General features: G+C 35.6%; 111 protein-coding genes and 1 pseudogene (2 of these 112 cut by a window edge). 24 read left to right on the top strand and 88 right to left on the bottom strand.

What is annotated here, in order from left to right; all coding sequences use genetic code 11:
* Positions 1–453, top strand: the 3' portion of a protein-coding gene (locus ACK1U5_RS00890; RefSeq protein ID WP_113710637.1) for a CatB-related O-acetyltransferase. The gene continues 105 nt to the left of window position 1, outside the view; only the last 453 of its 558 coding nucleotides appear in the window; its start codon lies off the left edge, out of view; its stop codon occupies positions 451–453.
* 45 nt (positions 454–498) lie between these two features.
* On the opposite strand, the gene ACK1U5_RS00885 is transcribed toward ACK1U5_RS00890, so the two are convergent.
* Positions 499–7,971, bottom strand: coding sequence for a DUF7507 domain-containing protein (locus ACK1U5_RS00885; protein WP_087875634.1), 7,473 nt, complete (start codon positions 7,969–7,971; stop codon positions 499–501).
* Positions 7,972–8,087: 116 nt separating this feature from the next.
* Here ACK1U5_RS00885 and ACK1U5_RS00880 point away from each other — a divergent pair, with 116 nt between their 5' ends.
* Positions 8,088–8,837, top strand: coding sequence for a (S)-benzoin forming benzil reductase (locus ACK1U5_RS00880; RefSeq protein WP_050822045.1), 750 nt, complete (start codon positions 8,088–8,090; stop codon positions 8,835–8,837).
* A 35-nt stretch (positions 8,838–8,872) separates the two neighbouring features.
* Here ACK1U5_RS00880 and ACK1U5_RS00875 read toward each other — a convergent pair whose 3' ends face one another.
* From ACK1U5_RS00875 to ACK1U5_RS00850, 6 genes are all read right to left on the bottom strand, one after another.
* On the bottom strand, positions 8,873–9,706 hold the full coding sequence (locus ACK1U5_RS00875; RefSeq protein ID WP_000615375.1) for a GNAT family N-acetyltransferase: 834 nt from the start codon (positions 9,704–9,706) through the stop codon (positions 8,873–8,875).
* Between the two features lie 66 nt (positions 9,707–9,772).
* Positions 9,773–11,281 carry an argininosuccinate lyase gene (argH, locus tag ACK1U5_RS00870; protein ID WP_000813964.1) on the bottom strand — a complete coding sequence of 503 codons (1,509 nt, stop codon included), beginning with the start codon at positions 11,279–11,281 and terminating at the stop codon, positions 9,773–9,775.
* A gap of 101 nt (positions 11,282–11,382) precedes the next feature.
* Entirely contained in the window at positions 11,383–12,492 is a 1,110-nt protein-coding gene (locus tag ACK1U5_RS00865) for a serine hydrolase (protein WP_000751366.1), read from the bottom strand.
* 117 nt (positions 12,493–12,609) lie between these two features.
* Positions 12,610–13,542: a nucleoside hydrolase gene (locus ACK1U5_RS00860; protein WP_000756459.1), complete on the bottom strand. Its 933-nt coding sequence runs from the start codon at positions 13,540–13,542 to the stop codon at positions 12,610–12,612.
* 124 nt (positions 13,543–13,666) lie between these two features.
* On the bottom strand, positions 13,667–15,100 hold the full coding sequence (gene panF, locus ACK1U5_RS00855; protein WP_001104819.1) for a sodium/pantothenate symporter: 1,434 nt from the start codon (positions 15,098–15,100) through the stop codon (positions 13,667–13,669).
* Between the two features lie 3 nt (positions 15,101–15,103).
* Positions 15,104–15,382: a YhdT family protein gene (locus tag ACK1U5_RS00850; RefSeq protein ID WP_000656239.1), complete on the bottom strand. Its 279-nt coding sequence runs from the start codon at positions 15,380–15,382 to the stop codon at positions 15,104–15,106.
* A gap of 274 nt (positions 15,383–15,656) precedes the next feature.
* Between ACK1U5_RS00850 and dhaS the strand changes: the two genes are divergently transcribed.
* On the top strand, positions 15,657–17,141 hold the full coding sequence (dhaS, locus tag ACK1U5_RS00845; protein WP_000080279.1) for an aldehyde dehydrogenase DhaS: 1,485 nt from the start codon (positions 15,657–15,659) through the stop codon (positions 17,139–17,141).
* Positions 17,142–17,190: 49 nt separating this feature from the next.
* Here dhaS and fabG read toward each other — a convergent pair whose 3' ends face one another.
* Positions 17,191–17,931, bottom strand: a complete 741-nt coding sequence (gene fabG / locus ACK1U5_RS00840; protein ID WP_000395043.1) for a 3-oxoacyl-ACP reductase FabG — start codon at positions 17,929–17,931, stop codon at positions 17,191–17,193.
* Positions 17,932–18,206: 275 nt separating this feature from the next.
* On the opposite strand from fabG, the gene ACK1U5_RS00835 reads away from it, so the two are divergent.
* Positions 18,207–18,356, top strand: a complete 150-nt coding sequence (locus tag ACK1U5_RS00835) for a YfhD family protein (protein WP_001035818.1) — start codon at positions 18,207–18,209, stop codon at positions 18,354–18,356.
* A gap of 73 nt (positions 18,357–18,429) precedes the next feature.
* Here ACK1U5_RS00835 and ACK1U5_RS00830 read toward each other — a convergent pair whose 3' ends face one another.
* The 17 genes from ACK1U5_RS00830 to fdhF all read right to left on the bottom strand — a co-directional run bounded on the left by ACK1U5_RS00830 (position 18,430) and on the right by fdhF (position 33,921).
* Positions 18,430–20,283 carry a terpene cyclase/mutase family protein gene (locus tag ACK1U5_RS00830; protein ID WP_069605277.1) on the bottom strand — a complete coding sequence of 618 codons (1,854 nt, stop codon included), beginning with the start codon at positions 20,281–20,283 and terminating at the stop codon, positions 18,430–18,432.
* Positions 20,284–20,382: 99 nt separating this feature from the next.
* The gene (locus ACK1U5_RS00825; RefSeq protein ID WP_000447820.1) at positions 20,383–20,808 is read right to left on the bottom strand and encodes a divergent PAP2 family protein; all 426 of its coding nucleotides are present in this window, start codon (positions 20,806–20,808) and stop codon (positions 20,383–20,385) included.
* 79 nt (positions 20,809–20,887) lie between these two features.
* Positions 20,888–21,829, bottom strand: a complete 942-nt coding sequence (gene rarD / locus ACK1U5_RS00820; protein ID WP_000535537.1) for an EamA family transporter RarD — start codon at positions 21,827–21,829, stop codon at positions 20,888–20,890.
* 92 nt (positions 21,830–21,921) lie between these two features.
* Positions 21,922–22,170 carry a DUF1294 domain-containing protein gene (locus ACK1U5_RS00815; RefSeq protein WP_000871346.1) on the bottom strand — a complete coding sequence of 83 codons (249 nt, stop codon included), beginning with the start codon at positions 22,168–22,170 and terminating at the stop codon, positions 21,922–21,924.
* 183 nt (positions 22,171–22,353) lie between these two features.
* Positions 22,354–22,752: a hypothetical protein gene (locus ACK1U5_RS00810; RefSeq protein ID WP_000367289.1), complete on the bottom strand. Its 399-nt coding sequence runs from the start codon at positions 22,750–22,752 to the stop codon at positions 22,354–22,356.
* Between the two features lie 42 nt (positions 22,753–22,794).
* Complete coding sequence (locus ACK1U5_RS00805) at positions 22,795–23,019, bottom strand: hypothetical protein (protein WP_000752383.1); 225 nt, start codon at positions 23,017–23,019, stop codon at positions 22,795–22,797.
* 15 nt (positions 23,020–23,034) lie between these two features.
* Positions 23,035–24,084 carry a P-loop NTPase gene (locus ACK1U5_RS00800; RefSeq protein WP_000957509.1) on the bottom strand — a complete coding sequence of 350 codons (1,050 nt, stop codon included), beginning with the start codon at positions 24,082–24,084 and terminating at the stop codon, positions 23,035–23,037.
* Positions 24,085–24,156: 72 nt separating this feature from the next.
* The gene (gene moaD, locus ACK1U5_RS00795) at positions 24,157–24,393 is read right to left on the bottom strand and encodes a molybdopterin converting factor subunit 1 (RefSeq protein WP_000583943.1); all 237 of its coding nucleotides are present in this window, start codon (positions 24,391–24,393) and stop codon (positions 24,157–24,159) included.
* Positions 24,394–24,397: 4 nt separating this feature from the next.
* A complete protein-coding gene (gene moaE, locus ACK1U5_RS00790) occupies positions 24,398–24,862 on the bottom strand; it encodes a molybdopterin synthase catalytic subunit MoaE (protein WP_069605278.1) in 465 nt (154 codons plus the stop codon).
* Positions 24,843–26,150 carry a molybdopterin molybdotransferase MoeA gene (locus tag ACK1U5_RS00785; protein WP_113710636.1) on the bottom strand — a complete coding sequence of 436 codons (1,308 nt, stop codon included), beginning with the start codon at positions 26,148–26,150 and terminating at the stop codon, positions 24,843–24,845. Before ACK1U5_RS00785 ends, moaE begins: the two co-directional genes overlap by 20 nt.
* 17 nt (positions 26,151–26,167) lie before the next feature.
* Positions 26,168–27,184, bottom strand: coding sequence for a molybdopterin-synthase adenylyltransferase MoeB (locus tag ACK1U5_RS00780; RefSeq protein ID WP_084064048.1), 1,017 nt, complete (start codon positions 27,182–27,184; stop codon positions 26,168–26,170).
* Positions 27,185–27,208: 24 nt separating this feature from the next.
* The gene (locus tag ACK1U5_RS00775; RefSeq protein ID WP_000863998.1) at positions 27,209–27,988 is read right to left on the bottom strand and encodes a formate/nitrite transporter family protein; all 780 of its coding nucleotides are present in this window, start codon (positions 27,986–27,988) and stop codon (positions 27,209–27,211) included.
* A 191-nt stretch (positions 27,989–28,179) separates the two neighbouring features.
* Positions 28,180–29,196: a GTP 3',8-cyclase MoaA gene (gene moaA / locus ACK1U5_RS00770; RefSeq protein WP_000844124.1), complete on the bottom strand. Its 1,017-nt coding sequence runs from the start codon at positions 29,194–29,196 to the stop codon at positions 28,180–28,182.
* A gap of 16 nt (positions 29,197–29,212) precedes the next feature.
* Positions 29,213–30,010 (bottom strand): formate dehydrogenase accessory sulfurtransferase FdhD, encoded by a 798-nt coding sequence (gene fdhD, locus ACK1U5_RS00765; RefSeq protein ID WP_000802689.1) that lies wholly within the window; start codon positions 30,008–30,010, stop codon positions 29,213–29,215.
* A gap of 16 nt (positions 30,011–30,026) precedes the next feature.
* Positions 30,027–30,371, bottom strand: coding sequence for a DUF2294 domain-containing protein (locus ACK1U5_RS00760; RefSeq protein WP_000039583.1), 345 nt, complete (start codon positions 30,369–30,371; stop codon positions 30,027–30,029).
* 115 nt (positions 30,372–30,486) lie between these two features.
* Positions 30,487–30,969, bottom strand: coding sequence for a DUF1641 domain-containing protein (locus ACK1U5_RS00755; protein WP_000729897.1), 483 nt, complete (start codon positions 30,967–30,969; stop codon positions 30,487–30,489).
* A gap of 12 nt (positions 30,970–30,981) precedes the next feature.
* Positions 30,982–33,921, bottom strand: a complete 2,940-nt coding sequence (gene fdhF, locus ACK1U5_RS00750) for a formate dehydrogenase subunit alpha (protein WP_087875636.1) — start codon at positions 33,919–33,921, stop codon at positions 30,982–30,984.
* A gap of 297 nt (positions 33,922–34,218) precedes the next feature.
* Here fdhF and ACK1U5_RS00745 point away from each other — a divergent pair, with 297 nt between their 5' ends.
* From ACK1U5_RS00745 to gerSC, 3 genes are read left to right on the top strand one after another with little or no spacing between them, the layout of a single operon-like run.
* Positions 34,219–35,757, top strand: a complete 1,539-nt coding sequence (locus ACK1U5_RS00745; RefSeq protein WP_087875637.1) for a spore germination protein — start codon at positions 34,219–34,221, stop codon at positions 35,755–35,757.
* Positions 35,754–36,851 (top strand): endospore germination permease, encoded by a 1,098-nt coding sequence (locus tag ACK1U5_RS00740; RefSeq protein WP_000167069.1) that lies wholly within the window; start codon positions 35,754–35,756, stop codon positions 36,849–36,851. The genes ACK1U5_RS00745 and ACK1U5_RS00740 overlap by 4 nt, the downstream gene beginning before the upstream one ends.
* Positions 36,852–37,988, top strand: a complete 1,137-nt coding sequence (gene gerSC / locus ACK1U5_RS00735; RefSeq protein WP_087875638.1) for a spore germination protein GerSC — start codon at positions 36,852–36,854, stop codon at positions 37,986–37,988. It abuts the gene before it with no gap.
* 74 nt (positions 37,989–38,062) lie between these two features.
* Here gerSC and ACK1U5_RS00730 read toward each other — a convergent pair whose 3' ends face one another.
* The 6 genes from ACK1U5_RS00730 to ACK1U5_RS00705 all read right to left on the bottom strand — a co-directional run bounded on the left by ACK1U5_RS00730 (position 38,063) and on the right by ACK1U5_RS00705 (position 46,685).
* Positions 38,063–39,445 (bottom strand): APC family permease, encoded by a 1,383-nt coding sequence (locus tag ACK1U5_RS00730; RefSeq protein WP_100240304.1) that lies wholly within the window; start codon positions 39,443–39,445, stop codon positions 38,063–38,065.
* A gap of 500 nt (positions 39,446–39,945) precedes the next feature.
* Positions 39,946–40,086: a hypothetical protein gene (locus ACK1U5_RS00725; RefSeq protein ID WP_001116193.1), complete on the bottom strand. Its 141-nt coding sequence runs from the start codon at positions 40,084–40,086 to the stop codon at positions 39,946–39,948.
* A gap of 57 nt (positions 40,087–40,143) precedes the next feature.
* On the bottom strand, positions 40,144–43,506 hold the full coding sequence (locus tag ACK1U5_RS00720) for a tubulin-like doman-containing protein (protein WP_000175107.1): 3,363 nt from the start codon (positions 43,504–43,506) through the stop codon (positions 40,144–40,146).
* A 79-nt stretch (positions 43,507–43,585) separates the two neighbouring features.
* Entirely contained in the window at positions 43,586–45,682 is a 2,097-nt protein-coding gene (locus tag ACK1U5_RS00715; protein WP_087875639.1) for a vWA domain-containing protein, read from the bottom strand.
* Positions 45,683–45,939: 257 nt separating this feature from the next.
* Positions 45,940–46,278, bottom strand: coding sequence for a VOC family protein (locus ACK1U5_RS00710; RefSeq protein ID WP_087875640.1), 339 nt, complete (start codon positions 46,276–46,278; stop codon positions 45,940–45,942).
* Between the two features lie 71 nt (positions 46,279–46,349).
* On the bottom strand, positions 46,350–46,685 hold the full coding sequence (locus ACK1U5_RS00705) for a hypothetical protein (RefSeq protein WP_087875641.1): 336 nt from the start codon (positions 46,683–46,685) through the stop codon (positions 46,350–46,352).
* A gap of 134 nt (positions 46,686–46,819) precedes the next feature.
* Here ACK1U5_RS00705 and ACK1U5_RS00700 point away from each other — a divergent pair, with 134 nt between their 5' ends.
* Positions 46,820–47,215, top strand: a complete 396-nt coding sequence (locus ACK1U5_RS00700) for a hypothetical protein (RefSeq protein ID WP_000554977.1) — start codon at positions 46,820–46,822, stop codon at positions 47,213–47,215.
* Between the two features lie 40 nt (positions 47,216–47,255).
* Here ACK1U5_RS00700 and ACK1U5_RS00695 read toward each other — a convergent pair whose 3' ends face one another.
* From ACK1U5_RS00695 to ACK1U5_RS00655, 9 genes and pseudogenes are all read right to left on the bottom strand, one after another.
* Entirely contained in the window at positions 47,256–47,975 is a 720-nt protein-coding gene (locus ACK1U5_RS00695; protein WP_000828247.1) for a class I SAM-dependent methyltransferase, read from the bottom strand.
* A gap of 82 nt (positions 47,976–48,057) precedes the next feature.
* Positions 48,058–49,752, bottom strand: coding sequence for a peptide ABC transporter substrate-binding protein (locus tag ACK1U5_RS00690; RefSeq protein WP_113710635.1), 1,695 nt, complete (start codon positions 49,750–49,752; stop codon positions 48,058–48,060).
* 435 nt (positions 49,753–50,187) lie between these two features.
* Positions 50,188–51,903, bottom strand: a complete 1,716-nt coding sequence (locus tag ACK1U5_RS00685) for a peptide ABC transporter substrate-binding protein (RefSeq protein WP_000823472.1) — start codon at positions 51,901–51,903, stop codon at positions 50,188–50,190.
* Between the two features lie 296 nt (positions 51,904–52,199).
* On the bottom strand, positions 52,200–53,897 hold the full coding sequence (locus tag ACK1U5_RS00680) for a peptide ABC transporter substrate-binding protein (protein ID WP_000727532.1): 1,698 nt from the start codon (positions 53,895–53,897) through the stop codon (positions 52,200–52,202).
* Positions 53,898–54,245: 348 nt separating this feature from the next.
* Positions 54,246–55,283: pseudogene (locus ACK1U5_RS00675) on the bottom strand (LCP family protein).
* A gap of 17 nt (positions 55,284–55,300) precedes the next feature.
* On the bottom strand, positions 55,301–56,299 hold the full coding sequence (locus ACK1U5_RS00670) for a hypothetical protein (protein ID WP_000368243.1): 999 nt from the start codon (positions 56,297–56,299) through the stop codon (positions 55,301–55,303).
* 12 nt (positions 56,300–56,311) lie between these two features.
* The gene (locus ACK1U5_RS00665; protein WP_000864758.1) at positions 56,312–56,845 is read right to left on the bottom strand and encodes an RNA polymerase sigma factor; all 534 of its coding nucleotides are present in this window, start codon (positions 56,843–56,845) and stop codon (positions 56,312–56,314) included.
* A gap of 200 nt (positions 56,846–57,045) precedes the next feature.
* A complete protein-coding gene (locus ACK1U5_RS00660) occupies positions 57,046–57,852 on the bottom strand; it encodes an ABC transporter permease subunit (protein ID WP_001041439.1) in 807 nt (268 codons plus the stop codon).
* Positions 57,845–58,738, bottom strand: a complete 894-nt coding sequence (locus ACK1U5_RS00655; RefSeq protein ID WP_029443026.1) for an ABC transporter ATP-binding protein — start codon at positions 58,736–58,738, stop codon at positions 57,845–57,847. Before ACK1U5_RS00655 ends, ACK1U5_RS00660 begins: the two co-directional genes overlap by 8 nt.
* Positions 58,739–58,893: 155 nt before the next feature.
* Here ACK1U5_RS00655 and ACK1U5_RS00650 point away from each other — a divergent pair, with 155 nt between their 5' ends.
* The gene (locus ACK1U5_RS00650) at positions 58,894–59,496 is read left to right on the top strand and encodes a TetR/AcrR family transcriptional regulator (protein WP_113710634.1); all 603 of its coding nucleotides are present in this window, start codon (positions 58,894–58,896) and stop codon (positions 59,494–59,496) included.
* A gap of 92 nt (positions 59,497–59,588) precedes the next feature.
* Here the strand turns inward: ACK1U5_RS00650 and ACK1U5_RS00645 are convergent, their stop codons facing one another.
* A complete protein-coding gene (locus tag ACK1U5_RS00645; protein ID WP_084064042.1) occupies positions 59,589–60,533 on the bottom strand; it encodes a helix-turn-helix transcriptional regulator in 945 nt (314 codons plus the stop codon).
* Positions 60,534–60,615: 82 nt separating this feature from the next.
* Between ACK1U5_RS00645 and ACK1U5_RS00640 the strand changes: the two genes are divergently transcribed.
* The gene (locus ACK1U5_RS00640) at positions 60,616–61,059 is read left to right on the top strand and encodes a VOC family protein (RefSeq protein ID WP_000171345.1); all 444 of its coding nucleotides are present in this window, start codon (positions 60,616–60,618) and stop codon (positions 61,057–61,059) included.
* Between the two features lie 54 nt (positions 61,060–61,113).
* Here ACK1U5_RS00640 and ACK1U5_RS00635 read toward each other — a convergent pair whose 3' ends face one another.
* From ACK1U5_RS00635 to ACK1U5_RS00600, 8 genes are all read right to left on the bottom strand, one after another.
* On the bottom strand, positions 61,114–62,145 hold the full coding sequence (locus ACK1U5_RS00635) for an oxidoreductase (protein ID WP_048568324.1): 1,032 nt from the start codon (positions 62,143–62,145) through the stop codon (positions 61,114–61,116).
* 270 nt (positions 62,146–62,415) lie between these two features.
* Positions 62,416–64,839, bottom strand: coding sequence for a DNA topoisomerase IV subunit A (parC, locus tag ACK1U5_RS00630; protein ID WP_001147465.1), 2,424 nt, complete (start codon positions 64,837–64,839; stop codon positions 62,416–62,418).
* A 1-nt stretch (position 64,840) separates the two neighbouring features.
* Entirely contained in the window at positions 64,841–66,805 is a 1,965-nt protein-coding gene (gene parE, locus ACK1U5_RS00625; RefSeq protein WP_001062202.1) for a DNA topoisomerase IV subunit B, read from the bottom strand.
* Positions 66,806–67,180: 375 nt separating this feature from the next.
* Positions 67,181–67,594, bottom strand: coding sequence for a CoA-binding protein (locus ACK1U5_RS00620; protein WP_000151387.1), 414 nt, complete (start codon positions 67,592–67,594; stop codon positions 67,181–67,183).
* A 79-nt stretch (positions 67,595–67,673) separates the two neighbouring features.
* Positions 67,674–68,915: a S1C family serine protease gene (locus ACK1U5_RS00615; RefSeq protein WP_000542641.1), complete on the bottom strand. Its 1,242-nt coding sequence runs from the start codon at positions 68,913–68,915 to the stop codon at positions 67,674–67,676.
* A 203-nt stretch (positions 68,916–69,118) separates the two neighbouring features.
* Positions 69,119–69,796: a response regulator transcription factor gene (locus tag ACK1U5_RS00610; protein WP_001044679.1), complete on the bottom strand. Its 678-nt coding sequence runs from the start codon at positions 69,794–69,796 to the stop codon at positions 69,119–69,121.
* 18 nt (positions 69,797–69,814) lie between these two features.
* Positions 69,815–70,267 carry an anaerobic ribonucleoside-triphosphate reductase activating protein gene (gene nrdG, locus ACK1U5_RS00605; protein WP_000867078.1) on the bottom strand — a complete coding sequence of 151 codons (453 nt, stop codon included), beginning with the start codon at positions 70,265–70,267 and terminating at the stop codon, positions 69,815–69,817.
* Complete coding sequence (locus tag ACK1U5_RS00600; protein ID WP_000940073.1) at positions 70,264–72,123, bottom strand: anaerobic ribonucleoside triphosphate reductase; 1,860 nt, start codon at positions 72,121–72,123, stop codon at positions 70,264–70,266. The genes nrdG and ACK1U5_RS00600 overlap by 4 nt, the downstream gene beginning before the upstream one ends.
* Before the next feature lie 225 nt (positions 72,124–72,348).
* Here ACK1U5_RS00600 and plsY point away from each other — a divergent pair, with 225 nt between their 5' ends.
* Together plsY and ACK1U5_RS00590 are read left to right on the top strand one after the other, a co-directional pair.
* A complete protein-coding gene (gene plsY, locus ACK1U5_RS00595) occupies positions 72,349–72,945 on the top strand; it encodes a glycerol-3-phosphate 1-O-acyltransferase PlsY (RefSeq protein ID WP_000258974.1) in 597 nt (198 codons plus the stop codon).
* 108 nt (positions 72,946–73,053) lie between these two features.
* Positions 73,054–73,344 (top strand): HesB/YadR/YfhF family protein, encoded by a 291-nt coding sequence (locus tag ACK1U5_RS00590; RefSeq protein WP_001054453.1) that lies wholly within the window; start codon positions 73,054–73,056, stop codon positions 73,342–73,344.
* 26 nt (positions 73,345–73,370) lie between these two features.
* On the opposite strand, the gene ACK1U5_RS00585 is transcribed toward ACK1U5_RS00590, so the two are convergent.
* Positions 73,371–73,790, bottom strand: coding sequence for an acyl-CoA thioesterase (locus ACK1U5_RS00585; RefSeq protein WP_061139019.1), 420 nt, complete (start codon positions 73,788–73,790; stop codon positions 73,371–73,373).
* A 109-nt stretch (positions 73,791–73,899) separates the two neighbouring features.
* Between ACK1U5_RS00585 and ACK1U5_RS00580 the strand changes: the two genes are divergently transcribed.
* Positions 73,900–75,192: a glycosyl hydrolase family 18 protein gene (locus ACK1U5_RS00580; RefSeq protein ID WP_000614862.1), complete on the top strand. Its 1,293-nt coding sequence runs from the start codon at positions 73,900–73,902 to the stop codon at positions 75,190–75,192.
* Positions 75,193–75,220: 28 nt separating this feature from the next.
* On the opposite strand, the gene tlp is transcribed toward ACK1U5_RS00580, so the two are convergent.
* The 5 genes from tlp to ACK1U5_RS00555 all read right to left on the bottom strand — a co-directional run bounded on the left by tlp (position 75,221) and on the right by ACK1U5_RS00555 (position 77,617).
* Positions 75,221–75,418 (bottom strand): small acid-soluble spore protein Tlp, encoded by a 198-nt coding sequence (gene tlp / locus ACK1U5_RS00575; protein WP_001133511.1) that lies wholly within the window; start codon positions 75,416–75,418, stop codon positions 75,221–75,223.
* Positions 75,419–75,517: 99 nt separating this feature from the next.
* On the bottom strand, positions 75,518–75,652 hold the full coding sequence (gene sspN / locus ACK1U5_RS00570) for an acid-soluble spore protein SspN (protein ID WP_000527987.1): 135 nt from the start codon (positions 75,650–75,652) through the stop codon (positions 75,518–75,520).
* A 43-nt stretch (positions 75,653–75,695) separates the two neighbouring features.
* Positions 75,696–75,839 carry an FbpB family small basic protein gene (locus ACK1U5_RS00565; RefSeq protein ID WP_001254703.1) on the bottom strand — a complete coding sequence of 48 codons (144 nt, stop codon included), beginning with the start codon at positions 75,837–75,839 and terminating at the stop codon, positions 75,696–75,698.
* A gap of 139 nt (positions 75,840–75,978) precedes the next feature.
* A complete protein-coding gene (locus ACK1U5_RS00560) occupies positions 75,979–76,926 on the bottom strand; it encodes a 3'-5' exonuclease (RefSeq protein WP_000528755.1) in 948 nt (315 codons plus the stop codon).
* A gap of 115 nt (positions 76,927–77,041) precedes the next feature.
* Positions 77,042–77,617, bottom strand: coding sequence for a redoxin domain-containing protein (locus ACK1U5_RS00555; protein ID WP_000269054.1), 576 nt, complete (start codon positions 77,615–77,617; stop codon positions 77,042–77,044).
* Between the two features lie 195 nt (positions 77,618–77,812).
* Here ACK1U5_RS00555 and ACK1U5_RS00550 point away from each other — a divergent pair, with 195 nt between their 5' ends.
* Positions 77,813–78,028 (top strand): hypothetical protein, encoded by a 216-nt coding sequence (locus tag ACK1U5_RS00550; protein WP_001048152.1) that lies wholly within the window; start codon positions 77,813–77,815, stop codon positions 78,026–78,028.
* Between the two features lie 11 nt (positions 78,029–78,039).
* Positions 78,040–78,372, top strand: coding sequence for a YmzC family protein (locus ACK1U5_RS00545; protein ID WP_074595727.1), 333 nt, complete (start codon positions 78,040–78,042; stop codon positions 78,370–78,372).
* A gap of 77 nt (positions 78,373–78,449) precedes the next feature.
* On the opposite strand, the gene ACK1U5_RS00540 is transcribed toward ACK1U5_RS00545, so the two are convergent.
* Positions 78,450–80,108, bottom strand: a complete 1,659-nt coding sequence (locus ACK1U5_RS00540; RefSeq protein WP_000666360.1) for an ABC transporter ATP-binding protein — start codon at positions 80,106–80,108, stop codon at positions 78,450–78,452.
* Between the two features lie 118 nt (positions 80,109–80,226).
* The gene (acnA, locus tag ACK1U5_RS00535) at positions 80,227–82,950 is read right to left on the bottom strand and encodes an aconitate hydratase AcnA (protein WP_000238558.1); all 2,724 of its coding nucleotides are present in this window, start codon (positions 82,948–82,950) and stop codon (positions 80,227–80,229) included.
* A 292-nt stretch (positions 82,951–83,242) separates the two neighbouring features.
* Between acnA and sspO the strand changes: the two genes are divergently transcribed.
* Positions 83,243–83,392 carry an acid-soluble spore protein SspO gene (gene sspO, locus ACK1U5_RS00530; RefSeq protein WP_000518055.1) on the top strand — a complete coding sequence of 50 codons (150 nt, stop codon included), beginning with the start codon at positions 83,243–83,245 and terminating at the stop codon, positions 83,390–83,392.
* A 41-nt stretch (positions 83,393–83,433) separates the two neighbouring features.
* Here sspO and pdaB read toward each other — a convergent pair whose 3' ends face one another.
* Positions 83,434–84,159 (bottom strand): polysaccharide deacetylase family sporulation protein PdaB, encoded by a 726-nt coding sequence (pdaB, locus tag ACK1U5_RS00525; RefSeq protein ID WP_448814759.1) that lies wholly within the window; start codon positions 84,157–84,159, stop codon positions 83,434–83,436.
* A 45-nt stretch (positions 84,160–84,204) separates the two neighbouring features.
* Positions 84,205–84,468 carry a hypothetical protein gene (locus ACK1U5_RS00520; RefSeq protein WP_001146295.1) on the bottom strand — a complete coding sequence of 88 codons (264 nt, stop codon included), beginning with the start codon at positions 84,466–84,468 and terminating at the stop codon, positions 84,205–84,207.
* A gap of 121 nt (positions 84,469–84,589) precedes the next feature.
* Here ACK1U5_RS00520 and ACK1U5_RS00515 point away from each other — a divergent pair, with 121 nt between their 5' ends.
* A complete protein-coding gene (locus ACK1U5_RS00515) occupies positions 84,590–84,712 on the top strand; it encodes a small acid-soluble spore protein P (RefSeq protein ID WP_000517649.1) in 123 nt (40 codons plus the stop codon).
* A 124-nt stretch (positions 84,713–84,836) separates the two neighbouring features.
* The gene (locus ACK1U5_RS00510; protein ID WP_000516731.1) at positions 84,837–85,217 is read left to right on the top strand and encodes an Hsp20/alpha crystallin family protein; all 381 of its coding nucleotides are present in this window, start codon (positions 84,837–84,839) and stop codon (positions 85,215–85,217) included.
* Positions 85,218–85,265: 48 nt separating this feature from the next.
* Here ACK1U5_RS00510 and ACK1U5_RS00505 read toward each other — a convergent pair whose 3' ends face one another.
* Entirely contained in the window at positions 85,266–86,504 is a 1,239-nt protein-coding gene (locus tag ACK1U5_RS00505) for an MDR family MFS transporter (RefSeq protein WP_000676821.1), read from the bottom strand.
* 68 nt (positions 86,505–86,572) lie between these two features.
* The gene (locus ACK1U5_RS00500; protein WP_000965133.1) at positions 86,573–86,980 is read right to left on the bottom strand and encodes a hypothetical protein; all 408 of its coding nucleotides are present in this window, start codon (positions 86,978–86,980) and stop codon (positions 86,573–86,575) included.
* A gap of 134 nt (positions 86,981–87,114) precedes the next feature.
* Here ACK1U5_RS00500 and ACK1U5_RS00495 point away from each other — a divergent pair, with 134 nt between their 5' ends.
* Positions 87,115–88,317: an alanyl-tRNA editing protein gene (locus ACK1U5_RS00495; protein WP_148666847.1), complete on the top strand. Its 1,203-nt coding sequence runs from the start codon at positions 87,115–87,117 to the stop codon at positions 88,315–88,317.
* A 44-nt stretch (positions 88,318–88,361) separates the two neighbouring features.
* Here the strand turns inward: ACK1U5_RS00495 and ACK1U5_RS00490 are convergent, their stop codons facing one another.
* Entirely contained in the window at positions 88,362–88,850 is a 489-nt protein-coding gene (locus ACK1U5_RS00490; protein ID WP_100240302.1) for an NUDIX domain-containing protein, read from the bottom strand.
* A 59-nt stretch (positions 88,851–88,909) separates the two neighbouring features.
* On the opposite strand from ACK1U5_RS00490, the gene ACK1U5_RS00485 reads away from it, so the two are divergent.
* Positions 88,910–89,491, top strand: a complete 582-nt coding sequence (locus tag ACK1U5_RS00485) for a DUF6434 domain-containing protein (RefSeq protein WP_048568327.1) — start codon at positions 88,910–88,912, stop codon at positions 89,489–89,491.
* A gap of 8 nt (positions 89,492–89,499) precedes the next feature.
* Here the strand turns inward: ACK1U5_RS00485 and ACK1U5_RS00480 are convergent, their stop codons facing one another.
* The 7 genes from ACK1U5_RS00480 to ACK1U5_RS00450 form a co-directional block, all read right to left on the bottom strand.
* The gene (locus tag ACK1U5_RS00480; RefSeq protein WP_048568328.1) at positions 89,500–90,591 is read right to left on the bottom strand and encodes an acetyl-CoA C-acyltransferase; all 1,092 of its coding nucleotides are present in this window, start codon (positions 90,589–90,591) and stop codon (positions 89,500–89,502) included.
* A complete protein-coding gene (locus ACK1U5_RS00475; RefSeq protein WP_113710633.1) occupies positions 90,584–92,047 on the bottom strand; it encodes an acyl-CoA synthetase in 1,464 nt (487 codons plus the stop codon). Before ACK1U5_RS00475 ends, ACK1U5_RS00480 begins: the two co-directional genes overlap by 8 nt.
* A gap of 66 nt (positions 92,048–92,113) precedes the next feature.
* The gene (locus ACK1U5_RS00470; protein ID WP_000556954.1) at positions 92,114–92,689 is read right to left on the bottom strand and encodes a biotin transporter BioY; all 576 of its coding nucleotides are present in this window, start codon (positions 92,687–92,689) and stop codon (positions 92,114–92,116) included.
* 123 nt (positions 92,690–92,812) lie between these two features.
* A complete protein-coding gene (locus ACK1U5_RS00465; protein WP_000980200.1) occupies positions 92,813–94,426 on the bottom strand; it encodes a long-chain fatty acid--CoA ligase in 1,614 nt (537 codons plus the stop codon).
* A 168-nt stretch (positions 94,427–94,594) separates the two neighbouring features.
* The gene (locus ACK1U5_RS00460) at positions 94,595–95,383 is read right to left on the bottom strand and encodes a helix-turn-helix domain-containing protein (protein WP_000505614.1); all 789 of its coding nucleotides are present in this window, start codon (positions 95,381–95,383) and stop codon (positions 94,595–94,597) included.
* Between the two features lie 267 nt (positions 95,384–95,650).
* Complete coding sequence (locus tag ACK1U5_RS00455; protein ID WP_000582844.1) at positions 95,651–96,211, bottom strand: GNAT family N-acetyltransferase; 561 nt, start codon at positions 96,209–96,211, stop codon at positions 95,651–95,653.
* Entirely contained in the window at positions 96,208–96,411 is a 204-nt protein-coding gene (locus ACK1U5_RS00450; protein ID WP_000810210.1) for a hypothetical protein, read from the bottom strand. Before ACK1U5_RS00450 ends, ACK1U5_RS00455 begins: the two co-directional genes overlap by 4 nt.
* 152 nt (positions 96,412–96,563) lie before the next feature.
* Here ACK1U5_RS00450 and ACK1U5_RS00445 point away from each other — a divergent pair, with 152 nt between their 5' ends.
* Together ACK1U5_RS00445 and ACK1U5_RS00440 are read left to right on the top strand one after the other, a co-directional pair.
* Complete coding sequence (locus ACK1U5_RS00445) at positions 96,564–97,373, top strand: GNAT family N-acetyltransferase (RefSeq protein ID WP_048568330.1); 810 nt, start codon at positions 96,564–96,566, stop codon at positions 97,371–97,373.
* 171 nt (positions 97,374–97,544) lie between these two features.
* Positions 97,545–97,748 (top strand): CsbD family protein, encoded by a 204-nt coding sequence (locus tag ACK1U5_RS00440; protein WP_000160423.1) that lies wholly within the window; start codon positions 97,545–97,547, stop codon positions 97,746–97,748.
* Positions 97,749–97,835: 87 nt separating this feature from the next.
* Here ACK1U5_RS00440 and ACK1U5_RS00435 read toward each other — a convergent pair whose 3' ends face one another.
* The 12 genes from ACK1U5_RS00435 to ACK1U5_RS00380 form a co-directional block, all read right to left on the bottom strand.
* Positions 97,836–98,822, bottom strand: coding sequence for a HoxN/HupN/NixA family nickel/cobalt transporter (locus ACK1U5_RS00435; RefSeq protein WP_000265977.1), 987 nt, complete (start codon positions 98,820–98,822; stop codon positions 97,836–97,838).
* Positions 98,809–99,441, bottom strand: coding sequence for an AmiS/UreI family transporter (locus tag ACK1U5_RS00430; RefSeq protein ID WP_000185993.1), 633 nt, complete (start codon positions 99,439–99,441; stop codon positions 98,809–98,811). The genes ACK1U5_RS00435 and ACK1U5_RS00430 overlap by 14 nt, the downstream gene beginning before the upstream one ends.
* Positions 99,442–99,459: 18 nt before the next feature.
* The gene (locus tag ACK1U5_RS00425) at positions 99,460–100,281 is read right to left on the bottom strand and encodes an urease accessory protein UreD (protein ID WP_000841915.1); all 822 of its coding nucleotides are present in this window, start codon (positions 100,279–100,281) and stop codon (positions 99,460–99,462) included.
* Positions 100,278–100,895, bottom strand: coding sequence for an urease accessory protein UreG (gene ureG / locus ACK1U5_RS00420; RefSeq protein WP_000594928.1), 618 nt, complete (start codon positions 100,893–100,895; stop codon positions 100,278–100,280). The genes ACK1U5_RS00425 and ureG overlap by 4 nt, the downstream gene beginning before the upstream one ends.
* Positions 100,896–100,909: 14 nt before the next feature.
* Positions 100,910–101,608, bottom strand: coding sequence for an urease accessory protein UreF (locus ACK1U5_RS00415; RefSeq protein WP_000946573.1), 699 nt, complete (start codon positions 101,606–101,608; stop codon positions 100,910–100,912).
* Positions 101,586–102,041 (bottom strand): urease accessory protein UreE, encoded by a 456-nt coding sequence (locus ACK1U5_RS00410; RefSeq protein WP_000582805.1) that lies wholly within the window; start codon positions 102,039–102,041, stop codon positions 101,586–101,588. Before ACK1U5_RS00410 ends, ACK1U5_RS00415 begins: the two co-directional genes overlap by 23 nt.
* An 18-nt stretch (positions 102,042–102,059) precedes the next feature.
* Entirely contained in the window at positions 102,060–103,772 is a 1,713-nt protein-coding gene (ureC, locus tag ACK1U5_RS00405) for an urease subunit alpha (RefSeq protein ID WP_000008664.1), read from the bottom strand.
* A 1-nt stretch (position 103,773) separates the two neighbouring features.
* Positions 103,774–104,103 (bottom strand): urease subunit beta, encoded by a 330-nt coding sequence (locus ACK1U5_RS00400; RefSeq protein ID WP_000612160.1) that lies wholly within the window; start codon positions 104,101–104,103, stop codon positions 103,774–103,776.
* A gap of 14 nt (positions 104,104–104,117) precedes the next feature.
* Positions 104,118–104,420 carry an urease subunit gamma gene (locus tag ACK1U5_RS00395; protein WP_001241328.1) on the bottom strand — a complete coding sequence of 101 codons (303 nt, stop codon included), beginning with the start codon at positions 104,418–104,420 and terminating at the stop codon, positions 104,118–104,120.
* Between the two features lie 137 nt (positions 104,421–104,557).
* On the bottom strand, positions 104,558–104,806 hold the full coding sequence (locus tag ACK1U5_RS00390) for a DUF2164 domain-containing protein (RefSeq protein WP_000981075.1): 249 nt from the start codon (positions 104,804–104,806) through the stop codon (positions 104,558–104,560).
* 19 nt (positions 104,807–104,825) lie between these two features.
* Positions 104,826–105,278, bottom strand: coding sequence for a peptidoglycan recognition protein family protein (locus tag ACK1U5_RS00385; RefSeq protein ID WP_000404192.1), 453 nt, complete (start codon positions 105,276–105,278; stop codon positions 104,826–104,828).
* Between the two features lie 15 nt (positions 105,279–105,293).
* Positions 105,294–106,115, bottom strand: a complete 822-nt coding sequence (locus ACK1U5_RS00380) for a protein phosphatase 2C domain-containing protein (protein ID WP_053078841.1) — start codon at positions 106,113–106,115, stop codon at positions 105,294–105,296.
* 126 nt (positions 106,116–106,241) lie between these two features.
* On the opposite strand from ACK1U5_RS00380, the gene ACK1U5_RS00375 reads away from it, so the two are divergent.
* Complete coding sequence (locus ACK1U5_RS00375; RefSeq protein ID WP_000251344.1) at positions 106,242–107,051, top strand: YitT family protein; 810 nt, start codon at positions 106,242–106,244, stop codon at positions 107,049–107,051.
* A gap of 19 nt (positions 107,052–107,070) precedes the next feature.
* Here ACK1U5_RS00375 and ACK1U5_RS00370 read toward each other — a convergent pair whose 3' ends face one another.
* On the bottom strand, positions 107,071–107,442 hold the full coding sequence (locus ACK1U5_RS00370) for a VOC family protein (protein WP_000800767.1): 372 nt from the start codon (positions 107,440–107,442) through the stop codon (positions 107,071–107,073).
* A 237-nt stretch (positions 107,443–107,679) separates the two neighbouring features.
* Here ACK1U5_RS00370 and ACK1U5_RS00365 point away from each other — a divergent pair, with 237 nt between their 5' ends.
* Positions 107,680–109,212: a BA3702 family sensor histidine kinase gene (locus ACK1U5_RS00365; protein ID WP_048568333.1), complete on the top strand. Its 1,533-nt coding sequence runs from the start codon at positions 107,680–107,682 to the stop codon at positions 109,210–109,212.
* A 43-nt stretch (positions 109,213–109,255) separates the two neighbouring features.
* Here ACK1U5_RS00365 and ACK1U5_RS00360 read toward each other — a convergent pair whose 3' ends face one another.
* The 6 genes from ACK1U5_RS00360 to ACK1U5_RS00335 form a co-directional block, all read right to left on the bottom strand.
* Positions 109,256–109,864, bottom strand: a complete 609-nt coding sequence (locus ACK1U5_RS00360; protein WP_000975483.1) for an alpha/beta hydrolase — start codon at positions 109,862–109,864, stop codon at positions 109,256–109,258.
* A gap of 24 nt (positions 109,865–109,888) precedes the next feature.
* Complete coding sequence (locus tag ACK1U5_RS00355) at positions 109,889–110,827, bottom strand: ring-cleaving dioxygenase (RefSeq protein WP_000412731.1); 939 nt, start codon at positions 110,825–110,827, stop codon at positions 109,889–109,891.
* 543 nt (positions 110,828–111,370) lie between these two features.
* Positions 111,371–111,859: a cytochrome c biogenesis protein CcdC gene (locus ACK1U5_RS00350; RefSeq protein WP_001183922.1), complete on the bottom strand. Its 489-nt coding sequence runs from the start codon at positions 111,857–111,859 to the stop codon at positions 111,371–111,373.
* Between the two features lie 111 nt (positions 111,860–111,970).
* The gene (locus tag ACK1U5_RS00345; RefSeq protein WP_000005161.1) at positions 111,971–113,545 is read right to left on the bottom strand and encodes an FMN-binding glutamate synthase family protein; all 1,575 of its coding nucleotides are present in this window, start codon (positions 113,543–113,545) and stop codon (positions 111,971–111,973) included.
* A gap of 67 nt (positions 113,546–113,612) precedes the next feature.
* Positions 113,613–114,740 carry an alkene reductase gene (locus ACK1U5_RS00340; protein ID WP_000204590.1) on the bottom strand — a complete coding sequence of 376 codons (1,128 nt, stop codon included), beginning with the start codon at positions 114,738–114,740 and terminating at the stop codon, positions 113,613–113,615.
* A gap of 561 nt (positions 114,741–115,301) precedes the next feature.
* On the bottom strand, positions 115,302–115,343 hold the 3' portion of the coding sequence (locus tag ACK1U5_RS00335) for a CarD family transcriptional regulator (RefSeq protein ID WP_189644830.1). 420 nt of this gene lie beyond the right edge of the window; 42 of the gene's 462 nt are visible here — the last part of the coding sequence; its start codon lies off the right edge, out of view; its stop codon occupies positions 115,302–115,304.

Raw genomic sequence — 115,343 nt, 5'->3', positions numbered from 1 at the left:
TTAAAAATAGGTAAGTTTTGTTCATTAGCAGAAGAAGTCGTTTTCATACTTGGCGGTGAACATCGCGCAGACTGGATAACAACTTATCCATTTAATGCACTTTTTGATGAAGGAGCACATATTACTGGTCACCCTTCTTCAAAAGGTGATATCGTAGTCGGCAATGATGTATGGATTGGTTATCAATCCTGCATTTTATCTGGTGTTACAATTGGTAACGGGGCCATTATCGGCGCCAGGAGCATTGTTACAAAAGATGTACCCCCGTATGCAATTGTAGCTGGTAATCCTGCAAAATTTGTTCGATATCGTTTCCCGCAAGAAACGATTGACAAACTAGAGAATCTCGCATGGTGGGACTGGGACATTTCTGTTATAAAAGGAGCCATTCCATTACTACTCTCCGACAAAACCGACGAATTTTTCACCTCACCCGAAAAAGAATCTACATGATAAATACAGAAAGAGCATCCTTTTTTCCGGATGCTCTTTCTGTATTTATTTTTTATTTATTTGCAAATGATTACACGGAGAACATTGAAAAGGAATTTTCCCTAAGCAATTAAGATTCGTTTCACAAATTTGTTCTATCGTTGGAACAAATGGAATGACAACTATGTTACTTTCTACCATTTGTGTAACAGGTGGCAATACTGTGCCTACTTGATGTTCGAAACGCATACTCGCTTGATTTATATAATTTCCTGAACCATTTGGCGCGCTCTGCACTACTACTTGGAACGAAACTGTCCGTGCTTCACCTGGATTTAAATTTCCTATAATAAAACCTGATACTGGGTTTACATTTGGCACTGGCGTATTATCAATCGTTACAGTTCCAAGGACAAATTGAACACTACTATCTAACATATCTTGAAAACGAATATTTTGTATTGCTGTATCCCCCGTATTTGTAATAACTGTCGTAAACGTAATAACATCGCCAATTGTTGCTGCCTGTAAATTTGCCGTTTTTACGACTGTCGTTGAGACATTTTGAGAAATAAACGGGATAACAACTGTATTGCTATCACCTTCAACTACTACTGGCGGCTCATTCGGATTTACAGTTGCGAGCCCATTTGCTATAGCAGTATTTGTAACTAAATTATTTATTTGTCCTCCTGTTATTAAAACTTGGAAATTAATAATTGCTGCGTCATTTGGCTGAAAATCACCTAACGGAATACCGGTATTCGGATTAGCAAATGGAAGAGGTACATCATTTACCGTTACCGTGCCATTTATAAATAAAGTATTCGAATCAATGATATCTGTTAAAACAATATTCGTCACAGGAACTGTACTGTCATTTATAACGGCAATTCCATAAGTGACAACATCTCCTACCATCGCTACTTCAAAGTTTGCTCCTTTTGCAACAAATAAGATTGCAGTATTTACCGTCACTATAACTGTATTGCTCGTATCCATCACTGTAACTGGAGGCTCCCCTGGTACTAAAATATATTCTGCTAACGCCCCAGCAACGTTCACTACTGTACCACCATCTGGAAAGCTCGTAATCGTAGCTTCATATGTTACAATCGCCGTCTCACCAACTGGAATGTCTACAATCGTAAATCCAACCTGCGGATTTACTCCCGGACGAGCTACTCCATTTACAGTTACACTATTTGGTACAAAAACAGCTTCCGGAGATAGGACATCGATAAATTGAATATTCATCGCATCAGCAGTACCAGTATTTAATATTCGAACCGTATACTTTACTGTTTCTCCTACTCCAACAATTGAATGATCTACTTCTTTTTGCATATCTAAACTGCCTCTATTTACTGGTGTGACTGTCGTATTACTTGAATTCGTAATTGTAAACGGAGGTTCTCCTGGAATTAATTCAAAATCACCCGTTACTCTTGCTGTATTCATAATGCTACTAGAAGGCGGAACTGCGATTACATTTACTTCAAATGTAATTAATACGCTATCCCCTACTGCAAGATTAGGCAATGCAAAGCCTACAAATGGATCTAAACCTACTTGCGGAATCCCATTTATTTGTACACTTCCAGGAACGAATTCTAAACTAGGTGATGGAACATCGCTAAACTGAACGTTCGTCGCTGTTACCGTTCCCGTATTTGTAACTTGCACACTATACGTTAACGTATCTCCTAATCGTGTCGCTTCTTTATTTACAGATTTTATAACGCTGAATCGTCCTCTATTCACTCTAGTTATCGTCGTATTACTCGGCTCTGTTACTACAACCGGTGGCTCTCCTGGCACTAAAGTAAAGCTTCCTGTTATATTTGCAACGTTCGTAATTGTTCCTGATGACGGGATGTTTGTAACTGTCGCTTGAAACGTCACTATAACTGTTTCACCAACTGGGATATCTCCAACTCCAAATCCAGTAATCGGATTTAAGTTTGGTTGCGGGGCTCCATTTATCGTTACACTATTTGGTACAAATGACGCACCTGTTGAAATCGTATCAATAAACTGAACATTGTTAGCTGTTACTGTTCCTGTATTCGTTATTTGCACTGTATACGTCAATACATCTCCAACTAGAGTAGCGGCTCTATTTACTTGTTTAATAACATTAAAGCGTCCTCTATTTACAGTTGTGAGTGTTGTATTACTTGGCTGATTTACTATAACTGGTGGTTCTCCTGGTACTAAAATAAAGCTTCCGGTAACATTTGCCGTATTGGCAATTGTTCCGTTTGACGGAACGCTAACAACTGTTACTTGGAATGTGACTTCTACACTTTCACCTGGAGTTATATCCGGAAGTGAGAAGCCAGTGTTAGGATCTAATCCAGGCTGTAACACACCGTTTATCGTTACACTATTCGGTACGAATGTTATAGAGGATGGTAATACATCACTATATTGAACATTCGTCGCTATCACTGTTCCCGTATTTTGAACTACTGTTGTATATGTGATTGTATCGCCTACTGCAACAACCGGCTGACTTACTGATTTTAAAACATTCAAACCAGATTCATTTATTTCTGTTAATGTCGTGTTACTTGTCGTCGTTTCAGTAATAGGCGGCTCTGTTTCACTTACAGCAAACGTAGCCGTAACGTCCACAAAGTTAACAACTGTTCCACCTTGAGGTATGCTCGTTACCATCTCTTGGTATGTGACAAGTACAAAATCACCTACAGGTATATCTGGAACTGCAAAGCCTATGAACGGATCTAATCCTGGTTCTGGCACTCCGTTTATACTCACACTTCCTGGAACAAATGCTACACCACTCGTACTAGAATCAAGAAATTGGACATTCGTTGCCGGTACCGTTCCAAAGTTAAAAATTAGTACATCATAGGTTAATATTTCCCCAACCGTCGCTGCCTCTTTATCTACTATTTTTACTGGAAAAATTGAAGCTATATTAATTGTCGTAACGACTAAATTCGTTAATATCGTTTGCGTAATTGGTGGCTCCTGCGGATTCGGTTGTGAAGTAAATGTAACGTCAGCATCATTTAATATGACTTCATTATCAGGAATTTCCGTAATGGTCACTTGGAACGTTACAGAAATACTCGCACCAGCATTTAATAACGGACTAACTGTAAAACCTATTTCTGGATTTAATCCAGGTTGCTGTATTCCACCTATCGTTACACTGTTGTCAACAAACGTCGTCCCTTCTGGAATGACATCTTGGAAGAGTACATCTGTAACAGGGATAATTCCTACATTCGTTATTAGCACTGTATACGTTAATACATCCCCAACAGCCCCAGTTGCAATATTTACTGTTTTTATTGCTGTCACTTCACCAGGAGGAGGTAACGGTATTGTAACTACCGTTGTATTACTTGAGTTCGTTGTTGTTACAGGTGGTTGTAAAGGATTCAATAAGAAAGTAGCTGTAGCAGACGCTGTGTTTAGAACTGCCCCAAGCGTTGATGGTGCAACAACTATCACTTGGAATGTTACTGTCAATGATGTGCCAGCTGCAATATTAGGAAGCGGGAAACCAATATTTGGATCAAATCCAGGTTGAGGCGTTCCATTTATCGTTACACTATTTGCTACAAATGTTGTTTCTGGAGCAATCGTGTCAATGAAAGAAATATTTGTAGCTGCAACTGTACCTGTATTTCGTATAACAACAGAATATGTGTAAGTCTCTCCAAGTGCTGCTTGTTGTACAGATGAAGATTTTTGTATAGTTAGTCTCGCTGTATTTACTTGTGTTACTACAAAATTACTATTTGTAGTAGTCGTTATAGGAGGTCCTGCCGGATTTATAAGGAAACTTGCAGTAACATTCGATTGATTTCTTATATTCCCACCACTCGGAACGCTTGTCACTGTCACTTGGAACGTAATTGTAGCAGTTTGCCCAACTGGAATATTTGTAACAGGAAAACCCACTATAGGATTCGCACCTTGCTGAACGACTCCATTAATCGTTACACTATTCGCTACAAATGTAGCTCCAGATGGGATTGGATCTTGAAAAATAATATTCGTTGCGGGGACAGTTCCTGTATTTTGAATAAGAATCGTATACGTTAACGTATCTCCTACACCTGCTTGTGGTGTATTTACACTTTTTATTACATTAATTGATCCTACATTCACTCGCGTCACAACAATATTACTAATCGTTACAATTGTAATTGGTGGCTGGAGAGGACTTACTTGGAAATCAGCAGTTACATTCGCATTATTCGGAAGAACTCTATTTGGTGGTACACTCGTGATTGCCACTTGGAAAGTAACTGTTACTATACCTCCTACTGGAATATTAGCAAGTGGAAATCCAGTTGTCGGGTTTAAACCTGGTTGAGGTGTCCCGTTTATTGTTACACTATTCGCTACAAAAGTGGTTCCAACTGGAATCGGATCAAGGAATGATACATTTGTCGCTACTACCGTTCCACTATTTTGTATAGCAACTGTATATGTTAGTGTATCTCCTACACCTGCTTCAGTAGCGCTTACACTCTTCATTACATTTAGTCCTGAGGAATTCACAACTGTCATAACAGTATTACTTGGAACCGTCACAGTAATTGGTGGCTCTGTTGGATTTACAAGAAAATCTCCAGTTACATTCGCGTTATTTACAACATTATTCCCTGGCGGAATTTCATCAATTAATACTTCAAATGAAATAATTACACTCGCGCCAGTAGGTAAATCATTTAATGGGAATCCTAGTCCTGGATCTGCCCCCTCTTGTAAAACACCATTAACCAATACACTATTTTCAATAAATAATGTCCCTGGCGGAATTGAATCTTGGAAAAATACACTTGTAGCTGGTACACTACCTGCATTTATAACTTCGATTGTATATACTAAAACATCTCCTACCGTTGCCACATTCGTATTCACTGCTTTCACAACTTCAAAGTTCCCTGATTGTACTGTCGTATTCACAACATTACTCGGTACATTGATTGTTACTGGTGGTTCATTCGGATTCACTTGAAAGCTTGCTGTTACATTTGCTTGATTTAAAATATCTTCATTTTCTGGATTCTGTACAATTACTACGTCAAATGTGACTACAACCGTTTGAGCCGCAGGAATATTTGGAAGAGAGAATCCTGTATTCGGATTTAGTCCACTTTGCTGTACTCCATTAATTGTTACAGAATTTGCAACGAAGGAAACAGCGGAAGAAATAGTGTCTTGAAATAACACATTTGTTAGCGGAACGTTTCCTGTATTTTGAACGGCAATCGTATATGTTAAAGTATCTCCTACTGCTGCTTGTGTTGTATTCACTTCTTTTATTACATTTAAACTGCCTGTATTAACTTGTGTCACAACTGTATTCGTTTGTCTATTAATCGTTATTGGCGGCTGATTCGGAATAACGACGAAATTAGCAGACACATTTCCGCGATTCGGAATCGTACCTCCTGATGGCGTAGAAGTTACTCGTACTTGAAATGTAACTGTCCTAGTCCCACCTGGAGATATGTTAGCAACTGTAAAGCCAGTTGCCGGATTTGCCCCAGGTTGCGAAATTCCATCTACAGTTACACTATTTGTGATAAAAGTCGTTCCAGTTGGGATTGGATCTTGAAAAATAACATTCGTCGCAAGTACATTTCCTGTATTTTGAATTGTTACCGTGTACGTAAGAACGTCGTTAACCGTTGCAAAAGCTTTATCCACTGTTTTTCTCGTTGTTATATCAGCTATATTAATTGTCGTAACTACAGTATTGCTTGTCGCTTGCCCTGAAACTGGTAGTTGACCAGGTACTGGAGTAAAGTTAAATGTTACACTCGCACGGTTTGGAATTGGATTGACAAGAGGGTTTGATGTCACTCGAACTTGAAAGCGCACTACAGTCGTTTGCGATGCATTAATACTTCCAAGATTAATACTACTTGCTGGATTCGCTCCTGGACGTGCTACCCCGTTTACCGTAACGCTATTTGCGACAAATGTTGTTCCAGCAGGGATACTATCAACAAAAATAACATTGTTTGCAGTGATGTTTCCATTATTCGTTACATTAACCGTGTACGTTAATACATCATTAAGTGTTGCCGTCTGTAGATCTACAGACTTTTGCATACTTATAGTTGCTTGATTCACTGTCGTTTGTACTGTATTTGAAGAAGACGTACTTGCAATAGGAAGGCTACCAACGAAAGGACGAAATTGGTAAGACACCATTGCACGATTTGAAATAGGATTTGGATTTGGAAACGATGTAATTCTTACTTGGAATGTAACGATTCTTTGAGCATTATTTGGTATCGTTCCTAAATTAATTCCACTAGCTGGATTCGCACTTGGTTGTGTTACTCCACCAACCGTTACACTACCAGCTATAAATGCTGTGCCGTTCGGAATACTATCTTGTAATATAACGTTGTCCGCACTTCCTGTTCCTGTATTCGGAACTGTAATCGTATAAGTGAGAATATCTCCTATACCTGCAACTGCTTTATCAACAGATTTGACAGGATTTATAATCGGTCCCGTCGCATCAATTTGAACACCAAAACCAGCCGCTGCATAACCATCACCATTTGTAACGAACCGAACGGTTGCTGACGTTTGATTATTTACTAATGATGATGAAGCATCTACGTTTGTAATATCCCATCCTTGTCTTCGAACAGCCAAAGCTATCCCTAATGGCTGATTCAAATCTCCAAACGTTCCGGTTGTATCTAATTCCCCAAAGTCATTACAAATTTGAGATTGAAAGAAATTATTTGCCGGATTTCTCGGTCCGAATAATGCAACTGTAGCATTTGGGTTTGGTCCAAAGCGAAGTTGATCTCCAGAAATGTTGGAATCTCCCTCTTGAACAGTTACGAGTACTCTTCCTGTAACAGCTCCTGTAGCTGGAGTAGCAAATCCTGAAATAGTAGCATCAACAGGCGGGGATGAAGCATCAATAATTTCTTGGCCTGCATAAACTGACAAATTCCGAAGAGGTAAACTTGCATTTTGATATACAACCTCAAGCGTCCAGCCAGCTGAACGACTGATTGTTGGATCAGCTGAAGTTCTTGCAGCGGGCACAGCACCTGTTGTATATGTGCCTGCCCCACCTGCACTAACAAGATTCGTTACATTAGCAGAGCGAGCATAATAAAACTGATTTCCTACTGAACCTTGCTGCGCGGTAGCGGGATCTGGCGTAACAGCAAACGTCCCTGATGGTGTTGTAAATGTAATATCATCATTTAAAAATGGTAAAACATCTTCCGTATCAGTCCGAAAAGTACCAGCCCAAACTAACTCTGCATATAGCACACTACTCCCCGCCGGAAGATTTAAAATTGCACTTGAAGAATTCAATTGCCATTCATCCGTCGTTCCTGCTGGGAACCCTGGTACTTGCAGCGCTGTATTTACCGTAGTAAACACAGCAAGTGTACCAAAAATATTACCTGGCGCAGGTGATGTAGGACTAAGCCCTAACGTGTTCCCAGTGAACGTGACGGCACCAGGTACTGTTGTTGTAAAACGGTTTATAAAAGGCACACAATCATCTCATTTCATTTATAGTAAAAAGTGCTCTATACTATGAAATGTAGACAAACTATGCAATGTACGTTGTCCAACAAAATTCCGCACATACGAGAGGAGTTTATAAAACTATGCGCTACGTTATCATAACAGGAACTTCACAAGGTTTAGGTGAGGCTATTGCCACTCAATTGTTAGAAGAAAGTACAACTGTCATCTCTATTTCTAGAAGAGAAAATAGAGAACTTACTAAACTTGCAGAGCAATATAACAGCAATTGCATTTTTCATTCCTTAGATCTTCAAGATGTACATAACTTAGAAACTAACTTTAAAGAAATCATTTCATCCATTAAAGAAGACAATGTATCCTCTATTCATTTAATTAATAATGCAGGTACAGTTGCACCTATGAAGCCGATTGAAAAAGCAGAAAGTGAACAATTCATTACGAACGTTCACATTAATTTACTTGCACCTATGATTCTTACATCTACGTTTATGAAACATACGAAAGAATGGAAAGTAGATAAACGCGTTATAAATATTTCATCTGGTGCAGGAAAAAATCCTTATTTCGGATGGGGCGCTTATTGTACGACGAAAGCTGGTGTAAATATGTTTACACAATGCGTAGCAACTGAAGAATGGGAAAAAGAATATCCAGTAAAAATCGTCGCTTTTGCCCCCGGTGTTGTTGATACAAATATGCAAGCACAAATTCGTGAAACAGCTAAAGAAGACTTCACAAATTTAGACCGCTTCATTGCATTAAAAGAAGAAGGAAAGCTATTATCACCTGAATATGTTGCGAAAGCTATTCGTAACTTACTAGAAACTGAGGAATTCCCTCAAGGCGAGGTTATTAGAATTGATGAATAACAAAAAGGCGTGCTAAAATAGCACGCCTTTTTGTTTTACTTCTCTAAAAATATGAGCACAGATTCCGCAATTTGTTCATAACCAATTTCTTGATAAATTTTATTAGATGTCGGATTCGCTAGATCAGTATATAACGTAGTCGTCTGATAGCCTTCATCTAACATACGTTGACTAAGTGCTGCTACACAATGAGATGCATACCCTTTTTTCCTTGCTTCTTTCGGCGTATATACAAAATTGACTGTTATATTATTTTTAGTTGGTCTCGTTTTTGCAGCTACAGAAACGAGTTTCCCATCTACTTCCAAACCAAACAGTCGATTTGTAATTATTAATGTATACGCAGTTTGTTTTGCTTCTTCTTTCGTAGTAGGAAGCTTTACGTCTTCACAAAATTGATATATCCACTGTTCTATTAATGGTAATTCATCATTATTTACCGCTCGGAAAAGTCCATTCGCATTACACTTCTTCTTTACTCTGTTCAGCTCATACACACCTTGCTCCATTGCAACATTCGTTTTTTTATTTTCTAATACGGCAATCTCTTCCGCTAATTTCTGTACAATTTTCTTATTACCGATCAATCCAGGAATATCCGGATATACTTTCGTTAATTCTTTTGCAAGTTCCTCAATAGTTACTCCCGCAATTTCAGAAGTTGCAACAATGATTTGTTTCTTCTCTTCTGTTTGCAGAAATACAACCGCAATTTCTTCTCCTTGTTTCGCTATCCCCATAAATATCGGTTCTTGGACCATTTGTAATACACCTAATATGAGATTGTTTTCCTGCTCATTCTTTTCTAGAAATGGTGTAACATCTTCTTTAAAATGAAAAATCTCTTCATATACATGTAATTGAATCATCGACAATCTCTTCTCTCTATTCATAGTTTAATTAAGTATTGGCGATTAATTCATCAAATCCCTCTTTTACGATTCAATAATATTCAAAGCTAATGTATTCAAAGCATTTTCAGCTTGTAAAATTCTCTGTTTTTCCTTTTCAAATACATCTTCTTCTTTTTGAAATGACTCTTTTCGATTTTTGATCATGCGCTCCATCTCTTTTTTACTCGGTCCACCGTATACATTTCTTTTTTGAATAAAAGCTTCTGGCGATATAATTTCTTTCCACTCTTTTTCTAATAAATTTATTTTAAAATGTTCTTGCAAGTACATATTTACCTCTTTGAAGTGTAATTCATGTAGTTCTTTTTTCTGCTCCAATGACATATTTGCAATAGCACTTGCTGCATGATGAGCATGCCGAAATGGAATTCCATAGTTTTTTGTTAAAACATCGGCGAAATCCGTTATCGTTATTGCATGTTTATAGGAACGACTTTTTAACGTTTCTTCTTCTACTTTCATCGTTCGGATCACTGCATTCATCATACAAAAAACACGAATTGCCTTTTCAATCCCTTTATATAAATATGGCTGCAAGTCATCTTCCGTATCGACAATATCACCAAATGGTGTATTATGAATCATTTGAAATACTGTAAATGCTTCTCCTAAAGCACTACTCGTAATTGCACGAGCATGTTCAATTGAAACCGGGTTTCGTTTTTGCGGCATAATACTACTGATTTGTACATATGACTTTGCAACAGTAATACCGTCATATTCTTTCGTTGCTAACAACAAAAAGTCATGAATCCATCTACTCGTATTCGTCATCATTACCATAAGTAGCGAGCTAACTTCTAATAAATAATCCGCTCCAGCAACAGCATCATATGAGTTCTCAATTACATTTGTAAATCCAAGTAGATGAGCAACTCGTTCTCGTTTAATCGGGAAACTTGTTGTAGAGAGTGCAGCCGCCCCCATTGGAGACTGATTTAAAAGCTGGTACGTTTTTTTCATTCGTTCTAAATCTCTTTGCATCGTATCATAAATTGCTAACGTATAATGACCAAATGTTGTTGGCTGTGCTGGTTGTGTATGTGTATAAGCTGGCATGATCGTTTCCTTATGATCAGCAGCAAGTTGCAGTACACTTTCTTGCAATAACAAATGATGTTCTATTAATCGTAATACATATCGCCTTAAACTCATGCGATACATCGTTACGCCCATATCATTTCTACTTCTACCAATATGCATATTACTTACAAAATCGCATTTCGCTTCTTGAGAAATTAAATGTTCGACTAAAAAAAAGAGATCTTCATGCTGCTCTGTATAGAGCAATTGCTCTTCTGGAATTCCCTCTACCTTTTTTAATGCGTGTAATATAACTTTAGCTTCTTCCTTTTTCATTAAATTTTCTTCCGTCAGCATCGTAATATGTGCTTTATGCACTTGAAACATATCTTTCAATAAGTAATTTCGTTGAAAATCAAATACATGTTGTAATACACAATCCACATATGTTTTCCCAGGGAAATCAGCGCCTTCACTCTTTATAAACTCTTCTTTACTTTGTTTCATCACCTTTTCCCCTCTCACCTAAGTATTACTACCCATCATACCCAGAGATAGAAAAAAAGTGCTTGTACATAAAAATAAACTCGGTGCTCTCTGCACCGAGTTTATTTAATAAAAGTCGCATCATACTTATCACTTTGCAACACTTGGAAATGCAAGTTTGCTAAATGCTTCCGTATTTCTGCACTATCGTCTTCATTTAAATTATTCGCCAAAAACACAATTTCTGTACAGTTTCCACGTTTATCCATAGCATAAACTGCTTTTGTAACCGTCCATGGTGTGTAACCATTCTTTTGCCCCGCATGTCTGAATGTTTTACGGTATTTCTTGGCACTCATGTCTGTTTCAACGATATTTGCCCACACTTTTTCTTCAGCCTCTGTCAAGCCACCTTTATGGTTTGCCTTTTGAAGTAATACCATATAATCATTTGCAGAAGCTGCTGGTAATCTATCTGACCAAATTTTGTCGTAACGTTCCTCTAAATAAAGCGGAATTTCCTTCTGTAATAATGGTCCCTTCTTCTTTAAGCGTTCATGAATAATCATCGCATATTCACGATATTGCTCTTGAGACATTTCTTTTAACTTTTTCTCTATTTTATATTTTGGAACATGTAATTCTTTATGCAAATATCCCGGGATATACAAAGATGAAACGATTGGAAATAGTGGTTGATGTGCAGGAAGTGATAAACTTTGTAAATTTCGATTGATGTTATCTAATCCTAACAATTCCATTAAGTATTCAGCATTTGCATTCGAACTAAACTTAACCATTCCTTTTGCCACTTCTTCTAAAGAAACCGCTCCTTCAGTTATCTTGCCCGTCTTCTCCAAATACTTTTGCCATCTATCTTGTGCACCACCATCTGTATTCGGCACATAATAACGATTCACATCATTAATCGACACGAAACTAGAAGAATCAATTTTCCCTTCAGTAACTTGTTTCGTATATTCAAGCGCCACAATTAATTTCATCGTACTAGCAACTGGCAATACAACATTTGGGTTTACAGAATAAACAACTTTATCATTTCTCTTTACTAGAAGCGCACTATTTTTTTCATCTTTATGTTCTTCAATAAAAGATGCAATATACTGTGCATCATCATTATTTGAACTCCACACTTTTTTCACTAAAAAGTTACCCGATATTAGCAAAACAAAAATACCCACAATTACTGCGCATACTATAGTTTTTTTCAAGTAAAATTCCTCTCCTATTGTGTAACTCTTCTCTATTTATCATTTAAAAACAAAATAATGGAGATGGTCATTTAAATAACCATCTCCATTATTTTAACTTGTATGCTCCTATTATGTCTACGTCATAAATTTCACAAAATCCTCAAGAAACTTTTTATAATGTAACGACCAACCAATTCGCACCCAATTTTTTAATGCTTTTGCATCAGGTTGAGGCCGAAAATCAGCAATACTCTCTCCTTTTGCAATTCCAACTGTATCTACATCGACACGACGATATACATAATCTAAAAGGGATGGATTTGCCGCAACCATCATTGTAACGACGTCATGTACTGGACTTCCTTTTATTTTCGGATTTAACTTTCTATAAGCTTTATAATAGTACGTAAATATCGGCTCAATTAACTTATTAAAACTCGTTTTAGAGTGTTTCGTAATATATTTTACCATTTCCGGTGTAATAATTGCTTCAGATGTAACGTTAAGTGGCACTAATGTTACATTTTTGGCATTTTGCATAACTAATTGTGACGCAATGGGATCACCATGAAAATTCGCCTCTGCGACTGGTGTTACATTGCCAGGCATTAAGAAAGCACCGCCCATTATATAATATTCTTTCACATACTTCATCATCGGCTTTTCTAAAATAAATGCTGTCGCTAATGTTGTTGATCTACCAGCATCGACTATTATTAATTCTCCTTTATATTTTTCAAGAAGATCAAAAAATGTACAAAAAGGCTTTATATTTGGTGAAAAAGTTTTTGGAGGTTTAATTGGCCCTAAACCGTCTGTCCCATGAATTTCTGGATAATACGTCGTAATATCTCCGGATAAAGGAATTTTCGCACCATTAATAACAGGTATATCTTCCCGTCCTGCCATTTGCAATAAATATGCGGCATTACTTGTCGCCTTTTCTTGTGTTACATTTCCATATCCCGTTACTACACCAACAATATCAATATCAGGATGCAACAATCCATACATAATTGCTAAAGAGTCATCAATGCCTGGGTCTCCTAAAAATAATACTTTTTTCATCGACCTCAACTCCATCCCCTCAGTTGTTATTAATTTATGAATAACCGTGGATATACAGAATAAAAAATGAACAAATTCACACAAAAAAACGCAGTCTTATAAGGACTACGTTTCTTCAGCTAACCTATACTGTTTTTTTTACAGCACTCATACTTCCAATGATGTAAGCGATAAACGCAAAACAAATCGGGAAGACAACTGTATGTATACCGAACGGATTTGGATAGAAAAGATGAATACACATATATGAGCCTACCCCAACTAAAATAGACGCAAGCGCTCCTGTAGCATTTCCTTTCCTCCAATATAACCCTAATACGATTGGCCAAATGAATGCTGCTTCTAATCCACCGAAAGAAAATAAATTTAGCCATATTAAAAAATCTGGTGGTTTAATTGCCGCTGCATAAACGAGTAGTCCTACAATACCCGTAATCCACAAACTTCCTTTTTTTATCGTACTGTCTGCTGCATCTTTATTTATGTAATTTACGTATATATCTTTAATAATTGACGAGCTTACAAGTAATAATAAAGAGTTTACTGTAGACATAATCGCTGCCATCGGTGCAGCTAAGAAAACTCCAGCTAACCAAGGTGGCAACACTTCCATCGCAAGTAGCGGCATTACTTTATCTGGTACCGTTATACCTGGAAGTACTACTCTTGCAAATACACCTGTTAAATGCATACCGATCATAATTGTGCCAACGACAACGGTTCCAATTATTAAAGCTTGGTGCATCGCTTTTGAATTTTTATAAGACATGGCACGCACGCTAATTTGCGGTAAACCGACAACGCCAATTCCAATTAAAATCCAAAATGATGTAACATATGATTTCGTTAAACTGCCATCTGCTCCGAATGGTGTAATTAACTTTGGATTAATTTGAACAAGTTCCTGCATAATCTTTTCAATTCCACCACCAGCAATGACAGTAGCAATTAAAATGATTGTTGTTCCAACTAACATAATGATTCCTAATAATGTATCTGATAGAGCAACTGCACGAAATCCACCAATTAATACGTACACAAGTACAGAAAAAGTAAATAAAAATAGTGCTGTTGTATACGATAGCCCCGTTAGTGACTCGATTAATCGTCCACCACCGACCCACTGGGCTACTGTCGCTGAAAATAAAAAGATAATAATACATAACGCAGAAAGTATAACAACTGCTTTATTATTGTATCTCCCTTTTAAATAATCGATAAGAGTAATTGCTTCCATCTTCCTAGCGATAATTGCAAACTTTTTACCGATAACCGTTAAAACGATATACCCTGTTACAACTTGAATCGCAGATAACAGTACCCATCCAAGACCCATATTGTAAGCAATACCAGGGCCACCAATAAAGCTACTTGCACTACCGTACGTAGCAATCATTGTCATCGCTAATAATAAACCGCCTAGCTCACGCCCACCAAGAAAATATTCTTGCAAAAATTTATTATGAGCAGTTGCTTGCACGCGTCTTGAAGCATATACACCAATTAAAAATACAACGATAAACGAAATTATCATTGGAATGATTACATACCAATTCATCTATTATTCCTCACTTTTTTCTTCCTCATCGAGTGAAATATCTTGAAATACAAAACGAACAACTAAACTAAGTAAAATAACCATAACGATAAATCCAACGATACAGCTATAAAAAAACCATGCGGGAAAACCTAATACATATGTATATTCATTCGGATTTTTACTACCAAGCCCATAAGCAAATCCGTACCAAATTATAAAATTAATAATAGCAAGTCCAAGACCAATTAACGCTTCTCTATGGGCTATTCGAAAGCGTGGATCATCATGATAATCTTTCATTTTTACCCCTCCTCTCACGATGTATTATTGTACCATTGTTCTTCTAGTTTTTCCTACTAGAAAGCAAAAACAAGCAGGATTTTTTTATAATCATATAGAAGATTCTCTTACATTACATATTTTTTACAATTGTAACACAAATGAAATTTGAATTTTCAGTATTTCTTAATTATGATTTTAATTAGAGGCTTTCCATCTAGTTTCCACATCCTTGATTTCGGAATAAGCGCCGTCTCGTACTGCGTTTACATTATATTTTCAAGGGGGTTATACAATGAGTCAACTAGCTGTAAATCTTCATGAAAAGGTAGAGAAGTTTCTTCAAGGTACAAAAAAGTTATATGTGAATGGATCTTTCATTGAAAGCGCTTCCGGCAAAACATTTAAAACACCTAACCCAGCAACTGGTGAAACACTTGCCGTCGTTTCTGAAGCTGGTCGCGAAGATATTCATAAAGCTGTAGTCGCAGCTCGTATGGCTTTTGACGAAGGTCCTTGGTCTCGTATGAGCACTGCTGAGCGAAGCCGTCTCATGTACAAGTTAGCTGATTTAATGGAAGAACATAAAGAAGAGCTCGCACAGCTCGAAACATTAGATAACGGAAAGCCAATCCGTGAAACAATGGCAGCAGACATCCCACTTGCAATTGAGCATATGCGCTATTACGCTGGCTGGGCTACGAAAATCGTTGGTCAAACAATTCCTGTTTCCGGTGATTACTTTAACTATACACGCCATGAAGCTGTTGGTGTCGTTGGTCAAATTATTCCTTGGAACTTCCCGCTTCTTATGGCAATGTGGAAAATGGGAGCAGCGCTTGCTACAGGATGTACAATCGTTTTAAAACCTGCAGAACAAACTCCACTATCTGCTCTATACTTAGCTGAATTAATTGAAGAAGCTGGATTCCCGAAAGGTGTTATTAATATCGTACCTGGATTCGGTGAATCAGCTGGACAAGCTCTCGTTAATCATCCACTCGTTGATAAAATTGCATTTACCGGTTCTACTCCTGTCGGTAAACAAATTATGCGACAAGCATCCGAATCATTAAAACGCGTTACACTTGAGTTAGGCGGTAAATCACCAAATATCATCTTGCCGGATGCTGATTTATCTCGTGCGATTCCTGGCGCACTTTCTGGTGTTATGTTTAACCAAGGACAAGTATGCTCTGCTGGATCACGCTTATTTGTTCCGAAGAAAATGTATGATAATGTCATGGCTGATCTCGTCCTCTATTCTAAAAAACTAAATCAAGGTGTCGGTCTTAACCCTGAAACAACAATTGGTCCTCTCGTTTCTGAAGAACAACAAAAACGTGTAATGGGCTACATTGAAAAAGGGATTGAAGAAGGCGCTGAAGTACTTTGCGGAGGAAGTAATCCATTCGATCAAGGCTACTTCGTTTCTCCTACAGTATTCGCTGACGTAAATGATGAAATGACGATCGCAAAAGAAGAAATTTTCGGTCCAGTTATTTCTGCAATACCATTTAACGATATTGATGAAGTAATTGAACGTGCAAATAAATCACAATTCGGCTTAGCGGCTGGTGTGTGGACAGAAAATGTTAAAACAGCACACTATGTTGCAAGCAAAGTACGTGCAGGTACAGTGTGGGTAAACTGTTATAACGTGTTTGATGCAGCATCTCCATTTGGAGGATTTAAACAATCTGGTCTTGGCCGTGAAATGGGATCTTATGCATTAAATAACTATACAGAAGTAAAGAGCGTTTGGCTTAACTTAAATTAATGAAAAGAACCTGACCTATCCGGTCAGGTTCTTTTCATTATGTATTCCTTTAAACTTGCAGTCCTCCGCTCACATTTAATACTTCACCTGTAATATAAGATGCGTATTCTGATGCTAAAAAGGCTGCTGCGTTCGCAATATCTTCTGGCGTTCCAATTCTACCAACTGGAATAGCGCCAACCATCTTTTCTTTCACTTTATCTGGTATCGTTTTGGTCATATCTGTATCCATAAACCCCGGACAAATCGCATTACAAGTAATACCGAAACTTCCAACTTCTTTCGCTGCTGTTTTCGTTAATCCTACAACTCCAGCTTTCGTTGCAGCATAATTTGCCTGTCCAATATTCCCCTCTCTACTTATAGAAGAAATATTAATAATTCTTCCATATCCTTGTTGTCTCATATAAAGAAGCGCTGGTTGCATACAATAAAAAACTCCAGTTAAATTCACTTGTAATACTTGTTCCCAAGCAGATTTCTCCATTTTATGTAACATTGCGTCTCTTGTAATTCCAGCATTATTCACCAAAATATGTAATGTACCAAATTTTTGAACCGCATATTCAATTAACGACTTTGCTTCATTTTGATTACTCACATCACATCGATATGAGCACACTTCATATCCTTCATCTGATAACTCACGTGTCGTTTTTTGTAGCGTCTCTTCATTTACATCGCTAATTAATACTTTCGCCCCTAGCTTTGCATAAACCCTTGCAATCTCTTTTCCAATTCCCTGTGCAGCTCCTGTTACAACAGCTGTTTTCCCATTTAAAAACTCCATTCCTATCCCCCATTTCTATTACTTATACTGTATATTTCGGCTTTTTACTTTCCAACTCCTCTTTGTATAAAAAAGTCTATTTGTGTCAAACTAACTTTGCAACGTCGCATAAAGTGAAACTTTAATCAGTGGGAAGTTTGTTCATCCCCCACTGATTATCAGCCCTCACCAATCGGGCATTTAATCTCCCACCTAGCTTCTTTGTTCCATCTGAGTTTTAAGGTGGGAGTTTTACTACCCGTTATGCGGGATAAATTGCAAGGAGATTGTGTCGAATGAATAAAAAAAATTTCAAACAAAGCAAAACAACTGATGGCATTGATGTTGAGTTCTCTCGCGAACTCGCTGACCACAATGACTTAGAAGCAAACGCACGTGCAAATGCCGCTGATGCACGTCAAAAGCGCCAATCAACCGAAAAATAAGGTACATCACAACCTTATTCTTTTCAAAAGGGACCTACTACCCAACAAAATAAACCGAGAGACATCTCTCGGTTTATTTTCTATATTTTTTTGCATAATGAGCCAAAGTAAGCAACGGATATATATGAGCATAACTATGATAACGAATATAAAACCCACCTGGTAAACCTGTTCCAGTAGGATATTTTTCATTTATATAAGGGTTGGAGAGCAAATATGAAATACCTTTTCGAATAACTGGCGTTTCTTTATCATAGTAAGAAATGAGGGCATCTAACGCCCATGCTGTTTGGGATGGTGTACTAAATGGCAAAGTAACAAATCTTTTTTCCACACTACTTTGGCAAGATTCTCCCCAGCCACCATCTTCATGCTGTATATGTTCAAGCCATAAAACGGCTCGTTTCAATGATGAATCGCTAGATGGTATTCCTAGTGACCGTAAACCAGTCAACACTGCCCACGTACCATATATATAACAAATTCCCCATTTCCCATACCACGATCCATTTTCCTCTTGTACATTCATTAACCAATTTATCGCACTTTGTTTTTGTTTCTCGGGCAATTCATTTTGCGTATACGTTCCGAAAAATTCTAACACTCTTCCTGTAATATCTGGTGTAGAAGGGTCTGTAATCATATCACTTGCATTTTCGATTGGTAAATTTGCTAATATACGGCTCGTTACCCCTTTTTCAAAAGCCCCCCAACCACCATCATTATTTTGCAATCCTTTAACCCAATTAACCGCTCGCTTCCAAGCATTATCTACATTTTCGTTCCCTCTACTTCGCGCCAATGCTCTTAACACAGCAGTTGTATCATCAATATCTGGAATCGTCGTATTCACATCCGAAAAGCCCCAACCACCCGGGAAGAGATCCGGTGCATGTACACTCCAATCTACTTTCTTCCTTTGCTGTTTTCTTAGTAAATATGCTGATGCATTTTGAATCACTTTACTTGCTTTCGGAACTTGAGCTTCTTGCAAAGCATAACTGAGTAAAGCTGTATCCCATATAGTTGATGGAGAGTTTTGCAAATGGCTCCCTCTCTCCACCTTCCATATATAAGATGTAATTCCCATTATAGCCTTCTCAATAATTGGTGATTGAATAGAATGTCCTAATGCAAGTAAAGCATAAATCATATAAAACGAGGCAGTTGCGTAGCTATATAATGTTCCATTTTCATCAATACGCTCTTTCATAAAACGTTCTACTTCCTCATATCCTTTATGATGCAAAGAAAGTGGATACGTTATAATTTTCTTCACGTCACTTACTAACGTTTGAAAAACTGGAGACCGATCCTCTCGAAACCATTCTCCGCCCCCGCCTGCAATGTGATTTAAATTTGGCAATAACTTTTTCCCTACTCGAAATCTTTTATTTAAACACAACATCATCGGAATTAAATGAATACGTGCTGAGCTACTCAATTCAAATATACTGAGAGGGGAATCATTCTGCAGAAACATAATTGGTGTTGGCAAATGAAAAAGAGAAGGATATTCATATTCTCCATGAATCGCTAATAAAAACTTCGTCATAAAATGAGCACGTGCTACCCCACCGCGCTCATTTATAAACATTTCCGCTCGCTTCATATTCGCATCTTCTTTTGTGTATTTTTCCGATGCAAGTAAGGCGGCATAAGATTGAATGGTAGCTGATAAATTACCTCCCACCTCATCTTCATACAATTTCCATGTTCCTTCATTTGTTTGAAGTGATGCTAATCTTTTCACAAACGGTTCTATCTCTTTATCTCTACCTAATAATTTTAATAAAAAAATCATATGGCAATCTGTTAATGGAGCTCCTTCAAAACAAAACCGCCACGTACCATCTTGCCGTTGCATTGTTTGAAGTGCAGTTGTTCTTCTCGCTATTTCTTCATGCACTTTTTCATATAATAACAAGTTACTCACCCACCCTTTCGAAATCCGTATAACGATATTCAAAAAGGTAGCTGAATATGTATAAAAACAAAGAAAAGCAGAACATATAAAATGTTCTGCTCATAAACAATACCCTACTCCGACAATAATTCCTAATAAAGCACCGACTACTACTTCATACGGTGTATGCCCAACAAGTTCATTTAACTTCTTATATTCTGTTTCTCTACCGTGAAAAAAGTCATTCAATATTTTTGCTTGTTTACTTACTGCAAGCCTTACTCCTGAAGCATCATACATAACAATAATGGCAAAAATAGTAGCAACCGCAAACATCGAGCTTTCCACACCTTCCACTACTCCAACTCCTGTAGCAAGCGCTGTAACTGTTGAAGCATGAGAACTTGGCATCCCACCTGAAGCAAAAAACTTTGCAAAATCAAATTCACCTGTTTTAACTAATTTAAAGACTACTTTCGTTAATTGTGCTAAAAACCATGAAATTACAGCTGCCATAAGCGGATCATTATGTAAAATTGTTTCCATGTTCTCAGCTCCTTACTAGCTATAATGGAAATCCTATATAGTATCAGTATAAAGAAAAATGCGTAGAAAATACTACGCATTATGATACTTTTGCTGATTTATTTTTTATAAATTTCGGTTGTTTCTGCACTAAAAACTTAGTCTTCGCTACCGAGAATACAAATAATGCAACCCATATACAGAAAAATGCAATCATATGAGTAGATGTGAAATGTTCACCAAATACGAATACACCTAAAATTAAGCTAATTGTTGGTGCAATATATTGTAAAAAACCTACCATATAAAGCGGAATAAGTTGGGCTCCTTTTGCAAAATAAAAAAGTGGTAGAGCTGTAACAATACCCGCTCCTATTAATAGTAATGTCGATAACATTGAGATAGAGCCAAATGAGCCGAAACCATGTACTCCTGTCATTACTAGATAAATAATCGCAAACGGCGTTACTAACATCGTTTCCATCGTAAGTCCAATTGTCGCATCATAGTTTAACAATTTTTTCGTTAATCCGTATAATCCAAATGAAAGGGCAAGTGATAAAGAAACCCACGGGATAGCCCCGAAACGTACTGTTAAAATGATAACCCCCACTCCAGCTAAACCAACTGCAACATATTGCCAGAAGTTTAACTTTTCCTTTAAAACGACTGTACCAAGTAAAATACTAATAAGCGGATTAATATAATAGCCAAGACTCGCTTCAATAACATGATTATGATTAACGGCCCATATGTAAACAAACCAGTTTCCACTAATCAAGACTGAAGCTATTGTTAATGACATTAATAATTTAGGTCGTTTAAAAAGATTCACAAATTCCCCAATAAACTGGCGAAACCTCTTCGTAACACCTAATACGAGTAACATAAAAACAAACGCCCAAACGATGCGGTGTGCTAATATTTCATCTGCTGGAACTTCCTCAACCCATTTCCAATAAATCGGTAGGATTCCCCACATCGTGTAAGCACCAGCCGCATATAGTATCCCTTTTTTTTGCTCTGCTGATTGACTCCCCATCTTCCTTTTTCTCCTCTTCTCATTTTTTCTCCATTATACGGTCTCACATGCTCAATTTACCAATAATCAATCTGCATTTCTTTCGACATTTCTCATACAACGAATAATAAACATACCGTTATTACAACAAGTAACGGTATGCCGAAAACAAATTTCTTTTTATGAGTTTTATGATGAAACATATACATGCCAATCCAAGCTCCAACTGCTCCCCCAGCTGCCGCTGATAAAAACAACGTACTTTCTGGCGTTCTCCACTGTTTCTTCTTCGCTTTTCGTTTATCGAGCCCCATAAGGCTAAAAGCTATAATGTTAATAATAAGAAAATAAATCCATTTCATCGCTTTCTCTCCTTATGAAAAATTCGCTTAATGGTAACACGAAAAAACGACGGAAACAACTGAAGAACTCTTTTTATCCAACTAGTTTCATTCCTTTTTCTTAATTAGTTACCTTCATATTTACATAACCAACTAAAATAGCAGTTAAAGCATTTAATATAGAAAAATGTTATGAGCAGAATCCTATATTTCATTACATTCATCCACTACCATATCATCAAAAAAATTGCTCTCAATCACTTTCTCATCAAAACGAAGAACTACAATTAGCCCTACATATAAAGAAACAAAATTTAGAAACCATTCCCCATTCTCATCTTTCTTAGCTAAGCATTTAAATATCTCTTGAAATTGCATACGCTCATCTGTCGCAACAACCGGTCGCACGCCAAAATATTTCAATACAAGATGTAGGTTGAGCTGCACGGATAATGATAAAATATACTTTAATAACTCGGTATAATGAGCAACATTTTTTTGACTATATAACTTCACAAGCTCTTGATGTAAAGTAGAAATTGATAATTCTTCTTTAGTCACTTTTGTTGCTTCTATCATTTCAATCATCTTTTTCATATCCATTCCATTTACCCCTCCCGTTACAAAACAAAAGCCAAAGTATACTTATTTTATAATCAACAATAATTGATTATTTCTCGTCTCTCTTTCTTCTTCACTTACTAAGTCATACTTTTTTAAAAGATGAAATACATCATTTAATATTTCTTGTGAGTGATTACCTTGTAAAAAATTTTTTAACCCTTTAAAAATCTCTTCTGATAAAAAACTCTTTTGACTTTCAAGCTTATTCATCACATCTTCAATAGAATGATCAATGTTACATGCCATACTAAACTTCCCCCTCTATCCTCTATAAATAATATCCTCAGCTAACGATGTAAACACTTCTCCAACAAGAGAATCTTCATCATATACAGATGAACCATTATTTTCTTCACGTTTCGCAAAAGGTATTTGAGCAATTACTTCTGTTTGCAATTGTTCTGCAAGCATTTCGCCGCCGCCTTTTCCGAAGAGATAATTTTTCGATCCATCTTGTTCTTCATAATAAGCCATATTTTCCACAATACCTAAAATCTCATGCTTCGTATGTTTTGCCATTACACCGACTCTTGAAGCAACGAATGAAGCTACATTGTGCGGAGTTGTAACAATTATTTCTTTCGCTTGCGGAATCATCGCTGCAACATCGATCGCAACATCTCCTGTACCTGGTGGTAAATCAAGTAATAAATAATCTAATTCTCCCCAGTGCGTATTCGCAAGAAAATTTTGAATCCATTTATTTAGCATCGGTCCGCGCCACATAACTGGGTTATTTCCTTCTGTAAAAAATCCCATCGACATGATTTTAACACCGTGACTAATGACTGGAATTGCCGTTTGATCAATCATCGTTGGTTTCTTATTCGTTTCCATCATAGCTGGAATACTAAAACCATATATATCTGCATCTAATATCCCCACCTTTTTGCCCATACGCGCTAGTGCAGTTGCAAGATTAATTGTCACCGTTGATTTTCCAACTCCGCCTTTTCCGCTCGTTACAGTAATAAAACGTACTCCTGAATCCGGGCGAAGCATGCTCGGCATACCAGTTTCTGTTCTAGTATTTTTCTTTAATTTCTCTGTTAAAGCTGTACGTTCTTCTTGTGTCATAGAACCAAATGTTACTTCCACTTTAGAGGCACCAATTGCGTGAAGTGATTCTTCAATATCTTGTTGAATTTTTGCTTTTAACGGACAACCTTGGATTGTTAGTACTACTTCAAGTTTAACCTCTGTTCCGTTCATTTGTATATTTCTAACCATATTTAATTCTACAACACTTTTGTGTAACTCTGGATCCTCTACATGTTTTAATGCATTCATTATTTGTTCTTGAGTAAGCATAGAACTCATCCCTTCTCTTATTCTAATTTATATACAACATTTTCTTGGCGCTTCATCTGGTGAAAAAGCTTATCATCCACCGCTAACAGGCGGGATTAATGCGACTATATCTCCAGCTTTTATCATCTCTTCATTCATTACAAACTCTTCGTTAACAGCGACCATCACTTTATCCAACGATTGTAAACAATAGCTGGCTTTAAGCCATTCTTTTAATTGTTGCACTGTCATTTCTTGCTTTTCTGAAATCACTAATCGATCCGATCCAACTTCCTCACGCAAATTTGCAAACAATAAAATTATAATCATTTTCTCATTCTTCCTTCTTTGGTTTTCCTTCTGGATATGGTGTATTTTCAAGTTGATCTCCAATCCACATCGTTCCATCTTCCCAAAATTCTTTTTTCCAAATTGGAACAATTCGTTTTATACGTTCAATCGCGTACTCATTCGCTTCATAAGCTACTTTACGATGCGGTGATGAAACTGCAATGACTACCGCAATATCCATTATTTCTAGCTGCCCTACACGGTGCGTAATTGCTACTTTTGTATCCGGCCATCTTTCACAAATTTCTTCTCCAATTCTCATAAGTTGTTTTACTGCCATCGGTTTATATGCTTCATACTCTAAATGTAGCGTTCGTTTTCCTTTTGTTAATTCTCTCACCGTACCAATAAATGTTGTAATCGCACCTGCTTCTCTTCTTGCGACTTTATTCGTTACTTCTTCAACTAAAATCGGATTATCTACAATCTCAAATAGCACTTGTTCCATTAAAACCACCTCTCACTTTATGAAATGTCCAAGGCCATTCACTACCTTCGTTATCTTCTAATAAAAGAACATCGACAAACATATCTTTTTTATATCCTCTTGTCCCGCCCGGCAATACGATAAACGCGTTGGATTCTGCCAATGAAGAAACTGAGCTAGATTTATCAAACCCTGATGGATAAACGATTAATTTCCCCTCATCATATTGCAATTCTGCTCGTACAAATCTTGTAAATGGATTCGGTTTTAGAAAATCTTCTCCTAATAACGCTTTTTCTCTTTTTAAATGTACTTTTTCACTAAACATATACGTCCGAATACACGGTCTTACGAATAATTCAAACCCTACGTAACAAGCTGATGGATTTCCTGATAAACCAAATAATAACTTGCCATTTAATTGTGCTACAGTCGTAACACTTCCTGGTCGCATTGCAACTTTATTAAAAAGAACAGATGCACCTAACTTTTCGTAAATAGCTGGTAAATAATCATAATCTCCTACTGATACACCGCCCGTTGTAATTAACATATCTACTTGGCCAAGCGCTTCTTTCACAGCTGTAAAACACGTATTAAAATCATCACTAAACTTCCCAAAATATTTTACTCTTCCGCCCGCTCTTCGAATTTGAGACAATATCATGTACGTATTACTGTTTCGGATTTTCCCTGGCTGTAATGAATCATTGACATCCAGTAATTCACTCCCAGTCGCTAACAGTCCAATTACAGGCTTTCTCGCAACTGGTACTTCACTATAACCGAATGTAGCAAGAAGAGCTGAAATACCTGGATTAATGTACGATCCCTTCTTTGCAAGAACTGTTCCTTTACGAGCATCTTCACCTTGAAAAGAAATATTGTCGCCCGTTTTGAATGATCGCTTCACTTCCATATAATTGTTGCCATTCTTCTCATATTGACGAGTCAGCTCTAACATAACAACCGCATCACACCCATTCGGAATTTGTGCTCCCGTCATAATTCGAACTGCTTGAAACGGACCTACTTTCTCATGGAATAGCGATCCTGCGCCAATTTCACCCATTACTTCAAATACAATTGGCGTTTCATAACTTGCTAAATTAGTATCTTCTGCTCGAATAGCAAATCCGTCATACGGCGAACGATTAAATGACGGCACATCATGGTCAGCTACTAAATCCTCTGCTAATATACGTCCATAAGCTAATTCAATTGGTAATAGCTCCTTTAAGCCTTTATCAGCAAATCCCATCACTTTACGAACAGCTTCTTCAACCGTAATTGGCACTCTTCTTTCCATTATTGACACCCTCTCTATTAACCGAATACGCGATAATATAGTTGTTTCGCTTTCGAAATATCATTTGTACCATGAATAAAAACACGATCATCCTGAAAAACAACGATGCGGTAATCATCGAATCGGCAAGATAGTAAATACGGATTCCGATCTACTTTCCCCAATTTTTTTAATACTTTTTCTATATCATCAAAATTGTATTTCTTATTGTCTACTGTTCTAATTTGAACTGTATTTCTTCCGCATAAAACAGCTGCTTTCGTTTGGTTTTCGTATGATAAATAAGGATAAGTTCGATTTGAACCGCATGAGAGACAAGCGTCTGTTTTTATTTTCCCTAATTTTATAAAATGATTTTGATTACTCCATATATCAAACATGAAAAATGTTTTTCTAATTGCTGAGAAATCTTCCACTAAAATTTTGAGTGCTTCTGCCACTTGATATGCTGCGACGATTTGAACAGTAGGGCTAATAATTCCAGCGGTATCACATGTCACACCTGTAACAGGAATATTTTTAAGCATACAATGTAAACACGGTGTCTCTTGTGGAATAATTGTATAACTCATACCATACGATCCAACGCAAGAACCATATACCCACGGAATATTATGTTTTTGTGATAAATCATTTATTACAAATCGAATATCAAAATTATCTGTTGCATCAATGATTACATCTACATTTTTTAATAGACCTTCCATATTTTCTGAAGTTGCATCCATTACGAAAGCATGTATTTGTACTTCAGAATTAATTTGTTCTAACCGATTTTTTGCAGCAATTGCTTTCGGCATTTTCTCTCTCGCATTTTGTTCAGAGTACAATTGTTGCCTTTGTAAATTACTCCATTCAACGTAGTCACGATCAATAATCGTCAACTTGCCAACACCTGCACGTACGAAACTTTCGGCACTTGCACTTCCTAATGCGCCTGCCCCTACAATTAACACATGTTTATTTCGAATTTTTTCTTGTCCTTTACTCCCAATTGGTTTGAACAACTGTTGTCGTGAATACCGATCAGCCATTACATACCCTTCCTCTCAAGAACTCTATTTCATATTAGAATGTTGTTTCTGATAACAAGCAAAGTAAGCAAAACCAACAAACCCAGCTCCTCCAATTACATTTCCGATAAAAACAGGAACAAAATTTTTAGCCAGATCCATCCACGTTAGATGACCAGCAAAAATAACAGCGGAAATGACAAACATATTTGCTACTACTTGCTGAAATCCAATCACTACAAATGCCATAATTGGAATCCAAATTCCGATGATTTTTCCGACAAAATCACTCGTCCCGTAAGCGAGCCAAAGAGCAAGACAAACGAGCCAATTACAACCAATTGCTAAAATTAAAGTTCTCCCAAATGATTCATGTAACTTCCCTTCCGCTATCGCTACCGTTTTATTTAAATACTCTCCCTCTGTTAATCCGCCAAGATGCCCAAAGCAATACGCAACGAAAATTGCCCCAATAAAATTCATGAGAGTAATCCAAACCCAGTTATTGAGTACGCTTATCAATGTAATTTTCTTTGCATAAAGCGCCATAGACAGTGACATCATATTTCCCGTAATTAATTCTCCTCCTGCTAATACTACGAGCATGAGTCCAACAGGAAATACTGCTCCTCCTAAAACATTCACTAGACTTCCCCAGCGCTCAGGTAAATTCCCTAAAACTCGAATGTTAAGTAAAAAACCTATCGCAATAAACGCTCCTCCTAAAAAACCGAGAATAAGCATCGCTGGCAATGTCTGTCTTACTTTTTGAACACCGGCCTCAATGACAAGCTCAGCAATTTGTTCCGGCTTATGAAATGCCATTACCCATTCCTCCATTTTCTCCAAATAAAAAAGCAGCTTCAAAAAACCTCCTCAAAATAAAGGTTTTTGAATGCTGCTTAATTTCTCTGCACATCTTTTACAGAGATATCAATCATCACTTTTACTATAAAATAGAAAACCCACAACTCTTGTAAATTTTCCATTTTTCACTATGAAGCTAGCTTTATATATTAACCACCGATATGTGACATTTCAATTTTAGGTATTGTTTTCTTATTTGTATGATTTAAGCGTTCATCTGAATAACGATCTTCCCTATTATTCCATATATCGCGTACTACATCTGTAATGTCCTCATCTGTATGTTCAGAACGAAGCAATTCCCTTAAATCATTTCCTTTAGAAGCAAATAAGCAAGTATATAATTTTCCTTCTGCAGAAATACGAGCTCTCGTACATGATGAGCAAAAAGAATCTGTTACTGATGAAATAATACCTATTTCCTCATCGCTTCCTATATAACGATACCTAGTAGCCACTTCACCAGAATAATTTGCTTCTATCCGTTCTAACGGCATAACTTGATGAATCGTATCTACTATTTCTTGTTTAGAGACGACCTCTTTTAAATCCCAACCATTATAATTTCCAACATCCATATACTCAATAAAACGAAGAATATGCTTATTTTCCTTAAAATATTGCGCCATCTGCAAAATGTCCTGTTCGTTTTTTCCCTTTTGAACGACCATGTTTATTTTAATTTTCATTCCAACTTCAGCTGCAGCCTGTATTCCTTCCAGAACCCTTTGCACTTTGCTCCTATTACCATTTAAATAGAAAAACCGCTCTTCTTCTAAGGAATCTAAGCTAACTGTTACACGTGATAGTCCCGCCTTATATAAATCAGGAGCAAACTTTTTAAGTAACGATCCATTGGTTGTTAAACCGATATCTTCTACACCATCAATTTTATTAAGGCGCTCAATAAGCTTTGGAAGCCCTCTTCGAAGTAACGGTTCTCCGCCCGTAATCCGTAATTTTCTCACACCTAAAGAAACGAAAATACGTGTTATCCTTTCAATTTCATCAAAAGATAAAATTTTATCATTAGACAAAAACGAGTAATCAGGACCAAATATTTCTTCTGGCATACAATATCGACAGCGAAAATTACAGCGATCAGTAACTGAAATACGTAAATCCTTTAACGGACGTTGCAACTTGTCTAATGTAACTGATTTCATCTTCATTGCCTCACTTTTATTTTATATTTAAAACACGTTCTGGATGGGTATATACATTTAAGGAGTGATTACGAATAAATCCTATTGTCGTAATACCTAAATCTTCCGCTAGTTGCAAAGCTAACTCAGTTGGAGCTGATTTTGATAGTATAATTTCACAACCGATTTTTGCAACTTTCAATAATATTTCCGAAGAAATACGACCACTAAAAACAATGATTTTATCTTTTATAGAAATATCGTTTCTTAAACAATAACCGTAAATTTTGTCTAATGCATTATGCCTACCAATATCCATTCGACTTAAAATAATACCATTCACATCACATAAAGCTGCATTATGAACCCCACCAGTATGATGAAACGTATCCGCAGATTGCTGCATTTCTTTCATTAACCGAAAACAATCCTCTGCAGCAACCTGTACATGGACACCCTTCATTTTTTTTGCACTTAGTGCATCATTTGCAAAAACAAACCCTTGCCTACTCATACCACAACAAGACGTAATATAGCGTTTATTTTGCATTTGTTCATAATACGGATTTACTTTTGTCGTTGTTACATGCACAAATCCTTCTTTCTCCTGCACCCATACACTATCAATATCTTCATACTTCCGAATGATTCCTTCAGACGCTAAGAAGCCTATTACCATATCTTCTATATATTCTGGAGTACTAACCATTGTAACAAACTCCTGTCCGTTCATTTTAATGGTGACAGGAAACTCTGTTACAATGCTGTCCTCTATATGTTTAAATGCTCCTTGTTCATAACGAAAGATTTCTCTTTCTACCTGTATCGGTTTCACGATCAGTATCCTTCTCTCACGTTATATTTTTATCAAAAACAAATACAGAAACTGCAATATCTTCTTCTACTTTCATATCTGAAAACAAATTCACTAATTTCGCTCCAACAAGTTCCTCCAAATGTTCACGTGAATTCACAGCATACACTTCTTGAATCATTTTCGTTCTAGCCATATGAACCATTTCCGCACCGTCCATCGTACTTGAAATAAATTTTTCAGTAGGTGTTAAGTTTCCATAAAGAGTCGCTATAGCCATATTTTCCGCAAAAACAGTATGAATTCGTTCTGGTCCTTTTCCGAAAAGTTCCTTTCGAAGTTTTCGTATCATATCATTAAATTCATGTACTTTTTTTGACATACAATTATACCTCCCAAAAGCCTCATTTTACTTTATTATATATTTTACCAAAATGAGCCTTCCGCCCAAACTATTTCGTACAAATATTTGGGCAGAAAGGTTCACTTCATGAAGTTTATTCGTCTTTTAACCCTTTCCCCATACCTTTTAAGAAATGAAGCCCAAACCCGATAGCACGGTTAATATCTGGGTCTTTCAAAACTTTCATAAGATCGAATACCCCTACTTTTTTATTACTTTCTAGATGTTCATTACCTTCTTCTAGTCCGACTAATAAACTACCTATAAGCTTTTTCGTAAGTTCTGGGTCAAGTTCAGTTAACGCACCTGCAGCACCCATCATATTATTAATTAAATTTGTAACAGGCTCACGAGTTACTTGACCTAGAACAATTTTCGCAATTGGTTCTTTCGCTTTTAGCATTGAATTTGCAGCTTCTAGCATTCCAATGTCATTTAATTCTCCTACTATATTAAACATCTGATTTAGAGCTTCCTCATTATTAGTTAGAAGCTCTTTTAAATCATCTAACTTTTGCTGTTTTATTTCTTCCTCAGTTAATTCTTGTTTTTGAATCATTTTTATAGGTGCAGCCATAGTTTTCTCCTCCTACTTATCCGTTAAATGCACATACCCTGGACGTGCCCACTTACGATGTACCTCAATTCCAGCTTGAGGGTGACGTTTTTTATTGCGTGGGTTCGCTTTTGGCATCGGATTTTCGCCATCAACTTCTAACACTTCCATACGCACTTTCGTTTGTTTATACGCAGGTGTATTCGTACGTACATCCACAGCAGGACCTGTTAAGAAATTAATTGCCGTTTCGTTATCTGTAGAGTTCATCGGTAAATATAACTCATTCGCTTTTACACGATTTGTAACGAGTGCACGTAATTTTAATGCTCCAAAAGGAGAGACAAGACGAACTAACGAACCTGTTTTTACGCCACGTTCTTTTGCAAGGTCTGGAGAGATTTCAACGAAAACACCAGGTACTTTCGTTTGAATACCTGTTGATTTATTTGTCATATTCCCTTCATGGAAATGCTCAAGCATACGACCGTTGTTAATGTGAAGGTCGAACTCAGCTGGAAATTCAGCTGGACGTACCCAGTCAGCAATCGCAAAACGAGCTTTTTTATCTGGGAAGTTAAATCCATCTTGGAACAGAAGCGGTGTATTTGTTCCATCAAAACTTCCCCAATGGAAACTGTTCCATCCTTCAAGCACTTCATAGTTCGCTTGCGAGAATAATGGTGATAAACTTGCCATTTCAGCAAAGATTTCACTTGGGTGGCTATAATTCCAGTTTGCCCCTAGTTTATTCGCAACCTCCTGGACGATCCACCAGTCTGGTTTCGCATCTCCTAGCGTAGGAAGCACTTGATATAATCTTTGGACACGGCGCTCTGTATTTGTGAAAGTACCTTCTTTCTCAAGAGATGGCGCTGCTGGTAATACAACATCTGCATATTGAGCAGTTTTAGAAAGGAAAACATCTTGCACAACGAAGAAATCAAGGCTCGACAACACTTCATGTACATGATTTGCATTAGAATCTACAAGAGCCATATCTTCTCCGACAAGATACATTGCTTTCATTTTTCCTTCGTCAATTGCGTGAAGCATTTCAATATTATTAAGACCTGGTTCACTATCAATTTTCACTCCGTAAGCAGTTTCAAATTTCGCACGTTCCATTTCGTTAGTAACGTGCTGATATCCTGGAAGCCATCCTGGTAAAGTACCCATATCACAAGCACCTTGTACGTTATTGTGACCTCGAAGTGGGTATGCACCTGCTCCTGGACGACGATAGTTCCCTGTTGCAAGAAGTAAGTTTGAAATTGCAGCGGAAGTATCAGAACCACCTGTATTTTGCGTTACCCCCATACCCCAAAGGATACATGTACCATCTGCATCACGAATCATTTCAGCCATTTGAATAAGTGTTTCTTTTGAAATACCTGTTACTTCTTCTGCATATTCAAGTGTATATTCTTCTAGGCTCTCTTTGAAATCTTCAAAGAAGTTTACATTCTCATTAATAAATTCTTGATCATGCCAACCTTGATCGATCATATATTTCGTAACAGCCATTAACCATACTTGATCTGTTCCTTGTTTTGGACTAATAAAGACATCTGATCGCTCTGCCATTTCGGTTTTACGAAGATCAGCTACAATTAACTTTTGTCCGTGTAATTTATGTGCACGTTTAATACGTGTAGCTAGAACAGGATGACCTTCTGTCGGATTACATCCCACAATAATAACAAGACCAGATTGCGCAATATCTTTAATCGTTCCGGCATCACCGCCCATACCAATTGTACGGAACAAACCATCCGTTGCTGGTGATTGGCAATAACGTGAGCAGTTATCAATATTATTCGTTCCAAATACTTGTCGAGCTAATTTTTGAATTACATAATTGTCTTCATTTGTAATTTTAGAGGAAGAAATAAATCCAATAGAACCTTTACCGTACTCTTCTTTAATAGCGCCTAATTTATTTGCAACTACATTCAGTGCTTCTTCCCATGTAGATTCAACAAACGTTCCATTTTTACGAATTAAAGGTTTTGTTATTCGTTCTTTAGAATTTACGAAATCCCAACCAAATTTCCCTTTTACACAAGTGGAAATTGCGTTAACTGGTGCATCTGAAGATGGCTGTACTTTAAGGATTTTACGCCCCTTCGTCCACACTTCAAACGAACAACCTACACCACAAAATGTACATACTGTTTTCGTTTTCTTCGTACGAGTATCACGCATGGCCGCTTCCACTTCTGATACCGCAAAAATACCGCTATACCCAGGCTCAACTTCTTTAATTAAATCTACCATCGGTTCAAGAATATCTGGTTTTAATCCCGTCATAAATCCAGCTTCACCGAGCATCGTTTTCTCCATTAAAGCGTTACAAGGACAAATCGTTACACATTGACCACAGCTAACGCATGAAGAATCATTAATATTTACTCCTTCATCCCAAATAACTCGTGGGCGTTCCGCTTCCCAGTCTATCGATAACGTTTCATTTACTTGTAAGTTTTGACACACCTCAACACATTGACCGCATGCAATACATTGATTAGGATCATAGCGATAAAACGGATGCGTCATATCAACTTCACTTACATCTACTTTCGGTTCATACGGATATTTTTGATGTTCGATTTCCATTAATTCTGCTGTATTATGCAGTTTACAGTTCCCATTGTTGTTGTCACATACTGTACAGTATAATAAATGATTTTCTAGTAACCGATCCATCGCCTCTGTTTGTGCTTCTTTTGCGCGAACAGAAGCACGTTCAATGTTCATACCTTCCGTTGCTATCGTCGAACAAGAACGCATTAACTTTCCGTCAACTTCTACAATACAAGTGTCACATGTTTGAATAGGATCTACTTCTGGCACGTAACAAATTTGCGGATGTTCAATCCCGTTCTCATTAATAACACCCAATATCGTTGAACCGGGCTCCGCTGTATACTTTTTTCCGTCAATTGTAATATGAACCATGTTGTCATTCATGGTCTTTCCCCCTTTTTGAGAATAAAAAAACTCCACCACGAAAATATACGCACCACATTTTTGGCACGCTATCATCATGGTGGAGTAGTTTATTAGCACATCTTGCTAAAATACCAATCCATTTATTCATAAATAAAACGATAGATTCATAACAGGTCATATCACGATTCCATCTTTAACACTATAATTATAGCGTTAAAGTTAAAAATATACAATATAAAATTTAAACTACGCATATGTCAGCTTGTAACTATCCATAATAATCCATATAAAACATAACAAGGAGTAAGCGAACAAATGGGGTCTTTTAATAAATGGATTCGTGGTGAAAAATCTTTTTCTACCCAAGAGCAAGCTAATCACACATTAAATAAATCTATCTCTTCTTCCCTTTCCCTTAATTTAAAGCACTTGTCCAAACTGTTTAGCGGTATTCCAGAATTAATAACACGCACTTTTCCATTAAAAAACGGACAGGAAGCTGCACTTATATATATGGAAGGACTTGTAGACAAAACTGTTATTAACGTAAACATTCTTCGTCCTCTCTTATTTAAAGAGTGGAATGAAGACGATTTTTGGGAAGCCTCTGTTTCTATCGGAAATATTAAAAAAGTTCAACAGTGGACAGACATTGAACAATCTCTTTTACACGGCAAAAGTATTTTATTTATAAACGGGCAACTATCCGCTTTAGAGCTTGATACGCAAGCGGCACCAAAAAGGAGCATTGAAGAACCTACAACAGAGAGCTCCATAAAAAGCTCACACGAAGGATTTAATGAGGTAGCGAGCGACAGCCTTGCACTTATTCGTCGATATATTCCAAATCGCGAATTGAAAGTGAAGGAATTCACTGTTGGTGAACGAGCTACTTCAAAGGTTTTTTTGCTTTATCTAGCAGATGTTGCGAACGAAAATGTCGTAAAAGAAATGGCATCCCGTATCGAGTCAGTAAAAGTTGATGCGATTCTTACTACTGGTGAATTAGAAGGATTTGTTGAAGATAATTCCTTTACTCTCTTTCCGCAATTATCAATAACTGAACGTCCTGACACAACAGCACATCATATTCTAGATGGGCGAATTGCCGTTATTGTAGATCGCTCACCAGGCGTATTAATAGGACCTATGACCTTTTCATCCTTTTTTCAGACGATAGATGATTACAGCTTCAGACCTATGATTCCATCTTTTATACGACTCCTTCGTTTCACTGGACTATTTATTGCAATATTTGCTCCTGCTCTTTATATTGCTATGATTTCCTTTCATTATGAAGTAATTCCACTTAAATTATTGTTAACAATTGGAGAATCTCGAGCCAAAATTCCTTTTCCGCCTATATTAGAAGCACTTTTGATGGAATTAGTACTTGAAATGCTACGCGAAGCTGCAGTTCGACTTCCCGGTCCCGTCGGACAAACAATTGGCGTCGTAGGAGGGATTGTTATTGGACAAGCTGCAGTTCAAGCAGGAATCGTAAGTAATGTTATGGTTATCGTCGTATCTATTACCGCAGTCGCTTCTTTTATCATTCCCAATCTGGAAATGTCAGCAGGAGTTCGGATTCTTCGCTTTCCAATGATGATAATCGCTTCTTTATTCGGAGTCATTGGAATTATGGTTGGAATGTCAGTTATCATCATCCATATTCTTTCTATGGAATCACTTGGTGTTCCTTACGGTAGTCCTTTTTCTCCATCATTTGCTACGGATTTAAAAGACGTTCTTGTGCGTTTGCCATGGAAACTAATGAAGAAACGACCACTATCCCTTAACTTAAAACAAGAAAATCGACAACCGGATATAGAAGAAAAGGAGGAAGATAAGTGACAAAGCGTGTAAAGAGGGAGATTAGTTTATTTCAATACATTTTAACGATTAGTGGTGTTCAAGTAGGATTCGGTGTACTTACACTGCCACGTGAAGTGGCCCAAGGGGCGAATACAGATGGCTGGATGTCTATTATTATAGGATGCGCTATCACTACTTTAGTCAGTCTATGTATTGTAAAAATCATGGAGAAGCATCCTGGTTACCATTTACTTGATGTGCTAACTCGTTATCTTGGAAAATGGTTAGGAAGAGTAGGAATGATTTTTTGGATTTTATATGCTGTTCTTGCAGCGGTTTCTTTAATTTTTTCCCTCTTATACGTTATTCACATTTGGATTTTGCCTAGATCTCCAATGTTTTTAATCATGATGCTATTATCTATTCCAATGGTAATGCTCGCATGTAAAGGTGTTCTTATTATTAGCCGCTATGCTGTTTTTACTGTCTTATTTACACTCTGGATGCCATTACTATTATTTATCCCACTTAAAGATGGGCATTGGATTTATCTTCTTCCTCTCCTTAAAGAGGGATGGATACCAGTTTTCAACACAGTAAAATCAACTATTATTGCCTTTCTCGGATTTGAGTTTGCATTCGTCCTTTATCCTTACCTCAGTAATAAATCATCTGCAAAAAAAGGGATTGTTCTTGCGAATTTGATTACTTTATTCGTTTACCTGCAAGTGACGTTCGTTTCTTTCCTTTATTTTAGCCCAGATGGTATAACTAAGTTTTTATGGCCGACTCTTTCTCTTGTTACACCATTTCACTTCTCATTTCTTGAGCGATTTGAAATTATCTTTTTGTCATTTTATCTCTTTATTATTTTTGATTCTTGCATTCCTTATATTTTTACTGCTTCAGATGGAATCAATCAATTACTTAACAAAAAAAGGAGTTCATTACCTATTTATGGTTTATTATTCGGGTGTATCTTCATCTTATTCTTTTATATCCCTTCCTCTTACCAAATAAGTGCGTTGCGAGAATTTTGGGGAACTGCAAGTTATTTTATCGTTTTTCTATTCCCGGTCGTATTTCTCTTATACATGACACTTTATCAGCATTGGAAAAGGAGAAGAGTTTAAATGAGGCGCTTTATTCATTTCACTATACTTTACTTTCTCATAACCTTTTTAACAGGCTGTGGAGATCGACTCGACTTAGAAAAACAATCGATTTCATTAATTTACGGCTTTGATGCAAAAGCAAAAGGAAAATTAATTGTGTACCACGTAAATCCTATTTTTAATGAAGACGTAGAAAAAAAGTACGAAACACATGAAGCGAAAGTACGTACACCTCGAGAAGCAAAAGCAACGTTTAATAGTTCAAGTGGCGGTTTAGTATCTACAGAAAAGTTACAGCTCATTTTATTTAGCACAAATTTTTTAAAACAAGAAGGGGCTATGCCTTACCTTGATGTTTGGTATCGTGATCCTAAAAACACTGGAAACATGCGCATGGTTGCAGTAGACGGTCCAATTTCTTCAGTTATATATAATAACTTTAAAGATAAGCCTGCCCTTCCCGAGTATTTAACAGATTTAATTAATACGAACAAACTGTACAATCGGACCGTTTTTACGACATTCCATGAATTTCACAGGCAAACGTTTAATAAAGGTATAACACCTGCTATTTCAGAAATAAAAAAAGGTAAAAAGGATGTTATCGTTACTGGTTCCGCGCTATTAACTTCTCGCGGAATTTATAAAATGTCATTAAATCGTTATGAAAGCGCCCTTCTTCTTTTGTTACAAAAGAAAGCGAATACACCGGTTTCGCTTACATTGAAAATCCCTTCTACTTCAGTTGAAAGTAATAGTGATTTAAAAGATACCGATGGCGGCGATTTCGTAACAATAAATGTTCTTAGCATGGATTGTGATATCCATACAGATTATAGCGATAACCACTTCAAATTTCATGTTAAAATGGATTTGAAAATTGCTGTCTCTGAACTTACATTCAATATGGATATAGACAAAGATAGAAAGAAATTAACTTCTCTTATTACAAAACAACTAAACAAAGATTTGAACGATTTAATCCACAACATTCAAAAACAGCAACTTGATCCATTCGGATTTGGTGATTATGCGAGAGCGTTTCAATATAAAGAATGGAAACAAGTCGAAGATGATTGGCCGTGTGCCTTTTCAAAAGCTAATGTGAAAGTGGCACCAACTATTAAAATTTTAGAAAATGGGATTATTAAATAGAAAAAACACGCTACTTGTTCTTATATGAATAAGTAGCGTGTTTTCATTTCCATTACAAGTATTATTTCAATGGACTATACTTTATTTCTATTTCTAACATTACTATGTTTTTTAGCATATACAAAATATATGAAAACCCCTATTATAATCCATGCCACAAAACTAATTAAAGTAAGCTTAGAAAGGTTCAATGCCAAATATATACAACTTACTATTGAAACGATAGGTAAAAAAGGTACTAGAGGGGCACGGAATGGCCTCTTCATATTAGGATGTGTCTTTCTTAATACAATGACAGCTATAGATACAAACACAAATGCTGTTATCGTTCCCATATTCACTAAATTAGCTAATAAATTCAAATCCACTAATCCCGCTAATAAAGCTGCTAGTATACCTGTAACCCACGTATTAAAAAATGGAGTTTGTAAACGTTTATGGACACTTGAAAGTCTTTTTGGTAACAGTCCATCTCGACTCATCGAGTAAGATACACGAACAAATGCAAACATAGCTACTAACAGAACTGTTGTTAGCCCTGCTATCGCTCCCACCGATAACAACCCAGCAATTCTATCTTCTCCTACAGTGCGCAACGCATATGCAACCGGATCAGCAACATTTAATTCCGTAAACGGAACCATTCCAGTTAGCACGAATGAAACACCTACATATAGAACGGTACAAATGAACAAGGAAACAAGTAGCCCAATTGGCACGTTACGTTGTGGACGCTTCACTTCCTCTGCGGCTGTTGCAACTGCATCAAATCCTAAAAAAGCAAAAAATACAGTAGCAGCGCCCCCTACCACACCGTTAAAACCAAACGGTAGAAATGGTTGCCAATTCTCTGGTCTTACATATTGTGTCCCTACAACAATAAATCCTACAATAACAGCCAGTTTAATAATAACCATTATATTATTAATTCGTGCACTTTCTTTTGCACCACGGCTTAATAAAAATGTAACAACTAAAATAATAAGAACTGCTGGTAAATCAATGATTCCACCCTTCCCCATTCCTGGTGCCGAAGCAAAAACCGTAGGAATGTGAATATTAAAACCTAGTAGTAATGACTGAAAATATGCTGACCAGCCTGCTGCAACCGCAGAAGTCGCTAATAAATACTCCAGCATAACACACCAGCCAACTATAAATGCAAAAATCTCACCTAGTGTCATATATGTATATGAATATACACTTCCCGAAACTGGAACTGTAGATGCAAATTCAGCATAACAGAAAGCTACACATGCACATATAATTGCCGCTAATACAAAAGATAATACAATCGCCGGACCAGCATGTTTCGCTGCTACAATACCAGTTAATACGAAAATACCTGTACCAATAATTGCTCCAATACCTAAAAGAGTTAAATCAATCGCTCCTAAAGTTTGATTCAATACTTTTTTCTTTTCTTCATCCATTGCTTTCTTTATGAAAAGACTCATTCTTTGAAACCTCTTTTTCAAGTTTATCTCTTACTCGTTACATTCTTTATTACTGTTCTATTTTAAAAATAAAAATATACATAGTTCACTTCCCCTATAGACTTAGTAACCCGTCTCAATAAAAACAGAAAAATCAATCTCTTTATACCGTATTGAATTTTCAAAATATTAACCATACCAAAAAACCATTAAGAATGCTGATTGAATTTATCATACAATTAATTATATTGTCAATAATAAATCACTCAAAAATAATCGGCTGATTATGTATCAAATGTTATTTTTATACATAATTATTTTCTCAAAAACATTGTTGTTTTCCACCTTAATATTCATATGCATTTTATTACATTGATTTTCATACAATTTTCATTACATACAATGCAATAAAAATCATAATAACCTCAAATAAATTATTATTTTTAGATAATAATTTATTTGAGGTTATGTCACCATTTTAATACTAACAAAAAAGTGCAGATTTTCATCTGCACTTTTTTTTATTCTTCCACTTCAGCTTCTGCACTACTATTTTCAAGATGCTCCTTCTGAGCTTCCTCTTGCAACTCTGCTGAAATCATCCCATAATAAAGTTCCGGATATAACCCAAATATTTGATATACACTTCCTAAAAACGGCATCAGAATCCCTCTTTTCTAAAGTTGTATTGCCACTTTTAAGGATTCCCTTTTCATTCATTATACATTCGTTTTTGGCGTTTCTTCTTCATCTTGAACACTTAATAAATTTTGCCATTTTTTATACGGAGCGCTATTTGGATCTACATATCCTTTTGCATGCGAGCGATCCCACAATTGTTTAATAAACATTTCTTTCTCTTTCTTTGCCACCATATCGGCACCTGTACCGTAATAGTTCTGGAAATACAACTCGATTTCATCGAGGAATAGTCTTAATAATTCATCTGATGTTTCTTCTAATGTCGGATCATACTTCGCTTCACGGTCATACATTAAAATCATATCTAAAAGATTGTGGACATGTTCTTTTCTAAGCCATCTTACATCTTGGGCTCCTAATACGAACGGATGTGTATATAAATGTCCACCTTGTATCATCGCCTTTTCTTGCTCTTCTTCAAATCGTGACAAGATGTTTTCATAAATAAACGGATTATGAAGCAATGCTCTGTGTAATTTATAACTTTCGCTTGAAATATTTTTCCCCATCGACTGAATTAAAAAGCTACGTCCTACACCGTTATATTGATACACAAATTGTCCATCAACAGCAACTAAACTAATCCAGCGATACATATATGCGTATAGTAATGCACGATTACATTTATCATAATCTAATTTTGTTTGAGTCGCGTTTAAATCTGGCATAAAGGCTGGTAAGTGCCAATACTTATCTAAATGCGGCGTTAAACTAGATTTTTTACTATTTAATTTGTTTACACGGCGATAATACGATTGGAAATAGTCACCTTTATCATTCATAAATCCGTTTGAAATATGTCCTGATGATAATTTAGGAAAGTCCTGCAGCGATAAGCCGTAATGCGCTCGATAACAGATCACTTCAAATGGCGAAAAGGCTTCATGTACTGTATCTTTTTCTTTAAACATTTCTTGAATTAATTCCTCTTGCAGCTCTTTCTTTAAAGAAGGATGTATACCCCAATATTGTAATTCCCTATGATGAGCAACTTTCGGAACGAATGGACTCGCTAAATGGAACAGGTCTTCAATTTTTTCACGAACGTATTCATCGCGATCACGTTTCTTATAATCTGCTTCTTTTCGCAACGCTTCAATGATATTCAGTTCTAATTTATCACGATAGCGTACTTGCAGTTCGTCATAACAATAGCTCAGTATATGTTCTCGGTAGAAATCCTCTACCTTTTTCGACTGAATCTCTTCTGTTTTCGCATCACGACAATATTCCCCGTACAAACTCATATAAATTTCCGCTGATATATCTTTCGGTAGTACACCTAAATTTAAATGTTGCTGCATATCTTGCCATATCTTTTCTTGCAGCTGTTCCTCAGCTAATACATATACATTCGTCGGGTTTGTTTTCCCTTCAAATTCCTTACTGCGCTTTTGGATTTCAAACAGTAAATTTTCACGTGTTTCATGTAAATTATCAAAAAATCTTTCCCAATATTGAATCATTTTATTAACTGCTTGATATAGCGATTGATATACAAGTTCTAATAGCATTTCTTTTCGATATTCATTTAATTTGTGTACATATTGCGTTATAATGTCTTCAAATTCTCTTTTGAATAAACGTTGCTGATTATTAATCATTTTTCCAAACCAGCCTTGTTGTTGAGCAATTTCTACTCGGCGTACAGCCGTTACCGTTCCATCGATATTACCCACATTAAATTTTTTATCGTAGTTTTGAATTACATTTCGCTTTTGTTCATTATTTTCATGTAGTCGATTCATTTTTTCCACTAACTGCTTTCGAATTTCATATAACATAAAACGTGCTGCTACTGGGTGAACTGGATCTGTTTTCTTTAAAAACCATGTATTTAATTGATAGGACTGCCCTTCAGAACCACTTGGTGAAAAGCGGTCTGATTCAATCATGTCATATAAAAGTGTCGTTACATGTTCATGTACACGGCTCGGAATCGCATACGCATATAAACGAACCGCATGATCCACTCTTGCCACTTCACCTTTCATTTGTTCCATCATTTTCAGTTTCGCAGCTGAAATTTTACACTCATGTTGCAGACGATTTAATTCCTCATCTTTTTGCACCGTTCGTTGTACATAACTTTCTACAGCTTCTAAAAACAGTTTTGATTTCGCAACTCCGAGCTTACCACCCTCTGCTCCTTCACGTGTTTCATTGTACATTTGTCTATAGAAAATATGAGCTTGCTCTGGACGGGTAGCAAGATGTTCCAAGTCCTCTAAATAACTTTTACCTCTCTCCGGCTTTTCACGCTGCATCCCACGTTTTACATCTTGGTCATATCTTTGCTTCTTCTCTTGAAACAGTTGATCTAAATGAAGCCACGATTCATCTAAACCTTGCACAGCCCATTTTAAAGCACAATATTTTAACACATGCTCATACGGATAAATGAGTTTTGCCGTTCCTGCCCCGCAATATCGTCCTTTTCCGCTTGATTCTGCTAATTGCTGAATTTGATTGTCTTCTTGTGCAAAATGACTTGTGGACATCGGGCTAAATAACTGTAAATAAATTGTATTTGCCATCTGTTCCATATAATCTGATAAATTGTGTAAATGGTGTCCATGTAGGTTTTCATAATCGTATAAGAAACAATAATTGTACGGTAAATGATGTTGTTTAATTGTATGATTCGTTCTTCCGTCTTCATCTACTTGATCAGGGCGATACTCTAATTCAATTGTTACACCGCCGCGTTTTGATAATTCTCCAGTAGAACCGAGCGTAATAGCATGTAATTCTTTTAACGATGCATAGCCATTTGCTTGCACCGTTTCAAATTCTTTCGCGCTAACTGTTCTCGTCTTTACTAAAACATCCGGCATTAAAAACGCACCGCGTATTAAAATGTTATGATGCTGCAATTTCTTCCGAAGCATTTCACGTAAATATAATGCAATTTGCAGAAACATCCCTGAACCTGTTCCGCCTGCTAGTGATGTTACTATAATGACACGCACACCATATTCCGTTTGATCACTTGTAACCGGAAAAATTTTCTCGATTTCTTGCCAAAAAGACGTCAATTTATCTTCTTTCATCGCAGCACGTAACGCTAAACGTGAAATAACGCGTAACTGTCCTGCTCCTTCTGTTAATGGCTTATCAAGTATAGTCGGATCCATCGGAAACCACTCTGGGATCGTTGGATCTCCTGCAATATACTCCCTAGGCGTTTTACTAGAACTTGTTTGTGTCTTAAACTTTCGAATATGATCAAATTTACTTAATGTATTCACATCTGTATCAAATACGTGCATTGCTACCTTTTTTCGGCGCTCTTCAGGCAGTTTTTCATATATTTGATGCGTCACAGTACTACCGATTCCACCTAAACCAATTAATATTGTTGGAACTTGTAATGTCATGTGAACCACCTTCCTATTCTTGCTTGTTTGAAAAAAGGGAAAGAGAATGAATACTCCATCCCCTTCTTATCCCTACCTACTATTCACATTCGTACTTGTAAATCTCCTTACCATATCCTCTATCAATTAGTAAAAGTTCATTTGGATATAGTGTCTTATGTTCCATTCCTACTTCATCCTCTGTTATAAACATTCCATCAATAATCATTCCAACTACTTGTGATTCTTTCGCTACAAAGACAGATTTCGAACCTTTCTTCGCTATAAATGTAACGGATTGCACAGTTTTTCTTTCTGCTCTAAATGGGATCCCCAAATAATGGTTCCACCATTTATTTCGAAGTAATTCTGGTTCAGATTGATATAGCCAATCTTTCGCTACCTCTTGATCCCATTCATAATACAGTAGTGCTTTCCGGTGAAATCTTGGCCGAACAATCCATCCTAAAACAATGATTCCTACTACTAACAGTAATAAAGTGATAGGAATGACAAACTTAAAAATAAGCGCATATTTTTCATAAAACGGAGCATCTTGAATATGGAATGTTATGTTTTTCTTTACTTCTTGTAACTTTGAATCCTGCATTACGATGGTAGCTTCTACGGTGCCGGTATCTGTAAAATTAAATGTGTCGGAGTAATAGGGACGAGGATAAACATAGATTTGATTTCCATGTTGCTTTATTTCATAGTTGATTGATTGTTTAGATGTGACACCAGTAGATTTTAATAGTTTCTTTACAGCCTCTTCTGTCATCGGCTTACCATCTAACTGTGGTTGTAAAACAAATGGTTTACTATTCTCTAAATTTGTCACTTTTTCTTCATAATCTTTTGTAACAGTTTGAAGTGATAATTTCGGTTTCTCAGCTGTTTCAATTTTAAATTCTTTCGTCTGTCTGTAAAATCCCTTTATGTTCATATGAACTTTCCCACGCACTAGCCCTTTAGCAATCTTCATTTCGTAGTAAAATACATGTTTTTTATCGTCCCACTTCATCGGGTACTGTTTTCCTTCTATTTCTAATTCTGCCTGAAAGTAAGAAGACTGAACTGGCAACTCCGTAGGCTTTGCTTCAATAACAGCAGTAACACCTTCATACATTTTCTCTACATTTTTTTGACTACTATCATCTTTGGCATAAGTAGAAACCGTATAATTAAGCGCTGGTTCAACTAGTACTTGTAGTCCTTCTTTCTCAATGTCCTGGTCCACTTCTATCTTATAAGTTCCTGGTTTAATAACTTCCTCATTTTCCGTACTTATATGAACTATATTTCCGAACAATTTTGCTTCTCCTGGTGCATGTATGGAAAAAGAAGATTGTAATTGTAATGGTTTAGAAATTTGTGTGACCTGATAATCGGGCAGAGAAGGCGATTGTCGTACAAGCGTCATACGCTTTAACGGAAACGGTGTTGTAATCTCTACTCTTTTCCCCACTACTTTCGTTTTTACAATCGATTCAACAGAGGAGAATGGATCACGATTTGCAACTAATGCTGCCACTTGATTTACACTTTTTACAATGCCATCTTCTCCGCTTGACGGCATCGTAACACCATTTATCTCTTTCTTCCATATTTCCTTGAACGTATTTAGTTGTTCTTTTTCTTGTTGTCCTAAATCTTCTTCCATCGTAATTAAGACTGGATGTAACGATATCTTTTTTGCATCCATTTCTTTCTTAAACTGGGCTAATTTCTGCAAAATTTGTTCTTTTCCGCCAACCTTATCTTTCTCTAAATCATTAAATGCCCCGTCAGTTAATACAATAAGCCAAAATTCACGTTTTCCATCTATATCTGCTTCCTTTTTTATAGATTGCATCGCCGTTTCTACCGCGCTAAATGGAGTATTTAAATACGTTTTCCATGCTCCAATTCCCTCAATTTCTGTTTGCCTTTTATCCTTCGTTAACGAAATGTTTAATGGCTCATTCGGCTTACTCATTGGAACGTAAGAAAATTTATCTTTTTCATCCAATAGCGCAACTAAACTTTGCAAAGCATAATTGGCATATTTCCAGCGATCGTTATTTCTCATGCTGCCCGAATCGTCATATACAAGTGAAACGACCCTTTCCTTTGCCTCCTCTCCTTTTGCAAAAGCTGATAAAGGTAAACATATAAATAGAAACAACATGAACGTGGCACAAATTCGGATTTTCATGATGAGGCTTCGCCACCTTTGTAGACAAATTCCTATGTTTAAATTTATGAGAGGAAACAAGATATATGACTTGTATTTTAGGACAACGAACCCAGCATAATTTTATTATGTAAACAGTTATAAGAACTGAATATTATTCCTTCTAGCGTTTTCTATCCGATACTATAAGTAAAAAAGCCTGTTTAAGCTCCACACTTAAAACAGACTTTTCCTACTTTTTATTTTAAAAACACATAACAAAAAGTTTGATTTTTGACTTAACACATCACTTCTATTGTAAATCCACCAGGTGCTTCAACGTAAAACGTATACGCATGGACATGCTTAGGAGGCTCGATCAAAAATCCATCTTCCTTCAATCTTTGATTTATCTTATCTACTTGTTCTTCACTTTCTTGTGGAAATCCTACGTGAAATGTTCTTGGATACTGAACTTCTTTTCCTTTCATTAAAGTTAGTATAAATCCATCATTATCACGCATAACTGCAAAGCCATTTCCCCTTGTTCCACTACAAATTAGACCAAAATACTTCTCTAAAAACTCTCTAGCTGCTGTTACATCTGTAACTGTTAAATTAAGATGTTTAATTCCCAATCCTTCACCTTCTTTCTCAATTTTCTAACATTTTATCATACAAATAAAAAACACGCCTTCCACAGCGTGTTTCATTGCTTTACATACACTTCAACAATCGGATTCTCTTTATTATCCGCATGCAAGCGTATATTCTCTTCACTTGTATTATAAATACTAGCTAATAACATTATCGTTAACACATTAGGTATCTTCGCATCACTTCCGTATTTTCTCTCAAGCGCTTCCTTATATTCAAAATCTAAATCCCCCTGCACATATGTATACACTTCAAAACCATCTTCTAAATTGCAAACTACTGTATCAATAATATCTGTCCCTACTTGCTTCTTCATTTCCTCTCGTAACGCTTCAATAAAATCTTCCCATGGTACTTCGTATGTCTGAAACTGATCTGTAGATTTCATGCCTTTTCCTCCTTATATATCCTCTTCTTATATTTCCCCTTTCCTATAACAATTATGATAGATAGGGCATTCGTACAAGCCGCACTTGTCCCCCTTACATATCGTATTACTGTAATGCGGAAGGAGGAAAGAATATGCATAGACAAAAATGTTATGATACATGCCAACGTTATTTCGGAAAAGTTGTTCGGATTGAAGACCGTGATGGCCGTATACATTTAGGTAAAATAATCGATGTGACACAAAACTCTGTATGGATCGAACCGGTGCAACAGCGCTCATCTTTTGATTCAGGGTTCGGATACTACGACGCTTATGCAAACGGTGGTTGTGACCTTTGTGGAGGCCTTAGCAGGTGTGATAGTTGTGGATTCGGATGCGGTGGTGGATTCAGCAGCTGCGGATGTGGTGGTCGTGGTTGTAGTAGTTGTGGTTGCGGCGGCTGGGGCGGCGGCGGTTGTGGCTGGGGTGTTGAACTCGGATTTGGTTTCATCTTCGGAATTACATTAGCTGCATTATTTTTCATTTAACATAGTAAAGAGTTGGCTACCTTTAGCCAACTCTTTTTCTTTATTTTTCACATATAAAAATACGATGCCCTAAAATGTGTTGGTACATAAGCCGTACATTTTCATGCTGTGCCCACGCCTCATATAACTCATTCGGAATATGTGAGGATACATTCCATTCTGGCTCTTCTACATAGCCAGAGATTGTTTCTGCAATCGTGCCACCACCCGCAATTGTAATTCTTTTAAAATTTGCTTTCTGAAATAATTGTACCCACTCATTCTCAGTTAACAGTTCTTTCATGCCATATAATTGGGCGATTTTTTCTTCCTCACCCTTATCAATGTGCCTATCAATAATCATTTCAATGACAACAAGCTTACCGTCCTGCTGTAATACACGATAACACTCCGAGATAACCCTTTCTTTGTCTGTAAAAGCGATGATTGATTCTCCAAGTACGAACTCAAATGAGTTATTCAAACACGGTAAATGCTCTACATTTCCTTCAATTAATTGTATATCTAACCCTTCAAACAACCATCTATCTTTTGCCTTTTGAATCATAATTTCATTCTTTTCAACCGTTGTTACTTTATAGCCAAATTCCCTTGTCATATACGCCGCTGTTTTCCCCGTACCACAACCTATCTCAAGGACATTCGCTCCATATTTAAAAGGCAGTTGTGCTAACAATTGTTTTGTTAACGTAAAGCCACCAGGATGAGCACTTCCTATTCCGTAATAAGCTAGGAAATCGATGTATGTGTTTCGTTTCATGGGATTCTCCCTTTTTTATTTTATATATTCGAGCACGGAAGAAAAGTGCATAGAAAAAAGGGCGTATTGTACGCCCCTCATCTTACTTATCCTCTGTAATATATGCCCATTTATAGCTGTAGTCTCCACCAACCGGATGGTGAACAATACCTTTTACTTTCTGTCTTTGAACGATAGCATCACCACGTTGATATAATGGTGCAATTACAGCATCATCAAGTAATATTTTCTCAGCTTTTAGTAAGCTATCCCAACGTTCTTTCGTTTTCGTTAATAGCTCGCCTTTACCTTTTTCTACAATTTCATCATATTTTGGATTTGAATATCCAGTTTGGTTATGAGGACCATTTGTAACGAACATATCAATGAATGTCATTGGATCTAAGTAGTCAGGGCCCCAACCAGCGTAAGATAAATCATAATCTAAATCTGATTCTAATTTTAATTTTTGTTTAAACGGTTGATTTTTCAAGTTCACTGTTAACCCTGGTAAGTTTTTCTCAAGTTCTCCTTTTAAGAATTCTCCTACTTTCTTCGCATTATCGCTATCGTAGTTTAATAGCTCAATCGTTACTTGCTCTTTTCCAAGTTCTTTTTTCGCTTTTTCCCAATGCTCTTTTGCTTTTTTCACATCTGTTTTTAAAATATCTCCATTTTCTTTACGGAAGTCTTTTCCATCTGGACTCTTAGCAAATTCTTTTGGTACTAAGTAATCTGCTGGTGTAGATCCGTCATTTAAAATAACGTTCGTTAAGCCTTTTTTATCATATGCCTTTGCAATCGCTAAACGTAAATCTTTGTTCTTTAATACTGTATCTTGCCCACCACGTTTTTGGTTTAAACGTAAGAAGAACGTTGATGGTGTTTTTTGTGTATAAAAGTCTGGATTTGATTTATATTTGTCAACCATTTCAGATGTAAGTCCCGCACGATCGATTTGTCCGCTTTCATATAAGTTTACACGTGTACCGCTATCTTTTACTACGTTAAAGTTGATTTCATCTAACTTAACTGTTTTATTATCCCAATATTGTGCATTTTTCTTTAATTTCCATCCTTCTTCATGTTTCCAGTCTGTTAATGTAAATGGTCCGTTGTATAACGTTGTATCTGCTTCTAAACCAAATTTTTCACCTTTTTCTTTTACGAATTTTTCATTTAACGGATAGAATGTTCCGAATGAAGTTAATTCTACAAAGTAAGGAACTGGATTTTCTAATTCTACCTCTAATGTGTAATCATCTACAACTTTTACACCTAACGTATCAAGTGGTGCTTTCCCATCATTAATTGCTTTTGCGTTCTTTAAATCAAACATAATGTATGCATATTCCGCTGCTGTATTTTTATCTACCGCACGTTTCCAAGCAAACACGAAATCCTTCGCTGTTACAGGGTCTCCATTTGACCATTTTGCATTTTTATTTAATGTAAATGTATACTTTTTACCATCATCACTCTTTTTATATGATTCAGCAACTCCTGGTGTTGCTTTATTATCTTTATCAAGTCGATATAAACCTTCCATTACGTTGTTTAAAGCTAGAAACGATACTTGGTCTGTCGCTTTAGCAGAGTCCATAGATGGAATCTCTTGAGACTCTGTTAAATTAAGCACTTGCTTCGCCGCTAGCTTTCCGCCTTCTTTTTCACCGCTTTTTGGTGTTGTGCTTGCCTTCTCTTTATCTCCTGATCCAGAGCAAGCTGTTAATGCCATACTCATTACTAAAACTGGTGCTACGACCGCTGTCAATTTTTTCATCTTTTTTCTCTTCATTTTTTGTACCCTCCCCAATTATATGTACGATATTAACATTTAGAATTTCTCTACTAACTTTCGTTATCAGAAAATTCTTATTAATTAATATTCTACTATTTTTTAAAATTTTGTAAAGTATTTTTGTAAATTTTCTAAATATTTATTTTTTTATTATAGTAACTTGTTGTTTTAACTACTATATGAATTATCCCCGTCTACTATATGTAAACATCCCTCCCCTTATTCCACTCTATTACTACGTTCTATATTTTTCTTATTAGCATGAGGTCTCTTACTATCATCTGTCTTACTACTTACTGACCTCTCTAAATCCCTCCGATAGAACCTTCCTAATTACCTACCCGATTCTCAATAGGCTAACGAGATTTATTCCCTTATACATACTAAAAAGCATTTCAAAAGCAGCTCAGCCACTTTTGAAATGCTTTCACTTTATTTTTTTCCGCCATCCTCAGTTACATACGCCCACTTAAAGCTATATTCTGGACTGATGTTATGTTTCACAATTCCTTTTACATTCGGTTTCATTACATACGATCTTCCTGTTTGATATAAAGGAACTAACCCTGCATCTTCTTCAAGGAATAATTTTTCAGCTTTCCCTAACGTTTCCCAGCGTTTTTTCGCATCACTCATTAATTCATTACCTGCTTTTCCTACCATTTCATCGTATTTTGGATTTGAATAACTCATTTGGTTGTACGGGCTCTTCGATTCAAACATATCAATAAATGTCATTGGGTCCGCATAGTCTGGACTCCAACCTGCATAAGAAATTTCATAATCTTGCGCAGTTTCTAATTTTAATTTTTGTTTGAACGGCTGAATTTTCGTATTAATCGTTACACCTTTTAAATTTTTCTCAATTTGATCTTTTACATAGTCAGCAATCTTTTTCGCAGTTCCATCATCATAGCTTAGCAATTCAATTGTAACTTGATCTTTTCCAAGTTCTTTTTTCGCTTCTTCCCACGCTGCTGCTCCTTTTTTCGGATTATATTTCAGACCATTTTTAAATGTATCTTGATAATCTTTACCATCTGGTCCTGTCGCAAGTCCTTTTGGAACCAATTGATCTGTTGCTTTTGATCCATTATTTAAAATTACATTCGCCAATCCTTTTTTATCAACTGATAATGCAATTGCTTCACGAAGTTTTTTGCTCTTTAAAGGCGTATCTTGTCCGTTACGTTTTTGATTTAAACGTAAGAAGAATGTACTTGATTCCGCATACTCACCATATTCTTCTTTGTTCGATTTATATTTATCTACAAACTCTCCTGATAGTAATGTAAAATCAATTGATCCTGTATCATATAAGTTTACTTTCGTTGCAACCTCTTTTACTACACTATAGTTAATTTCTTCTAATTTCACAGTCTTTTTATCCCAGTACTTATCATTTTTCTTTAGCTGCCAACCTTGTTCATGTTTCCATGAAGACATAACGAATGGACCGTTATACACAGTTGTATCTGCTTCTAAACCGTACTTATCACCTTTTTCTTTTACGAATTTTTCATTTAATGGATAGTATGATGGGAATGCTAATAAATTTAAGAAATACGGTACCGGTTTTTCTAATTCTACTTCTAGCGTGTAATCATCTACCGCCTTCGCTCCTAATTCAGTTACAGGTTTTTCTCCTTTATTAATCGCTTCTGCATTTTTAATATAGTAAGCAATAAATGCATATTCTGCTGCAGTATTCTTATCAAGTAAGCGCTTCCACGCAAAAACGAAATCTTTCGCTGTTACAGGATCACCATTTGACCATTTTGCATCTTTTCGCAGTTTAAACGTATACTTTTTACCATCTTCACTTTTCGTACTAGACTCTGCCGCAGCAGGAATTGGCTTATTATCTTTATCAAGGCGATATAGGCCTTCCATCGTGTTCCCTAAAATTTGCGAACCTAATGTATCAGTAGATTTAGAAGTATCCATCGTCGGAATTTCTTGGTTTTCCGTACGATTTAATACTTGTTTCGCTGCATATTTAATATCAGATTTTTTTTCTTCCCCACTATTTGATGTAGTAGTCGTTTTCTTTTCCCCACCTGACCCAGAACATGCTGTCAATGCAACACTCATCGCTAAAACTGGTACTACAACTGCCGTTAACTTTTTCATCTTTTTTCTCTTCATTTTTGTACCCTCCCTAATTATATGTACATTACCAACCCTTGAGAGACCCCTTACTAAAGATTTATTTTTCAGAAAATTGCAACTAATGTTATTCTACTCTTTTTTTCGTATTTGTAAATAGTTTTTTAAATATCCTGGTTTTTTTTAATTTAGTAGGATTTATCCCCCATCTACTATATGTACATACTATACACCTTATTCTCCTCTATTTAACCACACTAAAAATTAGTATTTTAAGCTCACAAAAAAAGCATTTAAAAGTAGCTAAGCCACTTTTAAATGCTTTTTCAACTCTATTATTTTTCAGTCACATATGCCCACTTAAAGCTAAATTCTGGACTGATATTATGTTTTACTACTCCCTTTACATTTGGTTGTAAAACATAAGAATCTCCTCGTTGATATAAAGGTACAATCGCTACATCTTCTTCAAGTAATGTTTTTTCAGCTTTTCCTAACTCTTCCCAACGTTTTTTCGCATCGCTCATTAATTCCGTTCCAGCTTTTTTCACCATGCCGTCATATTTAGGGTCAGAGAAGCTCATTTGGTTATGAGAATGTCCAGTCTCAAACATATCTAAGAACGTCATTGGATCTGCATAATCCGGATTCCATCCGCCATACGAAATATCATATTGTTGTTCAGTTTCTAATTTTAGTTTTTGCTTAAATGGTTGAAGTTTAATGTTAACTGTTACACCTTTTAAGTTTTTCTCAATCTGATCTTTAATATATTCGCCAACTTTTTTCGCATTACCAGTATCGTAGTTTAAGAATTCAATTGTAACTTGGTCTTTACCTAGCTCTTTTTTCGCTTCTTCCCAAGCTGCAGCAGCTTTTTTAGCATTTGGTTTTAAACCATTTTTAAACGTTTCTTGGAAGTCTTTACCGTCTGGTCCAGTTGCTAAACCTTTTGGTACTAAGAAGTCAGCTTCTTTTGATCCATCATTTAAAATTACGTTTGCTAAATTCTTTTTATCAACTGATAGTGCAATTGCTTCACGTAACTTTTTACTCTTTAATGGTGTATCTTGTCCATCACGTTTTTGGTTCATACGAATGAAATACGTACTCACTTGTGAATATGTTCCGAATTCATCTTTCTTATTTCTGTATTTATCTACGAACTCTCCAGTTAATAAAGCAAAGTCAACTTGACCGCTATCATATAAATTGATAAGAGTTGCTGGTTCTTTAACAACACTGAAGTTAACTTCTTCAAGTTTTACAGTCTTTTTATCCCAATATTGATCATTTTTCTTTAATTGCCATCCTTGTTCATGCTTCCAATCTTTAAGAACGAACGGTCCATTATAAACTGTTGTATCAGACTCTATACCGAACTTCTCGCCCTTTTCTTTAACGAACTTTTCGTTTAATGGATAATATGATGGGAATGCTACTAAGTTTAAGAAGTACGGTACTGCTTGCTCTAACTCAACTTCAAGCGTAAGATCATCTACTGCTTTTACTCCTAATTCAGTTACAGGTTTTTCTCCTTTATTTACTACTTCTGCATTTTTAATCGGGAATGCGATAAATGCATACTCAGCAGCTGTTTTTGGATCTAATAGACGTTGCCAAGCATATACGAAATCTTTCGCCGTTACTGGATCTCCATTTGACCATTTTGCATCTTTACGTAGTTTAAATGTATATTTTTTACCATCTTCACTTTTCGTGCTAGATTCTGCTGCAGCTGGAATAGGTTTATTATCTTTATCAAGACGATATAATCCTTCCATCGTATTCCCTAGCATTTGTGAAGATACTGTATCTGTTGATTTAGAAGAATCCATCGTTGGAATCTCTTGGTTTACTGTTCGATTCAACACTTGTTTTGCCGCTAATTTTCCCTCTGACTTGCTATCTCCACTTGAGTTTGTGCTTGTCTTTTTATCTCCGCCTGATGTAGAACATGCTGTTAGTGCCATGCTCATTGCCAAAACCGGTACTACAACTGCTGTTAGTTTTTTCATTTTTTTCTTTTTCATTTTCTGTACCCTCCCTAATTCTAAACGATAGCTATTAAAGAATTTTCTGATAATTCTGTTTTTCTCTATATATTTATCAGACGATTCTTACTAATTCTTATTCTACTAATTTTTTAATTTTTGTAAAGTATTATTATTGAAAATTTTTAAAAAATTATTTTTTTACAGTAATATTCATAAAAATTCCATATGTTGTTCAAACCTTATTTTGCATTCATACACATTCGTTGTTTTAATCACTTCGATCTCATTTACCGCTTGAATACTTGTTAATTATTGCTAATAAATAATGCATATATGTAAAAACATCTTTTCTACAAAAATAAAAAAGCAGACATTTCGTCTGCTTTAATTCTCCTCAATTTGCTTTTCACTTAACCCTAGATGTGTTCTAAGAGTATTACTCAAACTCTGTAGATCTTTTTTATTAGGATTATAATAATATACACGTTTCCCGTTTGGGCCATTAGGTAAGTATAAATCATCACCAGCTAATTGTATTTTTTCAACTGAACCGTTTAAACCGTATTTATAAAAAGATAAAATATCATCCATTACTAAATTTGTTTTAAAATCACCATCAACCGCCTAAACTATTTTTTCTAGCTTCGTAATCGATCCTACACTTTTTAATTTACTTAAAATCGCTTCAATAACAAGTTGTTGGCGCTGTCCTCTCATTGCATCACTATCAATATGGCGCGTTCTTGCTAGTGCAAGTGCTTCTTCCCCATTTAATTTTTGTAATCCTTTTTTCAAATGAATCGCATCAGGTTCATCTTTACTATTTTGCTCCGTAAATTCAACTGGGACATCCACTTCAATACCATCTAACCCATCAACAATTTTAGTAAAGGAACCAAAATTAAATTTCACAAAATAATCAACAGGCACCTGTAACAATTTTTCTACCGCTTCCACAGAAGCTTGCGGTCCTCCATCTTTACCATTTTTAACGAAACCACTTCCATATGCATGGGTTATTTTATCTTTTTTCTTTTCAACTGGAACATATGTATATGTATCACGCGGTATGCTTGTTAATTTCACTGTTTTATCGTCTTTATTAAAAGTCGCTAACAATAATGCATCTGTATGAAATGCACCATTATATTCCTTTTGTCGTTCTTGATTTTCATCAATTCCCATAATTAAAAGTGAAACATGATTTGCAATTGGCTTTACAGATTTCTCACGTAAATTGGATTTTTCACCTCGTGCTAAATTCAAATTAGATTTTTGTACAAGACTAGAAGTTTTCATATATACATAGGCTCCATAGCCAATTCCACCAAATAGTAATACCGCCAGTAGTAAACTTGTTATCTTTTTCTTTTTATATTTTTGCTTATTTTTCTCTTCTCTTAAAGATGAATGATTCCCCATTTACTCTCCTCCTGTTTCTATTGATCCAATATGTTTCTCATTTTTTCATATTTAGCGCTATCCTTTTGAAACATACTTTCTTTCAATCCCTTATCTATTTGTATCCATTCAGTCGTAACTGAATATTGAATCAAGCCTTCTTGAAAACTAAGAAATTTCAACATAATCCCTGTATTTTTCTCCACAACCATTTCGAATTTCCCTCTTAAATCTTCAGAGGTGCTAACAGGCATCTCTATGTTTATAACTCCTTCAATTTTGTAACAATCTAATCCAAGATATTTCGTTTCTTTATAATTCCAATCTTTATATCGAATTAATAAATCTGCGAATTCTGATTGAATACTATATTTAGCTAGCCCTACATATTCATCATCATATCTCTTTTTCTCATCTGATTTTCTCACTAACCTTTCCGTAGGATTTAATTTTAATAGTTCATTGTTTCTTTCTTTCGGGTTCCATTTTGTCTCTTTATAGGTATACTTCTCATCATCAAACTCTTTTTTCTTGCCCTCGTTATATATAATTGTTCGTTTTTTGGCTAGTTTATCTTCTTTCGAAGAGATACCTCTTTGTTTCTCCGTATCAATCGCATACTTATATGTTGTAGCAATTCTTGATGAGCTAGAATATTCCTCAAATTGTCCTGAAATATTTTTAAAATAATCAATAGAATCTAGCATTTTTTGATGAATCTTTTCTTTATCTGGATAATGTACATTCGATTTTATTTCTTCTTCATTTTCATAATCAGAAAACGCTTTTTTCTTTACATATTCAAATACTCCACCATTTTGCGCAAAACTTTGTATAGAAAACTCAGACATAGATACCACTGAAAGTATACAAACCGCTGCACTAATTATCATCATATGAATTTTGTAACTCTTCTTTTTTACCTTAAGATTATGTAGCGTACCATTAATCTTTTCATTTAACTCTGGAGGTACTATAACATTTTCATCTTTTATTCTCTTTTTTAATTTCTCATCAAATAATTTTTCATTATCCATCCTTTACACCCCCTATTCCATCTTTAATCGTTTTTGTAGTTGTTCCCTCGCGCGTGATAATCTTGATTTCACTGTTCCTTTCGGTATTTCTAACAGCTTTGCTATACTCTCTTGATTCATATCTTCATAATAATAAAGCACCGTAACAGCTCTTAATTCTTCATGTAACGATTGAATCGCATTACACAAATCTATATCTTCATACTGATCACACGCACTCATATTGTAATCATTCTCTTCTGTCACAATTACATTTTTATACGCTCTAATAATATTGTTACACTCATTTATTAGTATTCGAATTAACCAAGTGTGAAAAAATTCTTCTTTTTTTAATTTTTTTATATTTTCATAGGCTTTTAAAATTGTTGTCTGTATCGCATCCTCTATATTTGTCTCATCACGTAACATCGCCTTTGCTATTCGATACATCTTCACTTTTTCTGTATGTATAAGCGCTATAAAGGCTTCATGATCACCTTTTTTCGCTAAAGAAACATCCGTTTCTTCTTTTATAACCATTTTATATAAAGGGATTACTTTCACAATCGCTCCTCCTGCTTCATCCTCACTTCATCACTTCCAATTTAACTTTACATGTATTAGACGTATGAACCTAGAAAAAGGTTCACTTTTTTGAATATTTTTGTAATTAAAAAGATAAATATCCTTTATAAGGATGCAATAAACATACTAGTTTAAATTTACAAATAAAAAAAGCCCACTTTCTCAGTGGACTTTCTACTCTATAACGGTAAATCCCTCTTCCTAAATACTACAATCGCTACGATAAAAATACAAAGCGCTACAGCAGTTAAACCTATGCTTACCGGCCATATATTATATGATCCTTCAGCAATTTCTTTCGGACGAAACAGCGTGAATAATGATAGGTTTTTCATCCATTCTAACTTATCACTTAACTTCCCTACCATATCCAATACGAAAAATAAGATAGTTAAACTCGCTGAATAACTTAGTGCTTTTCTTTCGTCATTACATATACAAGAAAAGAAAAATGAATACGCACTAACGACTAAAAATATGAGCCCTCCGACTACATTTATCTTCAAAAATAACTCTTTATTTAAGTTATTATCTTGTAAAAACCATTCTGCACCTACTAACCCAGCTACATACGTAACAGATACAATAATCAGAAGTCCCAATATGAGAACAGCAGCTTGTGTAATCGCAATTTGCACTCTAGATACAGGTGTTGCTAGCATGTATGCCATTGCTCCTTTATCTACATGACGAGCAATTAAATGTGTCGCAACTGTTACGCAAAAAATTGTTAAAATGATAATAAACAATAAACTATAGTATTCGCCCGCTAGAAAATCCATTACGTTTTGAATCGGACTTTCCATACCAACGATTTTTTTCACACTATCAGGCATGGCACCTATTAATTCATTTAGCCCTTTCGCTGATACCATTGACGGGAATATCCAAATTAATAACCACAGATATAAAGCTGCACCAGACGCATAACTCAAAATACTTTTTTGTGTTTCTTTCAAACTAGCTAAAAATAATTGCTTATTCATGCGTTATCCCTTCTTTCTTATCGTAATAATGCATAAATAAATGTTCTAAATCCATCGCTCTCGTTTGAAGTGCCGTTACATTGTAGTTTGAAAGTGTTTGTAAAACAGTTTGATAGTTTCCTTGTACAATGATAGATGCCTCTCTGCCTTTTACCGCTTCAAATTGCAAATTACACTTTGTAAGAGACTCAATCTCTTCTTGTGATGATACTGTTACATCTATCACCTGTCTTCTCATACTTTGTAAATCGTGAATATTTTCAACCGTTACGAGTCGACCATCTTTAATAATAGCTACTCTGTCACAAGTTCTCTCAATTTCAGTGAAAATATGCGAAGACATAAGAATTGTTTTTCCTCTTTGCTTTTCCTCTAATATTAAATCTATAAACACTTGCTGCATAAGTGGATCAAGTCCAGATGTTGGCTCATCTAAAATTAACACCTCTGGATCGTGCATAAATGCAGCGACTATCCCTACTTTTTGCTTCATTCCTTTAGACATTTTGCGAATCGGTGTTTTCACATCAAATTGCAGACGCTCTATCAGTTCATCTCGTCTTTTCGTATCCTTTAATCCACGCATTCCTTGCATTAATTTTAAAAACTCTAATCCGTTCATTCCTTCAATAAAAGAAATTTCACCCGGTAGATAACCAACTTCCCTTTGAATTTTCGCTGCTTCATTCCAACAATCTAATCCAAAAATTGTCGCTTTACCAGCTGTCGGTTTTATAAATCCCATTAAATTACGAATCGTCGTTGATTTTCCAGCACCATTTGGGCCTAAATAACCAAATACTTCTCCCTTTTTTACATCAAATGTAATATGAAACAAACCTTTTCCATTCGAAAACTGTTTTGTGACATCTTGAACTGAAATCATAATTCCACCTCATTTTTTGAAATATTTAATATGTGATATTTCAAAATCATTGTACTCCTCATCTTTCATATTCGCAACAACTTTTTGAAATATTTATCAGTCCATATTTCAAAATTATTGTTTTCCATTATTTTTTCTTGTATATTTTAAGTGAGGTGATTGCATTGAACGGCTTTGAAAGAGTAAAAGAAAAGAAAAAGCGTGCCATTAAAGAAGCAGCATTCTTATTATTTTCAGAACGTGGATTTAATGAAGTGAAAATAGAACATATCGCAAAAGAAGCAAACGTTTCTCAAGTTACAATTTATAATCATTTCGGAAGTAAAGATGCGTTATTTAGGGAGCTTATACAAGAATTTATCATATCTGAATTTCAATATTATAAAGAGCTTGCAGAAGAAAAATTACCTTTTCATGATATGATGCAAAAAATGATTGTAAGAAAAATGAATACTGGCGGATTATTTCAACCTGATATGTTACTACAAATGATGCAAAGGGACGAAGAACTCCGTAAGTTTATTTATAGTTATCAAAATGAAAAAATCCTACCCTGGTATTTAGAAATATTAGAACGAGCTCAGCGCAAAAACGAAATTAATCCACACCTTACTAAAGAAATGATGTTACTTTACATTCAAATGTTTACAAAATTAGGTGATGAATTTGGAGCACAACTTCTTAAAGGAGATCGGGAAAAACATATAAAAGATATCGTTACGATGTTCTTCTATGGTCTTTCTGTTCCACAAAAGTAATTTTTCTAAAGAACAAATAAAATCACCAAAAAGCCCCTTGGATATTTAAATCGCAAGGGCTTTTTCATATCAAAAAATGACTAAAACTAACTTTATCTTAAAGAAGTTAAATGCTGCTTTATAGATAACACCTTATTATAGATTAACTCTTTTAGCATCACAGGCTGAATTGAAATAATTGTTTCACCAAAATTTAGAAAATAACTTGAAATAAACTCAATTTCTTGCTTGTTAAAATAGCCTGTTATACTATAATTTTCATTTTCTTTTTGTATCCTCATGGAAGGATAATTCTCTTTATCAAAAATATCTTTTCCTTTTTGATTAACAATGACACTAAAATCAATTGCATCAGGTTTTCTGTGAAAGTTTGTAAGATAACTTAATAGTTCTTCAAGATTTTTTGAATTCGTGTTGCTTGTTTCCTCAATAGAAAGAATTTTATCACATCTAATTATTTGAACACCATTTGTCTCAAAATTAAAGATTTTAGCATACCACTGGCCAAATTTAGATTCGATTCGAATAAATTGGGCGACCAATACTTTCTCCTCATCTTTTTTTAAATATGTTAAATAATAAACTCGCTCAGCAAAAATTCCCTGTAAAATTTCTTTTAAGAACGGACTAAAATTACTATGATTTGTTACTTCAAAGGAAAGCGTTCGTTCCATAATTGAAATATTTTTACTCACATTATCAGGTAATACATGTTTAAATTTATTTTCAAGCGCAATACTTTCTATATTAAATGGTTTTGTCTTGTATCCATTTAGCGTAAGAATCGAAAAGTATAACGCATACATTTCATCCACACTAAAATAAATTGGCGATAACACACTATTTTCTATAATTTTATAACTTCCATTTCTACCTAGTTCAGAATATATGGGTACACCTATTTCTTCCAATGATTGAATATCTCGTAAAGCTGTACTTTTAGAAATATCATATCTAGCCATTAAATCTTTTAAATTAAAATATCTTTTATTATTTAAGAAAATAAGCATGTCATTTATTCGTTCCGTTTTTTTCATATTTACCTCCCGAAAGGTGTCATGTATTGAAACCTTTTTAGTCTATATTATAATTATTAACTAATAAAGGAGTTGTAAATTTATGACATTAGAAATAGCTATTTTTCTCTCAATGAATGGGCAAGCAAAGGAGGCAATTAACTTTTATACACGTAATTTAGAAGCCAAAAAATTAATGGTTGTTACGTATGAAGAACTGGCGAAAAGAGATCGTTCTTTTAAAATTACAAGTGAAAATAAAGAACATATTGCTCACTCTGTTTTACAAATTGGGAACACAAAGCTAATGATAGCAGAAGATACAATGAATACTAATGAACGTTATAACGTTGGAAATAACATGTCACTTTGCATTCAAAGCGCTAATTTAGAAGAAATACAAAGGTTTTATAATAATTTAATTTCCGATAAGCATGTGAAAATAATCTCTCCGCTAGAAAAAAATATATTTAGTGAAGCATATGGTATTATTGAAGATCCTTATGGCATACACATCCAATTAATGTATGATAAACGACTAAACTAAATAATTAATCATATTCACATATTCCTAATAAAAAGACACGAATTTCGTGTCTTTTTATTTTATAGAAATGACTCTACCTTTTTCACTGCTTTCAATCGCTAATTGAATCAGTTTAATAACATCTAAACCTTCTTTTGCTGTTACAGGTAGTTTCTCACCATTTAATATACTATCTCGTACACCTTTATAATAATTGTCATAACAACCGACTTCTGTTGGAATACGCTCTAAGCTTTCTTCTGTTTCTAAAGTAGCAAAATTCTCTTCATCGTCTACTCCATAACCGTTATCACCTGGCTTCATTCCATTTTTTAATTGCTCTTCCTGCGAATCCATACCGTACTTCACGATAGAACCTTTCTCTCCATGCACTATAAAATGCGGTCCAGCTTTTTTCACATAACTGCTACTACGTAAAATGACACGTTTAACTCCGTAATGAAGTACTATGTGGAAATAATCATCCACCTCTGCACCTGGTCGTTGTTTTATTACATCTGCACTTATCGCATCTGGTTTCCCGAATATTGATAACGCTTGGTCAATTAAATGCGACCCTAAATCGTATAATATACCGGAGCCTGGTAGATTTTTTTCTCTCCATCGATCACGTACATGTGGACGGAAACGATCAAAATTCGATTCATATGCGTATACATTCCCTACTCTGTTTTCTCCTAACAATTTCTTAATTGTTAAGAAATCATTATCAAAACGACGATTATGATATACGCTTAACATTACATTATGCTGCTCTGCTAATGAAATAAGCTTTTCCCCTTCTTCAATTGAGACAACAAATGGTTTTTCTACAACAACATGCTTACCGTTTAAAATTGCTTCTTTTACATATGGAAAATGAGTTGTATTAGGTGATGTAATAACAACTAAGTCAACATCAGCTCGCTTCACCAATTCATCAATTGTACTAACAACATTAGCATTTGGTAATGTTTCTTTTACTACCTCTTCTTTTGAGGATAATACAGCACGAATATCATATTCTTCTATCGTTTGTAATAGTGGGATATGAAATGTCGTACTAGAAAAACCAAATCCTACAATCCCTACACCTATTTTTTTCATGTTGCCCCTCCATTTGTCCCGCTTTAACAGGCAGTAAGATTCCTAACCAAAAATTCAGCGAAAGCTAAGGAATTAGGTGAGAAATCAACTGCTTGTTAAAGCCCGATTGGTTCAACTAATAATCAGTGTGGATAAAGAAAATCCCCATTGATTAAAGTTTCACTTTATGAGAACGATTTCATCGAGTTATTATAACAAGATTATTATTATTTACATAATAAATTGCCTAGAAAAAAGCATCTTGCTATTATTCATAGCAAGATGCCCTCTTTATTCTGGTCTTTTCTTCGTCCACGTTTCTACTACTTCACCAGTATCATTAACATCTAGCACTAGGCTACCATTACTATATCGGTCTTTATTTCGATACGCTTTCGGATCAATCTCTTCTACAATGTTTTTCTCTGTCTTCATGTAAACTAATTCATCGTCCCGAACAATTTCAATACCGACAATGCGGTACGGATTACGTTTTAATTCTTTGAAAATAACAAGACCTCGTTTCGCCCTCGTTGATTTTTCAATTTCTGATGCTTTTAGACGTTTTACAGCACCGCGCTGTGTTACGAGAATAAGTTGATCTTTGTCACCATTTAACGGTTTACCAGAAGCGACATAGTCATCTTCTTTTAAATTAATTGCTTTCACGCCAGCAGCTCTTACACCGACTGGACTTACTTCATCTTCATGGAAAATAAGTGCATATGCACCGTGTGTAGCAAGAACGATATCACTCGTTCCATCTGTCGCAAATATATCGACAACTTCATCATCTTTTTTCAAGTTTACAGCAACGAATGCCCTTGAATAACGCTGAACTTTATATTGATTTAATTCTGTTTTCTTTATCATACCATTTCTTGTTACAAATACGATAAATCGTTTTTCTTCCTCAAAGTTCTGTACAACCGTTGCCCAAATGATTGTTTCATCCCGGTCGAGTGAAACGATATTAGCAACGTGCTGACCTAAATCTTTCCAACGAATATCTGGCATTTCGTATACTGGCAGATATATATAGTTTCCTTTATTCGTAAATAAGAGGACTGTCTCTGTCGTATTCGTATCGAATCGTTCAAGTAAGATGTCACCCTCTTTCATACCGAAGTCTTTGCCGTTTGAGGCATTGTGTGAGCGCCATCCAGTACGTTTCACATATCCTTCTTTCGTTACAGTAACGATGACATCTTCTTGTGGGATCATCACTTCTACATCGATTTTAATTTCCTCGATTTGATCTTCAATAATTGCGCGTCGATCATCACTATATGTTTTCTTAACTCTCTTTAAATCTGTTTTAATTACTTGAAGTAATCTTTTTTCACTTTGTAAAATTGCCTGTAGCTCAATAATTTTCTTATTAAGCTCATCTGCTTCTTCTTGTAACGCCGTAATGTCTGTATTCGTTAAGCGATATAATTGCAAGGAAACAATTGCTTCTGCCTGTGCTTCTGTAAAGCCAAATTTTGCACTTAAATTATCTTTCGCGTTACGTTTATCTTTTGAAGCTCGAATTGTTTCAATTACTTGGTCTAAAATCGATAATGCTTTCTTTAAACCTTCTACAATATGTTGACGATTTTCTGCTTTTCTTAATTCATATTGCGAACGTCTCGTAATAACCTCTTTTTGATGTCCAATATAAGCATCTAAAATTTTCGGTAATGTCATAAGTGTTGGACGACGATTATTGATCGCTACCATATTAAAGTTATATGGAATTTGCAAATCTGTATTTTTATATAAATAATTTAAAATACCTTCGGCGTTTGCTTCTTTCTTTAATTCAACAACAATTCGTAAACCAGTACGATCTGTCTCATCACGCACTTCAGCAATACCATCTAACTTTTTATCTAGACGTAATTCATCCATTTTCTTTACAAGATTTGCCTTATTCACTTCGTAAGGAATTTCAGTGATTACAATTTGTTGTTTCCCACCGCGCACTGTTTCAACTTCTGCTTTTCCGCGAATAATAATTTTACCTTTACCTGTTTCATACGCCTTTTTAATACCATCAATCCCCTGAATAATACCGCCTGTTGGGAAATCTGGTCCTTTCATAACTGTTAATAAATCATCAACAGTACTATTTGGCTTATCAATACGCATCATTGTAGCATCAATAACTTCTCCAAGATGATGCGGAGGAATTTCTGTTGCATAACCAGCGGAAATCCCTGTAGATCCGTTCACTAATAAATTCGGGAACGCTGCTGGTAATACAACCGGTTCTTCACTCGTATCATCAAAGTTTGACACGAATTCAACTGTTTCTTTATCAAGATCACGTAATAATTCAGATGCGATTGGTGATAAACGAGCTTCCGTATAACGCATCGCTGCCGCTGGGTCCCCATCAACACTACCGTTATTACCATGCATTTCAACTAAAACATTACGTACTTTCCAAGTTTGGCTTAAGCGTACCATTGCTTCATATACAGAGGAATCTCCATGTGGATGATAATTACCGATAACATTACCTACTGTTTTAGCTGATTTACGAAACGCTTTATCATGTACATTACCTTCTACATACATAGAATATAAAATACGTCTTTGTACTGGCTTTAAGCCATCACGTGCATCTGGAAGTGCACGATCTTGAATAATATATTTACTATAACGTGCAAAGCGATCACCTAACACGTCTTCAAGCGGGAGGTCATGAAACTTCTCTGCTTGCATGTTATTCCACCTCCGTCTCCATAATCATTTCATTTTCTAAAATATTTCCTTCTTCTTGCATACCAAACTGTACATTACGTTCAATCCATTTACGGCGCGGTTCTACTTTATCGCCCATTAATGTTGTAACGCGACGCTCTGCTCTTGCTGCATCATCAATTTTCACGCGAATTAATGTACGCGTTTCAGGATTCATTGTTGTTTCCCATAATTGATCCGCATTCATTTCACCAAGTCCTTTATAACGTTGTAACATATAGCCTTTTCCAACTTTTTTCGTTACACCGTCTAATTCCTCATCTGACCAAGCGTATTCAATTACCTCACTCTTACCTTTTCCTTTACTTACTTTGTATAAAGGAGGAAGTGCGATAAACACTTTACCAGCTTCGATAAGTGGCTTCATATATCTGTAGAAGAACGTTAATAACAATACTTGAATATGAGCCCCATCCGTATCGGCATCGGTCATAATTACAACTTTATCGTAGTTAATATCTTCAACATCAAATTCATTTCCTACACCGCCGCCAATCGCATAAATGATTGTATTAATCTCTTCATTTTTAAAGATATCAGCAAGCTTTGCTTTTTCTGTATTAATTACTTTACCACGTAACGGTAATACGGCCTGGAAACGTCGGTCTCGTCCTTGTTTCGCAGAACCACCGGCAGAGTCACCCTCTACTAGGTACAGTTCATTTTTTTGCGGGTTACGTGATTGTGCAGGTGTTAATTTCCCGCTTAACGTACCTTCTGATTTTTTCTTTTTCTTACCACTACGCGCTTCTTCTCTTGCTTTACGGGCTGCTTCACGGGCTTGTGCTGCTTTAATTGCTTTTCTCACAAGAAGTGTAGCTACATCAGGATTTTCTTCTAAAAAGTATGCTAAATGCTCAGATACAATGGCATCAATTGAAGAACGCGCTTCACTTGTACCTAGTTTCCCTTTCGTTTGCCCTTCAAACTGAAGCACTTCTTCTGGTACACGTACCGAAACGATAGCCGCTACACCTTCACGAATATCTGTGCCTTCTAAGTTTTTATCTTTTTCTTTTAATAGTGCTACTTTACGAGCATACTCGTTAAACACACGCGTCATCGCTGTTTTAAATCCAGCTTCGTGTGTTCCACCATCTTTTGTACGTACGTTATTTACAAACGATAAAATGTTTTCTGAGTAGCCATCGTTAAATTGAAATGCTAGTTCTGCTTCAATTCCATTTTGTTCACCAGTGAAATATACAACTGGATGAATGGAATCTTTTTCTTCGTTTAAATATGAAACGAAAGCTTCAATTCCCGTTTCATAATGAAATACATCCTCTAAATCATTTCGTTCATCTTTTATTGAGATTTTCATTCCTTTTAATAAGAATGCAGATTCACGTAATCTCTCACATAATGTTTCATAATTATAATTTGTTGTGCTGAAAATCGTTGTATCTGGTTTGAAATGCATCGTAGTACCAGACTCTTTCGTCTTCCCGATTTTCTCAAGCGTCGTTACAGGAACACCGCCATTTTCAAAGCGTTGTTCGTAAATATTTCCGTCACGCTTAATCGTTACGACTAACCATTCTGATAAGGCATTTACAACCGATGCCCCAACCCCGTGCAAACCACCACTCGTTTTGTAACCACCTTGACCAAACTTACCACCGGCATGAAGTACAGTTAAAATAACTTCAGGTGTAGGTTTCCCAAGTTTATGCATTCCCGTAGGCATTCCTCGCCCTTTATCTATAACGCTAATACTATTATCTTTATGTATTACGACTGAAATTTCGTCGCCAAATCCCGCTAACGCTTCGTCAACGGAGTTATCTACTATTTCATATACTAAATGATGCAATCCACGGCTGTCCGTGCTCCCGATATACATACCCGGGCGTTTTCGAACGGCTTCAAGTCCTTCTAACACTTGAATCGCATCTTCATTATATTGGAACTGATGCTTCGCCAAACTCCTTGCCCCTTTCCTAATCCAAAATCAGAACATATGTTTCTATTATAGAATAACGCCTCGACTATAGTTTTGGCAAGTTATCTTATCTCTTTTATATACCATTTTCAATAGAAAAATCCTTGTTTTCTCACAAGGATTCCTCTAGGCTACTATTTCAGAAAAATAATCGTTTGTCAACGAGAAATGGATATGTATTCCAAGATTACACATTCCAAACCTTTATTATGATCCAAATGATCAAGATCCAAAATGGGATTACAAATAACAACCCCCAAAAACAGCCTTTAAAAAATCTCATGATGAACACCTCGTTCATCGGCCCTACTTATCTATAATGAGGGCTGAATCAATCTTTCTACCTTTAAATCTATACTATTTTGTCATCGCATGTTCTACTTTAATACAACGATCCATTATTACAGTATAGTCTTTTTCTTTTAAAAATTTGTATGTATCCTCATCTTGTACTCCTAATTGTGCCCAAAAAACATCTGCATCAATCTCTACAAATTCTTTTGCAACATCCATTAAAAACTCTGAGCGACGAAATACATTTACTATGTCAACGTGTTCCTTAATATCCTTTAGTGAAGAAACTGCCTTTTCTCCAAGCACCTCATCTACTGTTGGATTAACTGGAATAATGCGGTATCCAGCATCTTGCATTGCTTTTGAAACCATATACGATGTACGTTCTGGCTTATCTGATAATCCAACAACCGCAATTGTTTTGCTTTTCTTTAACACTTCACCAATTTCCGTACGAGTTGGGTTTTCAATTGTCATAATTAATCCCTCCTATTCCTTTAGTATAGCCGATAAAGAAAGTCTCTTTCAATATGAAAGAGACTTTCTTTTATTTCGATTATTGATTCTTTGTAGCTGAATTATCTGCTAAAGTAGCCGATTTCGTCATTTTTTGACCGTTACGGTAGAATGTAACTTCTACTTTCTCGCCTACTTTTTTCTTTTCATATAAATATTTACGGAATTGAAGCGCATTCTCTACTTTTTGATTATCTAATGCTACTACAATATCATATTGCTCTAAACCAGCTTTTTCAGCAGGTGATATTGGGTAAATTTTACCTAATACAACACCATTCGTTACTTCTTTCGGTACTTTCAATTGATTGACTGCATAAGCTTGCACATCTTCTAATGAAACGACACCTACTCCAAGCGCTGGACGTTTCACTACTCCGTCTTTTTCAAGTGATTCAATAACTGGCTTTGCGATATTAATTGGAATAGCAAATCCAATTCCTTCAACTTCTTGTTGTGCAATTTTACTTGAGTTAATCCCAATTATTTCACCATTTTGGTTAAATAATGCACCACCACTGTTACCAGGGTTAATCGCTGCATCTGTTTGAATAACTTGTGCTTGCCAATCTGGTCGTTTATCGCCATCAATATCAACTGGAATTTCACGTTCTTTACTACTGATTATACCTTCCGTTACACTTCCATCAAAACCTAGTGGGTTACCGATTGCAATTGCTTTTTCACCCGCGCGGATTTTACTTGAGTCACCTAAAGTTGCAACTTTATTCACATTAGCCCCGTCAATTTCAACAACAGCTAAGTCTAACCAAGGATCTTTCCCTACTAACTTTGCATCTACCTTTTTACCATCACTTAGTTTTACAGCAAGTTTATTTGCACCATCTACTACGTGGTTGTTTGTTACGATATATGCTTTATTCCCTGCTTTTTTATAAATAACACCTGATCCTGAACCAGCTTGTTGTTCTTGACCTGTCGGTTGCATTGCAAATGGATCAACACTTTGTTGCATATTAATAACACCTACAACAACATCTTTCGCCCCTTCAATCATACCAGGTAAATCAGTTTCATTTTTCGCTTTATTTACAACAGGAACTACAGTACCTTCTACTTTTGAATCCGAACTAAATGATGATACTGGCGCTCCATTATTTTGAGCCCATGGCATATATGGTGCTGCAAAACTAATCGAAACCGCTCCGACTACAGCCCCCACTAAACCTGTGAAGAAATAGCCTTTTTTACTACCTGATTTTCTCACTTCTCTCGTTTCACTATGCTCTTCATTTAAATTTGGTCCGTCGTAATATCCCATGTTTTATTTCCCCTCTCTGGTGAATTCGTATTTTCAGTATAGTCACGTTTTGTGTCCTTCTTGTGAACTCATCGTGAAATCTAATTAAAAAAATACTCCTATCTAACATTGTAGACAAAAAAAGTATTTTTTGTACATTCTACCTTCAAAAGAGAGTATAAAATCGCCATTTCCCTAGGCTAAATTACACAAATCGTTCTAGATTATTCTTCAAATTTATAACCAACTCGAATAACAGTACCGATATGCTTCGCTTTATCTCCTAGCTTATTTCGAAGTTTTTTAATATGGGTATCAACCGTTCTGTCATCACCGTAATAGTCATATCCCCATAACTGATCTAATAAATGTTGACGTGATAACACGATTCCTTTGTTCTCCATTAAATACACAAGAAGTTCAAATTCTTTATGTGTCAATATAATTTCTTCTCCATCTACTAAAACAGTTCTAGATAGACGATTTACTTCTATTCCAGCTAAAGACATAGCATTTTCTTCCGCTACTCCTACCGCACCATCCGCACGTTTCAATAACGTCTTTGCGCGAGCTACTAATACTTTCGGGCTAAATGGTTTCGTTACATACTCGTCTGCACCTAATTCGAAACCTAGCAATGTATCATCCTCATCCGAACGTGCTGTCAACATAATAATTGGTACTGCTGATTCTTTTCTAATTCTTCTACAAACAGACCATCCATCTATTTCCGGTAACATAATATCTAACATAATTAAATCAATTTCATGCTCTGCAAATAACTCTAACGCTTTTTTTCCATCTTCTGCTTCGATTACTTCAAAGCCTTCATTACGAAAATAATCACTAACAATTTCACGTAATCTTCTTTCATCTTCAACAAGCAATACTGTTTTATTCATATAATCTATCCCGCCTTTTTACTCTTTCAATCGAATAATACGTTGATTGGAGCTTCCGCGAAATGGAAGTGTTAAATCTTTTTTCTCAATTTCAAACCTTCCATCGACTAAAACATCCCCATAATGTAACAACTCTATCATATCATTATTTTGAGAACTCTGTATCTCTTCTAACGTATAACCTGTATACATCCATAGGTTTTTTTTCAAATCTTTCACGATTTTTGCTACCTTTTTCACTTCAGCAGCTTGAAAAAATGGATCTCCACCTGAAAATGTTACATCAGTTAATGGATTACTTGCAATCTCTTTCACAATTTCTTCTACTGTCATTTCCGTTCCATTGCAAATATTCCACGATTTCGGATTATGGCAACCAACGCAACGATGCGGACAGCCCGCAAAAAACACGACTGTCCGCAATCCTTCTCCATCTACTACACTATCATGAATAATATTCATCACTTTCATTTATGTTTCACCCGATCTATCTCTTCACTACGTTTCGCACTATTCCACTTCGACATATCTCCTACAAGATAGCCTGTTATACGGCGAATTCTTTCTATATTAGCCTCATCTTTATTCCCGCAACTTGGACATTCATTCCCAATAACCCCGTGATAACTACAGCACTTACAACGGTCAACAGGATGATTAATTGAACCGTATCCAACGCCATGTTCTGCCATGGCTTGTACAATTTGTTTTAATGCCTTTTTGTTATGCATTGCTGCTCCATCTAGTTCAATATAAGTAATGTGTCCTCCATTACAGAGAGCATGGAACGGGCCTTCTAAACGGATTTTATTTATCGCTTGAATGTTATAATAAACTGGAATATGGAATGAATTCGTATAGTAATTATGGTTCGTTATACCGTTAATTTCACCAAATTCTTCTCTATCTTTTTTCACAAACTTCCCTGATAATCCTTCTGCTGGAGTTGCAATTACTGAGAAATTCAGTTGATGTTCTTCTGTCGCTTTATCCATTCTATCTCTCATAAAGGAAATAATTTCATACCCAAGTTTCCATGATTCTCCATCTTCCCCATGATGCTTTCCTGTTAAAGCTACTAAACATTCCGCAAGACCGATAAAACCAATACTTAACGTCCCTTGTTTTAAAATCGAGGCTACGGAGTCTTCAGGCTGCAACGTTTCTCCACCACGCCATACACCTTGTGAATATAAAAACTGAAAATCTCTTGCTCGTTTCGTACATTGATACGCATATCTTTCTAATAGCTGCTTAATTCCTAAATCTAAATAATAGTTTAGCGCTTCAAAAAACGCTTCTTTTGAACCACTAATTAACGCTAATTTCACTAAATTAATAGACGTAAATGATAAATTCCCTCTACCAATCGCTGTTTCTTCTCCATGTATATTAGACATAACACGGGTACGACATCCCATGTAACATACTTCACTTTCTGGTCTTCCATCATAATGCACTGCATTAAACGGAGCATCTAAAAATGAAAAGTTAGGGAATAATCGCTCTGCGGTTGTCTCTAATGCTAATTCAAATAAATCGTAGTTCGGATCACTTTCTTCAAAATTCACACCTTTTTTCATCTTGAAAATTTGAATCGGAAAAATCGGTGTCTCTCCTTTACCAAGTCCAGCTTGTGTCGCTTTTAAAAGTTGTTTAATTAACATTCTTCCTTCTTTTGATGTATCTGTTCCGTAATTAATAGAAATAAACGGTACTTGTCCTCCGCCCCTACTATGCATACTATTCGAATTATGAACGAAAGCCTCACACGCTTGATACGTATCATTTTCCGTTTCTTTCCATGCGAATTCTTCTATTTGTTCTTTCGTAAGCGGATATGATTGTAATCGTTTTTTATGTCTCTCAATTGTTTTTCGTACATAAGGTGCTAAATCAATATCAAAGAGTGCAAACGATTGACCACCATGCTGCATATTTTGATTCGCTTGAAAAATAATAGACGAAAGAGCCAATGCACTTTTAATGTCTTGCGGTTGTCTCATATGTCCATGTCCAGTATGAAAACCGTTAGCAAGCATTTGCGCTAACGGAATTTGTGAACAAGTCGTCGTTCCTGTTGCATAAAAATCTAAATCATGTGGATATAATATATTTTCATTTATCGCTTTTTTCACTTGATCTGACAATAAATTCTCAACAGCATAATATTTTGCACTCTCAGATGCGAACGTTCCCATTACGCCCATTGGAGAGCGGCCGTCTACATTTGCATTTTCTTGCATCAAATCTTGTTCATTGCCGTGGACTATTGTCTCAAACACTTTCATTAATTCTTCTTCTCCACGTGTATTATTTTGTAACATTTATAACCCTCCACCAATATGTTGTTATCTTTTGATTAAAATGTTACTACATATAGTCTTACTGTTTCTGTGAGAAATGTAACATTACTGTGAATTTTTTTTCACGAAATAATGAATTTTTCATTTACAAAAAAGAAATGTGCTCTTTACAAATGTATGGTACAATATACGGGAAAAACTCTTTTTACCCTTTATCAACACATTTGAATAAAGGAGACTGAACTTATGGTTACTACATATCTTTTATTTATCGTTGCCTACTTACTTGGCTCGATTCCATTTGCACTAGTTGTTGGAAAAATCGGCTACGGAATCGATATTCGTGAGCACGGGAGCGGTAATCTAGGCGGAACAAACACATTCCGCACATTAGGGAAAAAAGCAGGTTTTACCGTTACAATTGCTGACATTTTAAAAGGGACATTAGCAACAAGTCTACCAATGATTTTCGGATTAGATATTCATCCACTATGGTTCGGGTTAGCGGCTGTTCTTGGACATGTCTATCCAATCTTCGCGAAATTCCGCGGTGGTAAAGCAGTTGCAACTTCTGCTGGGGTGCTATTATGCTATTCACCAGTTGTTTTTGCAATATTGGCTGTTGTATTTTTCACCCTTTTATTTACAACAAGATACGTATCACTTTCTTCTATGGTAACAGCAGTTGTTGCTGTTATTGCATCCATTGTTAGCGGGGATAAAATCTTCATTATTGCGATGTGTTTATTAGCAGGTATGGTTATTTATAAACACCGTGCAAATATCGGACGAATTATAAATAAAACTGAACCAAAAGCAAACTTTTCAAAAAAGCAAAAATAAGATCGGAACCCACATAACGCAAAAAGAAAACGTGAAGCATATTAATAGCGTCTTTTTGCGTTATTTTTTATACTAAAGAAAAAGCAACATAATTTGGAGGAACTATACATGAATCTTTCCGTAACAAAAGAAGCAGCACAATGGTATAAAAATGAATTAAACTTACAATCAAATGAAACACTACGCTTTTTCGTACAATACGGTGGTTGCAGTACTGTGCAAAAAGGACTTTCTTTAGGGATTCGTAAAGATGATCCTGCACATCCTGCTGTTCAAATTCAAGAAGAAGGTATTAACTTCTTTATTGAAGGCGATGATGAATGGTTCTTCGATGGACATAATTTATCTGTTACACTTAACGAAGGTGACGACTTCCCACAATTTAATTATGAAAAATAAAAAAACGTGGCTTCTGCCACGCTTTTTTATTTTTTCTTAATTTCCTCATATTTCGCATACCAATCAGGATATAACTTTTTAAATGATACAGGGCGGAACCCTTCTTTTTTCGCACAAATATTCGTCGTACTTGCAGTAATACAAAGTTCACCATCACCATTATATATTTCATATCCATATACAACGCGAAGTGGGCTCACAGTATCTACCCATGTTTTTACGATTGCTTTTTCTCCGTAACGCATCGCTTTACGGTATGAAATTTGTAAATCTAACACAGGAGAAATAATTCCTTCTTTCTCCATTTCAACATATGAAAAACCTAAATCTTGTATAAGTTTCGTGCGACCTAACTCAAGCCACACTAAGTAGTTTGAATGGTAAACAACACCCATTTGATCTGTTTCCGCATAACGGATTTCAACTTCATGTTCTGCTACAAACATATGTATTCGCCTTCTTTCACTTCTGCTACCTTGCATACATTTAATCATAATACAGTGACATCAAAAATAAAATAAAAATAGTGAATCTTTTCCCGAAAGGAGCAAGCATATGATTCAAATTGTAACGGTTCGTAGCGGTGATAGCGTATATAGCTTGGCATCAAAATATGGATCAACACCTGACGAAATAGTAAAAGACAATGGACTAAATCCCGCTGAAACGCTCGTTGTTGGTCAGGCACTTATCGTTAATACGAAAGGAAATAATTATTATGTACAGCCTGGTGACAGCCTCTATCGGATTTCTCAAACATATAATGTCCCCCTCGCTAGTTTAGCTAAAGTTAATAATTTATCTTTAAAATCTATTCTCCATGTCGGACAACAATTATATGTACCAAAAGGCACAAAACGAGCTGTAGAATCCATCGCTTATTTACAACCTTCCACTATACCGATTAAAGAGAGTTTAGTTAATGCTACACGTGCCATCAATCCATTTTTAACATATTTAGCTTATTTTAGTTTTGAGGCAAAAAGAGATGGCACATTAAAAGAACCTACTGAAACAGCTAAAATTGCTAATATTGCAACGCAAGGGCAAACAATCCCTATGCTCGTTATTACAAATATTGAAAATGGTAATTTCAGTGCAGATCTAACATCGGTTATTTTACGCGACGCAACGATTCAAAACAAATTTATTACTAACATTTTGCAAACAGCTGAAAAATATGGCATGCGAGACATTCATTTCGATTTCGAGAGTGTAGCACCCGAAGACCGCGAGGCCTATAATCGCTTTTTACGAAATGTAAAAACACGCTTACCTAGCGGGTACACATTAAGCACAACTCTCGTACCGAAAACAAGTTCAAATCAAAAGGGAAAATTTTTCGAAGCCCATGATTATAAAGCGCAAGGGCAAATTGTTGATTTCGTCGTCATTATGACATATGACTGGGGTTGGCAGGGCGGGCCACCAATGGCAATCTCTCCTATTGGTCCTGTAAAAGAAGTACTTCAATACGCAAAATCTCAAATGCCTCCCCAAAAAATTATGATGGGGCAAAACTTATACGGATTCGATTGGAAACTTCCGTTCAAACAAGGGAATCCACCAGCAAAAGCAGTTAGCTCTGTCGCAGCTGTTGCACTTGCTCGTAAATATAATGTTCCTATCCGCTATGATTTCACAGCTCAAGCTCCACATTTTAATTACTTTGACGAAAATGGCGTACAACATGAAGTTTGGTTTGAAGATGCGAGGTCTATTCAAAGTAAATTCAATTTAATGAAAGAGCAGGGCATTGGCGGTATTAGTTATTGGAAGATTGGCTTGCCATTTCCACAAAATTGGCGTTTACTTGTTGAAAACTTTACGATTACGAAAAAGGGCTGACAAAAGTCAGCCCTTTTTGTACATTTTGTTAAGATTCATCTTTGATTTCACTTTTTAATGAGTCAATACTTTCTAAACGTCTTTGATTTTTTGCTTCAATAGCAGCACGATCTTTTTCATTAGAAAGTTCCGCTGTTTCTTTTGCTTCATTAAAGTTATCAACTGTATTTTGCACCATTTCTTGTAACTTTTCAGCGTTGTCACTTCGATTATCTGGATTTGGCATGTACTTCCCTCCTAATATTGTATATACACACCATCTTAAATTACCTATCTTTCCTCAAATTTATACATAAAAAAGGAGAATGTAATATTCTCCTTTTCTTTAACCATTATCAACAATCGGTTGTTTACCTGTTTGATCTTGCATTTGCTTTCCTTTATTTCCACCAGCTTTTTTTGATTGTGTTCCAATATGATTCGGTGCAAAGTCTTTTGAATTTTTTTTCGGATTACCCATTACTATCGCCTCCTTAACACTAGTATCGTACTAGTGTTAAGAATTATTCAGCTTGCTTAAAAAGTTTCATTTCATAACGTTTTTCAATGCGCTCTTCAATGCGATCAATTGCCTCACGATCGCTTAATAATTGTTGTTTATTTTCATTTACAAGTTCTTCAAACGATTTACGGCGACTTCTTCTCATGTTGTTCACCCTCTCTCCTTCGCTTTCTTATTACATAGTATGAGCAAACAAAAAACTCTTTAATCAGATTTGCAAGAAAATTTTATGTTTTAGTACTCCTAAAAAAACTCCGTGTACAATATATTGCACACGGAGTTTTTTATACCATAATATTTAAATACTCTTTCAACTTTTCATCTGCATTCATTTCATTTTCTTTATAATCATGAAGCGCCTGTAATACAAAATCATACTGCTCTAAAATATAACTTTCTAATTTCATAACATCCTCTAAGCTATTAAGCATAATTCTCGTATTACCAACTTCACTTTTTAACGCCGGTTCACATTTTAAACTTGTACATATTTCTTTCACATCTTCTTCTAATATCTCTGTTAATACATATTTCTTTCGCCCTTTTACCTTTAATCTCATAACTGGATAAAAAGCTTTTATATCTAAATAACTTCCTACGTTCATACAACGTAGCCATTCTACATTACGTTTATTACATGCAAGTATTTCTTTCACCGCTTCATATACCGCAGTTTCATCAAGCATAGCCTTATTTACTTTTCGTTTCCCTTCTTCTTCAATAGCTGCACACTTTTGATAAACAGCAGCACACGTAATGCAATCGTCAAATGCATTATGAGAGCTTAAACGAATTCCAAGCATTCGTTTTAACGTTTCAAGTTTATGATTAGGCGCATGCTTCATGTATTTCTTTGCTAAAAATACAGTATCAATTACTTTATTTTTAGGTTCAGGCAACCCAAGCATATTTACATTACTTTTCAAAAAGCGCATATCAAAAGAAGCATTATGGGCCACAATAACATTTGTATGTAAAAATGCTAAAAATAAAGGTAACACTTCTTCAATCGTCGGTGCATCTGAAACGCGATAATTAGTAATACCTGTTAAACTCGTTATTCGGTCCGGAATTGGCCGCTCTGGATTCACGTATGAAACAAATTGATCTACTAATTCATGATTACGATATTTCACTGCTGCAACTTGAATAATTTTATCATTATAAGGGTTAAATCCTGTTGTTTCAAAATCAATTACAACATAATCTAACGGTAAGGATACATTCCCCACTCCATACACTCCTTTATCTCTAAACGGTTATATTTCTTACATCATATCATGAAGTGATTACTACTTGAAAAAGAAAAGGCAGAAATGGGAACTCTCCATCTCTACCTTTTCACCATTATTTTAATTTAGCAACTCTTTTCTCCATCTCTTTTTGTGTCATCGGCCCAATAAACTTATCTTGAATGACACCTTTTGTATCTATAAAATACGAAGTTGGAATCGTAATTACTTTATAAGCTGTTGTCACATCAATGTTCTTGTCCAATAAAATAGGAAAAGTAATTCCTTTTTCTTTAGCAAAATTGCTTACCTTCTCTTCCCCCCCACCTTTTTCTGAAGGCGTATAATTGACCGCTAAAATTTCTACGTTCTCTTTATGTTCTTTATAGAAAGCCTCCATATCAGGCATTTCTTGCTGACATGGTCCACACCACGTAGCCCAAAAGTTTAAAATTACTTTCTTTCCTTTTAAATCCGATAACTTTACATTTGTCCCATCTAACTTCGTTAATGTAAAGTCCGGTGCACTCTTCCCTATCTCAATACCATTCCTTGCGATAATCTCTTTCATCGCAGCTTCACTTTTTTCTTGCTTCACTTTTACCGCCTGCTCTTTATGACCAAACTGTTCATAAGCTGCATATCCCGCTAAACAAAGTAACACTACAATAATCGTAAGCTTCCGCCACATTTTATATCACCCTAACGTATTATCTTCTTTTAACACATTCATCAAAATACTATATACCTTATTTTAGCTTATACGGACAAGCTTGGAAATATTCACATTCTAAATAATCAGAATTTTTATAACTAATATGAAATATTTACCTTTTAATCATATAATTAGAAATACATAGAACATTTTACAATGAAAGGAGCTCTCATGAATTTATTTAAAAAAATACTTCTATATATTCTTAGTTTTATATTTTCCCCAATCGGAATTATCACATGGATTATCTCACTATTTAGTAAAGATCCTGAAAAAAAACAAGTTGGACATATTTGTCTCTATATCGCATTAATCTCATTTATCCTTTTGGCAGGCCTCGGCATTATTACTTTTTTCACGATGACTACCATTACTACTATAGAATAGCTATAGAAAGGATGATTGTTTTGGGAGAACACCCTATCACCAAAGAGCTACGCTATATACGAATATGCTTAGTTATTTTAGTAATCGTTCTTTTATTTTTCAACAGTGAAAAAGTCGTTGAAATTTCTACAAATCATGATTCCATAGAAAATGTTCCCACCAGTAATATGACACAAATCGCGGAAAATACATTCGCTATTCAAGAATATAATCCATTACTAAGTAGCGAACATACAATTAAGATTTTCAAATATAATCCAGATACAAATCAACTTACTCTCGTCAAAGAAGTTAATTCTAGTGATTCGAATTCTTATACTTATCAACTTAATGAGACCGAATAAAGTGAAACTTTAATCAGCCCTCACCAATCGGGCTGCCCGGCAAATAGCGGAATAAAGATAAGAGCATTACATATCTCTTATCTTTTTGTTTGCAACTCTTTGTACAATGAGTTGCAATTTAATAATTCTCTAGGATTCCCACATTCCACAATAGTCCCATTCTTTATGACAACAACACAATCTGCTATCATCGCTCTCTCTACATCATGTGTTGCCACAATTCTCGTTACATCTCTTCCTATCCCTTCAATCATATTCCAAACCAGTTCTTGATTGCCCGGATCTAGCCCAGCCGTCGGTTCATCTAAAATAATAAGAGTTGGATTTGATACAATCGCGCGCAATAATGCAAGACGTTTTCTTTCGCCTCCCGAAAACTCTTCACCGCTTTTATGTAGCACAGTTTGACTCCCTTCAGGTAACCCTCTAATAATCGGCGTTGCATTTATAAGTTCACTATTTTTTTCTAACTGATTTTCTAAACCCTCTTCCCCGAAATACATATTCTCTGTTACCGTCGTTCGGAAAAAACGTGGTTCTTGCCACACTGTAGTCATACGAGCTTCATTACCATAATAAGCAATGCTACCGTTAGATGGTTTATACAAGCCCGTTATTAACTTTAAAAGCGTTGTTTTTCCTGCACCGCTTTCTCCCACAATCATAACGAGTTCACCAGGACGAATTTGCAAATCAATATTATGAATTCTGCATTTCTCTTCGTCATTCTCCTGAAATGAAACATTTGTTATCCTGATCCCCATCGCTCTTTCTACATTGCTATCTGCTGCTCGTTTATTTAAAAAGCAAAAAGCTCTATTTGCCGAAGCGACTGCAACTTGTGTCATTATTAATAAATCGCCCACATAACGGACAGGGAAAAAGAGCATCTCAATTGTCGCTAACACTGCAATGAGTGAACCAACTTCTATTTCTCCCCTCATTATTTTTTGTGCACCTATAATGAGAACAACAATATATGCTCCTGTTTCAATCACCGTTCCAACTACTCCAATGCAATGTTGCATCATCGTCTTCTTTACTTCTGATTTATACGATTGTGCCGTTACTTCTTTAAATAAGCGAATTGCCCATTTTTCTTTTTGTAAACTCCGCAAATCTTGTATCCCCTTTACAAACTGTGACACCATCTCTACAACACTTGAGTGATTTTTTTGAGAAACGCTTGCAATATCTCTTACCTTTTCTCCCATCAGTATTGGAACAATTGTACTTAAAAATAAAAACGGAGTTACCCACAATATAAACTGTATATCTATATGTTGTAGTGCTATGAAAGCTCCAATAAATTGGGCAATAGCGTGTATATATTCTATTAATATAGAGCCATATAATCTGACCCAGTTCGGAATATCAGACACGACCAAAGTTTCTAACTCTCCTTGCTTAATCTTCTCACTCTCTTCAAACGGTAATGAGAAATAGTGACGCAATAATTCTATACGTTTCGTTTGTAATATACGTTGACTCGCTTTTGAACTTATATAATCAAATAAAAGATTGTTCGCCCACATTAAAAAGTGACTACCCGCAAACAAAGCTATATATACATACGCACCTTTTAGCTCCCTTTGAATAAGATTGTCTACAATTAATCCCATGAAAATTGGGCGAGATAAATTTAAAATGGCAGCAATTATCCCACTACATACAGCTGCTATTACTAATATTTTTTCTTTCTGTAACGGTAACAGAATTCTTTTATATTCTTTCATGACGTTTCCTCCATTTTTCGTAGTAAAAAAGAAAGGGATGAAACCATATGGTTTCATCCCTTTCCATAAAATAAGGAAGCTAACTATTGTTAGCTTCCTTATTATTCATTTCAATTATTTAGTTCGACACTTTAGACTCTTCAATTTTCTCACGAAGAACCATTTGCAGAATACCACCGTGACGGTAGTAGTCAATTTCTACTTCACTATCGAAACGAGCTACTACTTCAAATTGTTTTTCATTGCCATCTGCATCAGTTGCAACTACTTTCACAAGATCGCGTGGTCTAACTGTTTTGTCGATTTGAATTTCAAATGACTCGTTACCAACAAGACCTAACGTTTCAGCACTTTCGCCATCTTTAAATTGAAGTGGTAGTACACCCATTAACACTAAGTTACTGCGGTGAATACGCTCAAAGCTTTCTGCAATTACTGCTTTAATACCTAGTAAGTTTGTTCCTTTCGCAGCCCAGTCACGAGAACTTCCCATACCGTAATCTTTACCAGCAACAACTAGAAGGCCTGTGCCATCTTCTTTATATTTCATAGCAGCATCATAGATAGACGTTACTTCACCTGTTGGCCAATATGTTGTATATCCGCCTTCTGTTCCTGGTGCGATTTGGTTTTTAATACGGATGTTCGCGAATGTACCACGCATCATAACTTCATGGTTACCACGACGAGAACCGTAAGAATTGAAGTCAACTGGTTGTACGCCGTTTTCTAATAAGTAGCGTCCAGCTGGTGTATGCTTACCGATTGAACCTGCTGGTGAAATGTGGTCTGTCGTTACAGAGTCACCAAATTTACCAACTACGCGTAGGCCTGATAATGTTTCAACTTCACCTGGCTCTTTAGATAATCCTTCAAAGAATGGTGGGTTTTGAATGTATGTTGAATCATTATCCCAAGTATATAACGCTTCATTTGAAGTTTGGATTTCATTCCAACGCTCATTGCTGTTAAATACTTGTGCATATTCTTTCTTGAACAGTTCAGATGTAACAACACTTTGAACTACATCTTCAATTTCTTTAGCTGATGGCCAAATATCGTTGAAGTAAACAGCATTGCCATTTGCATCTTTACCGATTTCATCATTTTTCAGGTCAATATCAACAGTACCTGCAAGTGCATATGCCACAACTAGTGGTGGTGATGCTAAGTAGTTTGCTTTTACAAGTGGGTGGATACGCCCTTCAAAGTTACGGTTACCAGATAAAACAGATGTTACTAATAAGTCGTTTGCTGCGATTGCTTCTTCTAATTCTGGCGCTAATGGACCAGAGTTACCGATACAAGTCGTACAACCGTAACCAACTGTTTGGAAACCTAATTGATCTAAATATGTTGTTAAACCAGACTTATCTAAGTACTCAGTAACAACTTTAGATCCTGGTGCTAATGATGTTTTTACATACTCAGGTACTACAAGTCCTTTTTCAATTGCTTTCTTCGCAACTAGACCTGCTCCAATTAATACGTATGGGTTTGATGTATTTGTACAGCTTGTAATTGCAGCGATTGCAATTGCACCTGTTTTCATCGTTACTTCTTTATCTTCTAATGTAACCTTCACTTCTTTATCGAACTCTTGCTCATTAAATCCAAGTCCTTGTGTTCCAACTGGTGCTAAAACAGCTTTGTGGAACGCATCTTTCATATCTGAAAGTGGAATTAAATCTTGTGGGCGTTTCGGTCCAGAAAGGTTAGATTCGATTGTATTTAAATCAATTTCTACAAGATCAGTGTAGATTGGATCTTTACTGTCTGCTGTATAGAATAAACCGTTCGCTTTACAGTATTCTTCAACAACGCGAATTTGTTCTTCATCTCTACCTGTTAAACGTAAGTATTCTAATGAAATATCATCGATTGGGAAGAATCCACAAGTTGCGCCGTATTCTGGTGCCATATTTGAAATTGTTGCACGGTCAGCTAAAGGCATGCTCTTTAGTCCATTACCGAAGAACTCAACGAATTTACCAACTACACCTTTTTGACGTAATACTTGCGTTACTTTTAAGGCAACGTCAGTTGCTGTAGTACCACTTGGAAGTGTACCTGTTAATTTCACACCGATTACTTCAGGTACTGGGAAGTATGAAGGCTGTCCAAGCATTCCTGCTTCTGCTTCAATACCACCAACACCCCATCCAAGAACGCCGATACCATTAATCATTGTTGTATGTGAGTCTGTTCCAACTAATGAATCTGGGTATGCAACTAAGTCACCTTCAGCATTTTTCACAGCATGAACAACTGGTGCTAAATATTCAAGGTTTACTTGGTGTACAATACCTGTAGCTGGTGGAACTGCACGATAGTTATCAAATGATTTTTGTGCCCAGCTTAAAAATTTATAACGTTCTTCATTACGTTTAAACTCTAAGTCCATGTTGAATGCAAGCGCGTCTGCCGTACCCGCTCTATCAACCTGTACAGAGTGATCAATTACAAGGTCTACAGTAATTTCTGGATTGATTTTATCAGGATCTCCACCCATGTCTGCCATTGCTTTACGAAGCGAAGCCAAATCAACAACAGCTGGTACACCAGTGAAATCTTGTAAAATTACACGAGATGGTTTAAATGGAACATCGATATCTTGCACATCTTTCGTTCCCCATTTCGCTAAATTTGTAACATGCTCTTCTGTAATTACACGTCCGTCTACTTGACGAAGTACTGATTCAAGTAAAACTTTCACGGAATATGGTAATTGAGATACGTTGCCAACCCCTGCATTTTCAAGCGCTTTCAAATCATAATAATGATACGTTTTTCCATCTACTTCAAAAGTTGCACGTGATTGAAATGGATTATGTTTGACCATTATGTTTCCCCCCTGTTAAACGTGACTAAGTTGTCTGAATATAAAATGTAGACAAACTTTTCAATACCTTACGATAATATCTTATTACAACTTTCTAAATAAGTAAATAATAAGAAACTTATAGATTATCATAAGTTTTCTTTATGTTTCTAAATTTGAATAGTGTTCATGCTCCTTATGAATACTATTACCATAAAGTAAAGTGCTCTATTAGCGCTTTACTTATAGTTCATACACACTATGAACTGCTCATCATTCAACATACAAAAAAATGTTATAGAGGTGAAATAAAATGGGTAAAAGAAAAGCAAATCATACTATTTCAGGAATGAATGCAGCATCCGCACAAGGACAAGGTACTGGTTATAACGAAGAGTTTGCAAATGAAAACTTAACTCCTGCAGAAAGACAAAATAATAAGAAACGCAAAAAGAACCAGTAACGAAAAATCCCAAAAGGAACATTCACCTTTTGGGATTTTTTCTAATGTTTATAACGTAACAATTCTGAAACCGTTACAAATCGATAGCCTTGTTTTTTTAGCTCAGGTAAAATTTTTGCTAGTGCTGCTACCGTTTGACTACGATCATTTCCTCCATCATGTAACAATACAATATCGCCACTTTTAGCATTTTTCACTACATGATTTACGATAGATTCCACCCCTGGATTTGCCCAATCACGTGGGTCTTGATGCCACGACCATAGAACGGTTTGATAACCTGCTTCTTTTGCTGTTTTAAATACAGCATCGTTAATATATCCACCAGGAGGACGGAATAGCAACGGTTCTTTCACCCATTTTTCGAAAAATTTCTTTCCATCCAAAATATCTTTTTTTAATTTTTCATCTGATGAACTATTTGCATATAAATGATTCATCGTATGATTTCCAATCTCATGTCCCTCTTTTAACACTTGTTTCACTAAATATGGATTGCGCTGAACTCGAAATCCAATCATAAAAAATGTCGCTTCAGCCTTATATTGACGTAATAAATGTAAAACTTGTAGTGTATACGTTGGATCTGGTCCATCATCAAATGTAATGGCAATAATTTTTTCATTATTAGGTACTTCCCACGTTACATAGCCAGTTGGTTCTAGCTCTTTTCTGAGCAACATTTTCGCTTCCACTTTTTCAACTTGAAATATATGTACTGCGCATAATAAAGAAAAAACGAATAGAAAAATTTTCTGTTTTCGCATAATGTTCATTAAAGTAAGAGGTTGTCAAATACACAACAACCTAATTTACTTTTCTAATTGATCTACATTTCGCATTATATTTTGGAGATTATTTTCATATTGCTCAAGTTGTGGACGTTGTGTTTCTGAAGCTACCTCTAGTGCATTTTGAATTTGTTCATATGCTTCCTGAACCTCTTGGCGTAATTCTTTTAAATCATGACCGTAGTTTGGATCATTTTTCACAATGTTGTTAAATGCATTTTCTGCTTGTGTAACGCCTTGCTGCGCTGCTTGAAACGCTTGTTGTTTATCTTTATGATATGGCATTATATAATCCCCTTTCTGTAATAGTTAGTCCCAATTATCTTTACCTTTTTTTCTAAAAACATTCTCGTATAAATTTGCAAACTTCTCTCATTCTAAAAAGGAAGAGGAGGTGTCACATACAATGGGAAAAAACAATCGTGAAGCGAAAGAAAAAAAAGGACAACCTGAACCATTAAGCGGATCTCATAAAGTAAAAAACCGTAACCATTCACGCCAAAAACATCATGCGCATCATGATATGTAAAACAAAAAGTGCACACTAGCTATCTTTTCCACATACAATGTTTATATTTTTCCATTTATTCTTCACCCCTAATTCATTCATGCATAACATAGTATGAATTGAGATTTTACGGAGGGTGTCTTACATGGGCAAGAAAAAGAAGGATTGTCTTTTTCATGTTGATGGTTTCGAAGAATGGATGGATCAGTTTTGTTCTGACTCTTGTAGTAACTTTAGTTTCCCAAATCAAATTCATATTGACCTTTGCGAAACTGAACAAGAATACATTTTGGAAACAGATGTACCAAATGCCAATGAACAAAATGTAGTCATTAAAAAGATGGAGACAGGCCTAACCATTTGCATACTTCATAAAAACATTTCTTTGCAGCGAACTATCCCTTTACCCGCTAATGTTATTTATAAGAAGATGCTAGCCTGCTTAGAGAATGGTTTTTTGGCCATTCATATTTCCAAAAATGAAGTTGCTGATAAACATGAAAAGAAAGTTCTTTTTTCAAATTAAGAGTTAATATAATACAAACATAAGCCCCAGTTGGTACTGGGGCTTATGTTATTTCGCATGCATTTCTATATTAGAATTTCTATCATATCTTTTTTTCAATAAACCTTTTGTAACTACAAGCACAGGAAATGCCACAGTTGAGAATATAGCTAATGCTGAAAATACTGCAAACCCATTTTGGTACCCGTAGTAATCGAGAAGTACTCCTCCAAACCACGGACCTATTACTGCTCCAATTCCCGAAAAGCCCATCGCACCGAAGTATGTTCCTTTTAGATACGCAACAGCAATATCATCAATAAATACATCCGTCATCGAAAACATTAAGACTTCTCCAATTGTAAAAATAATTGTACAAACGGCAGCACCTAGCATGGATTCTACTATTCCAAAGCCAAATAATCCCCCACTCACAAATAAAGCCCCCACCATAATTGATGTTAACGGTGTATACTTTTTACAAATTTGAATAACAGGGTATTGAATAATCACTACAACAATCGCATTTAAAGCGAGCATATATGAGAATAGCTTCACTCCATCCTCAAATATATGTGCATTTGCAAAATATTGAGATACTGTCGTCGTCAAATGTGAAAAACCACAATTACTCAAAATAATACCGACTAAAGCAACTAAAAATACTATATCTTTTCGTAATATACGCATTGCATTTAGCATTGTAACAGGTTTTTCTGTACTTACTTTCTTTTTTTCCATTGGATACTTCTTAAATTGGAACGCTAATATAGCTGTATATAGAATATATACCCCAGCTGCTACTAAAAAAGGAATTGTTGATTTTGCACTTCCAATCTGTAATCCAACAATTGGTCCAATTGCAACTCCAACATTTATTGCACCGTATCGTAAGTTATAGACGAGTAACCGATACTCAGGCTTTGTTAAATCTGATAATAATGCTCTTGATGTTGGCTCAAAAAACGACCTACATAATCCATTTAAAGCGTTTAATAAAAAGAAACTTAAAACATGATCCGCAAGTGAAAAACCTATAAACACAAAAATCCAAACGATCATGGACCAGAGCATAATCGTTTTCCGGCCAAATCGATCTGATAAATTCCCTCCGATAAAACTAGCAAAAACACCAACAAGTGCACTCGTTCCAATAATAGCACCAGTCATTCCAGCTGATACACCTTTAACAGTCGTTAAATAAATCGCTAAAAAAGGAATACTCATTGACGTGGCGAACCTCGCAAATAAAGTCCCTATTATAATTGTCATTCCTAACGGATGAATATTTTGCAACTTCCCCTTCATCTTAAAAACCTACTCTCCCTGTTCTTACATAAAAAAAGAAAGCAAAGGATCTGCTTTCTTTTCCTTTTCTATACTTGAGCTGTTGATACTCGAGCTGTTCTTGTGATATCCATATCTATGCCATATGTAAACTGTAATTCTTTACAAACATCTTTAATTAATATTGCAACATTATACTTCTCATTAAATTGTAAAACGATGTTCTCCACTTCTTCATATGTATACTTATATTCGCCTGTAATGACACTTTTTAGATCAAAGCATTCGTTAATACAAAGTTGTACAAGTAGCTGGTCATATTTCTCTATTACATCTTCTTTCTTCCAAAGTAACTCTTTTACATATAACCGATCAAACTTCACACTTTCTCGATTACAATCCGTTAAAATCCGGGTCATTTCATTTAATTCTCGATACAATTCAGAAATATTTTTGCTTAAACTAAGCAGTTTATCTACGCCATTTTCATATAACATATTCATTCCACCCCCGCATTTTCTTCTTATTATAGCAAGAAAATTCTAAAAATAGTTTCTTTCTTCTGAAATATTAGGAAACTAATTTCAATTGCTTTACAATGAAACTAGTTAATGCGAGAGGAGAAAGAAAATTGGAGCACAAATTATATTACACTGACGCTTATAAGCAAGACTTTACTACTAAAATTATAAAGCAAGATTATGATAAAAACGGTAACTTATACGTTGTTTTGAATGAAACAGCATTTTATCCGACAGGTGGCGGACAACCATATGATACTGGTACATTAAATGATATCAATGTAATCAATGTAGAAGAGATAAACGGAGAAATTCGTCACTACATCGCAGAACAATTACATACAGAAGACGTAGAAGGTAAAATTAATTGGGAGCGCCGTTTTGATCATATGCAGCAACATGCGGCTCAGCACATTTTATCTGCTGCTTTTTGGGACCATTTTAACATACCTACGATTGGATTCCATCTTGGTAAAGAAACGGTAACAATCGATTTAGAAACAGAAAATCTGCATACAGAAACAGTTGAAAAAGCAGTACAAATTGCAAACAAAATTGTTTTTGAAAACCATCCAATCCGTATAGAGTGGATGAACTTAGAAGAAGCGAAAACATTACCTCTTCGTAAAGAACCGAATATGACAGAAAATATACGCGTTGTTATTATCGAAAATTACGACTACAACGGCTGTGGTGGAACCCATCCGAAACGCACTGGTGAAGTTGGTCTTATTCAAGTACTAGGATGGGAGCGCAATAAAGGTGGTATACGCTTAACCTTTATCGCTGGTTGGCGTACACTTAAATTAATGGGGCAACAGCAACAAATTATGAAAGATGTTTCCAAACAATTAAACAGTAGCGAAACTGATATCCCAGCAAAAGTGGCACAGCTTCTTACCTCTCAAAAGGAAAACGAAAAAACAATACAAACAATGAATGAAAAATTATTATTTGCAGAGGCAAATGAATTACTGCAACAGCCCACCGAAATACATGCTGGGTTACTTATTTCTAAAGCATTTACAGATCGTTCTATGCAAGAAATTGCAAAAATATCAGCTATCATTACAGAACAACAAGAGCATGCAATTACGTATTTCGTTATTGAAAATGATGACAAACTACAATGTATTCTCGCTTGCGGAAAAACAGTAACGCTCGATATGAATGCTCTTTTAAAAGATGCTCTTCCTGCAATTGAAGGAAAAGGTGGCGGAAATAAAAAGAGTGCACGCGGCGGCGGAAAAGCGGTTATGAACGGGGACGAGTTTTTAAATCAGCTTGTTTCTTCTTTACAGTCAGCAGTGTAAAACATGTTTATGAAGGATAGCTAACGGCTATCCTTCAACTATATTTACAGGCCTATATGTTGTTTCAACCCTTGATAACTCCCTGAATTTGCAAAACCGCCACTTATAAGATTGATAAAAGTTTCCGAAAAACCATAATAACTTAATTCGTTAATCGGTACCATTTGCACATCATGAATCGGATTATGATCGAACTCGTTAGAAGGTAGTGTAATTTCACCTTCAATCCTTTCAAGCAGAAACGTAATATGTAACAAAGATGGACTAGCATCTGGTTTATCACAAACATAGAGTAGCTTCTTAATTTTAACTTCTAATCCTGTTTCTTCTCTCATTTCTCGAATCATCGCTTCTTCTAACGTTTCACCATTCTCTACCCTTCCTCCAGGTAAAGACCAATCGCGATTAGCCACTTTTTGCTTTACTAGCAATACTTTTTCATCTTCAATTAAAATTCCCGTAACACGAACTTGCATTATATTTTCTATATATAACCTCCTCTTCCCATTATATTTACACATTAATCCTTCCATAAAAAGAACGTATGTTTTATAATTAAAGAAAATTATGGAAGAAAGTAGTTGTTACATTCATGCGACCATCTTTAACAAAAACTATATCTCTTACAGATTTCCAAAATTATTATTGGTTAAAAGCAGAACTGCAAACATTTTGTCGCGAGCATGGTCTGCCAGCTAGTGGCTCTAAGATCGAAATAACCGAGCGTATCTCACATTATTTAACTACGGGGAAAGTCTTAAAAAACAGCTCTGTGCAAAAAGTGAGCAAAGCTCCCCTCTCTTATAAAGACCTTTCTCTTCAAACGATTATTACTAAAAATCACCGCTGTAGCGAAGAGATTCGTGCTTTTTTCAAAGAAAAAATCGGAACAAACTTCCGCTTTACAGTAGCTCTTCAAAAATTTTTCAAAGAGAATGTTGGAAAAACATATGAAGACGCGGTAGCTTTTTGGCATGAAGAAAACGAACGAAAAAAAGACCCTACATACAAAACAACTATCGGTGCACAATTTGAATACAATCGCTTTACTCGTGACTTTTTCAAAGATCCAAATAATAAAGGAAAAGCAAAAGCTGATGCGATTGCTGCTTGGAACGAAATGAAAGCGAAGCCTGGCAGCAATGTTTATGTTCCTCAAAAAGTAGAAAACTAGTTACCTCACTAGTCTTCTACTTTCTCAAATAATAGCGCAATCCCTATCCCGCCTCCAATTCCTAATGTAGCAATTCCATATTTCATAGACTCTCTTTGAGCCTGATAAAACAAACGTGTTACAAGCATAGCCCCAGATGCACCGTACGGATGACCGAGCGCAATTGCCCCACCATTTACATTTAATTTTTCATACGGAATTTGTAACTCTTTTGCGCAAGCAACAACTTTTGAGGCGAATGCTTCATTTATTTCAAAATAATCGATGTCCTCTACTTTTACATTCATTTCGTTTAATAATCTGTTCACCGCAAATATCGGACCAGTCCCTGGAAGATTGGGATCCACTCCCACTACAGTACTACGAACGAAACGAAGGACAGGTTTATAACCTAACTTTAGGGCTTGTCCCTCTTCCATTACAAGAACAGCACATGCCCCATCATTTACACCACATGCATTACCTGCCGTCACTGTTCCATTTTGTAAAAATGCGGGCTTTGTTCTTTTAATGATTCGTTCATAATTCATTTCTGGCTTTATAGATTCATCTAATAATCCATTAAAAGAAAATATTTCATCATGTATATATCCTTTTTCTAACGCTTGCAGTGTCCGCTTATAACTAAGACAAGCGTACTCGTCTTGCATTTCTCTCGTTATGTTATAACGCTCCGCAACATATTCAGCAGCTACTCCCATGTCAGGATCACCAATTGTTTCAGGTGAAAATCTTGCTCTTTTTTGAAAAGGTGACGTACTTGTACTCTCTACTCCTCCGGCGATATAGCAATTACCTGCCTCGCCTTGAATGAGATGACACGCAGTTCGAATTGCTTCTAAACCAGCACCACATTGCCGATCAATCGTTACACCAGGAATATGATAGCCAAGTCCTGCCTCTAAAGCAGATAATCTTGCAACATTCCCTCCTGGCCCAACAACATTTCCTAATATAACATCGTCTATCTCTCTCTTAATTCCTTTACTTAAAAACGTAAGAAGCGGCGTTGCTAATTGCTGAACTTCATACTCTTTTAATATCCCATCCTTCTTACCGATAGGTGTTCTTTTCGCCTCTACAATAACTGCCTTATTCATATGTTTTCTCCCGGTTTTCAATCATACTTTTTGCTTCCATACGAGCGATTTTCCCACTATTTGTATAAGGTATTCCATCTACAAAATGCCATTCTTTCGGTATTTTAAACGAGGATAATCGTTGTAAGCAAAAACTCTTTAATTGTTGTTTCGTAGCACTTCCTTTTACGATCGCGACGGGCTTTTCACCCCAGTAACTATCTTTCACACCAATTACAACTATTTCATCAACAGCTGGGTGTTCATGTAATACACTTTCTATTTCTTCTGGATAAATATTGATTCCTCCAAATAAAATCATATTCTTCTCTCTACCAACAATATATATAAAGCCTTCTTCATCTTCATAGCCTACATCTCGCACTGTCATCCAGCCATCTGCATTCAACTCCCGTGTTAAAACCCCATCTATTATGTATCCCATAAAAAACTGATCACTTTTCACATAAACAGTTCCTATCTCGCCTTTTTGTACTTCTTCGCCTGCTTCATTACATATTCGAACTTGCACATTGTGACAAGGTTTTCCTACTGAATTTGGCCTTCTTTCGCTTTCTGCATCGACTAGTGCTGTTACAAAACTTAACTCTGATGCACCATAAAATTCATATCTTTTCGCATAAGGAAATATATTCTTTATTTTTTCTTTCGCTTCAGCTTCCCATTTCGCTCCTGATGAAATAATTTTCATTTTATTTTCTATTAATCTATTTTCTTTATATAAAGATTCAAGCATTGTCGGAACTGTATACATAACCGATATATTTTCAGTTTCTAACTTATCTAATACTTGATTCGGAATGAACTTTCTCATAATGTGCACCGTTTGTCCTACATATAATGCACTTATTGCCCCGTATAAGAAAAGAGAATGAACGAGCGTCCCAGCTATTAAAATTGAATCCTCCATTTTCATATGAAAGTCATGTACATTACAATCAAAACTATGAACCCACGATTGCTGTGCACGTAAAAATGCTTTTGCTTTTCCAGTTGATCCTGATGTAAATCCCATATAAAAGGGAGCATTTCGTAAACTTTCTACAGTGGAATGTGTAGGAAGATATTTCTCTATCATTCTTTTCCACTCATCAATTTCAATTACTCTTCCTTCTTCATCAAGTAGATCATTTACCTTATATCGTTCTGTCACAATCATATCCAGATTACTGATCTCAATTCTTTCTCTGAGCTCATCTTGTTTCCACTTTATATCTAACGGAACACAAACCCACCCGGCCATAGCGGCACCAGCAAATAGTTGTAAAAACTCTATACGATTTTCTAATAGGATTGCTATTGTTTTATTCTTTGATTCTGTTGCGTGCAACCAGTTTGCTACTTTACAAACTGATTCGAACCACTCTTTATATGTTAAAACTCTATCATTTTCCTTTATCGCTATTTTATTTGGTTGTAAAGAGGCATGCTTTTTGTATTCTTTTGTAATACCCATATGAGACGTCCTTTCTTTACAAAAATAATAAAAAGAAACACGGAATTAACGTGTTTCTTCCCTTTATCATCCCGCATTTGTATATTTTCCATTCTTTAAAGCGGGCGTAATAATATGTTTCAATGAACGATGTAATTTTGTTACGAGAATCGCCGCGATAATTGCTTTTATACAATCCCCTGGTAAAAACACAGCACTCACTTTCATTGTCTCCCATACAGAAACATCCATTAAAAACGCTTGTACAGTAATACCAAATACATAAACTACGAAAATACCACCAATTATATTAATACATAATACTTTTATAATAGAAACTTCACGTAAACGCTCAATTAAATAACCAATAACAAACGCTCCAATGATGTAACCAAGTAAATATCCTGCACTTGGCCCAACAAATACACCAAGGCCACCGCGTCCACCAGCAAGTAATGGTGCTCCAACTCCTACAATAAGTAAGAAAATAAGCTGACTTAATGCACCAAGGCGTGACCCTAACAATCCACCCGCAAGCATAACACCGAGTGATTGCAATGTAATCGGAACTGGTGTAATAGAAAGAGCAATCGGAGGTATTAACCCTAACACTCCCATAATAGAACTAAATAAAGCGACGAAAACTAATTTTTTTGTATGCATATTTTCTTCTCCTGTTTGTAAACTTAAAAGTGGTTTCAGATAACATATCACGAAAATTATATTATCTTTCCACCCTTCTTTTGTCAACTTTTATTTCATTTAAGTTTACAAATAAGAATTCACTTATTTCTCTCTATGCAAATGCTCCAGTTCTTTCCGAAGCGCCTGTTTTAAAAACTTCCCAACAGATGTTTTCGGTATTTCTTCCATAAAGACAATATCGTCTGGCAACCACCACTTCGCAAACTGTGGTTTTAAAAACTCATATATTTCTTCTTTTGTAACCGTACTATTTTTCTTTTGAACGACGCAGGCAATTGGTCGCTCTTGCCACTGAGGGTGAGGAACTGCAACGACAGCCGCTTCAAATATAGCATCATGTGCCATTAAAGCATTTTCAAGATCGACCGAAGAAATCCATTCTCCCCCGCTTTTAATAACATCCTTCGTACGGTCAACAATTTTCACGCAGCCTTCCTCATCAACCGTAACGACATCTCCTGTATATAACCAACCATCACGAAAACCTTCGACAGTACGATTATCGTTATAATAGCTTTCAGCGATCCATGGCGCTCGTAAACATAGTTCTCCCATCTCCGTACCATCCCACTTCACTTCACCATTTGTACCGACTACTTTCATCTCTACACCAGGGACAAGATACCCTTGTTTTGATCTAATTTCTAATTGCTCTTCATACGATAATTCTGTTTCATAACTTTTTAAACGTGCAAGTGTTACGAGTGGGCTCGTTTCAGTCATACCATATGCATGTATGAATGGAACATTATGTTTCTGTTCAAATGCTTTAATAACGCTTTTCGGCGCAGCTGCACCTCCGCATAGTATTCTCGTCATACTAGATAAATCGTAACTATTATTTTCTAACTCTTGTAATACGCCGAGCCAAATTGTCGGCACACCCGCAGCTAACGTCACTTTTTCTGATTGAATCATCTCTAATAAAATTTTCGGGGTAAACATCGGTCCAGGAAGAACTTGTTTTGATCCAAACCAAGTAGCCGCAAAAGGAAGTCCCCAAGCGTTCACATGAAACATCGGGACAATTGCCATTGCTGCGTCACTTTCCGATAAAGCAGCTGTATCAGCTAAACCGAGTGCTATACAATGCAATACAGTACTACGATGCGTATATACAACACCTTTTGGGTTTCCTGTAGTCGCTGACGTATAACACATACCAGCAGGTGTATTTTCATCAATATCTTTTACAAATTGGAAATTGGGATCGCCTTCTTCTAATAGCTTTTCATAATGATATACAGGCTCCAGCATAGTATTTGGAAGTTCATCTTTATCAGTCATAATAATGTAAGCTTGTACAGTTGATAATTGTGATTGAATATTTTCAACGAGCGGTACGAGATCTTCATCTATAAGTAGAATTCGGTCTTCTGCGTGCTGAATAATGTATGAAATATGTTGAGGAGATAAACGAATATTAATCGTGTGCAAAACAGAAGCAATACCTGGAATAGCAAAATACGCTTCTACATGTCGATGATGGTTCCACGCTAACGTTCCTACACGTTCACCTTCTTTAATTCCAAGCTTTTTCAACGCACTGGAAAGTCTTCTCGTCCTTTCCCCTAACTGCTTATACGTTAACGTTGTAACTGTATCATGTGTCCGTGAAACAATTTCTTTCTTCGAAAACAGTTTCTCTGCTCTTTCCATCATAGAACTAATTGTTAGCGGTACATTCATCATCATATTGGTTATATCCCCCTTTAAAGCGTTTTCATTTTTCGTTTATTATAACAGAATTCCGCAAATGGTTACGACATTTTTCTGTTTTTTCTGAATTATTTCTTTGGAAATAATTCAGAACGATAAAAAACATGTTTTGAATACATTGATTCGAAACATGTTTTTTATCTTTTATAAACTATCTACCTTTTTTCTTACTTTCTTTTTCAGTTTAAAAATAAAACGATTACTGTATTCCTTATTTTCTACTAAAATTCGATATATCTCCCATACTCCTAACACACGAACAAAAAGATAAACTCCGATAGCAATAAGTACAACACAGTACGGATAATACTGAACTAATTCCCCTGAAGTGATATGCTTTTTCTCAAACAAAAACGGGATCGCGCCTGCTGCTATAAAACAAAATCCAACGATCATTACCGCAGCATACTTCTTCTTAATAATCACATATCTTTTTGTCAATTCTTTTAGAAAGTTTTGATCAAATAGTAGTTCTTCCTTTTTCAATACATTGTATCGACTCTCTTCTATCGTTACAGGTGCCATCATTGCTCCAATTCCAAGAACAGCAATGATAATGACAAGAAATGTCGACATTGTTGCATTTTCTTTAAATAATAGATACGGTATTGTAGACAAAATAAGCAAACTAAACCCTAACGCTATATATTTTGAAATCTTTTGTCCGTACACTATATACCCTTCTGCCATTTCCTGACTTACGTAATAGCCATCCACATTTTCATTACTTTGCTCTGCAGTTTCTTTTAATAAATAGTCGAGTGATACTTCAAAAACATTTCCAATCATTATTAACTTCTCAGTTTCAGGAAAACCTTGACCGTTTTCCCATTTACTAACCGCTTGCCTTGTTGTGTTTAATTTTTCAGCTAATGCTTCTTGAGAAAGGCCCTTTTCCTTTCTTAATTTAAAAAGCTTTTCACCAAATCCCATATGTGTGCCCCCCTTTGTTTTCTTACCTAAATTGTATGTAGACATTGCCCTTATCTCTATCTTCCCGGGGTTGCACTTTGTCAACTTACGGTTGCGATTGTGTTATTTAATGGTTTTATAGACGATTTAGCTATTTTCCTTCTATGATTATGGCGTTAATAAACCAAGACCCCTTAACAACCAATTATAATAATTAAAGGTAATTATTGTTATAAAAAATAAAAAAACTCCTTTATTCATTTAAAGGAGTTTTTTATATGAAATATTTCATTTATCCATATATCTTTCTCGAGATATACAATATCTTTTCGTGTCACGATACTTACCTTTAATGAACATATCCTTTTGAATCGTGCACTCGTACTCCATATTCAAACGTTTCATTAATTTTTCAGATGCTTCATTTTCTGAATCACATCCCGCTTCAATACTATTAAGATGCAACTCATGAAAACCATAGTAGAAAAAAGCTAATGCAGCCTCCGTAGCTAATCCTCTTCCCCAATATTTTCGAGATAAGGCGTATGCAATTTCTGCTGTATGTGTGACCAAATCATATTTTATAAATCCACACGTGCCTATAAGTTTCTTCTCCTCTTTTAATACAATTCCAAGAGGTGCTACTTGCCCTTCATTATATTGCCCCACAATTTCTTCTACATAGTTATATGTGTCACATAACGATCGATGAGCATCCCATACAGTAAAAGTTGTCATCTCTTTATCTGTAGCATACTCATATATATGTAAACTATCACTCATATTCATTTTCCTTAACATAAGTCGTTTCGTATACAAAGTTGGATATGACCACTTCTCAATAATCATAAAGGTTTCTGTTTAAACCTTTCATAATTCCTTACCTTTAATAAAAGGATATTCCCACAATCTGTACAAATATAAGCATCCACCGGTGAAGATGTGAACATCGTTTCCTTTTTCCGTATTTGTGCATATCCGACAAACTCACCTTCTCCTATATTTTGAGAACCACAATTAGAGCATGTCTGCACGTCTTTCTGTTTCATGAGAGCACCACCTTTAATCTGTTTCTACTCCCTTCGACAGTTCAATTCCATTTCCCTTCCAAAAAACTTCTTATTCTCCTACATTACAACAGGAATCTCAAAACAAAAATCGTATATATACTATGAAATATATTTATTAACGGAGGAATTTTATGACTACTGTTATGACACTCGATATAGCAACAGAAATTGAAAATGCAGAAATTGATATGCTCTCTTCTAGATTAGAGAGACTACAAACAATAAGCGGAAACCCCATGCAAGTGCAAATGAAAAAATTCGGTAGCGCCACTGCCTTTTCATCAAAAATAATTGCTGGTCCTGCTTTTAATACGGTAAAAGGTATTACAAATGCAGATGCGATTGATGCAATCATTTCTTATTATGAATCACTACAAATCCCTTGTCGTTTTGAAATTACCCCAGCACAAGGTACAACTGAATTATTTCAATACTTATCTCAAAAAGGGTTTTATCAATCTAGCTTCCATACTGCTTTGTATAGTATACCGAGAGAGAGTTCATCACTTCTTCCTTCTAATATTACAATACGAAAACTAAAAGAAAATGAGTTTGATATTTTTGCAGACATTTATGTATGTGGATTTAATATGCCATCCTTTACAAAAGATAGCGTGCGCCAAAATAATGAAATTCTTTACAATGAACCAGGATGGCATTTTTTCATAGCTGAAGTTCAAAATATCCCTGCTGGTATTGGTGTCCTGTATATAAATAAGGGTGTCGCATCATTAGCTGCTTCTGCTACTTTGCCAGAATTTCAGCGTAAAGGCTGTCATACTGCATTAATTCAAAAACGAATTAAGACAGCTATTGAATCCAATTGTACTTTAATAGTTGGACAAGCAAGGTTCGGTAGCGGCAGTCAAAATAACATGGAACGTGCCCACATGAAAATTGCTTATACAAAATCAATATGGACCGCAAGAGACATATTATAATTTACTTTATTTCTCCTTCCGTTACATTTTTAAACATTTTATGACAATTCCTTTTCTATCCTATTAATCATTTGAATATTCCAACTAGATTTGTTACGCTATTACTAGGTACATCATTCAACTTGCACTATGAAAAGAGAATTCTAATCAAACTACAAGGAGGAGAAATGTATGACTAAGCATGAACACGGTTTAAAAGAAAAAGTAGAAGGTGCCATTGATAAGGTAAAAGGCGAAGTAAAAGAAGCTGTTGGGAAAGTAACTGACAATAAGAAATTACAAGCTGAAGGAAAATGGGATAAGGTGAAAGGCACTGCTAAAGATACAGTTGGTAATGTGAAAGAAAAAGTACATGAATATAAGGAACATAAATAATAAAAAACACGTTGGATGAATTTTCATCTAACGTGTTTTTTATTTTACTTTATATACATAATGAACCAAATGACATATGATATATTTTTATTTCTCTATGCTCTTTGTAAGCGGTTCTTTAAAGGCATTTCTATTCCATACAACAAAAACAATAAGAGAAATAATAAAGAATGCAACAAGACATATACCCAGATAATCAAAATTAACTACTTGTATGAGATTCCAAAACGGGCCCTGTAAATTATAGCTTTCAATAAGCAAAGATAATAGTTGATATCCCCCTATTAAAAAAGCCGTAATAACAGATATTGAGGTAATTAATACATTATATGAATTTCTTATTCGACTATTTTCCATTGCCCACTTATAATTCGTATTCATGAATGTACTATCTAATGTATCCATCAATGACATTCCGGCAGCAAACAAAACGGGGAAAGCAAATATACTTACAAGTGGAATAGATTGACTTGTTGCAGTTACTGTAGAAAGAGCAATTAATCCAATTTCACTCGCTGTATCAAAACCAAGTCCAAATAAAAAACCGATTATATACAATTGCTTCTGACTATCAATAAACGTAAATAAGCGCTGTGTGAAACGATATATAAACCCTAAATTTTCTGGCTGTTTGTCCTCGTGGCTTCTCAACACTTTAATAAGGTACAACAGATTGGTAAGACCAATAATGATAAGGAATGTACTAGAAACGATTGTACCGATAATACCGCCTATAGTTGAAAAGCTCTCCATTCCATGTTTTGCCGTTTTTCCAATTAAAGCAATTAATACAATCATCGCAAATACTACCGTAGAGTGTCCTAATGAGAAGTAAAATCCCACCCCCTGTGAGTTTTTACCTTTTTCAATTAATTTCCGAACAGTATTATCAATTGCGACAATATGATCACTATCAAACGCATGACGCAACCCTAAAGAATATGCAATAATAGCCATTCCGATTATGCTATTACCTTTATATAGCGCCGGTAATAATAATAAAATTCCAAGCACATGAAGAAATATAATAATAACAAAAAAGTTGGTTGCCTTTTTCAGTTCACTTTTCCACATAGTTACTAACCCTTTCTACTTTAAATTGAATACTCTTGAAAAAGAAAAGTGCCATAATAAAAACTAAAATCGTTATAATAGTCGCTAAAATAATTACAAAATTATTTAACACGTCGGTATGATTTGTAAGTGTTAACAGAGCTGGTACTGTTGCAGTAATCCAAGATTCAATGAAGCAAACAATACCTACATAAATATGAATCTTCTTTTTCAATCCATCTTGTAGGAAAAATAAAAACCAAAGGAATGCCCAAAAGAACCAAATTATTGTACTTTGCAAACTACCACTCTCATGTAATTGATTCACAATTCCCATAACCGTTGCAATGATAGCAACCCAAAGAGAATAGTAACCTACACCTGAAGAATCAAGTTTTAATATATTCGTAAGACCAACATATAAATAAGTAAAACCAAATAAAAAAATAGTTCCATTAGATAGGATAGTCCACTCATCGGATTGACTTCCTGTAAATAATAAATATAATGGTGTCAAAGTTTGTAATGCCCCTACAAATAAATTAAAGTATCCTACACTTTTGCTATCAATAAGTTTAAAAGCTGCTAGTGAATTCATAAATAGAACTGCACCGACAAACAATAATCCCACATTAGTCATAGTATCCCCTTCTCCTACTTAATATTTTCGATAGGATGTTAATTCTTCATGTAGACAATTCTCTCTAACAAAACGATGACACTGAAAAAATATAGACTCCATATCCTCAGTATTATGACTAAGTATGCGAATGACAAAGCCTTTACATGGTGTAGAAGATATTCCAATTTTCATATTGTTAGTGTTAGAAAGTGATGTTTTCAATGTTGCAATTAAATCATTTGTAATGTTCTCATTAATAACTATGAAAGTACCATAATGGGAATATTGATTTAATATTCCCATTTGATCTAACGACTCTTTGAAAGGGTTTAGCAATAAATGATCGTATACTACAAGTTTATTTTCCATATATATTTTTGTTAACGAATCAAAATATTGGTATGTGAACTTCTCCATATTTGGCGACCAACCAGGCGTAACTGAATCGCATAAAATCAATGTAGAATTATTTTGCATATATATATTTGTTTTTTGCTTATATGCTGCATCCTTGTACATAATTAACGGGTCTGGTAAATACTCCATAACAGCATTCTCACCAATATAAAAATTCAATTCTTGCAAAGCATAACTATTTGGAGTCTTGTAAACTTTCGTTGCTGATTGGCTTGTTATATATGTTTTCGCATCTTTACCAACATTTATATTTATAGAATAGAAATCTCCTTTTAAATAGCCTCCACCAGAATTCATAATATAGTAATATGCTCTACCATACTCATCCAAATATATTGGCTGCGTTACTTTTAAGGCATCTTTATGATAAACCTTAATAGGTACGGTTTTATGTCTCTTTTCCATCATATCAATGTTTAAGACACCTGTAGGGGATTTCATTTTTTCAGTCCTTCTAACATAATGTTCTGTCTCATCCAATTTATTAATTCTTGTAAACCTTCCTCATCCTTCAAATTTGTAAAAAAGTATGGTTTATTATGTCGGTAATTTTTCGTATCCTGCTCCATAACTCCAAGATTAGCTCCTACATAAGGTGCCAAATCCGTTTTATTAATTACAAATACATCAGATTTGATCATTCCTTGTCCACCTTTACGCGGAATCTTTTCTCCCTGTGCCACATCAATAATATAAATTGAAAAATCCACTAGCTCCGGACTAAATGTGGCAGCTAAATTATCACCCCCGCTTTCAATAAAAATAATATCTAAATTATTATGTCTAATCATGAGTTCTTCAATTGCTTCAAAATTCATAGAAGCGTCCTCTCGAATTGCTGTATGCGGGCACCCCCCTGTCTCTACACCAATAATTCTATCTTCTGATAAAACACCTGTTTTCAATAAAATCTTTGCATCTTCTTTCGTATAAATATCGTTTGTAATTGCTGCAATTTCATAATCTGTATTTAGATGTTTTGTTAACTTTTCAACTAACATGGTTTTCCCAGCACCTACGGGGCCACCGATACCAATTTTAATAGGCTTTATCATTTTATTCTTCCTCCCTATGACATGAAGACCCTTACATTTACATCTTCATGTTGCATTTGATTTATTTCGAATTCAGGATCATTCAATCCAAAATCTTCTAATGAAAGTATTTGAATTCTATCAATAGATTCGCAGATTAATTCATGGCATTCTTGTAATAGTTTTTGACCATCTGTTTGTCCAAGAGGAATGGCTCTCACACCGTTTTGAATTATACTTCCAACACTTGAGTATAAGAAAACTAAGAGCGTTTCTTCTATTGTCATTTTCAATTCCGCCCCTAATATTCCGTATACAATACTCGGATGACCTTGTAATTTATTACCCATAATATTTTCTTTATATATATTTAAATTTACAAACGAGAACAATTCACACAATAATTTAGAAGTACTTTTACTAATCATTCTATTTGCTTTTCTACATTCAAAAGGCAATGTTTGTGCTGTTATTAAATCATCTAAAAATGTAATTTGTTCTCCCTCATTATTCTTAATGGCTTCGTAAGTATATTTGCAAATTAAGCCGTCCGTGTATGTTAATTGGACTTTTACATATCGATTAACCCATTTGAAAAACCCGTCTTTATTTGTAACTTGTCCCTCTTGAATAAATGTTTCTAATCCAAAAGAGTGACTAAAACTTCCTGTTGGGAAGTTCGAATCACTAATTTGGAGTAGGTTAAGTAGGTTAAATATGTTTGTGCGAAGCATGCTTGAACGGTTTTGGTAATACTCTATTTTCCTTTTGATAAGGAACACCTTCCTTTTTAAGTAAATCTTCTACTAAGTAGTCGTTCGCCAAAATCATGCACCCTTCATCGAATTGTGCTGGTAAATGTCTATTCCCTAAGTTATGAGCAATAATCCCCATTTCTTTTATTGATTTTGGAGTAATTACAATTACCTCTTCTGGTAATACTTCAATATACACAATTCGATTTTCATCTTCATATAAAATATCACCGTTCTTTAATGTTTCTCCACTATCTAAAGACACCCCAATTTCAAAACCAGATTCTGAATATAATTTCTGAACTCTCTTCAGTAAAAGCTCACTAGAAATTAATATCTTATCAAGATGCTTTTTTGTGTTTGAGAAATCATTCATATTGCATACGTTGTTATTAATTTTTTCAATAATCATTTTATCTCCCCCGTTATATCAAAATAAAAAATATCTTTGAGCCATAGGTAGTACATCTACTGCTTCACACGTGATTACTTGTCCATCAACTTTAACTTCATATGTCTGCGGATCTACTTCAATTTCTGGTGTTGCATTATTTAGCTTCATATCTTGCTTCGAAATCTCTCTCGTATTTTTAACAGGTAATACAACTTTATTTAAACCTAATTTTTCTTTAATATTATTCTCATAAGCTACTTTCGATACAAATGTAATCGAACTTGACTGTACTGCTTTTCCATATGCACCAAACATCTTTTTTTCATAATATGGTTGTGGGGTAGGAATTGAAGCATTCTCGTCTCCCATTAATGCCATCACTACCATTCCGTTTTTCAAAACCATATCTGGCTTAACACCGAAAAATTGTGGATCCCATATTACAAGGTCTGCATACTTTCCTATTTCAATAGAGCCCACGTATTCTGAAATCCCATGTGTAATAGCTGGATTAATTGTATACTTAGCTATATAACGTTGAATTCTATTATTATCGTTATATTCTTTATCTCCCTCTAAACTACCAATCTGCTTTTTCATTTTATCGGCGGTTTGCCAATTGCGAATAATAACCTCTCCAACCCTTCCCATCGCCTGTGAGTCAGAGCTAATCATGCTGAAAACCCCTAAATCTTGCAAAATATCCTCTGCCGCGATTGTTTCTTTTCGAATCCTTGAATCTGCAAACATTACATCTTCTGGAATATTCGCTTTTAAATGATGACATACCATGAGCATATCTAAATGTTCATCCAGCGTATTCACTGTATATGGCAAGGTCGGGTTCGTTGATGATGGTAAAATATTATTCAGCGCAGCAATCTTTATAATATCTGGTGCATGCCCACCTCCAGCTCCTTCAGTGTGGTACGTATGAATAACACGATTATCAATAGCTTTTATCGTTTCTTCCACAAAACCACATTCGTTTAACGTATCCGTATGAATAGCGACTTGAATATCATATTTATCAGCAATCTGTAACGAGTGATTAATTGCTGACGAAGTTGCTCCCCAATCTTCATGGATTTTCAATCCGATAGCCCCTGCAAATATTTGTTCTTCCAGGGCAGGTAAACTTGAACTATTTCCTTTCCCTAAAAATCCAAGATTTATAGGAAAAGCTTCTGCTGCTTCTAGCATTTTCCTTAAATTCCAAGATCCAGGTGTTATTGTAGTTGCCTTAGTCCCTTCTGCCGGTCCTGTTCCCCCACCAATTAAAGTTGTTATACCTGAAGCCAATGCCGTATCAATTTGTTGTGGGGATATGAAATGCACATGTGTATCAATACCTCCAGCTGTAACGATTTTCCGCTCACCAGAAATTACTTCCGTTGATGTTCCAATGATGATATCAATATTATCCATAACTGAAGGATTACCACTCTTACCAATTGCTGAAATCTTCCCATCTTTTATACCAATATCCGCTTTATATACTCCCGTATAATCAATAATAATTGCATTCGTAATAACAACATCCACAACCCCCTGTTCTCTTGTAAGTTGTGAATTTTGTCCCATACCATCCCTAATTGATTTTCCTCCACCAAAGACAGCTTCATCACCATATACAGTGGCATTTCGATCAACATGTGCGAATAATTGTGTATCCGCTAAACGAATAGAATCTCCTGTAGTTGGACCATATAAATCAGCATATTGTTTACGTGACATCTTAAAACTCATGCTATCTCCCTCTTTTTGTGTAAGATTGAATATCGCCATCCACTTTATTTTTAAATCCATATACTTCTTGTTCCCCTGAATATGGAACTAGTTCAATCGTTTTTTCATCTCCAGGCTCAAATCTTACCGCTGTACCTGCTGGAATATTTAAATGTTGTCCAATTGCTACACTGCGATTGAATTTTAACGCCTCATTCACTTCATAAAAGTGGTAATGAGATCCAATTTGAATGGGTCTATCTCCCTGATTTATCACTTTGACTTTCATTGCTTTTTTATTTCCATTACATACTATGTCTTCTTTCGCAAGGATATATTGCCCTGGAATCATAACATTCACTTCCTTTAATGAATTGGCTGATGAATAGTTACTAATTTTGTTCCATCAGGAAAAGTTGCCTCAACTTGAATATCTGATATCATGTCTGCAATACCATCCATAACATCTTCAGCACTTAAAATGGTTTTTCCAAGTTCCATTAATTCCGCTACATTTTTACCATCTCTTGCTCCTTCCAAAATTTCATACGTAATAATAGCGATACTTTCTGGATAGTTTAACTTAAGCCCCCTCTCCTTTCGTCGATAAGCTAAATCAGCCGCAACAACTACTAGCAGTTTATCAATTTCTCTTGGCGTTAATCTCATTACAATCTTCCTTTCTGAAGTATTTTAAAACTAAGAATATTCTAAAAATAAAAGGTGTATTTTCAATGTCTTTTCCGTGTTTTCCCTATGTTTTTTTGCTATCAATCAAATAAAAAAAGAGCCCATCGGCTCTTTTTTTATTTTCCTTCATTCTTCTCTAACACGTATAAATCTTCTTCGATATTCGTTAATTTCTCACTTACAAGCTTTCTTGCATCTCCAATTGCTTGATTGTATGCAAATGGTCCAACTAATTTAACCATTTCTTCTATTAAACGCTCTGCTTGGAAACGTCCAATTTCATCTAAATCTTCTTCAACGAAAAATTGCTGAATTTGCGCTACAAGTTCTTCTTTTTTATCATTTGGTATTTTTATATTCATCATCGTTGTTACTCCTCTATATTTAAGATAATATCTTCCTTAACTCTACCATAGAAAAACGATTACCAGGACAGCTTTTTGTAACTCCTTCTAACTCCCTATGACCTAGTATATTTTCTTTCTTTATAGCAAATTGCTTCATAAACATTTTGCATAAAGAATATAATGCATTTACTTGTGCAGGAGTTGGATCGTATTTATCGAAATTTCCCGTCATACATATTCCAATTGTATGGCGGTTATGGTCTTTCGCGTGCGCTCCAATATGTAAACCTCGCCCTTCCACTACAGTTCCGTCCTTTTCGATAAAATAGTTGTAACCAATCCCGCTCCACCCTCTTACAGTTTGATGAAATTCATGCGTTTTATACACGTCCCATCCATCTTCAGCTGTATGGTGGATAATCAGTTGATTTACTTTTTCTAAAGGAACTAATTCATCTTGAAATGTTAGATTGACATATTTAATTTCCATTTGAACTGCCTCCTCTTAAAAATCAATCATAATAATCGTTTTATCATCTGGCCTTATTCTCTTTTCCGCTTCTAGCTCTTCAATGATTGCTACATATTCGTTTATACTATTCTTTCTTATATATGCAACAGTTTGTTCTAATGACCAATCTGGGTGGAATAACCCGTCTGAACAAATAAAAATTCCACTCACTTCATCTATATGTAATTCACCATGTTGTAAATAATGTATCGCTTCTTTCATTCCATTTGCAACTGAGTAACCATTTGGCATATTTGCAAGATAACGATTGTACTTTAATTGTTCTCGAACATCTTGAAAAACAGGTTCTTCCGGCACAGATAAACCTTTCTTACGATCTTCTTCCCTCTTCCTTTTTGCTCGTTTACTAATTCCTTCAACTGTGTCTTTCGTTAATACTTGCATCGTTCCATTTTGAAAAGTTGCGACAATCATACAGTCCCCAAGCTGCGCATATTCAATTTTCTCACCAACTATTTGAACTGCCGCGATACATGTGCACCACAAATGCTCTTTTTTTCTCGTGTCTACTTCATATTCTAACATTTTGCTTTGTAATGCTTCATTTGCTTTGGCAACTGCAAATTGTAAACTATGATTCTCTCGTAATGCAGTAAAATAATTTGCAAATAAATGCGAAGCGATGTATGCTCCATTATGTCCATTTTCATCACGAAACGGGACAAGTGGTGTTGCACCGTCACATACACCATAAATCTTTTTATCTTTATTACAAAAATAAGAATCCTCACATTCTTGCTTCAACGGGCTTTTCTGTTGATATGTTTTTATCTTCACAACTGTATCCCCTTTCAAATGATAAAATACTCAAATTCTTTCGATTAATCTAATTTACCAAAATAAACTGTTTTTACCCAAAACTTTCAATATCATATATAATCTTGAAATAATATGAATTTTTCAGTGAAGGACGGGAAAGAAATGGTCAGATTCCTTGGTGTTATTATCGGTTCTATTATTATTGCGGTTGCCTTTAATCTTTTCCTTATCCCCCACAAAATTTTAAGTAGTGGAATTGGCGGAATTGCTATTATTTTAGGGATTGTAACCCCTGTAAACACAGGCATTATTAACTTTGTATTAAACTTACCTATCCTTATTTTAGGGTACATAGGTCTTGGAAAAAAAGTAATTTTTAACACAGTTGTCTCTGTAGTTGTATTATCTGTTGCATTATACTACGTTCCAGTAAAAGTCGTAGCAACAGATCCATTGTTATCTTCTATCTTCGGAGGTGTCATCGCCGGAGCTGGTATTGGTCTTGTTTTTAACTGTAATGGATCCACTGGTGGATTTGATATTATCGGTATGCTTTTATCCCGCAAGCGAGACATTAAACTTGGCGGATTCCTTATTATTTTAAATGCAGTCGTTGTAATAATCGCAGGATTCTTCTTCACCTGGGATGTTGCACTTACAAGCTTACTTTCAATTTATGTAACTGGTAAAGTAATTGATGCTGTTCATACAAAACATCGTAAAGTTACACTTATGATTGTAACAAATGAAGCAGAAAAAATGAAAAAACAGCTTCTTTCAACTGTTGTACGTGGAATAACGTTACTTGATGGCGAAGGCGCTTATTCAAGCGAGAAAAAGCGTGTACTTATGACGGTCGTTTCTCGTGAAGAATTAGCAAGTATGAAACTTACAATTTCTGAAATTGACCCGAATGCATTCGTTAATATTACAGAAACTGTAGAAGTGTTAGGACTTTTCAGAAGAAGTTAAAGACTAGGTGGGAATACACCTAGTCTTTATTTTGCATAAATTCAATTCTGTTTCCAAACGGGTCTGATACGTAAAATCGAATTACATCTGGCCGTGCATAATCATCAATCACTTTTACACCTTGCTCTATAAGTGTTTGCTTAAATTCATTAATTTCATTCACATAAAAAGCTGGATGAGCCTTTTTAGCTGGTGTAAAGTTCCGCTCGACACCAATATGGATTTCTTGATTTCCACATTTAAACCAACATCCACCTCGTTTTTTCAACTCTTCTGGCTTTGGAATTTCTACCATACCAATTTTATTCCCATAAAAATCACGCGCCTCTTCTTCACACTCTACAGGTGCAGCTACTTGCACGTGATCAATCCCTTGAATATAATTTTTCATTTTCTCTCCCCCTCCTCTACCCTAATGTTATACGGAAAACAGCCGTCTGTAACTTACAAAAGGGTTATAAAACAATATAAGCTCCCCTTATTACCATCCTGCATTCACTTTGCAAAAAAAATAAAAAAACAAAATTTATTCTATAACTTCCATTTTTTATAGAAATACACATCACATCTATATTATAGTTATGAATAGACAAATCTTTTTAGATGCTATTTGTACGGAGGAACTATTATGAGTCGTAAAAAATATTCACCAACTCAAAAAAAACGTCATCCGAACATTTCTAGACGTTTGCGAAACCATATACAAGATCGTTCATTAACAGAAATGTACGCATCTCTGTTCGAACATAATCCTGATAGTATTATTTCATTAAACTTAGAAGGAGTTATTCTACATATAAATCCTTCTGCCGAAAGAATATTAGGTTACACTTCTTTAGAATTAGAACAGAAAAATATTACCTCTATTTTAGGAGCCCATATTTCTGAGCAAGTATTACAAAATATAAAGAATACTGAAGCGGATAATCAACAAGAGTATATCTTATCTATTTATCATAAAAATGGATTCTTATTAGATGTTGTGACAAAACTAGTTCCTATTTTTGTTCAAAATCGTCTTACTGGTGTATACGCTATTATGAAGCCACTTGAAAAATCAGAAAGAATTGAGAATATGCTAAAAGAAAGTGAGAAGAGATTACGTACATTAGTAAACTCCATGCCTGCGTTTGTTATATTTAAAGATCATGAAGGGCGCTGGCTTGAGGCAAATGACTACGCACTTTCTTGCTTCAACTTCCATCATGTACCTTACCACGGGAAAAAAGATAGCGAACTCATTCAATATAATGAAGCATACCGAGAAGCTTTTTTACATTGTGAAGAAGTCGATGAACTAGCATGGCAACAAAGACAAATTCTTCATGGCGAGGAATTTATTATACATAGAGATGATTTCGATTTAATCTTAAGTATATCAAAAGTTCCGCTTTATCATCCTGATGGTTCTCGCAAAGGTCTTATCGTGATGGGGAGAGATGTTACTGAGCTAAAAGAAACTGAAAAGTTACTACGAAAATCTGAGAAGCTCGCAGTAGTCGGACAACTGACAGCTGGAATTGCCCATGAAATTCGGAATCCACTCACTTCCCTAAAGGGTTTTCTAACATTGCTCCTCCCTGAAATAAATGAGGAGCAAAAATGGTATATCGATGTTATGTTAAGTGAGATTTCACAAATGGAATCCATCACGAGTCAATTTATGGCGATGTCTAAGCCACAAGTATTATCTATCCAAACTTGTAACATACAAACTTTAATTGAAGAGGTAGTTACATTTATTTTGCCGACTGCAATTATGCATAGCGTTCATATCATCATGGATCATTTTGATTACGTATATGATATTCAATGTGATGGTAACCAATTAAAACAAGTTTTTATAAACATATTAAAAAATGCGATAGAAGCGATGCCAAATGGCGGAAATATTTTCATCCAAACAAAACCATTAGAGGATAATTTCATCTTAATACGAATTATCGATGAAGGTTGTGGCATTCCAGAAGATCGTATCTCCCGTCTAGGCGAACCTTTTTATAGTTTAAAAGAAAAAGGCACAGGACTAGGATTAATGATGTGTTACAAAATAATTGAAGAACATCATGGTAAATTACACATTTCAAGCGAATTAAATAAAGGTACAGTTGTTGATATTGAGCTACCACTTTCTTCATCTCATCTTGCAATCCAGTCTTAAATAAAAAAGAAGCATCTGCTAATCGTTAGCAGATGCTTCTTTTTTAAAATACTTTGTCATACCACTCTTTTGCTTTTTCTACTTCACCCATCGTTAATTGATGCCCTCGATTTTCCCAATGCATTGTTACATTCGCGTTTGCATTTTCTAATAGTATCTTCAATTCCTCTGACTCTGCTGATGAACAAATTGGGTCATTTGTCCCAGCAGCAATAAACACAAATTTACCTGCTAAATTTGCTAATTGCATTCCTCTTCTTGGTACCATTGGGTGATGAAGCACAGCACCTTTCAATGCATTTTCGTAATGGAATAATAAGCTTGCTGCGATATTTGCCCCATTCGAATAACCGATAGCTACAATGTTATTTCTATCGAATTTATATTCTTTAGCCGCTTCATCTAAAAATTCATTTAATTCCTTCGTACGGAAAATTAAATCCTCTTCATCAAAAATGCCCTCTGCTAATCGGCGGAAGAAACGCGGCATCCCATTCTCTAACACATTTCCCCTAACGCTTAATACCGACGCTTCCGGATCAACTATTTCTGCAAGTGGTAGTAAATCTAATTCATTACCACCTGTGCCATGAAGTAATAACAACACTGGTTTTGACGTATCTTTTCCTTTTTGAAAAACATGTTTCATCATAATCCTTTTCCCCCTTCAATCACTTTAATCTAAATTTCTCACTTCAAATGGTAAAAGCGTTTGTTCAATCTGTTTTCTATGTTGTTCATATTGTTCCGGTAACTTTAATTCCTCACCCATCGTCTCTAACGATTCATCATGAGCGAAACCAGGAGGATCTGTTGCAATTTCAAATAAGATTTCACCATGTTCTCTAAAATAAATCGCGTTAAAATAATTTCGATCTTGTACAGGAGTTACGTGATATCCAAAACGCGACACATGCTCTTTCCAGTCTAGCTGATCAGCATCGTCACTCGCTCTCCAGGCAATATGATGAACTGTGCCAACGCCCATTTGGCCACGACCGATTGTTGATAATTTCAAATCAATAATATTTCCAATGTCAGCAGAAGAACGGAATCGAACAAATTCACCCTCTTCTCCAATTTTCTCAAGACCCATAATATGTTCTAACAATTCAGCTGTTTTTTGAGGCTGTGTAGATAAAAGAACAGCACCTCCAAACCCTTTAATTGCTACTTCTGGTGTAACTTCTCCAAAACTCCAATTATTTAATTCGCCTTTTTCTCTTTCAACTAATTCTATATGCAAACCATGCGGATCATCAAATTCTAAATACTGCTCTCCAAAACGAGTCATTTTTGTATACGAAACATCGAATTTTTCTAATCTATTTTCCCAAAACTCCATTGCACCTTTTGGTACAACGTAAGACGTAATTCCTACTTGACCATCTCCAATAATACCTTGACGAGCACCTGCCCATGGGAAAAACGTAATAATTGTTCCAGGCTTTCCTCCTTCATTTCCAAAATAAAGATGGTACGTACCTGGATCATCAAAATTCACTGTTTGTTTCACTAAACGTAACCCCAATACACCAGCATAAAAGTCTACATTTTCTTGTGGATGACCTACAATCGCTGTAATATGATGGATTCCCATTGTTTTCTTTTCCATTTCTTCCACTCCTTTTTTATTTCATTATAAAAATTCTTTTACATTTAAATTCATTATTCATTTTGTCCATGCTACAAAGTAAAATCCGTCATTATAATTTTATCTCGAATTCGAGATATTAATCGAAAAATTACGTATCGGCGTCTAACCTATTGAATTATCTCGAATTCAAGATAATTCACAAAAAATATTTGTTCGATTTATAACCATAATAAATTTTCATTATGAACATTATTTATCTCGAACTCAAGATTTATTATAAGTTACTTATTTTTTATTGTCAATAAGTCCTTACTTTCATTTTTCTTGTTTTCACTTATGGTTCCCTACCTTAACAAACATTTTTTGTTCTTTCAAGTGAACGAGCACTTTTCATTACATGTGAAAACCTTTATAAACGCCTTTATCCCAGTGGATTACAATGATTTTTCAAGAAATTAAAGTAATAATATTCAGAAAATTAAAGAGTGTTTTTTCACACCTTATTTTCATTCCTTTACCCGATAAATTTTAAAAACTAAAAGCCATACAAATGTATGACTTTTAGCTTATTGACGTCTCAAATTTTGCTTTCTCTACATATACTTTACGAAATTTCATATAGCATCCAATACGCCAAGGTACTATATAACAAACCGCAAGAGTGTAGAAAAGAATGCCGATTGACTTTGGATCTAGACCTTGTAAATGTCTTCTAAAATAAGCACGTAAAAGAACGATAACTAAAAATGTAGCAATAAAAGCGATACTTTTTTTTGCATAAATTTGACCATCTTCTCTGACTTCATACCCACTTAAAATAATAAGTGGAATTGACAATAACAGTCCGATCCCAGCAGCTATACCAATTTGCCAACCAGCAAGTTGTATCGGTGCTGCGTATAAAGAAAAACCTGGTAATAAGAAGAATAATGGCAATAGTAGTCGTCTTCCTTTATTATTAATTGGTCGATTCATAGAGCGCATGCGTCTAAATATAACGAGCCCTATGACGAGTAAAAAAATTGTAATACTGTACGAACCTTGCTGCAAGTGAATCTCTCCCTAAAAATAGTCATTTTCAAAAATACTTCCCTATTATACTCCTAATTTTTCCAAAAATATGATTATTCCTCTAAAAAATCTTACATATCAAATATACTTTTAGGTTTGATTTACTATAGGAAACAATTCCGAAAGTGGAACTACTCTCCCCACCTCGTCTTTAAACACAATATGCTCTCTAGTTAAATGGCGCGGGCTCTTCACTCCCGCCGCTGCCGCTAATGAAAATAAACTATATCTCATACTAATAATATAATTCATGACTCGCCACTTCTTCTCATACGGATCTAACGCTTTTTGATAATGCGGATTCGTCGTGGCTACACCAGATGGACATTGGCCAGAATTACATTGAAGGGCCATAATACAGCCGCTTGCCATCATAAATCCGCGGGCTGAACTTACAGCATCCGCCCCAATCGCTAAAGCAATCGCCACTTTATCTGGTGTGATTAATTTACCCGATGCAAATACTTTAAACTTGTTACGGACACCATAATGGTTTGCTGTATCAATAAATGTAAGTAATGCTGGAATAAGCGGCAGTCCCATACAATCTGCCATCGATTTATACGTTGCCCCTGACCCGCCTTCTGAACCGTCGATTGTAATAAAATCTGGGTAAATGTTTAGTTCTTTCATTGTTTTTATTAAATCTTCCAAAGGCTCCTGCTGACCAATTACAATTTTCATTCCAACTGGTTTACCGCTGTTTTCTTGCAACTGTTGAATAAAACAAAGTGTATCCGCTGCATTCTTTAAAAATGAAAATCGATTCGGTGAATTAATCGTCTCTCCCTTTCGGACGTTGCGAACAAAAGCAATTTTCTCATTTACTTTTTGTCCCTCTAAATGACCACCACGTATTTTAGCACCTTGCCCAAATTTCAATTCGAATGCTCTAATATTACTTTCTTTCGCTTTCTCCATGAATTTTCCCATTGAAAAATTACCGTCTTCATCACGGTATCCAAATAACCCTGGACCAATTTGCGCAACGATATTCGCTCCTGTATGTAAATGTTCTGGAATAACGCCACCTTCACCCGTATTAATCCACGATCCGCCTGCCATTTTTGCTCCAAAACCACTCGCTAAAATATAATTTTCTCCAATCGCACCGTAAGAAGTCGCAGATGCACCAAACATGCCATGTAGCTTCCACGGATATTTACGGTTCTCACCGACTATAATTGCATCATCTTCTTCGTACAGCCAAAGATTCGTTGTATCCGCTGTCAATTTTTCTCTTCTTGAAAATAACCCTTCTTTATGAATCACGTACTTTTTACCTTCCCGCTCTTGCGTGAGATTCACACTTAATTCCTCAGTTAATATCGGAAATAATGTATTAGCAATATAATATCCAGAAGCTTCAAAATCTCGTTTTGATCCAAAACCAAGTATTTCAGAGCGATATTTCGCTAAAAACATAACACTTTGAAAATCATAACGTGAGAAAGGCTTTCCATCCGTATCATGATCAAACCAATATTGTCGAAATTCAGGCCCTATCTTTTCCAGTAAGTAGCGCATTCTTCCTAAGTACGGATGTAATTTTAAAATAGAATGGTGTGTTCGTTTTTTTATAAAAAATGTAATGATAAAAAAGACGATTAAAAGCAACATTAAAAATAGTAATATACTAATAATAACGAGTAGCGTTTCACTCATCCCGCTTCCCCCTATGAAGTTCCATAATAAAAGGAGAACACTCGACGTGCTCTCCTTTTATCTTTATTCATACTAACGTAGCAAGATGCTCTTTCGCGTCATATTCAACTAAACTTTCAGCGTGTTTAATTCGATGAACAAAGTCTGGATTAGCAATTAACGGTCTTCCGAATGCCGCTACATCAATCGTTCCTTCTTGCAACGCTTCTTCGGCCTCTTTCGGATTTAAATTACCAACCCCAACAATCGTACCATCCCAATATTTTCTTACTAGTTGATGAAAATTCTTTCCATCAGCAATCTCTTGCGTATAATTCATCGTTGAAGGATGGATCATCGTTAGCCCAACCTCTTTAAACATATTTATGAACGTTTCAATTGCAAACTCAGGGTTTTCCCACATATAAGTAGGATTATCACCTTTGAAAGCAGAGAAACGAAGAAGTGTTTTATTAGCTCCAACAGCTTCTATTACAGCCGCCGTTACTTCTTTCATAAACGTTAACCTTTGTTTTAAATCACCGCCATATTTATCTGTTCGCTTATTCGCAAACTCATACGTAAATTGATCGATTAAATATCCGTGTGCACCGTGAATTTCTACTCCATCAAATCCAGCTTCGATCGCATTTTTCGCAGCTTGTGCGTATTGACCGATCACTTCTTGTATTTCTTCTAACGTCATTGCTTCTGGCGTATCAAACGGTTTACGAAAGCGTGGAACATTCCCCTCTGCAGCGATAGCCGACGGTGCTTGTGGCATTTGACCACCAATTATTTCATGATGACTCATACGCCCAACATGCCATATTTGAGCAATAATCGTCCCGCCTTCTTTATGTACTGCCTCTGTAACAGGTTTCCAAGAATCGATTTGTTCTTGTGTATAAATACCTGGTACTCCTGGGTTTCCTTTTGCTCTCGGACTAATGACAATTCCTTCTGTAATAATTAGTCCAATTCCATCCGCAGCACGTTTTCTGTAGTACTCCACTACATCAGCACCAACTGCTCCAGTCTCATTATCTGCAAAGCATCTTGTCATCGGTGCCATCGCTATACGATTACGAAGAGACCAAGTTCCAACTTGAATTGGATCAAACAACTTTGTTTCTTCAACGTTTTCAAAAAATCCCCCAGCATTTACATTTGTTCCTTCATAAATACTCGCTGCTTTATTACTTGAACTTGTCATTTTTCTTCCCCCTAAAAAATCTTACTATAATCGCATCATACTTACTTTTAGATAGTAACGTCAATTTTTACGACTTTACAATAAAAAATTCGAATATCCAAAAAACAAAATGCTATAAATAATATTAAAAAGGTTTCCTTAGGAGGAAACCTTTTTTGTTGACCATATATGGCTGTCAATTCGTTTATCTCTTTAATAAAAAACACCTTATCAATAGAAGTGAAAATGGTTCGGTATTCTTCTAAAAATAATAACTTATATACCTAAAACAATGAAAGCCCTACCTCTCTTTCATCCTTACGGCTCCTCGTCCGTGCCAGTGTGAATCAGGATTGCAAAAATCAAGTAACTATTTTATCGAAGTATTCAATTAAACTTCGAACATTCATAAATGAAATTAAAAAATAAAAATGGATTTGATTGTAGTAATAACAATAGAGGTAATGCTCTAAAAGTGGTTTGAAAGAGTTGAATGTCTTTGAAATGATAAATTTTCTATAATTATGTTCCCAAAAAATTCAAGATCTTTTTTGGGATATAATACATTATTTGTAATGAACCTTAACAAAAGCTTTTTATCTGATTTTCTGTGATACCTTCAAT

The organism is Bacillus sp. XB1 (genome assembly GCF_053557995.1).
The sequence above is the reverse complement of the archived record's forward strand: the minus strand, read 5'-3'. Positions and strand labels throughout refer to the sequence as shown.

Bases quoted from the DNA above. Each gene is read 5' to 3' on its own strand.
- ACK1U5_RS00825 (WP_000447820.1), bottom strand. From the start codon at position 20,808: ATGGAAACAATTTTACATAATGATCCGCTTATGGCAGCTGTAATTTCA.
- ACK1U5_RS00470 (WP_000556954.1), bottom strand. From the start codon at position 92,689: ATGCATACAAAAAAATTAGTTTTCGTCGCTTTATTTAGTTCTATTATG.
- ACK1U5_RS00360 (WP_000975483.1), bottom strand. From the start codon at position 109,864: ATGATGAAACATGTTTTTCAAAAAGGAAAAGATACGTCAAAACCAGTG.
- acnA (WP_000238558.1), bottom strand. From the start codon at position 82,950: ATGGTCAAACATAATCCATTTCAATCACGTGCAACTTTTGAAGTAGAT.
- tlp (WP_001133511.1), bottom strand. From the start codon at position 75,418: ATGCCAAATCCAGATAATCGAAGTGACAACGCTGAAAAGTTACAAGAA.
- ACK1U5_RS00545 (WP_074595727.1), top strand. From the start codon at position 78,040: ATGATTGTTTTGGGAGAACACCCTATCACCAAAGAGCTACGCTATATA.
- ACK1U5_RS00425 (WP_000841915.1), bottom strand. From the start codon at position 100,281: ATGAAATCCCCTACAGGTGTCTTAAACATTGATATGATGGAAAAGAGA.
- ACK1U5_RS00355 (WP_000412731.1), bottom strand. From the start codon at position 110,827: ATGGAAAAGAAAACAATGGGAATCCATCATATTACAGCGATTGTAGGT.
- ureC (WP_000008664.1), bottom strand. From the start codon at position 103,772: ATGAGTTTTAAGATGTCACGTAAACAATATGCTGATTTATATGGTCCA.
- ACK1U5_RS00555 (WP_000269054.1), bottom strand. From the start codon at position 77,617: ATGTGGCGGAAGCTTACGATTATTGTAGTGTTACTTTGTTTAGCGGGA.
- fdhF (WP_087875636.1), bottom strand. From the start codon at position 33,921: ATGAATGACAACATGGTTCATATTACAATTGACGGAAAAAAGTATACA.
- ACK1U5_RS00835 (WP_001035818.1), top strand. From the start codon at position 18,207: ATGAATAAAAAAAATTTCAAACAAAGCAAAACAACTGATGGCATTGAT.
- ACK1U5_RS00860 (WP_000756459.1), bottom strand. From the start codon at position 13,542: ATGAAAAAAGTATTATTTTTAGGAGACCCAGGCATTGATGACTCTTTA.
- moaE (WP_069605278.1), bottom strand. From the start codon at position 24,862: ATGGAACAAGTGCTATTTGAGATTGTAGATAATCCGATTTTAGTTGAA.
- ACK1U5_RS00500 (WP_000965133.1), bottom strand. From the start codon at position 86,980: ATGTTATATGAAAATGGCGTAGATAAACTGCTTAGTTTAAGCAAAAAT.
- ACK1U5_RS00720 (WP_000175107.1), bottom strand. From the start codon at position 43,506: ATGACATTACAAGTTCCAACAATATTAATTGGTTTAGGTGGAATCGGT.
- gerSC (WP_087875638.1), top strand. From the start codon at position 36,852: ATGAGGCGCTTTATTCATTTCACTATACTTTACTTTCTCATAACCTTT.
- sspN (WP_000527987.1), bottom strand. From the start codon at position 75,652: ATGGGTAATCCGAAAAAAAATTCAAAAGACTTTGCACCGAATCATATT.
- ACK1U5_RS00590 (WP_001054453.1), top strand. From the start codon at position 73,054: ATGAATCTTTCCGTAACAAAAGAAGCAGCACAATGGTATAAAAATGAA.
- ACK1U5_RS00660 (WP_001041439.1), bottom strand. From the start codon at position 57,852: ATGAATAAGCAATTATTTTTAGCTAGTTTGAAAGAAACACAAAAAAGT.
- plsY (WP_000258974.1), top strand. From the start codon at position 72,349: ATGGTTACTACATATCTTTTATTTATCGTTGCCTACTTACTTGGCTCG.
- ACK1U5_RS00345 (WP_000005161.1), bottom strand. From the start codon at position 113,545: ATGAGTGAAACGCTACTCGTTATTATTAGTATATTACTATTTTTAATG.
- ACK1U5_RS00760 (WP_000039583.1), bottom strand. From the start codon at position 30,371: ATGTCAAAAAAAGTACATGAATTTAATGATATGATACGAAAACTTCGA.
- ACK1U5_RS00485 (WP_048568327.1), top strand. From the start codon at position 88,910: ATGCGACCATCTTTAACAAAAACTATATCTCTTACAGATTTCCAAAAT.
- ACK1U5_RS00445 (WP_048568330.1), top strand. From the start codon at position 96,564: ATGACTACTGTTATGACACTCGATATAGCAACAGAAATTGAAAATGCA.
- ACK1U5_RS00645 (WP_084064042.1), bottom strand. From the start codon at position 60,533: ATGAAAAAAACGGAACGAATAAATGACATGCTTATTTTCTTAAATAAT.
- ACK1U5_RS00700 (WP_000554977.1), top strand. From the start codon at position 46,820: ATGCATAGACAAAAATGTTATGATACATGCCAACGTTATTTCGGAAAA.
- ACK1U5_RS00640 (WP_000171345.1), top strand. From the start codon at position 60,616: ATGACATTAGAAATAGCTATTTTTCTCTCAATGAATGGGCAAGCAAAG.
- ACK1U5_RS00385 (WP_000404192.1), bottom strand. From the start codon at position 105,278: ATGGAAATTAAATATGTCAATCTAACATTTCAAGATGAATTAGTTCCT.
- ACK1U5_RS00550 (WP_001048152.1), top strand. From the start codon at position 77,813: ATGAATTTATTTAAAAAAATACTTCTATATATTCTTAGTTTTATATTT.
- argH (WP_000813964.1), bottom strand. From the start codon at position 11,281: ATGAAACAAAGTAAAGAAGAGTTTATAAAGAGTGAAGGCGCTGATTTC.
- ACK1U5_RS00850 (WP_000656239.1), bottom strand. From the start codon at position 15,382: ATGAAAGATTATCATGATGATCCACGCTTTCGAATAGCCCATAGAGAA.
- ACK1U5_RS00800 (WP_000957509.1), bottom strand. From the start codon at position 24,084: ATGCTTACTCAAGAACAAATAATGAATGCATTAAAACATGTAGAGGAT.
- ACK1U5_RS00755 (WP_000729897.1), bottom strand. From the start codon at position 30,969: ATGGCTGCACCTATAAAAATGATTCAAAAACAAGAATTAACTGAGGAA.
- dhaS (WP_000080279.1), top strand. From the start codon at position 15,657: ATGAGTCAACTAGCTGTAAATCTTCATGAAAAGGTAGAGAAGTTTCTT.
- ACK1U5_RS00490 (WP_100240302.1), bottom strand. From the start codon at position 88,850: ATGGAAGGATTAATGTGTAAATATAATGGGAAGAGGAGGTTATATATA.
- ACK1U5_RS00635 (WP_048568324.1), bottom strand. From the start codon at position 62,145: ATGAAAAAAATAGGTGTAGGGATTGTAGGATTTGGTTTTTCTAGTACG.
- sspO (WP_000518055.1), top strand. From the start codon at position 83,243: ATGGGTAAAAGAAAAGCAAATCATACTATTTCAGGAATGAATGCAGCA.
- ACK1U5_RS00805 (WP_000752383.1), bottom strand. From the start codon at position 23,019: ATGGCATGTAACATTGATCATTCTATTGAAGATGTGATGAATAAGCTT.
- moaD (WP_000583943.1), bottom strand. From the start codon at position 24,393: ATGATTATAATTTTATTGTTTGCAAATTTGCGTGAGGAAGTTGGATCG.
- ACK1U5_RS00460 (WP_000505614.1), bottom strand. From the start codon at position 95,383: ATGGGATTTGGTGAAAAGCTTTTTAAATTAAGAAAGGAAAAGGGCCTT.
- moaA (WP_000844124.1), bottom strand. From the start codon at position 29,196: ATGAAATCAGTTACATTAGACAAGTTGCAACGTCCGTTAAAGGATTTA.
- ACK1U5_RS00365 (WP_048568333.1), top strand. From the start codon at position 107,680: ATGAGTCGTAAAAAATATTCACCAACTCAAAAAAAACGTCATCCGAAC.
- ACK1U5_RS00880 (WP_050822045.1), top strand. From the start codon at position 8,088: ATGCGCTACGTTATCATAACAGGAACTTCACAAGGTTTAGGTGAGGCT.
- ACK1U5_RS00745 (WP_087875637.1), top strand. From the start codon at position 34,219: ATGGGGTCTTTTAATAAATGGATTCGTGGTGAAAAATCTTTTTCTACC.
- ACK1U5_RS00730 (WP_100240304.1), bottom strand. From the start codon at position 39,445: ATGAGTCTTTTCATAAAGAAAGCAATGGATGAAGAAAAGAAAAAAGTA.
- ACK1U5_RS00810 (WP_000367289.1), bottom strand. From the start codon at position 22,752: ATGGATATGAAAAAGATGATTGAAATGATAGAAGCAACAAAAGTGACT.
- ACK1U5_RS00390 (WP_000981075.1), bottom strand. From the start codon at position 104,806: ATGATGAATATAAAAATACCAAATGATAAAAAAGAAGAACTTGTAGCG.
- ACK1U5_RS00450 (WP_000810210.1), bottom strand. From the start codon at position 96,411: ATGAAACAGAAAGACGTGCAGACATGCTCTAATTGTGGTTCTCAAAAT.
- nrdG (WP_000867078.1), bottom strand. From the start codon at position 70,267: ATGAAAGTGATGAATATTATTCATGATAGTGTAGTAGATGGAGAAGGA.
- ACK1U5_RS00465 (WP_000980200.1), bottom strand. From the start codon at position 94,426: ATGATGATGAATGTACCGCTAACAATTAGTTCTATGATGGAAAGAGCA.
- ACK1U5_RS00435 (WP_000265977.1), bottom strand. From the start codon at position 98,822: ATGTGGAAAAGTGAACTGAAAAAGGCAACCAACTTTTTTGTTATTATT.
- ACK1U5_RS00510 (WP_000516731.1), top strand. From the start codon at position 84,837: ATGGGCAAGAAAAAGAAGGATTGTCTTTTTCATGTTGATGGTTTCGAA.
- panF (WP_001104819.1), bottom strand. From the start codon at position 15,100: ATGAATTGGTATGTAATCATTCCAATGATAATTTCGTTTATCGTTGTA.
- ACK1U5_RS00455 (WP_000582844.1), bottom strand. From the start codon at position 96,211: ATGATTATTGAGAAGTGGTCATATCCAACTTTGTATACGAAACGACTT.
- ACK1U5_RS00430 (WP_000185993.1), bottom strand. From the start codon at position 99,441: ATGACTAATGTGGGATTATTGTTTGTCGGTGCAGTTCTATTTATGAAT.
- ACK1U5_RS00615 (WP_000542641.1), bottom strand. From the start codon at position 68,915: ATGGGATATTACGACGGACCAAATTTAAATGAAGAGCATAGTGAAACG.
- ACK1U5_RS00540 (WP_000666360.1), bottom strand. From the start codon at position 80,108: ATGAAAGAATATAAAAGAATTCTGTTACCGTTACAGAAAGAAAAAATA.
- ACK1U5_RS00395 (WP_001241328.1), bottom strand. From the start codon at position 104,420: ATGAGATTAACGCCAAGAGAAATTGATAAACTGCTAGTAGTTGTTGCG.
- ACK1U5_RS00520 (WP_001146295.1), bottom strand. From the start codon at position 84,468: ATGCCATATCATAAAGATAAACAACAAGCGTTTCAAGCAGCGCAGCAA.
- ACK1U5_RS00400 (WP_000612160.1), bottom strand. From the start codon at position 104,103: ATGATTCCAGGGCAATATATCCTTGCGAAAGAAGACATAGTATGTAAT.
- ACK1U5_RS00715 (WP_087875639.1), bottom strand. From the start codon at position 45,682: ATGAAAATCCGAATTTGTGCCACGTTCATGTTGTTTCTATTTATATGT.
- ACK1U5_RS00705 (WP_087875641.1), bottom strand. From the start codon at position 46,685: ATGAAATCTACAGATCAGTTTCAGACATACGAAGTACCATGGGAAGAT.
- ACK1U5_RS00600 (WP_000940073.1), bottom strand. From the start codon at position 72,123: ATGTTACAAAATAATACACGTGGAGAAGAAGAATTAATGAAAGTGTTT.
- ACK1U5_RS00690 (WP_113710635.1), bottom strand. From the start codon at position 49,752: ATGAAGAGAAAAAAGATGAAAAAATTGACAGCGGTCGTAGCACCAGTT.
- ACK1U5_RS00375 (WP_000251344.1), top strand. From the start codon at position 106,242: ATGGTCAGATTCCTTGGTGTTATTATCGGTTCTATTATTATTGCGGTT.
- ACK1U5_RS00655 (WP_029443026.1), bottom strand. From the start codon at position 58,738: ATGATTTCAGTTCAAGATGTCACAAAACAGTTTTCGAATGGAAAAGGT.
- ACK1U5_RS00875 (WP_000615375.1), bottom strand. From the start codon at position 9,706: ATGATTCAATTACATGTATATGAAGAGATTTTTCATTTTAAAGAAGAT.
- ACK1U5_RS00580 (WP_000614862.1), top strand. From the start codon at position 73,900: ATGATTCAAATTGTAACGGTTCGTAGCGGTGATAGCGTATATAGCTTG.
- ACK1U5_RS00785 (WP_113710636.1), bottom strand. From the start codon at position 26,150: ATGGAAAGAAGAGTGCCAATTACGGTTGAAGAAGCTGTTCGTAAAGTG.
- ACK1U5_RS00515 (WP_000517649.1), top strand. From the start codon at position 84,590: ATGGGAAAAAACAATCGTGAAGCGAAAGAAAAAAAAGGACAACCTGAA.
- parC (WP_001147465.1), bottom strand. From the start codon at position 64,839: ATGCAAGCAGAGAAGTTTCATGACCTCCCGCTTGAAGACGTGTTAGGT.
- ACK1U5_RS00670 (WP_000368243.1), bottom strand. From the start codon at position 56,299: ATGGATAATGAAAAATTATTTGATGAGAAATTAAAAAAGAGAATAAAA.
- ACK1U5_RS00440 (WP_000160423.1), top strand. From the start codon at position 97,545: ATGACTAAGCATGAACACGGTTTAAAAGAAAAAGTAGAAGGTGCCATT.
- ACK1U5_RS00780 (WP_084064048.1), bottom strand. From the start codon at position 27,184: ATGGCTGATCGGTATTCACGACAACAGTTGTTCAAACCAATTGGGAGT.
- ACK1U5_RS00725 (WP_001116193.1), bottom strand. From the start codon at position 40,086: ATGCCGTTTTTAGGAAGTGTATATCAAATATTTGGGTTATATCCGGAA.
- ACK1U5_RS00370 (WP_000800767.1), bottom strand. From the start codon at position 107,442: ATGAAAAATTATATTCAAGGGATTGATCACGTGCAAGTAGCTGCACCT.
- ACK1U5_RS00415 (WP_000946573.1), bottom strand. From the start codon at position 101,608: ATGCTTCGCACAAACATATTTAACCTACTTAACCTACTCCAAATTAGT.
- ACK1U5_RS00815 (WP_000871346.1), bottom strand. From the start codon at position 22,170: ATGAAATGGATTTATTTTCTTATTATTAACATTATAGCTTTTAGCCTT.
- ACK1U5_RS00695 (WP_000828247.1), bottom strand. From the start codon at position 47,975: ATGAAACGAAACACATACATCGATTTCCTAGCTTATTACGGAATAGGA.
- fabG (WP_000395043.1), bottom strand. From the start codon at position 17,931: ATGGAGTTTTTAAATGGGAAAACAGCTGTTGTAACAGGAGCTGCACAG.
- ACK1U5_RS00565 (WP_001254703.1), bottom strand. From the start codon at position 75,839: ATGAGAAGAAGTCGCCGTAAATCGTTTGAAGAACTTGTAAATGAAAAT.
- ACK1U5_RS00410 (WP_000582805.1), bottom strand. From the start codon at position 102,041: ATGATTATTGAAAAAATTAATAACAACGTATGCAATATGAATGATTTC.
- ACK1U5_RS00505 (WP_000676821.1), bottom strand. From the start codon at position 86,504: ATGAAGGGGAAGTTGCAAAATATTCATCCGTTAGGAATGACAATTATA.
- ACK1U5_RS00775 (WP_000863998.1), bottom strand. From the start codon at position 27,988: ATGGCATTTCATAAGCCGGAACAAATTGCTGAGCTTGTCATTGAGGCC.
- ACK1U5_RS00620 (WP_000151387.1), bottom strand. From the start codon at position 67,594: ATGACAATTGAAAACCCAACTCGTACGGAAATTGGTGAAGTGTTAAAG.
- rarD (WP_000535537.1), bottom strand. From the start codon at position 21,829: ATGGGGAGTCAATCAGCAGAGCAAAAAAAAGGGATACTATATGCGGCT.
- ureG (WP_000594928.1), bottom strand. From the start codon at position 100,895: ATGATAAAGCCTATTAAAATTGGTATCGGTGGCCCCGTAGGTGCTGGG.
- ACK1U5_RS00685 (WP_000823472.1), bottom strand. From the start codon at position 51,903: ATGAAGAGAAAAAAGATGAAAAAGTTAACGGCAGTTGTAGTACCAGTT.
- pdaB (WP_448814759.1), bottom strand. From the start codon at position 84,159: ATGCGAAAACAGAAAATTTTTCTATTCGTTTTTTCTTTATTATGCGCA.
- ACK1U5_RS00680 (WP_000727532.1), bottom strand. From the start codon at position 53,897: ATGAAAAAGAAAAAAATGAAAAAACTAACAGCAGTTGTAGTACCGGTT.
- ACK1U5_RS00340 (WP_000204590.1), bottom strand. From the start codon at position 114,740: ATGACAAGTTCAAGTAATAAAGCAGCGAGTATTTATGAAGGAACAAAT.
- ACK1U5_RS00475 (WP_113710633.1), bottom strand. From the start codon at position 92,047: ATGGGTATTACAAAAGAATACAAAAAGCATGCCTCTTTACAACCAAAT.
- ACK1U5_RS00585 (WP_061139019.1), bottom strand. From the start codon at position 73,790: ATGTTTGTAGCAGAACATGAAGTTGAAATCCGTTATGCGGAAACAGAT.
- ACK1U5_RS00610 (WP_001044679.1), bottom strand. From the start codon at position 69,796: ATGAATAAAACAGTATTGCTTGTTGAAGATGAAAGAAGATTACGTGAA.
- ACK1U5_RS00480 (WP_048568328.1), bottom strand. From the start codon at position 90,591: ATGAATAAGGCAGTTATTGTAGAGGCGAAAAGAACACCTATCGGTAAG.